The sequence below is a fragment of the Streptomyces sp. NPDC050997 genome, from assembly GCF_040660135.1.
Taxonomy (GTDB): domain Bacteria; phylum Actinomycetota; class Actinomycetes; order Streptomycetales; family Streptomycetaceae; genus Streptomyces.
Genome location: NZ_JBFAGK010000005.1, coordinates 239,535 through 354,877 on the forward strand (window position 1 = coordinate 239,535; position 115,343 = coordinate 354,877).

95 protein-coding genes, 2 tRNA genes and 1 pseudogene (1 of these 98 only partly in view) are annotated in these 115,343 nt (G+C 70.7%); 18 read left to right on the plus strand and 80 right to left on the minus strand.

The features are described 5' to 3' along the window. Positions 1-13, plus strand: the 3' portion of a protein-coding gene (locus AB0H86_RS13800; protein ID WP_362436852.1) for a hypothetical protein. It extends 944 nt beyond the left edge of the window; the window shows 13 of its 957 coding nt (coding positions 945-957); the start codon falls outside the window, past its left edge; the stop codon is at positions 11-13. 267 nt (positions 14-280) lie between these two features. Here the strand turns inward: AB0H86_RS13800 and era are convergent, their stop codons facing one another. Then, a complete protein-coding gene (gene era / locus AB0H86_RS13805; RefSeq protein WP_362436854.1) occupies positions 281-1,249 on the minus strand; it encodes a GTPase Era in 969 nt (322 codons plus the stop codon). A gap of 165 nt (positions 1,250-1,414) precedes the next feature. Between era and AB0H86_RS13810 the strand changes: the two genes are divergently transcribed. Both AB0H86_RS13810 and AB0H86_RS13815 read left to right on the plus strand, forming a co-directional pair. Next, entirely contained in the window at positions 1,415-2,737 is a 1,323-nt protein-coding gene (locus tag AB0H86_RS13810) for an ammonium transporter (protein ID WP_362436856.1), read from the plus strand. Then, entirely contained in the window at positions 2,734-3,072 is a 339-nt protein-coding gene (locus tag AB0H86_RS13815; protein WP_362436858.1) for a P-II family nitrogen regulator, read from the plus strand. Before AB0H86_RS13810 ends, AB0H86_RS13815 begins: the two co-directional genes overlap by 4 nt. Here AB0H86_RS13815 and AB0H86_RS13820 read toward each other — a convergent pair. The 11 genes from AB0H86_RS13820 to AB0H86_RS13870 form a co-directional block, all read right to left on the minus strand. Next, positions 2,966-3,979, minus strand: coding sequence for a DUF916 domain-containing protein (locus AB0H86_RS13820; protein WP_362436860.1), 1,014 nt, complete (start codon positions 3,977-3,979; stop codon positions 2,966-2,968). The genes AB0H86_RS13815 and AB0H86_RS13820 overlap by 107 nt on opposite strands. Before the next feature lie 65 nt (positions 3,980-4,044). Further along, positions 4,045-5,385: a beta-xylosidase gene (locus tag AB0H86_RS13825; RefSeq protein ID WP_362436862.1), complete on the minus strand. Its 1,341-nt coding sequence runs from the start codon at positions 5,383-5,385 to the stop codon at positions 4,045-4,047. A gap of 203 nt (positions 5,386-5,588) precedes the next feature. After that, on the minus strand, positions 5,589-6,065 hold the full coding sequence (locus tag AB0H86_RS13830) for a hypothetical protein (RefSeq protein WP_362436864.1): 477 nt from the start codon (positions 6,063-6,065) through the stop codon (positions 5,589-5,591). A gap of 223 nt (positions 6,066-6,288) precedes the next feature. Beyond that, the gene (locus AB0H86_RS13835) at positions 6,289-6,639 is read right to left on the minus strand and encodes a cytidine deaminase (RefSeq protein WP_362436866.1); all 351 of its coding nucleotides are present in this window, start codon (positions 6,637-6,639) and stop codon (positions 6,289-6,291) included. 45 nt (positions 6,640-6,684) lie between these two features. Further along, on the minus strand, positions 6,685-7,044 hold the full coding sequence (locus AB0H86_RS13840) for an MmcQ/YjbR family DNA-binding protein (protein WP_362436868.1): 360 nt from the start codon (positions 7,042-7,044) through the stop codon (positions 6,685-6,687). Further along, positions 7,041-8,351 carry a hemolysin family protein gene (locus tag AB0H86_RS13845; protein ID WP_362436870.1) on the minus strand — a complete coding sequence of 437 codons (1,311 nt, stop codon included), beginning with the start codon at positions 8,349-8,351 and terminating at the stop codon, positions 7,041-7,043. Before AB0H86_RS13845 ends, AB0H86_RS13840 begins: the two co-directional genes overlap by 4 nt. Continuing rightward, entirely contained in the window at positions 8,348-8,845 is a 498-nt protein-coding gene (gene ybeY, locus AB0H86_RS13850) for an rRNA maturation RNase YbeY (protein WP_362436872.1), read from the minus strand. Before ybeY ends, AB0H86_RS13845 begins: the two co-directional genes overlap by 4 nt. Before the next feature lie 12 nt (positions 8,846-8,857). After that, positions 8,858-9,916, minus strand: a complete 1,059-nt coding sequence (locus AB0H86_RS13855; RefSeq protein WP_362436874.1) for a PhoH family protein — start codon at positions 9,914-9,916, stop codon at positions 8,858-8,860. 151 nt (positions 9,917-10,067) lie between these two features. After that, positions 10,068-11,189 (minus strand): PfkB family carbohydrate kinase, encoded by a 1,122-nt coding sequence (locus AB0H86_RS13860; RefSeq protein WP_362436876.1) that lies wholly within the window; start codon positions 11,187-11,189, stop codon positions 10,068-10,070. Positions 11,190-11,543: 354 nt separating this feature from the next. Continuing rightward, complete coding sequence (locus AB0H86_RS13865; RefSeq protein ID WP_362436878.1) at positions 11,544-12,839, minus strand: glucarate dehydratase family protein; 1,296 nt, start codon at positions 12,837-12,839, stop codon at positions 11,544-11,546. After that, positions 12,836-13,732 (minus strand): 5-dehydro-4-deoxyglucarate dehydratase, encoded by an 897-nt coding sequence (locus AB0H86_RS13870; protein WP_362437348.1) that lies wholly within the window; start codon positions 13,730-13,732, stop codon positions 12,836-12,838. Before AB0H86_RS13870 ends, AB0H86_RS13865 begins: the two co-directional genes overlap by 4 nt. A 150-nt stretch (positions 13,733-13,882) precedes the next feature. Here AB0H86_RS13870 and AB0H86_RS13875 point away from each other — a divergent pair, with 150 nt between their 5' ends. Next, entirely contained in the window at positions 13,883-14,665 is a 783-nt protein-coding gene (locus tag AB0H86_RS13875; protein ID WP_362436880.1) for an IclR family transcriptional regulator, read from the plus strand. A gap of 210 nt (positions 14,666-14,875) precedes the next feature. Continuing rightward, positions 14,876-16,207: an MFS transporter gene (locus AB0H86_RS13880; protein ID WP_362436882.1), complete on the plus strand. Its 1,332-nt coding sequence runs from the start codon at positions 14,876-14,878 to the stop codon at positions 16,205-16,207. Positions 16,208-16,213: 6 nt separating this feature from the next. On the opposite strand, the gene AB0H86_RS13885 is transcribed toward AB0H86_RS13880, so the two are convergent. The 10 genes from AB0H86_RS13885 to hrcA form a co-directional block, all read right to left on the minus strand. Then, complete coding sequence (locus AB0H86_RS13885) at positions 16,214-17,206, minus strand: adenosine deaminase (protein WP_362436884.1); 993 nt, start codon at positions 17,204-17,206, stop codon at positions 16,214-16,216. Between the two features lie 20 nt (positions 17,207-17,226). Then, positions 17,227-18,132: a ribonuclease Z gene (locus tag AB0H86_RS13890; RefSeq protein ID WP_362436886.1), complete on the minus strand. Its 906-nt coding sequence runs from the start codon at positions 18,130-18,132 to the stop codon at positions 17,227-17,229. A gap of 6 nt (positions 18,133-18,138) precedes the next feature. Further along, the gene (locus AB0H86_RS13895; protein WP_362436888.1) at positions 18,139-18,492 is read right to left on the minus strand and encodes a histidine triad nucleotide-binding protein; all 354 of its coding nucleotides are present in this window, start codon (positions 18,490-18,492) and stop codon (positions 18,139-18,141) included. Positions 18,493-18,590: 98 nt separating this feature from the next. Beyond that, positions 18,591-21,854 (minus strand): S41 family peptidase, encoded by a 3,264-nt coding sequence (locus tag AB0H86_RS13900; RefSeq protein ID WP_362436890.1) that lies wholly within the window; start codon positions 21,852-21,854, stop codon positions 18,591-18,593. A gap of 74 nt (positions 21,855-21,928) precedes the next feature. Then, the gene (locus AB0H86_RS13905; RefSeq protein WP_362436892.1) at positions 21,929-22,420 is read right to left on the minus strand and encodes a hypothetical protein; all 492 of its coding nucleotides are present in this window, start codon (positions 22,418-22,420) and stop codon (positions 21,929-21,931) included. Between the two features lie 123 nt (positions 22,421-22,543). After that, a complete protein-coding gene (locus AB0H86_RS13910) occupies positions 22,544-22,936 on the minus strand; it encodes a VOC family protein (RefSeq protein ID WP_362436894.1) in 393 nt (130 codons plus the stop codon). Between the two features lie 17 nt (positions 22,937-22,953). Beyond that, positions 22,954-23,712, minus strand: a complete 759-nt coding sequence (locus tag AB0H86_RS13915; protein ID WP_362436896.1) for a 16S rRNA (uracil(1498)-N(3))-methyltransferase — start codon at positions 23,710-23,712, stop codon at positions 22,954-22,956. Next, complete coding sequence (locus AB0H86_RS13920; RefSeq protein WP_362436898.1) at positions 23,712-24,839, minus strand: nitronate monooxygenase; 1,128 nt, start codon at positions 24,837-24,839, stop codon at positions 23,712-23,714. The genes AB0H86_RS13915 and AB0H86_RS13920 overlap by 1 nt, the downstream gene beginning before the upstream one ends. Before the next feature lie 169 nt (positions 24,840-25,008). Next, complete coding sequence (gene dnaJ / locus AB0H86_RS13925) at positions 25,009-26,145, minus strand: molecular chaperone DnaJ (protein WP_362436900.1); 1,137 nt, start codon at positions 26,143-26,145, stop codon at positions 25,009-25,011. Further along, positions 26,146-27,162 (minus strand): heat-inducible transcriptional repressor HrcA, encoded by a 1,017-nt coding sequence (gene hrcA / locus AB0H86_RS13930; protein ID WP_362436902.1) that lies wholly within the window; start codon positions 27,160-27,162, stop codon positions 26,146-26,148. A 171-nt stretch (positions 27,163-27,333) separates the two neighbouring features. On the opposite strand from hrcA, the gene AB0H86_RS13935 reads away from it, so the two are divergent. Together AB0H86_RS13935 and AB0H86_RS13940 are read left to right on the plus strand one after the other, a co-directional pair. Then, positions 27,334-28,065, plus strand: coding sequence for an MBL fold metallo-hydrolase (locus AB0H86_RS13935; protein ID WP_362436904.1), 732 nt, complete (start codon positions 27,334-27,336; stop codon positions 28,063-28,065). 43 nt (positions 28,066-28,108) lie between these two features. Then, on the plus strand, positions 28,109-28,909 hold the full coding sequence (locus AB0H86_RS13940; protein WP_362436906.1) for a DUF3097 domain-containing protein: 801 nt from the start codon (positions 28,109-28,111) through the stop codon (positions 28,907-28,909). A gap of 251 nt (positions 28,910-29,160) precedes the next feature. On the opposite strand, the gene hemW is transcribed toward AB0H86_RS13940, so the two are convergent. Both hemW and AB0H86_RS13950 read right to left on the minus strand, forming a co-directional pair. After that, positions 29,161-30,393: a radical SAM family heme chaperone HemW gene (hemW, locus tag AB0H86_RS13945; RefSeq protein WP_362436908.1), complete on the minus strand. Its 1,233-nt coding sequence runs from the start codon at positions 30,391-30,393 to the stop codon at positions 29,161-29,163. Between the two features lie 507 nt (positions 30,394-30,900). Further along, positions 30,901-32,880 carry an ATP-binding SpoIIE family protein phosphatase gene (locus tag AB0H86_RS13950; RefSeq protein WP_362436910.1) on the minus strand — a complete coding sequence of 660 codons (1,980 nt, stop codon included), beginning with the start codon at positions 32,878-32,880 and terminating at the stop codon, positions 30,901-30,903. A 228-nt stretch (positions 32,881-33,108) separates the two neighbouring features. Here AB0H86_RS13950 and AB0H86_RS13955 point away from each other — a divergent pair. Further along, positions 33,109-33,577: pseudogene (locus AB0H86_RS13955) on the plus strand (hybrid sensor histidine kinase/response regulator); the annotation flags it as partial. Between the two features lie 8 nt (positions 33,578-33,585). After that, positions 33,586-33,828: an ATP-binding protein gene (locus tag AB0H86_RS13960; RefSeq protein ID WP_362436912.1), complete on the plus strand. Its 243-nt coding sequence runs from the start codon at positions 33,586-33,588 to the stop codon at positions 33,826-33,828. Positions 33,829-33,920: 92 nt separating this feature from the next. Here AB0H86_RS13960 and AB0H86_RS13965 read toward each other — a convergent pair whose 3' ends face one another. After that, entirely contained in the window at positions 33,921-35,795 is a 1,875-nt protein-coding gene (locus tag AB0H86_RS13965) for an AMP-dependent synthetase/ligase (RefSeq protein WP_362436914.1), read from the minus strand. A gap of 271 nt (positions 35,796-36,066) precedes the next feature. Then, positions 36,067-37,935 (minus strand): translation elongation factor 4, encoded by a 1,869-nt coding sequence (gene lepA / locus AB0H86_RS13970; RefSeq protein WP_362436916.1) that lies wholly within the window; start codon positions 37,933-37,935, stop codon positions 36,067-36,069. Positions 37,936-38,181: 246 nt separating this feature from the next. Between lepA and rpsT the strand changes: the two genes are divergently transcribed. Continuing rightward, positions 38,182-38,448 carry a 30S ribosomal protein S20 gene (rpsT, locus tag AB0H86_RS13975; RefSeq protein WP_362436918.1) on the plus strand — a complete coding sequence of 89 codons (267 nt, stop codon included), beginning with the start codon at positions 38,182-38,184 and terminating at the stop codon, positions 38,446-38,448. Positions 38,449-38,649: 201 nt separating this feature from the next. Here the strand turns inward: rpsT and AB0H86_RS13980 are convergent, their stop codons facing one another. The 10 genes from AB0H86_RS13980 to leuS form a co-directional block, all read right to left on the minus strand. Continuing rightward, the gene (locus tag AB0H86_RS13980; RefSeq protein ID WP_362436920.1) at positions 38,650-39,045 is read right to left on the minus strand and encodes a nuclear transport factor 2 family protein; all 396 of its coding nucleotides are present in this window, start codon (positions 39,043-39,045) and stop codon (positions 38,650-38,652) included. 136 nt (positions 39,046-39,181) lie between these two features. Next, entirely contained in the window at positions 39,182-40,171 is a 990-nt protein-coding gene (holA, locus tag AB0H86_RS13985) for a DNA polymerase III subunit delta (protein WP_362436922.1), read from the minus strand. Positions 40,172-40,249: 78 nt separating this feature from the next. Then, positions 40,250-40,495: a hypothetical protein gene (locus AB0H86_RS13990; RefSeq protein ID WP_362436924.1), complete on the minus strand. Its 246-nt coding sequence runs from the start codon at positions 40,493-40,495 to the stop codon at positions 40,250-40,252. 144 nt (positions 40,496-40,639) lie between these two features. Next, positions 40,640-41,521, minus strand: coding sequence for a YceI family protein (locus tag AB0H86_RS13995; RefSeq protein WP_362436926.1), 882 nt, complete (start codon positions 41,519-41,521; stop codon positions 40,640-40,642). After that, positions 41,518-42,504: an arylamine N-acetyltransferase gene (locus AB0H86_RS14000; RefSeq protein ID WP_362436928.1), complete on the minus strand. Its 987-nt coding sequence runs from the start codon at positions 42,502-42,504 to the stop codon at positions 41,518-41,520. Before AB0H86_RS14000 ends, AB0H86_RS13995 begins: the two co-directional genes overlap by 4 nt. Positions 42,505-42,508: 4 nt before the next feature. Then, complete coding sequence (locus tag AB0H86_RS14005; protein WP_362437350.1) at positions 42,509-45,073, minus strand: ComEC/Rec2 family competence protein; 2,565 nt, start codon at positions 45,071-45,073, stop codon at positions 42,509-42,511. Positions 45,074-45,138: 65 nt separating this feature from the next. Then, the gene (locus tag AB0H86_RS14010; RefSeq protein WP_362436930.1) at positions 45,139-46,359 is read right to left on the minus strand and encodes a ComEA family DNA-binding protein; all 1,221 of its coding nucleotides are present in this window, start codon (positions 46,357-46,359) and stop codon (positions 45,139-45,141) included. A gap of 126 nt (positions 46,360-46,485) precedes the next feature. Further along, a complete protein-coding gene (locus tag AB0H86_RS14015; protein ID WP_362436932.1) occupies positions 46,486-47,331 on the minus strand; it encodes a DegV family protein in 846 nt (281 codons plus the stop codon). A gap of 71 nt (positions 47,332-47,402) precedes the next feature. After that, positions 47,403-48,140, minus strand: coding sequence for a hypothetical protein (locus tag AB0H86_RS14020; protein WP_362436934.1), 738 nt, complete (start codon positions 48,138-48,140; stop codon positions 47,403-47,405). Between the two features lie 184 nt (positions 48,141-48,324). Next, on the minus strand, positions 48,325-51,204 hold the full coding sequence (gene leuS / locus AB0H86_RS14025; RefSeq protein WP_362436936.1) for a leucine--tRNA ligase: 2,880 nt from the start codon (positions 51,202-51,204) through the stop codon (positions 48,325-48,327). A gap of 451 nt (positions 51,205-51,655) precedes the next feature. On the opposite strand from leuS, the gene AB0H86_RS14030 reads away from it, so the two are divergent. Together AB0H86_RS14030 and AB0H86_RS14035 are read left to right on the plus strand one after the other, a co-directional pair. Then, positions 51,656-52,942 (plus strand): cytochrome b/b6 domain-containing protein, encoded by a 1,287-nt coding sequence (locus AB0H86_RS14030; RefSeq protein ID WP_362436938.1) that lies wholly within the window; start codon positions 51,656-51,658, stop codon positions 52,940-52,942. After that, positions 52,939-54,552 (plus strand): NADH-ubiquinone oxidoreductase-F iron-sulfur binding region domain-containing protein, encoded by a 1,614-nt coding sequence (locus AB0H86_RS14035; protein ID WP_362436940.1) that lies wholly within the window; start codon positions 52,939-52,941, stop codon positions 54,550-54,552. Before AB0H86_RS14030 ends, AB0H86_RS14035 begins: the two co-directional genes overlap by 4 nt. A 156-nt stretch (positions 54,553-54,708) precedes the next feature. Here AB0H86_RS14035 and AB0H86_RS14040 read toward each other — a convergent pair. From AB0H86_RS14040 to AB0H86_RS14050, 3 genes are all read right to left on the minus strand, one after another. Further along, positions 54,709-54,781 (minus strand) — tRNA-Ala (locus tag AB0H86_RS14040). A gap of 132 nt (positions 54,782-54,913) precedes the next feature. Next, entirely contained in the window at positions 54,914-55,147 is a 234-nt protein-coding gene (locus AB0H86_RS14045) for a hypothetical protein (RefSeq protein WP_003976229.1), read from the minus strand. Between the two features lie 246 nt (positions 55,148-55,393). Beyond that, positions 55,394-56,761: an MFS transporter gene (locus AB0H86_RS14050; protein WP_362436942.1), complete on the minus strand. Its 1,368-nt coding sequence runs from the start codon at positions 56,759-56,761 to the stop codon at positions 55,394-55,396. A gap of 214 nt (positions 56,762-56,975) precedes the next feature. Between AB0H86_RS14050 and AB0H86_RS14055 the strand changes: the two genes are divergently transcribed. After that, the gene (locus AB0H86_RS14055; protein ID WP_362436944.1) at positions 56,976-57,851 is read left to right on the plus strand and encodes a helix-turn-helix transcriptional regulator; all 876 of its coding nucleotides are present in this window, start codon (positions 56,976-56,978) and stop codon (positions 57,849-57,851) included. A gap of 53 nt (positions 57,852-57,904) precedes the next feature. Here AB0H86_RS14055 and AB0H86_RS14060 read toward each other — a convergent pair. The 7 genes from AB0H86_RS14060 to AB0H86_RS14090 form a co-directional block, all read right to left on the minus strand. Then, a tRNA-Ala gene (locus AB0H86_RS14060) sits at positions 57,905-57,977 on the minus strand. A 141-nt stretch (positions 57,978-58,118) separates the two neighbouring features. After that, on the minus strand, positions 58,119-58,781 hold the full coding sequence (locus AB0H86_RS14065) for a histidine phosphatase family protein (protein WP_362436946.1): 663 nt from the start codon (positions 58,779-58,781) through the stop codon (positions 58,119-58,121). Beyond that, positions 58,778-59,221: a ribosome silencing factor gene (rsfS, locus tag AB0H86_RS14070; RefSeq protein ID WP_362436948.1), complete on the minus strand. Its 444-nt coding sequence runs from the start codon at positions 59,219-59,221 to the stop codon at positions 58,778-58,780. Before rsfS ends, AB0H86_RS14065 begins: the two co-directional genes overlap by 4 nt. A 113-nt stretch (positions 59,222-59,334) precedes the next feature. Then, the gene (locus tag AB0H86_RS14075; protein WP_362436950.1) at positions 59,335-61,161 is read right to left on the minus strand and encodes a LytR C-terminal domain-containing protein; all 1,827 of its coding nucleotides are present in this window, start codon (positions 61,159-61,161) and stop codon (positions 59,335-59,337) included. Positions 61,162-61,177: 16 nt separating this feature from the next. Beyond that, positions 61,178-61,744, minus strand: a complete 567-nt coding sequence (nadD, locus tag AB0H86_RS14080) for a nicotinate-nucleotide adenylyltransferase (protein ID WP_362437352.1) — start codon at positions 61,742-61,744, stop codon at positions 61,178-61,180. A gap of 376 nt (positions 61,745-62,120) precedes the next feature. Beyond that, positions 62,121-62,285 carry a hypothetical protein gene (locus AB0H86_RS14085; RefSeq protein WP_362436952.1) on the minus strand — a complete coding sequence of 55 codons (165 nt, stop codon included), beginning with the start codon at positions 62,283-62,285 and terminating at the stop codon, positions 62,121-62,123. Positions 62,286-62,395: 110 nt separating this feature from the next. After that, complete coding sequence (locus tag AB0H86_RS14090; protein WP_362436954.1) at positions 62,396-62,557, minus strand: hypothetical protein; 162 nt, start codon at positions 62,555-62,557, stop codon at positions 62,396-62,398. Between the two features lie 127 nt (positions 62,558-62,684). Here AB0H86_RS14090 and AB0H86_RS14095 point away from each other — a divergent pair, with 127 nt between their 5' ends. Beyond that, complete coding sequence (locus AB0H86_RS14095) at positions 62,685-63,818, plus strand: M48 family metallopeptidase (protein ID WP_362436956.1); 1,134 nt, start codon at positions 62,685-62,687, stop codon at positions 63,816-63,818. A gap of 165 nt (positions 63,819-63,983) precedes the next feature. On the opposite strand, the gene AB0H86_RS14100 is transcribed toward AB0H86_RS14095, so the two are convergent. The 5 genes from AB0H86_RS14100 to proB all read right to left on the minus strand — a co-directional run bounded on the left by AB0H86_RS14100 (position 63,984) and on the right by proB (position 69,139). Then, entirely contained in the window at positions 63,984-65,054 is a 1,071-nt protein-coding gene (locus AB0H86_RS14100; RefSeq protein ID WP_362436958.1) for a hypothetical protein, read from the minus strand. Between the two features lie 101 nt (positions 65,055-65,155). Further along, on the minus strand, positions 65,156-65,761 hold the full coding sequence (locus AB0H86_RS14105; protein ID WP_362436960.1) for a hypothetical protein: 606 nt from the start codon (positions 65,759-65,761) through the stop codon (positions 65,156-65,158). A gap of 198 nt (positions 65,762-65,959) precedes the next feature. After that, positions 65,960-67,246, minus strand: coding sequence for a glutamate-5-semialdehyde dehydrogenase (locus AB0H86_RS14110; protein WP_362436962.1), 1,287 nt, complete (start codon positions 67,244-67,246; stop codon positions 65,960-65,962). A gap of 136 nt (positions 67,247-67,382) precedes the next feature. Then, positions 67,383-67,856, minus strand: a complete 474-nt coding sequence (locus AB0H86_RS14115; protein WP_362437354.1) for a hypothetical protein — start codon at positions 67,854-67,856, stop codon at positions 67,383-67,385. Between the two features lie 176 nt (positions 67,857-68,032). Continuing rightward, on the minus strand, positions 68,033-69,139 hold the full coding sequence (gene proB / locus AB0H86_RS14120; protein WP_362437356.1) for a glutamate 5-kinase: 1,107 nt from the start codon (positions 69,137-69,139) through the stop codon (positions 68,033-68,035). A 350-nt stretch (positions 69,140-69,489) separates the two neighbouring features. On the opposite strand from proB, the gene AB0H86_RS14125 reads away from it, so the two are divergent. Beyond that, entirely contained in the window at positions 69,490-71,568 is a 2,079-nt protein-coding gene (locus AB0H86_RS14125) for a hypothetical protein (protein WP_362436964.1), read from the plus strand. 78 nt (positions 71,569-71,646) lie between these two features. Here the strand turns inward: AB0H86_RS14125 and AB0H86_RS14130 are convergent, their stop codons facing one another. The 18 genes from AB0H86_RS14130 to AB0H86_RS14215 all read right to left on the minus strand — a co-directional run bounded on the left by AB0H86_RS14130 (position 71,647) and on the right by AB0H86_RS14215 (position 98,531). After that, entirely contained in the window at positions 71,647-72,870 is a 1,224-nt protein-coding gene (locus AB0H86_RS14130) for a glycosyltransferase family 2 protein (protein ID WP_362436966.1), read from the minus strand. 268 nt (positions 72,871-73,138) lie between these two features. Next, positions 73,139-75,271: a hypothetical protein gene (locus tag AB0H86_RS14135; protein WP_362436968.1), complete on the minus strand. Its 2,133-nt coding sequence runs from the start codon at positions 75,269-75,271 to the stop codon at positions 73,139-73,141. 157 nt (positions 75,272-75,428) lie between these two features. Next, on the minus strand, positions 75,429-76,928 hold the full coding sequence (locus AB0H86_RS14140; RefSeq protein ID WP_362436970.1) for a bifunctional cytidylyltransferase/SDR family oxidoreductase: 1,500 nt from the start codon (positions 76,926-76,928) through the stop codon (positions 75,429-75,431). Positions 76,929-77,151: 223 nt separating this feature from the next. Continuing rightward, positions 77,152-78,345 carry a hypothetical protein gene (locus AB0H86_RS14145; protein ID WP_362436972.1) on the minus strand — a complete coding sequence of 398 codons (1,194 nt, stop codon included), beginning with the start codon at positions 78,343-78,345 and terminating at the stop codon, positions 77,152-77,154. 142 nt (positions 78,346-78,487) lie between these two features. Next, complete coding sequence (locus AB0H86_RS14150; RefSeq protein WP_362436974.1) at positions 78,488-80,038, minus strand: alkaline phosphatase D family protein; 1,551 nt, start codon at positions 80,036-80,038, stop codon at positions 78,488-78,490. Between the two features lie 274 nt (positions 80,039-80,312). Continuing rightward, positions 80,313-81,809, minus strand: coding sequence for an FG-GAP-like repeat-containing protein (locus AB0H86_RS14155; RefSeq protein ID WP_362436976.1), 1,497 nt, complete (start codon positions 81,807-81,809; stop codon positions 80,313-80,315). 135 nt (positions 81,810-81,944) lie between these two features. Further along, complete coding sequence (locus tag AB0H86_RS14160) at positions 81,945-83,378, minus strand: FG-GAP-like repeat-containing protein (protein ID WP_362436978.1); 1,434 nt, start codon at positions 83,376-83,378, stop codon at positions 81,945-81,947. Between the two features lie 156 nt (positions 83,379-83,534). After that, positions 83,535-84,971, minus strand: a complete 1,437-nt coding sequence (gene obgE / locus AB0H86_RS14165; protein WP_362436980.1) for a GTPase ObgE — start codon at positions 84,969-84,971, stop codon at positions 83,535-83,537. Positions 84,972-85,075: 104 nt separating this feature from the next. After that, complete coding sequence (rpmA, locus tag AB0H86_RS14170) at positions 85,076-85,330, minus strand: 50S ribosomal protein L27 (protein WP_356769802.1); 255 nt, start codon at positions 85,328-85,330, stop codon at positions 85,076-85,078. 14 nt (positions 85,331-85,344) lie between these two features. Further along, entirely contained in the window at positions 85,345-85,665 is a 321-nt protein-coding gene (gene rplU / locus AB0H86_RS14175; RefSeq protein ID WP_030601628.1) for a 50S ribosomal protein L21, read from the minus strand. Positions 85,666-85,886: 221 nt separating this feature from the next. Then, positions 85,887-86,480: a dTDP-4-dehydrorhamnose 3,5-epimerase gene (rfbC, locus tag AB0H86_RS14180; protein WP_362436982.1), complete on the minus strand. Its 594-nt coding sequence runs from the start codon at positions 86,478-86,480 to the stop codon at positions 85,887-85,889. A gap of 10 nt (positions 86,481-86,490) precedes the next feature. Then, complete coding sequence (locus AB0H86_RS14185; protein WP_362436984.1) at positions 86,491-88,476, minus strand: glycosyltransferase; 1,986 nt, start codon at positions 88,474-88,476, stop codon at positions 86,491-86,493. Next, a complete protein-coding gene (rfbD, locus tag AB0H86_RS14190; protein WP_362436986.1) occupies positions 88,473-89,396 on the minus strand; it encodes a dTDP-4-dehydrorhamnose reductase in 924 nt (307 codons plus the stop codon). The genes AB0H86_RS14185 and rfbD overlap by 4 nt, the downstream gene beginning before the upstream one ends. Before the next feature lie 207 nt (positions 89,397-89,603). Continuing rightward, positions 89,604-90,620, minus strand: a complete 1,017-nt coding sequence (rfbB, locus tag AB0H86_RS14195) for a dTDP-glucose 4,6-dehydratase (protein ID WP_362436988.1) — start codon at positions 90,618-90,620, stop codon at positions 89,604-89,606. Continuing rightward, positions 90,617-91,684: a glucose-1-phosphate thymidylyltransferase gene (locus tag AB0H86_RS14200; protein ID WP_362436990.1), complete on the minus strand. Its 1,068-nt coding sequence runs from the start codon at positions 91,682-91,684 to the stop codon at positions 90,617-90,619. The genes rfbB and AB0H86_RS14200 overlap by 4 nt, the downstream gene beginning before the upstream one ends. 221 nt (positions 91,685-91,905) lie before the next feature. Next, a complete protein-coding gene (locus tag AB0H86_RS14205) occupies positions 91,906-96,195 on the minus strand; it encodes an Rne/Rng family ribonuclease (protein WP_362436992.1) in 4,290 nt (1,429 codons plus the stop codon). Between the two features lie 269 nt (positions 96,196-96,464). Next, positions 96,465-97,229: a TIGR03936 family radical SAM-associated protein gene (locus AB0H86_RS14210; RefSeq protein ID WP_362436994.1), complete on the minus strand. Its 765-nt coding sequence runs from the start codon at positions 97,227-97,229 to the stop codon at positions 96,465-96,467. Positions 97,230-97,277: 48 nt separating this feature from the next. Next, on the minus strand, positions 97,278-98,531 hold the full coding sequence (locus tag AB0H86_RS14215; RefSeq protein ID WP_362436996.1) for a hypothetical protein: 1,254 nt from the start codon (positions 98,529-98,531) through the stop codon (positions 97,278-97,280). Between the two features lie 609 nt (positions 98,532-99,140). On the opposite strand from AB0H86_RS14215, the gene AB0H86_RS14220 reads away from it, so the two are divergent. Then, complete coding sequence (locus AB0H86_RS14220; RefSeq protein ID WP_362436998.1) at positions 99,141-100,199, plus strand: hypothetical protein; 1,059 nt, start codon at positions 99,141-99,143, stop codon at positions 100,197-100,199. A gap of 12 nt (positions 100,200-100,211) precedes the next feature. Here AB0H86_RS14220 and AB0H86_RS14225 read toward each other — a convergent pair whose 3' ends face one another. Then, on the minus strand, positions 100,212-101,663 hold the full coding sequence (locus tag AB0H86_RS14225) for a hypothetical protein (RefSeq protein ID WP_362437000.1): 1,452 nt from the start codon (positions 101,661-101,663) through the stop codon (positions 100,212-100,214). A 112-nt stretch (positions 101,664-101,775) separates the two neighbouring features. Between AB0H86_RS14225 and AB0H86_RS14230 the strand changes: the two genes are divergently transcribed. After that, complete coding sequence (locus AB0H86_RS14230; RefSeq protein WP_362437002.1) at positions 101,776-102,360, plus strand: TerD family protein; 585 nt, start codon at positions 101,776-101,778, stop codon at positions 102,358-102,360. Positions 102,361-102,368: 8 nt separating this feature from the next. Here AB0H86_RS14230 and AB0H86_RS14235 read toward each other — a convergent pair whose 3' ends face one another. The 3 genes from AB0H86_RS14235 to AB0H86_RS14245 are packed head-to-tail and all read right to left on the minus strand — an operon-like array spanning position 102,369 to position 103,941. Next, entirely contained in the window at positions 102,369-102,779 is a 411-nt protein-coding gene (locus AB0H86_RS14235; protein ID WP_362437004.1) for an arsenate reductase ArsC, read from the minus strand. Between the two features lie 44 nt (positions 102,780-102,823). Beyond that, entirely contained in the window at positions 102,824-103,564 is a 741-nt protein-coding gene (locus AB0H86_RS14240) for an aquaporin (RefSeq protein WP_362437006.1), read from the minus strand. Continuing rightward, on the minus strand, positions 103,561-103,941 hold the full coding sequence (locus tag AB0H86_RS14245; RefSeq protein ID WP_362437008.1) for a metalloregulator ArsR/SmtB family transcription factor: 381 nt from the start codon (positions 103,939-103,941) through the stop codon (positions 103,561-103,563). Before AB0H86_RS14245 ends, AB0H86_RS14240 begins: the two co-directional genes overlap by 4 nt. Positions 103,942-104,047: 106 nt before the next feature. Here AB0H86_RS14245 and arsM point away from each other — a divergent pair, with 106 nt between their 5' ends. Beyond that, complete coding sequence (arsM, locus tag AB0H86_RS14250) at positions 104,048-104,941, plus strand: arsenite methyltransferase (protein ID WP_362437010.1); 894 nt, start codon at positions 104,048-104,050, stop codon at positions 104,939-104,941. Positions 104,942-104,996: 55 nt separating this feature from the next. Here the strand turns inward: arsM and AB0H86_RS14255 are convergent, their stop codons facing one another. From AB0H86_RS14255 to AB0H86_RS14285, 7 genes are all read right to left on the minus strand, one after another. Next, positions 104,997-106,961 (minus strand): TIGR03960 family B12-binding radical SAM protein, encoded by a 1,965-nt coding sequence (locus AB0H86_RS14255; protein WP_362437012.1) that lies wholly within the window; start codon positions 106,959-106,961, stop codon positions 104,997-104,999. 116 nt (positions 106,962-107,077) lie between these two features. Then, entirely contained in the window at positions 107,078-108,679 is a 1,602-nt protein-coding gene (locus AB0H86_RS14260) for a CYTH and CHAD domain-containing protein (protein WP_362437014.1), read from the minus strand. Between the two features lie 57 nt (positions 108,680-108,736). Continuing rightward, positions 108,737-109,936: a rod shape-determining protein RodA gene (gene rodA, locus AB0H86_RS14265; RefSeq protein ID WP_362437016.1), complete on the minus strand. Its 1,200-nt coding sequence runs from the start codon at positions 109,934-109,936 to the stop codon at positions 108,737-108,739. Continuing rightward, positions 109,933-112,188 (minus strand): penicillin-binding protein 2, encoded by a 2,256-nt coding sequence (gene mrdA, locus AB0H86_RS14270; protein ID WP_362437018.1) that lies wholly within the window; start codon positions 112,186-112,188, stop codon positions 109,933-109,935. Before mrdA ends, rodA begins: the two co-directional genes overlap by 4 nt. An 83-nt stretch (positions 112,189-112,271) precedes the next feature. Then, positions 112,272-112,955, minus strand: coding sequence for a rod shape-determining protein MreD (gene mreD, locus AB0H86_RS14275; RefSeq protein ID WP_362437020.1), 684 nt, complete (start codon positions 112,953-112,955; stop codon positions 112,272-112,274). Positions 112,956-112,967: 12 nt separating this feature from the next. After that, a complete protein-coding gene (gene mreC, locus AB0H86_RS14280) occupies positions 112,968-113,915 on the minus strand; it encodes a rod shape-determining protein MreC (protein WP_362437022.1) in 948 nt (315 codons plus the stop codon). Between the two features lie 195 nt (positions 113,916-114,110). Next, positions 114,111-115,130: a rod shape-determining protein gene (locus tag AB0H86_RS14285; RefSeq protein WP_123999956.1), complete on the minus strand. Its 1,020-nt coding sequence runs from the start codon at positions 115,128-115,130 to the stop codon at positions 114,111-114,113. Between the last annotated feature and the right edge of the window lie 213 nt (positions 115,131-115,343).

Consider the following 115,343-nt stretch of genomic DNA (forward strand, 5'->3'; position numbering starts at 1 on the left):
CCGCCCACTCTGACCCCGCTTACGGGACGGGACTCCGACACCCGCCAGCCGCTTGCCGCGTACCCAGGGTCAGAAGCCGAGCTTGCGCAGCTGTCGAGGGTCGCGCTGCCAGTCCTTCGCGACCTTCACGTGGAGGTCCAGGCTGTATCGATACGCGGCTACCGCCGCACGGCTGGCGTCCCCAGCAGCGCCTCGGTCTGCTCGCGGGACTTGACGCCGACATCCTTCAGCCGCTTGCCACTTGCCGCGTGCCGCGTGCCGCAACCCCCCGTACCCAGCCTCAGAAGCCAAGCTTGCGCAGCTGTCGAGGGTCGCGCTGCCAGTCCTTCGCGACCTTCACGTGGAGGTCGAGGAACACCGGTGTCCCCAGCAGCGCCTCGATCTGCTTGCGGGACTTGATGCCGACGTCCTTCAGCCGCTGGCCCTTGGGGCCGATGATGATGCCCTTCTGGCTGGGCCGCTCGATGTAGACGAAGGCGTGGATGTCGAGGAGGGGCTTGTCGGCGGGCCGGTCCTCGCGGGGGATCATCTCCTCCACGACGACGGCGATGGAGTGGGGAAGCTCGTCGCGCACACCCTCCAGCGCGGCCTCACGGATCAGCTCCGCGATCATGACCTGCTCGGGCTCGTCGGTGAGGTCACCCTCGGGATAGAGGGCCGGGCCCTCCGGTAGCAGCGGGACGATCAGGTCGGCCAGCAGACCCACCTGCTTGTCCCCGACCGCCGACACCGGCACGATCTCCGCCCACTCGAAGCCGAGTTCCTTGCCGAGCTGGTCGATCGCGATGAGCTGCTCGGCGAGGGTCTTGCCGTCGACGAGGTCGGTCTTGGTGACGATCGCGATCTTCGGCGTCTTCTTGATGGACGCCAGTTCCTTCGCGATGAAGCGGTCACCGGGACCGAGCTTCTCGTTCGCGGGCAGGCAGAAGCCGATCACGTCGACCTCGGCCCAGGTGGTCCGTACGATGTCGTTCAGCCTCTGGCCGAGCAGGGTGCGCGGCTTGTGCAGTCCCGGGGTGTCCACCAGGATCAGCTGGGCGTCGGGCCGGTGCACGATCCCCCGTACCGTGTGCCGCGTCGTCTGCGGCTGGTTCGCGGTGATCGCCACCTTCTGCCCGACCAGAGCGTTCGTGAGGGTGGACTTGCCCGCGTTGGGGCGGCCCACGAAGCAGGCGAAGCCGGCGCGGTGGGGGACCGACGACGACGCCGCCGGCTCGGATGACTGACTGCGAACGCTCATGGCGCCCATTCTCCCTGATCCACAGAGCCCCGCCGCACAAGCGTCCGTCCGCAGTCCTCCGCGTGAGCTTTCCGAAACGCCCACGCAACGAAACGTCACGGAAACACACCCGTGCACAAGTCGAAACGCACGCCGGTGACCCTCTGACGAGCCCCCACACCGTTGGAGACGACCGTGACCCTCGCCGCGCCCCTGGCCGTAGAGAGCATCGACACCGGCGACACCGCCTGGCTGCTCTCCGCCACCGCCCTCGTCCTGCTGATGACCCCGGGCCTGGCCCTGTTCTACGGCGGCATGGTCCGCACGAAGAGCGTCCTCAACATGCTGATGATGAGCTTCGTGTCGATCGCCCTGGTCACGGTGGTGTGGCTGGCCGCCGGATACTCCCTCGCGTTCGGGGACGACCTCGGCGGCGGGATCATCGGCGGGCTGGAGCACGCCGGAATGTCCGGCCTCGGCCCCGACAGCGTCCACGGCACCGTCCCCACCCTCCTCTTCGCGACCTTCCAGCTCACCTTCGCGATCATCACGGCCGCCCTGGTCAGCGGCGCGGTCGCGGACCGCGCGAAGTTCGGCGCGTGGCTGGTGTTCGTGCCCGTCTGGGCGCTGCTCGTATACGTTCCCGTCGCCCACTGGGTCTGGGGCCCGGGTGGCTGGATCCTCGAGAGTCTCGGCGCCCTGGACTTCGCCGGCGGACTGCCCGTCGAGATCGTCTCCGGTGCCTCCGGCCTCGCGTTGTGCCTGGTCCTCGGCCCGCGGCTGGGCTTCAAGAAGGACGCGATGCGCCCGCACAACCTGCCCATGGTGATGCTGGGCGCGGGGCTCCTCTGGTTCGGCTGGTTCGGCTTCAACGCCGGTTCGGCCCTCGGCGCCAACGGCCTGGCCGCCGCCGCGTTCCTCAACACCCTCGCGGCCGGCTGCACCGGCCTGCTCGGCTGGCTCTTCGTGGAGCAGAAGCGTGACGGCCACCCGACCACCCTGGGCTCCGCCTCCGGCGCGGTCGCGGGCCTGGTCGCGATCACCCCGTCCTGCGGTTCGGTCTCCCTGCTCGGTGCCCTGGCCATCGGTCTCGCCGCCGGCACGGTCTGCTCGTACGCCGTGAGCTGGAAGTTCAGGCTGAACTACGACGACTCCCTGGACGTCGTCGGCGTCCACCTGGTCGGCGGAGTCATCGGCACGCTCCTCATCGGGGTCTTCGCGGTCGAGTCGATGACCGGCGGCCCCGAGGGGCTCCTCTACGGCGGGGGCCTGGCCCAGCTCGGCAAGCAGCTGGTGGCCGTGCTCGCCGTGGGGACGTACGCCTTCCTCGTGACGTACGGCATCGGCAAGCTGATCGACAAGACGGTGGGCCTGCGTGCGAGCGAGGACCAGGAGTACACCGGTCTGGACCTTACGGTGCATGCCGAGACCGCATACGATCACGGCGTCCTGGGCCACGGCGCCCCGGTCACCGCGTCCGTCCTTCCCTCCGCGCAGAAGGTCAAGCCCCAGGCATGAAACTCATCACCGCGATCGTCAAGCCGTACCGTCTCGACGAGGTCAAGACCGCTCTCCACGAGCTCGGTGTGCACGGCATGACCGTGACCGAGGCCAGTGGCTACGGCCGTCAGCGCGGCCACACCGAGGTCTACCGGGGCGCCGAGTACCAGGTCGACCTGGTCCCCAAGGTCCGGATCGAGGTCGTCGTCGAGGACGCCGACTCGGAGGCCGTCATCGACGCGATCGTCAAGGCCGCGCAGACGGGGAAGATCGGGGACGGGAAGGTGTGGGCAATGCCGGTGGAGACGGTCGTACGAGTGCGGACAGGCGAGCGCGGTCCCGACGCGCTCTGATCAGCAGAACGGCTCCCACCAGCAGCACCACGGCCAGTACCGCCGCCACCAGCCACGGCAGGGCGAAGAAGGACGCGCTCGCCGACTCGCGGGTGTCCTGCGCGCTCGCCGTGAGCGTCACATCGCCCCAGTCGAACTGGGGCGCGCCGCCCCAGGGTTCGCTGAGCCGTACGCGCTGACCGGGCAGCAGCTCGGCGGGGATCCCGCTCAGGTCGCGGGCCAGCAGCGTACGGCCGAACAGGCCCCGCGCCCGCAGCTCCACCTTCGGGTCGAGGGTGACGTTGCCGGTGTTGTGGAGGGTGTAGGAGATCGTCGCGGTGCTGTCGCCGAGGCCGGGCACGAGCGGCTGGTCGTGGGTGACCCGGACGTCCTCGACGGCGATCGCGGGGAGGGTGGGGCCACCGACGCGGAGGTAGACGCGGGCTCCGACGGCCCGTTGCACGCCGAGCGCGAGGCTGCCGTCGCCGTTGTCGACCCGCTCGTCGAGCGCGACCAACGCGCCCGGGTGGTCGCCGGGTTCGGCGCCCTCGGGGACGGTCAGGGTGAACGGCACGGTGACCTTGCCGTGCGCGGGGACGGTGACCCGGTCGCGGGCGGGCTTCGCCCACGCGCCCACCCCGCGCTGCTTCTCCTTCCGCGTCCGTACGGCGAAACCGCCGTCGCGGGCGGTGTTGTAGGCATCGGCCGCGTAGAGGCGGAAGGTCAGCGGGCGGCCGGTCTTGTTGGCGACGACGACCTTGTCCCTCAGGCTCGTCCCGGGGTCGGCGGAGAGGTAGAAGTACGGGCGGTCGGCGACCTGCGAGGAGGCCGGGAAGACGGACCAACTGCCGTTGTCGGCGCCGTGGGCGGGCCCCGCGGTCAGGGCCAGGAGCAGCAGGCCCAGGAGGAGGACGGAGAACTTGCGCATGGGTGCGGCCCCCCACGGACGTGGATGGAGGCGACGGGCGGGTGCGGGCGCCCGTGCCGTCGGACTCAGGTGAGCGTGAGGGTGAGGACGCCGGAGTACGAGCCCGGAGGCGTGAACGCCGGTACGTCCAGGGAGAGTCCGGCATCCACGGTGAACTCACCGCCGGTGCGCGTGCCGTCCGGGGCCGACGCCAGGGTCGCCCCCGAGGTGCCCACCGTCCCCGCCGAACCCGCCTTGCAGGTGCTGGGGCTGCCGGCCTTGGTCGCGCAGGCCGGGGTCCAGCTCAGCTTCCCCGCGTCGATCTTGGCGCCGGGGTCGGTGAGGTTGGCGGCGGAAGCGGTGAAGTCGGTGACCTTGCCGGTCAGGGACCAGCCCGCGGGGCCGCCGCGGAAGTCCTTGACGGTCACCGTGTTGAGGGGGCCGGTCGACGCCCCGCCCTTGCCGAAGTCGACCGCCGACAGCGAGACGGCGTCCCCGGCCTGGGACATGGACAGCGTCCCCGCCTTCACGGTCGTCGTCAGCTTCTGGCTGCCGGCGGGTGTGGGCGGCGTGGTGCCGTTGACGACGTAGGCCCCGGGCCCGGCACCCTTGTCCGCGTCCCAGGAGGCGCCCTCGTACGCGACGATCCCGGTCGTCGTCGTGTCGTTGACGACGAGCGATCCGCTGAAGGCGCCCTGGGCGGACGCGGTCACGGTCGCGGTGTCCTGGGTCTGCTGGTTCCCGGAGCGTCCGGCCAGTGTGACGCTCGCGCCGGCCGTGAAGCCGGTGCCGTTGACGGTGACGCTGTCACCAGCGTTCCCCGAGGCCGAACCCAGCGTGATGGCACGCTGGTTGCCCGGGGTCGAGTCCGTCGCGGTGACGGTCTCGGAGACCGGCGCGGGCGGAGTGATCACCGTGCACGGGGTGTCCAGCTCCATGATGTAGCTGGTGTGGATGTTGTAGTCGCCCGGCGAGAGTGTGATCGCGCCGGCCTGGGTGACCTTGAAGGTGCCGGTCATGGAGAACGACGGGAAGGCGCCCTTCCCGGGCACCGGGTCGTTCTTCTTCGGCCCCGCGACCGTCACGTCCCCGGTCTGCGCGCCACCGAGGGTGACCTTGCCGGTCGGGGTCATGATGTCGGCCGGCAGGGCGAGTTCGGTGGGGTTGCTGGCGGCCGCGGTGACCACGGTGTACGTCACGGTGACCGTGTCGCCGACCTTGGGGCTGGTGTTGTCCACCGAGACGTTCCCGGTGGTGGTGCCGTCGATCGGCGGGATGCCCGCGATCGCGGGCGGGATGCAGTGCGTGGCGAAGTCCACGTTCGTGCCCGCCGCACCGGCCGGGCAGGCCAGCGCCCCGCCCGCGGTGAGCGCGACCGCGGTCACCCCGAGCAGCGACGCCCAGCGGCGTCTTCGGATGGATCCCATGTGTGCCCCCTCCAGAGGGATGCGGCGCGGCGGCTCTTTCCGCGCCGACAGGGGGCATTGACGTGCGGATCGCGTGAGAAGTCAATGCAGATGCCGCAGAAAGCTGACGGGCCATCAGTTTCCGCGGCATCCGGAGCAGATCACTCAGTCGATCACCGGCCGAAGGCGGGGCCGGAAACTCAGCCAGACCCTCAGCCGGACACTCAGTCGAACACGAACGGGCCCGGTGCCTGCTTCGCGCTCGCCGTACAGGTGACGGGGATCCCGAAGATGGTCATCAGCAGCGAGCCGCCGTAGAACTCCAGGCTGTCGCCGGAGGCCACGGTGCCGCTGAGCGGTCCGACGGTGACCGCGCTGTTGGCGGCCATGGCCGGGTTCTTCTTCCCGCTGAAGACGGTGGTGCCACCGCTCGCCTTCACCATGGTGAGCGTGGACGTGATGGTGTCCGCGGCAATCGCGATCGGTGTCTTGATGGCGGTGGACGAGAGGGTGATGGTGGCCGAGGTTCCGCTCTGCGTCGCGGTCAGCGTGGCCGCCCCGCCGCCGAACAGTCCGCAACTGGCGTTGATCGTCGCTGTCGTCGGGGTGACCGCGGCCGCGGTGGGCGCGAACGCGAGGCCGGTGACCGCGAGGGCCCCGACCAGTACTGCCGCACCTGTGGTTGTGCGCTTGCCTCTCATGGGGATGAGCTCCCTTCACAGTTGTCTGGGAGTGCGCGTTGACGGCCGTCGCTTTGGCAGGTGGGTGCGGTCAGCTGCGGCGGCTTGAATCTGATGAGCCGTCAGGGGATATGGTTTCATTGATGCGCGGGAGGCAAGCGCTTGCAAGGCTGATTTCCGGCCTACTCGCTCGGCGCGCCCAGACCGGCAGCGGACCTCAGCCCGCGGAGACCGTCAGCGGACCTCAGCCCGCCGAGACCGTCAGCCGCACCGCACCATCAGGCCCCGCCACCAGCACCGGCGTCCCCGCACCACCGAGGTCGCGCACCGCCGCGAGGTCCTCCGCCAAGGCCCCCTCCGCGTCCGTCACCACCGCCGCCGCCTCCAGCGACGTCGCCCCGGACGCCACCGCCATCGCCACCGCCGTCCGCAGCGCACTCAGCTTCAGCGAGTCCAGGGCCACGGTCCCGGCCACATACGTACGTCCCGTCTCGTCCCGCACGGCCGCCCCCTCGGGCACACCGTTGCGGGCCCGCGCCGAACGGGCCAGGGTGACGATCTTGCGGTCCTCGGGATCAAGCGCGCTGTCAGTCATGAGCTGAGCATACGAAGAACGCCGAGGCCGCCCTCGAACCAGGGCTCACGCACGGTCGAGCCGGAGCCGCTCCGCGCGCGGCAACCCCGCCACCACCAGGTCGTACGAGTCCTCGATGAGCTCCCGCAGCAGCCGGTCCGGGAGGTCGCCGTCGGCCGTCACCGTGTTCCAGTGGCGCTTGTTCATGTGGTAGCCGGGGGCGATCAGGCCCGGGTGCTCGCCGCGCAGCCGGATCGCGTCCTCGGGGGCGCACTTGAGGTTGACCGTCAGGGGCTTCGCGTCCAGCGTGGTCAGGGCGAAGAGCTTGCCCAGCACCTTGAAGACCGAGATCTCCGGCCGGAACGGGAAGTCCTCCACGGCCTCGTTGAAGGACAGACAGAACGCGCGCAGCTCCTGGGGCGTCACTCCGGCTTCTTCTCCTCGTCCACGGGGTGCTCCGTCGGGCCCACCGGCTCCACCAGCACCGTCACGATCTTGTTCCGGCGGCCCGCCGCGGCCTCCGCGGTCAGCCTCAGTTCCCGGCCGTCCGGAAGCCCGACGACCGACGACGCCCCGGCGATGGGCACACGGCCCAGGGCCTTGGCGAGCAGGCCGCCGACCGTCTCCACGTCCTCGTCGTCGTACTCCTCCAGCCCGTACAGCTCGCCGAGGTCGGTGATGTCGAGGCGGGCGGTGACCCGGTGGCGGTCGTCGCCGAGGTCCTCGACGGGCGGGAGTTCGCGGTCGTACTCGTCGGTGATCTCCCCGACGATCTCCTCGAGGATGTCCTCGATGGTGACGATGCCGGCGGTGCCGCCGTACTCGTCGATGACCACGGCCACGTGGTTGCGGTCCTGCTGCATCTCGCGCAGCAGGTCGCCGGCGTTCTTGGTGTCGGGGACGAAGGCCGCCGGACGCATCGCCGTCGACACCAGCTCGCTCTCCGCGTCCCGGCTGATGTGCGTCTTGCGGGCCAGGTCCTTCAGGTACACGATCCCGACGATGTCGTCCTCGTTCTCGCCGGTGACCGGAATACGCGAGAAACCCGACCTCAGCGCCAGAGTCAGCGCCTGGCGGATGGTCTTGTAGCGCTCGATGGCGACCAGGTCGGTCCTCGGGACCATGACCTCCCGTACGAGCGTGTCGCCCAGCTCGAAGACCGAGTGCACCATGCGGCGCTCCTCGTCCTCGATCAGCGACTCCTTCTCCGCGAGGTCGACCAGCGCGCGCAGCTCCGCCTCGGAGGCGAAGGGGCCGCGACGGAAGCCCTTGCCGGGGGTGAGCGCGTTGCCGATGAGGATGAGGAGGGACGGGATCGGGCCCATGATCCGCGCCAGCGGCAGCAGGACGTACGCCGCCACCGTCGCCGTGTTGAGCGGATGCTGGCGGCCGATGGTGCGCGGGGAGACCCCGACGGCGACGTACGACACGAGGACCATCACCCCGATCGCGACCAGGAGCGCCTCGGTGGTGCCGTCGAACTCCCGCAGACAGGCGTAGGTGACGAGCGCGGCGGCCGCCATCTCGCAGGCGACGCGCACCAGCAGCGCCACGTTGAGATAGCGGGTCGGGTCGGCGGCGATCTGGGCGAGCTTCGCGCTGCCGCGACGGCCGGTCCGCACCGCCTCCTCGGCCCGGAAGCTGGAGACCCGCGCGAGGCCCGCCTCCGCACAGGCGGCGAGCCACGCGACGACGACCAGGGCGATGGCGCCCGAGACGAGGGTGGGACTCATGAGACGGTCGGGGCGGGGGACGGGCCGGTCAGGCCCTTCTCCGCGCGCCAGCCGTCCACGATGGCCGCCTGGAGGCCGAACATCTCGGCCTTCTCGTCTCGCTCCTCGTGGTCGTAGCCCAGCAGGTGCAGCACACCGTGGACGGTGAGCAACTGGAGCTCCTCGTCCATGGAGTGCTGCGTCTCGGCCTCCTCGCCCTGCTTCTTGGCGACCTCGGGGCACAGCACGATGTCGCCGAGGAGGCCCTGCGGGGGCTCGTCGTCGTCCTTCGACGGGGGACGCAGTTCGTCCATCGGGAAGGACATGACGTCGGTGGGCCCCGGCAGGTCCATCCACTGGATGTGCAGCTGCTCCATGGCGTTCTCGTCCACGACGATCACCGAGAGCTCGGAGAGCGGGTGGATGCGCATCCGTGCGAGCGCGTAGCGGGCGATGTCGAGGATCGCCTGCTCGTCGACCTCGGTTCCGGACTCGTTGTTGACGTCGATCGACATGGTCGCGCTGGTCTACTTCCGCTTGTTACGGGCGCCCGTGTGGGAGCCGTTCTCCGTACCGTTCTGGCTGTCGTACTTCTCGTACGCGTCGACGATACGGCCGACCAGCTTGTGCCGTACGACGTCGTGGGACGTGAGCCGCGAGAAGTGCACGTCGTCGAGGCCTTCGAGGATGTCCTGCACCTGCCGCAGACCCGACTTCGTGCCGCTCGGCAGGTCCACCTGGGTCACGTCACCCGTGATCACGATCTTCGAGTCGAAGCCGAGACGGGTGAGGAACATCTTCATCTGTTCGGCGCTGGTGTTCTGCGCCTCGTCCAGGATGATGAAGGCGTCATTGAGCGTGCGACCGCGCATGTACGCCAGTGGCGCGACCTCTATCGTCCCCGAGGCCATCAGCTTCGGGATCGAGTCGGGATCCAGCATGTCGTGCAGCGCGTCGTACAGCGGGCGCAGATACGGGTCGATCTTCTCGTAGAGCGTGCCCGGGAGGAATCCGAGCCGCTCCCCCGCCTCCACCGCCGGGCGGGTCAGGATGATGCGGTTGACCTGCTTGGACTGCAGGGCCTGCACCGCCTTGGCCATGGCGAGGTAGGTCTTGCCGGTACCGGCGGGGCCGATGCCGAAGACGATCGTGTGCTTGTCGATCGCGTCGACGTACCGCTTCTGGTTGAGGGTCTTGGGGCGGATCGTGCGGCCGCGCGAGGAGAGGATGTTCTGCGTGAGCACCTCGGCCGGTGTTTCCTGGCCGTCGCTCTCGCCGTTGTCACTGGCTCTGAGCATGGCGATCGAGCGTTCCACTGCGTCCTCCGTCATCGGCTGTCCGGTGCGGAGCACCAGCATCATCTCGTCGAACAGGCGCTGGATGAGAGCGACTTCGGCGGCCTCGCCGACCGCGCTGATCTCGTTGCCCCGGACGTGGATGTCGGCGGCCGGGAAGGCCTTCTCGATCACGCGCAGCAGGGAGTCTCCGGAACCCAGCACGGTCACCATGGGGTGCTGGGCGGGGACGGTGAACTGTGCTTTGGCCTGCCCCTGCGCGGGTGTATGAGCTGTGGGTGTCTGAGTCATGGGCCGGCGCTGAAGGCCTGCGGTTCCTCCTCATCACGGCCGCGTAGCTGAGAGCGGCCTCGCGATACCAAGGGTACGACGGTGCACTGACAACGCCGTAAGGCTTTTCGCCGCCCGTGCCGGGAGTCCGGGGCAGAGGTCCGGGGGACGCTCACGTCGACCGGCCGAACCCGATCGTCGGCACCGCCCGCCGCAACGGCCACGGCCGCCCGGCCTGCTCCGGCACCAGACCCGCCAGGAACCCGTACCGCCGCAGCGCCGCCGGCTCCTGCCCTGTCACCGACTGCACCTTCCGCCACCACGCGCCGATCTCGGACCATCCCGGCGCCGACAACGAGCCTCCGAACTCCTGCACGGACAACGCGGCCGTGAGACCGCCGAACGCCAGCCGGTCGGCGAGCGGCCACCCCGCCAGCGTGCCGGTGACGAAGCCCGCCACGAAGACGTCTCCCGCACCGGTCGGGTCGAGTGCCTCCACCGCGATGGCCGGAACCTCCGCTGTCTCCCCCGTCCGCCGGTCCACCGCGTACGCCCCCTCCGCACCGAGGGTGACGACGGCGAGCGGTACGTGGGCGGTGAGCGCGTGCGCCGCGGTCCGGGGCGAGTCGGCGCCGGTGTACCGCATCGCCTCCTGCGCGTTCGGCAGGAACGCCTCGCAGTGTTCGAGATCGGCGAGCCCCGCCAGATCCCACGCCCCGGTGTCGTCCCAGCCGACGTCGGCGAAGATCCGGGCGCCCTTGCCCGCGGCCTGGGCGATCCAGGGGGCGCGTTTGCCGGGCGTGAGGGAGGCGATGGCGGCACGCGCGCGTGGGGGGCAGTCCGGCGCGGGCTCCTCCGGGGGCGGCTCGTGGCCGTGGGAGACCATGGTGCGCTCGCCCTCGTACGCCATGGAGACGGTGACCGGGGAGTGCCAGCCGGGAGCCCTGCGGGAGGGGGTGAGGTCGATGCCCTCGCCCTGCTCCAGGGTGTCCCAGCAGTACTCGCCGTAGTGGTCGTCGCCGAACGCGGCCGCCAGTGACGTGCGCAGGCCGAGCCTCGCCAGCGCGGTCGCCATGTTGGCCACGCCTCCGGGGCTCGACCCCATGCCGCGGGCCCAGGACTCGGTCCCGCGCACCGGGGCGGAGTCGAGCCCGGTGAAGATGATGTCGAGGAACACGGGGCCGGTGAGGTAGACGTCCCAGGGCGGGTCGCCGGGCCTGCGCAGGGCGGCCAGCGGGTCGACCCTGGGCTGGTCGCGGTGGTCCTCTCCGATGGACGCGGTGGACGCGATCACGGTGCGCTCCCTGACGAGGTACGGATCAGGCCAGTCTGCACCACAGCACCGACAACACACCGTCGTCACACCGGACCCGAACCGCAGACCGCGTCAGGCCCGCCGTCCAAGGCCCCTGGGCCGGCCCGGACCTGCCGCGACCCGCCCCGACCGCCTGACCGACCCCGACCGGCCCGACCGCCTCGGCCGGCCCGACGACGCCTGCCGCCGTCACCCCGGCACCCGGGCGCCGAGGCGCGCCGACGCTCCGACATCCGGCACCAGGACACCTCGGCTCCCCGGCACCCCGGCTTCCCGGCTTCCCGGCTTCCCGGCACCATCGGCCAGCGCCCCGGCGGCCCACCCCCGCGGCCTCTACCAGCGCGGCACGGGCGGCGTGACCCACTCCGGGTCGGCGACCCGCATCGCCGCCGCGTCGTCGCGCTCGCGCAGCGACCCGTCGTCGTCGAGCCACCGTCGGTGCAGGAACGCGAGCTTTTCGCGGTCGAGTTCGACGCCGAGGCCGGGTGTGTCCGAAACGGTGACCCTGCCGCCGTCGAAAGTCAGCCGTTCGGTGAGGACATCCTCCGACTGCCAGGGGTAGTGGGAGTCGCAGGCGTGGTGGAGGTTCGGGACGGTGGACGCCACATGGGTCATGGCCGCCAGCGAGATCCCCAGGTGGGTGTTGGAGTGCATGGACACCCCGACCCCGAACGTGCGGCAGATCGCGGCGAGTTGCTGCGTGTTGCGCAGCCCGCCCCAGTAGTGGTGGTCGGAGAGCACCACCTGGACGGCGTCGCGGGTGAACGCCTCCTTGATCTCGGCGAAGGTCGTCACGCACATGTTGGTGGCGAGCGGCACTTCCGTCCGCGCGGCGACCTCGGCCATGGCCGGGATACCGAGGGCGGGGTCCTCCAGGTACTCGAGGACGTCCCCGAGCTCCGTCGCGACCCTCAGCGAAGTCTCCACGCTCCAGGCCCCGTTGGGGTCCAGGCGCAGGGGGTGGCCGGGGAACGCCTCGGCGAGTGCCCGGACGGCCGCGATCTCCTCGTCCGGCGGGAAGACGCCCCCCTTGAGCTTGAAGGAGGTGAAGCCGTACCGCTCGGTGAACCTCCGGGCCTGCTCGACGACCCCGGCCGGATCGACGGCGGCACCCCAGTCGTCCTTCTCGCCGGCCACGCCCTGTGGGTGGTCGGCCCACCGGTAGAAGAGGTACGCGCTGTACTCGACCGTGTCCCGGAGCTTGCCGCCGAGCAGCGCGTGCACGGGCAGGCCGAGGGACTTGCCGAGGGCGTCGAGGCAGGCGACCTCGAAGCCGGAGACGACGGACAGGCGGAGTTTGTCGGCGGTCTGGACGCCCCGCAGTCCGCCGACGTCGACCTGGCCGGTGACGCGGGCCCCGTCGACGGCCACCTCCTCGGCGACCACGAACAGGCCGCCCAGATCGCTGACCTGACGGCCAATCAGTTTGGCGGCGAACGGCCGCGCCAGCTCCAGGTACTTCGTGTCGCCGTAGGTCTCGCCGACACCGGTGATCCCGTCCGCCGTGACGACCTCCACGATCAGCCGGGGGGTGTACGGCTGGTGCACGCCCTGGGTGTTCAGCAGCGGCGGATCGGCGACCAGGATCGGCGTCAGCCGTACCTCGGTGATGCTCAGGTCGCGGGTCACAGGGCGGCTCCTACGAGGTCGAGTCCGGTGGTCAGCAACAGCCTGAGGTCGTCCAGGTCGGCGGCCGAGGGATCGGTGAGCGGGGCGCGTACGGGTCCCACCGGGCAGCCGCGCAGTCGGGCCGCCGCCTTCACCAGGGACACGGCGTATCCGGGCACCCGGTCGCGGAGTTCGACGAGCGGGACGTAGAACGCGCGCAGCAGCGTGCGGACCGCGCCTTCGTCGCCGTCGCGCAGGGCGGTGAAGAAGGCGTTCGCGATCTCGGGGGCGAAGGCGTGGACCGCGGAGGAGTAGGCGGCGACGCCGACCGTGGCGTAGGCGCGGGCCTGGATCTCGGCGGTGGCGGCGCCGTTGAAGAACAGGAAGTCCTCGGGGGCCGAGAGCGTGAGGCGTTGCAGCCGGTCGAGGTCGCTGTGGCCGTCCTTGAGGCCGATGACTCCGGGGATCCGGGCGACCCGCCCGAACGCCTCGACACCGAAGGCGACCTGCCCCCGCTGGTAGGCGATGAGCGGCAGCCGGGTGCGGGCCGCGATCCGCTCCAGCTGGGCGACCAGGCCGTCCTGCGGGGCGGCGACCAGGTAGTGCGGCAGGACGAGGAGGGCGTCCGCCCCGGCCTCCTCGGCGATGCGGGCGAAGCGGACGGCCTGTGCCCAGCCGTAGCCGATTCCGGCGACGACGGGCACGCGGCCGCCGGCCTCCTCGGCCGCGATGGTCACGACCTGGCGGTACTCGTCCTCGTCCAGGGAGAAGAACTCGCCGGTGCCGCAGGCGGGGAAGACGGCGCCGGGGGTGGCGGCGATCCGGTCGGCGACATGTGCGCGGAAGCCGTGCGGGTCGAGGGAGCCGTCGGCGTGGAAGCTGGTCAGCGGGAACGACAGCACGCCGTTCGCCATGCCCTCCCGCAGTCGCCGGGTCACGGCGTCCGTCTCGGGACTCACCCTCGATCATCTCCCTATAGAGACGCTATCTACGTATGAAGATGAAGGTTAGATACACGAACGAAAACCGTCAATGACCCGGTCACTCCCGATTACGATCGACACATGTCAGAGACAGCCGGCGTCCGTGAAGTGAAGTCGGCCGCGCGCACGGTCGAACTGCTCGAACTGCTCGCCGCCCGCGGTGACCGGCCGGCCCGGCTCCAGGAGCTCGCGGAAGCGCTGGACGTGCCCCGCAGCTCGATGTACGCGCTGCTCCAGACCCTGATCTCGCGCGACTGGGTACGCACGGACGCCACCGGCTCCCTCTACGGCATCGGCATCCACGCCCTGCTCACCGGCACCAGCTACCTCGACTCCGACCCGCGCGTGCGGGCGGTGCGGCCGTATCTCGACGAGGCGTCCCAGGCGCTGGGCGAGACGATCCACCTGGGGCGGCTCGACGGGCGGGGCGTGGCCTATCTGGCGACGCGCGAGTCGCACGAGTACCTGCGGACCATCAGCCGGGTCGGGCGCCGGCTGCCGGCCCACGCTGGCGCGCTGGGCAAGGCGCTGCTGGCCGAGCGGGACGACACCGAGCTGCCCGAGGGTCCCTACGAGGCGCTCACCCCGAACTCGCACACCGACCGGGCGTCCCTGCTGACGGACCTCGCCGCCGTGCGGTCCCGCGGCTACTCCGTGGACCGCGAGGAGGGCGTCCTCGGCATCGTCGGCTTCGGCTTCGCCCTGCGGTACGACTCCCCCGCCCAGGACGCCGTCAGCTGCTCGGTGCCGGTGGCCCGGCTGACGCCTGAGCACGAGGCGCGGATCGTCGCGGTGATGCGGGAGATCAGGGCCAAGATCGAGGCGACGGCACCGGGCGCGGGGGGCGCTCCGCACTGGCGGTAGCTTGCGGGGATCCCACCCTCGGCCACCTGGAAAAAGGCGCTCGTCTACCCGACCCCACACACACCAAACGCAACGTGTGCCACATCACACCCCCCGCGTTTCTTCTCCCAACCGCGTGCCTGCTACAAATTGCCCGCGCGCTCCTGTCCGTCGACGGCCTGCGCCCACCCCCCTTCTGAGCCGCTTCTTTCGCATGCCCTGGGAACGCCCGTGTTCGCCCGCACCACCACGCCCTGGCCCCTCGTCGCCCTTTTCACGGCCGGGTACCTCGCCCCCTATCTCCTCCCCACCACCGTCGGCAGGCTGGACTCGGGGCTCCCGCTGTCCGCCACGCAGGCGGGCGCCATCGGCAGTGCCCTGCTGCTGAGTTCGGCCTCGGCGGGCTTTGTGCTCGCCTCCCGAGTCGAGCGGATCGGCGCCCGTGCGCTGGCCCGCGTCGGGCTCACGCTGGCCGTCCTCGGCTACGGCACCGCCGCCCTCACCTCGTCCGTCCCCGCGGTCGTCGCCGGCGCCGTGCTGGGCGGCTTCGGATCCGGTACGGCCACCACGGTCTCCGCCACCGGAATCGCCGCCCAGCGGGATCCGCATCGCATCACCACCCTGGGGCTGCTGAGCGTCTCCGCGCTCGCGGGCGCCGTCTACCTGACGGTGCCGCACCTGGGTCCCGGGCACGGCCTGCCGCCGGCCGCGATCGCCCTCACCGCGCTCGCGGTCTGGCCGGTGACCGGCCGCCTCCCGGAACGTACGGCCACGGCCCACCAGGCCCGCCGCCCGCGCGACCCGCTGCCCCACCTCCGCGCCGGGCTGGTCCTGGCCGCCACCCTGCTCTGCTGGTCCCTCGCGCAGAACTCCCTGTGGGGCGTCAGCGGCCGCATCGGTCTCACCCAGGCGCACCTCTCCGAGGCCACCGTCGGCGCCGTCTTCGCCGCGGCGCTGGGCGCGGGGCTCCTGGGAGTCCTGGGCGCGGGCGCGCTCGGCCCGCGACTCGGCCGGGCTCTGCCCGTCGGTGCGGGCACCGCCCTCATAGCGGGCTGTATCGCCCTCAGCGCCTCCGCCACCGACCTGACCGGCTTCGCGACCGGCGAGATCGCCTGGAACACGCTCTACCCGATCGTCCTGTCGTACGTGCTCGGCCTCGCCGCCTCCCTCGACCCGCGCGGGCGTTGGGCGGTGCTGGTCGGTTCCGCGTCCTCGCTCGGCACCGCGGCGGGCCCGCTGGCCGGCAGCCTGCTGTCCGCGCAGGCCGGCTTCCCGGCGATGGGCGTGCTCCTCGCCCTCGGGCTGCTCGTCATCACGCTCCCGATGACCGCCGTGGCCCTGCACACCAGCGGGCGCCCCCTGCTGTCCCGCGCGGTGCGCCGCAGGGGTGGCACGCCGGCCGTCGTGGTCGCCGCCTCGACCGGCACCCCGGCGGACGCGCTGGCCCAGGTCGCTCCGGAACAGCCGGTCGTGGAGATCCCGATCGACGCCCCGGCCGTCCCCGCCCAACAGGCCTACGGCACGGCCGGCCCCCGGCAGGCGTCGGGCACCCCGGGAGCCTGACGGCGGTCACGAGAACTCGTACGCCTCCACCTCGGCGAGGTAGCGCGCCCGCCGCTCCTCGTCGTGCTCCAGGAAGGACGCGACGAAGGAGTTGCGGGCCAGCTCCCGCAGCCGGTCCTCGCCCAGGCCCAGCGCCTGGCATACGGCGTCGAAGTTGTCGCCGGCGTAGCCGCCGAAGTAGGCCGGGTCGTCGGAGTTGACCGTGCACAGCAGCCCGGCCTCCAGCATCGCGGGCAGCGGGTGCTCGGCGAGGACGTCCACGGCCCGTAGCCGGACGTTGGACAGCGGACACAGCGTCAGCGGAATCCGGTCCCGGACCAGACGGGCGACCAGCGCCTTGTCCTCCATGCACCGCAGCCCGTGGTCGATCCGCTCCACGCCGAGCACGTCCAGGGCCTCGGTGATGTACTCCGGCGGCCCCTCCTCACCGGCGTGCGCCACCCGCCGCAGGCCGAGGGCGGCGGCGGCCTCGTACACCGCGCGGAACTTCACCGGCGGATGCCCGACCTCGGCCGAGTCGAGCCCGATGCCGACGATCCGGTCGAGGTGAGGCTTCGCGGCCTCCAGTGTCTCAAGCGCCGACTCGGCGGACTCGTCCCGCAGGAAGCACATGATCAGTTGCGTGGACACACCGTGGTTCGCCTCGCTGCTGCCCAGCGCCTGCCACAGCCCCTCGACGACCGTCCCCATGCCGACGCCCCGCGCGAGATGCGCCTGCGGGTCGAAGAAGATCTCCGCGTGCCGTACGCCCTGGGCGGCGGCCCGGGCGAGGTAGGCGTTCGCGAGGTCCTCGAAGTCCCGCTCGGTGCGCAGGACGGCCATGAGCTCGTAGTACAGGTTCAGGAAGGACTGGAGGTCCTCGAACTGGTACGCCTCGCGCAGCGCGTCCGTGTCGGCGTACGGCAGCTCGACACTGTTGCGGGCGGCCAGCTCGAAAGCCAGCTCCGGCTCCAGGGTGCCTTCGATATGGAGGTGCAGTTCTGCTTTGGGGAGGGACATCGAAGTATCGTACGGCCGCTTTATCGCCGTTTCGGAACCGGGACACGCAGGAGGTCGTGGGCGACGGTCAGCTCGCCCTCGAAGCCGGCGGCCCGCGCCTGCCGTTCGAACTCTTCCGGCTCGGAGTACCGCTGGCTGAAGTGCGTGAGCACGAGATGCCGTACCCCGGCGTCCCGCGCGACCCGCGCCGCCTGGCCCGCCGTCAGATGACCGTGGTCGACGGCCAGTCGCTCGTCCTCGTCGAGGAACGTCGACTCGATGACGAGCAGGTCGCAGCCCTCGGCCAGCGCGTACACGCCGTCGCACAGCCGGGTGTCCATGACGAACGCGAACCGCTGTCCGAGCCGCGTCTCGCTGACGTCGTCGAGGCTGACGCCGTCGAGGACGCCGTCGCGTTGCAGGCGGCCGACGTCCGGGCCCTTGATGCCGTGCGCGGTGAGCCGGTCGGGCAGCATGCGGCGGCCGTCGGGCTCGGCGAGGCGGTAGCCGTACGACTCGACGGGGTGGGAGAGCTTACGGGCCTGAAGGGTGTAGCCGCCCGTGGCCGCGATCACGCCGTCGGCCGCGACCGGCACCTCGACGATCTCGACCGTCTCGCGGTACGCGGTGGCGTACCGCAGCCGGTCGAAGAACCGTTGCCCGGAGCGCGGGTAGTGGGCGGTGACCTCGTGCGGAACCTTGTCGAGGTTGATCCGCTGGATGACCCCGGCGAGACCCAGCGAGTGGTCGCCGTGGAAGTGCGTGACGCAGATCCGGTTCAGGTCGTGCGCGGCGACCCCGGCGCGCAGCATCTGGCGCTGGGTGCCCTCGCCGGGATCGAAGAGGATGCCCTCGCCGTCCCAGCGCAGCAGGTAGCCGTTGTGGTTGCGGTGCCGGGTCGGGACCTGGCTGGCGGTGCCGAGGACGACCAACTCACGTACGGACACGATGAGTTACCCCGGGGGCCACTGCATGCCGCGACCGCCGATGACATGCGCGTGGGCGTGCCAGACGGTCTGGCCGGCGCCGCTGCCGGTGTTGAAGACGGTGCGGTAGCTGTCCAGCTTCTCGTCGTCGGCGACGGCCTTGGTCTCGCGCAGGATGTCGACGGCGAGTTCCGGGGCCTCGGTGGCGAGCGCGGCGACGTCCATGTGGTGGGCCTTCGGGATCACCAGGACGTGGGTGGGCGCCTGGGGGTTGATGTCCCGGAAGGCGACGGTGGTGGCGGTCTCACGGATGATCGTCGCCGGGATCAGGCCCGCGACGATCTTGCAGAACAGGCAGTCGTCCTGCGGTTCCCCTGCCATGGTCCCTCCGGGGGTTAGCGGAAATGATCTCGTGGGGGGCATCGTATCGTCGTCGGGTGCGGGTGATTGGTGGCTGAGCGCGCAGTTCCCCGCGCCCCTTAGGTGGGCACAGTAGGCGGGGTTTTTGCGGGGCTGTCTTGCAGTGCCTCCAGGGCCAGCCTGATTGCCTCGTCGAGTTGTGTGTCTCTGCCTTGCGCGTAGTCCTGGGGGCGTTGGACGACCTCGACGTCCGGGTCTACGCCGTGGTTCTCCACGCCCCACTCGTAGTTCTCCAGCCAGAACGCGTACTTCGGCTGGGTGATCAGTGTGCCGTCGACCAGTCGGTAGCGGCTGTCGATCCCGATCACTCCGCCCCAGGTGCGGGTACCGACGACCGGTCCGATCCCCAGGGCCTTGATCGCCGCGTTGACGATGTCGCCGTCGGAGCCGGAGAACTCGTTGGCGACGGCGATGACCGGCCCTCGGGGCGCGTCCTGCGGATAGCTGTACGGCCGCATCCCGCGCGGCACCGCCCAGCCGACGATCCGCCGGGCCAGTTTCTCGACGACGAGCTGGGAGGTGTGCCCGCCCCGGTTGTCACGGACGTCGACGACCAGGCCCTCGCGGGCGACCTCGACCCGCAGGTCACGGTGGATCTGGGCCCAGCCGGGCGCCTGCATGTCGGGCACGTGCAGATACCCCAGTCGGCCACCGGACTTCTCGTGCACGTACGCCCGCCGGTCCGCGACCCACGCGTGGTACCGCAAGGGTTCCTCGTCGGCGACCGGGACGACGACCGCGTGCCGTACCTCGCCGCCGCCGGACGGCGAGATGGTCAGCTCGACCGGCTTGCCCGCCGTACCGACGAGGAGCGGGCCGGGCCCGGTCACCGGGTCGACCGGCACGCCGCCCACCGCGACGATCGCGTCCCCGGCGCGCACCGCGACGCCAGGAGCGGCGAGCGGGGAGTGGGCGCCGGGATCGGAGGTCTCGGTCGGCAGGATGTGGTCGATGCGCCACCGCGCCGATCCCTGCGGGCCGTCCTGGTGGCGGGAGATGTCCGCGCCGAGCAATCCCTGCCGGGGACCGCCGCCGTGGCCGCCGCGCGGCATGACGTAGGCGTGCGAGGTGCCGAGCTCGCCCTGGACCTCCCAGAGCAGGTCGACGAGGTCGTCATGGGTGGCGACCCGGTCAAGGACGGGGCGGTAGCGGTCGAGGACGCCGGTCCAGTCGACGCCGCTCATGTCCGCGCGCCAGAACTGGTCCCGCATGACGCGACCGGTCTCCTCGTACATCTGCCGCCACTCGGCCGACGGGTCGACGAGCTGCCGGATCCGGGAGAGGTCGACGGTGATGTTGGTGTCGCTGTCGTCGTCGTTGGAGGCGCGCCGGTCGCTGGGGACGACCTTCAGCCGCCCGTCGGTCCACAGCAGGACCCGCTTGCCGTCACCGCTGACCGCGAAGTGGTCGACGTCGACCGCGAGATGCTCGATGCGCTGCTGCGCGAGGTCGTAGCGCTCCAGCTCGGTGTGCGGGTCCGGGTCGTCGGGGGTCGCCCTGGAGGAGCCGAGCACTCCGCGCACCGGGTGCCGCAGCCACAGCACCCCGTCCTTCGCCGCCCGCAGGTTGGAGTAGCGGGCCGCCTCGACGGGGAACGGCACGATCCGGTCGGCGAGGCCCTCCAGGTCGATCCGGGTGGCCGGGGCGCCCTCACTCTCGGGGGTCTCGTCCTTGTCCGGCGCCTCGAAGGGGCGACCGTGCCGCTGCGGGCCGAACGGCGAGGGCGTGGTCGCCGCCAGGGTGATCAGGTGCGGGCGGTCGCCGACCACGAAGGCGAGGTCGAAGACGTGCTCGTCGTAGACCGGGTCGAAGGAGCGGTTGGACAGGAAGGCGAGGTGCTTGCCGTCGAGGGTGAAGGCCGGGGAGTAGTCCTGGAAGCGCAGCGGGGTCGCCTCGGTGACCGACAGGTCGGTGGTGTTGGCGAGCCGCAGCTGGCGCAGCGGGCGCGGGCCGGGGTGCGACCAGGCGAGCCAGCTGGAGTCGGGTGAGAAGGCCAGGCCGGAGGCGTCCCCGTCCTCGCTGCGGTCGACCTCGCGGACCTCGCCGGTCTCCCGTTCGACGAGCAGCACCCGTCCGTCGTGCGCGGCGACGGCGGCCCGGCTGCCGTCGGGCGCCATCGCGAGCCCGAGGACGCGGCCGAGCTGTCCGGCGGCGAGGCGGCGCGGGGTGGCACCGGGCGCGAGGCCGGTGGCGGGCGCGAACTCCAGGGCGTCGTCGCCCTCCGCGTCCGTCACCCACACCACCCATTCCTCGCCGTCCGCGCGGAAGGTGCGCGGCAGCCGGGCCCGTACGCCGGGCTCGGCGGCGAGCGCGCGGGTGGGCCCGGAGCGGTGGGTGACCCAGTGCACGGCGCCGCGGACCCCGATCGCGCTGCCGCGAGCGGTGTGGTCGGGGGCGCCGGAGCCGAACCAGCGGGCGGCGTTCACCGGGAACGGCTGCCGGTCGACGCGCTGTCCACCGAGGCGGATGTCGAGCCGCCGCGGTTCGGCGCCGTCCAGGTCGTCGAGGATCCACAGTTCACCGGCACTGGCGTACACGACCCGGGTGCCGTCGCCGGCCGCGTGCCGGGCGTAGAAGCCTCCCCCACTCTCGGCTTCGCTCGAGCGGGAGGTGCCCCCATGAGGGGTGTGCCGCCGCAGGTCGGAGCCGTCGGGGAGGGAGGAGTACAGCGCGCCGACGCCCTCGTGGTCGGACAGGAACGCGACCCGGTCCCCCACCCACACCGGATATTCGAGGTTCCCGTCCAGGTCCTCGTGCAGCCGTACGAACTCTCCGTCGCCCTCCCGGTCGATCCACAGCTTGCCCGCCGTGCCGCCCCGATAGCGCTTCCACCAGGCCGCCTCGCGTCCCACGGAGGTGCACAGCACGGCCATGCCCGAGCCGCTGTGGGCGACGTCGCCGACGAGGCCGTACGGCAGTCGGGTGGCCGGTCCGCCGTCGAGCGGGACGGCGTGCGCCCACTTGCGGCGCAGGTTCACCTGGCCGTGTGTGGTGATCGCGAGGACCTGGCCGTCGGGGGTCCAGCCGCGTACCTGGGTCTGCCAACTGCCCCAGTGCGTGAGGCGCTTGGCGGGGCCGCCGTCGACCGGGGCGATGTGCACCTCGGGGGCGCCGTCGCGGGTGCTGGTCCAGGCGACGGTGGTGCCGTCGGGGGAGATCCGGGGGTGGGTCACCGGCACGTTGTCGGCGCTCGCGCGCCAGGCCCGGCCGCCGTCGAGCGGGGCGAGCCACACGTCGTCCTCGGCGGTGAAGGCGACCAGCTCTCCGTGCAGATGCGGAAACCGGAAGTACGCGGGAGACGGCGACGTCGCTGGCTGTGTCACCCGATCACCCTATGCACGCGCGTCGCCCGTGAACAGGGGGTTCGATCACTTGGCCAACCACCGACACCGGACGATCACTTGCCCTCGACCGGGTGGCATGAGGGGTCGACCTGGCACCAGACGGTCCTGGTCACGGTCACCGTGACGGTGGGACCCGGCTGCCCGGGACGGTTGACGGGCGGGGTGGTCTTCGCGTCGCAGTCGCCGAGCCCGCTCACGTGGAACCACTGTTTACCGTCGATCTTGGCGGTCAGGTCGCCGAGCACACAGGCGCCGCTGACGGCACGCGTCACCCTGCCGGTGACGGTGATGTCCTTCCCGTCGTCCGTCTCGCCCTTGCAGTCGACGGAGACGACGGTGTTCTCGGTCGCGCTCGCGCTCGGGCTCGCCCCGTCGTCGTACGAGGCCGTGCAGTTGAGCCACCGTACGTCGGCCTTCTGCCGCTGAAGCTCGGCCGTCACGGTCTGATCGGTCGTAAAGGCCACGGTCGCGGTGTTCAGCCCGCCCGGTTCACAGGCGACGGCCCCGCCCACGGCGACCACGGCAAGTCCCGCCACGGCCGCCATCCGCTGTCCGCGTGACCGACGCCGGATTCGTCTCAACGCCCCCATGAGAGGCAGCCTGCCACCGTCCGGCCCACGACGGTAGAGCGCATACGGACACTCACGCGCCCCGGAGCGCCGGCCCCGTCAGCCTTGCAGCAGCAGCCACTCCTGGAGCTCCACCAGGTTGCCCTCGGGGTCCTTGAGGTGGGCGACGCGCATCCGGTCCGTCATGGGGGACGGGCCGTGCAGGAGATCGGCGCCGCGCGCGGTGATCTGCTCGCAGTAGGTGTCGAGGTCGTCGACGCGCAGGACGACCAGGGAGCGGTGCCCGGTGGCCGTTTCGCCGAGTTCGCCGAGGACCTCGGCCATCACGGACCGGTCCTGGAGGGCGATACCGGCCGCGCCGGTGGCGGCGCTGAACTTCTCGTACGGGCCGTCCGCAGCCCCCGACTGGGGCTTCAGGCCGAGGACTTCGACGTAGAAGCCGTAGCAGGCGGCGAAGTCGGTGACGAGGAGTCGTACCTGTGCGAGTTCCACCGTGTTCCCCTTGTCGGTCAGGACCAGCGGCCGGTGCGGCCGAGGAGCAGCGCGGTCGCGGCCGTGCCCGCGGTCGAGGTGCGCAGCACGGTACGGCCCAGGCGGTACGCCTTAGCGCCCGCCTCGTCGAAGAGCGCCAACTCCTCGGGGGAGACGCCCCCTTCGGGGCCGACCACCAGCACGATCTCGCCGTCGGCGGGGAGTTCGGCGGTCGCCAGCGCCGCGCTGCCGTACGCGCGGTCCTCGTGCAGTACGGCGGCGAAGTCGGCCTTGGCGAGAAGTGCCACTACCTGCTTGGTCGTTGCCGCTTGCGCGACCTCGGGGAAGCGGACCCGGCGGGACTGCTTGCCGGCCTCGCGGGCGGTGGCACGCCACTTGGCGAGCGCCTTCACACCGCGGTCGCCCTTCCACTGCGTGATGCACCGGGACGCGGTCCAGGGCACGATCGCGTCGACACCGGTCTCGGTCATGGTCTCGACGGCCAACTCGCCCCGGTCGCCCTTGGGCAGCGCCTGGACGACGGTGACGCGCGGCTGCTCCGGCGGCTCCTCCTGGAGGCTCTCCAGGTCACAGACGACCAACCGGTCCTTGCCCTCGGCGGCTTTGACGACACCCTCGATCCAGCGCCCACGCCCGTCCGTGAGGACGACGTCCTCGCCGGGCCGCAGCCGCTTCACGGAGACGGCGTGCCGTCCCTCCGGGCCGTCGAGGACGAGCTCTCCGCCACTGAAGTCCGGAATGTGGAGCGGGTCGAGCACGAACACCGGCGCGGTCATCAGATGTCACCCGTGGCCGGGCGGGACGACAACGCCGTCTTCGCGGCGGCCAGTTCGGCGACCAGCACCTCCACCAGCTGCCCCGCGGGCAGTTCGCGTGCCATCCGGTGGCCCTGTCCCGCCCACAGCGCCATGCCCTGCGCGTCGCCTGCCTTGGCGGCCGCCTTGCGCAGCGGCGAGGTGAGGTGGTGGATCTCCGGGTAGGCGGGGGGCGCGTACGGACCGTGCTCGCGCAGGAAGCGGTTGACCAGGCCGCGGGCCGGCCGGCCGGAGAAGGCGCGGGTCAACTCCGTGCGGACGAACAGGGGGTTGGTCAGCGCGTGCTTGTGGACGGCGTTCGCGCCGGACTCGGCGGTGGCGAGGAACGCCGTGCCGAGCTGGGCCGCGGCGGCGCCCGCGGCGAGTACGGCGGCGATCTGGCTGCCGCGCATGATGCCGCCGGCCGCGACGATCGGGATCCGTACGGTCTCGCGGATCTGGGCGACCAGCGACAGCAGGCCGATGCCGGAGCCGTCGGTCTCCGGGGTGTCCCGGTGGGTGCCCTGGTGGCCGCCCGCCTCCACGCCCTGCGCGATCACCGCGTCGGCGCCGGCCCGTTCGACGGCGAAGGCCTCCTCGGCGGTGGTCGCCGTGACCAGGGTGAAGGTGCCTGCCCGGCGCAACGAGTCCAGGACGTCGGAGCTGGGGACGCCGAAGTGGAAGGAGACCACCGGTACCGGGTTGTCGAGCAACACCGCGAGCTTGGCTTCGTAGCCGTCGTCGCGGCCGCTGTCCTTGTCGCCGAGCTCCGTCTCGTACCAGACGGCCTCGCCGGCCAGCTGGTGGGCGTAGACGTCGACCGCGGCGGCATTGGCGGGCGCGGCGCTAGCCGCTCCAGTGGAGCCGGTGCTTGCACCGGGGTACTCCGGCTGCGGCAGGAAGAGGTTCACGCCGAAGGGGCGGGTCGTGAGGCTCCGCAGCTGCTTGATCTCCTGGTACAGGCCGTCGGCCGTCTTGTACCCGGCAGCGAGGAACCCGAGCCCGCCGGCCTCGCACACGGCGGCTGCGAGCGTCGGTACGGAGACGCCGCCCGCCATGGGGGCCTGCACGATCGGGTATGGGAAGAGATCGGTCAGCGCGGAGGACATGACGGCATGTTGTCACGTCCTCCGAACAAGTCCGAATCCGGCCTTCCGCCCGGCATAGGCCGACGGCATCTCCGAATGTCAGGGCCCTTGGACGGTGCCCCAAGGGCCCCTCGGAGGGGCCCTTGACGCCCGTCGAATCCAGCCCGGCGCAGCCCGGCGGCGGGTGTCCTCAGCGACCGTTGAACGCGTCCTTCAGCCGGGAGAACAACCCCTGCTGCCCCGGCTGGAACTGCCCCGTCGGGCGCTCCTCGCCCCTCAGCTTGGCGAGCTCGCGCAGCAGCCGTTCCTGTTCCGGGTCGAGCTTGGACGGGGTCTGCACCTCGACGTGCACGATGAGGTCGCCGCGACCGCCGCCGCGCAGGTGCGTGACACCGCGCGCGTGCAGCGGGATCGACTGGCCGGACTGGGTGCCGGGCCGGATGTCGACCTCCTCCAGGCCGTCCAGCGTCTCCAGCGGGACCTTGGTGCCCAGGGAGGCCGCCGTCATCGGGAGGGTGACCGTGCAGTGCAGGTCGTCGCCCCGGCGCTGGAACTGCGAGTGCGGCATCTCGTGGATCTCGACGTACAGGTCGCCGGCGGGACCGCCACCGGGTCCGACCTCGCCCTCGCCCGCGAGCTGGATCCGGGTGCCGTTGTCGACACCGGCGGGGATCTTGACCGTCAGGGTGCGACGCGAACGGACTCGGCCGTCGCCGGCGCACTCCGGGCACGGCGTCGGGACGACCGTGCCGAAGCCCTGACACTGCGGGCAGGGGCGCGAGGTCATGACCTGGCCCAGGAAGGACCGGGTCACCTGCGACACCTCACCGCGGCCGCGGCACATGTCACACGTCTGGGCGGTCGTGCCCGGCGCCGCGCCCTCACCACTGCAGGTGACGCAGACGATCGCCGTGTCGACCTGGATGTCCTTCGTGGTGCCGAAGGCCGCCTCGTCCAGCTCGATCTCCAGCCGGATCATCGCGTCCTGGCCGCGCCGGGTGCGCGAGCGCGGACCGCGCTGCGACGCCGTACCGAAGAACGCGTCCATGATGTCCGAGAAGTTGCCGAAACCGCCGGCGCCGAAGCCGCCCGCGCCACCGCCGCCCGCCTGCGAGAGCGGGTCACCGCCGAGGTCGTAGACCTGCTTCTTCTGCGGGTCCGACAGCACCTCGTAAGCGGCGTTGATCTCCTTGAACCGCTCCTGGGTCTTCGGATCCGGATTGACGTCCGGGTGCAGCTCGCGTGCGAGCCGCCGGAAGGCCTTCTTGATCTCTTCCTGCGACGCGTCGCGGCGCACGCCTAGAACGGCGTAGTAGTCCGTGGCCACTTACGACTCCGCCAGGATCTGTCCGACGTACCGTGCCACTGCGCGTACCGCTCCCATCGTTCCCGGGTAATCCATGCGGGTCGGTCCGACCACGCCGAGCTTGGCTACTGCCTCGCCGCCCGAACCGTAACCGACCGAGACCACAGAAGTGGAGTTGAGTCCCTCATAGGCGTTCTCATGACCGATCCGTACGGTCATGCCCGAATCCCCCGCCTCGCCAAGCAACTTGAGAAGCACGACCTGCTCCTCCAGCGCTTCCAGGACGGGTCGGATGGTGAGGGGAAAGTCATGCCCGAAGCGGGTCAGATTGGCGGTGCCGCCGATCATCAGCCGCTCCTCGTTCTCCTCGACGAGCGTCTCCAGGAGGGTGGAGAGCACCGTCGCGACCGTGCCGCGGTCCTCGACGTCGAAGGCCTCCGGCAGATCCTCCACCAGATGCGGGACGTCGGCGAAACGACGGCCCGCGATCCGGCTGTTGAGCCGCGCCCGCAGATCCGCGAGCGGGCTCTCGCCGAACGGCGCCGGGCAGTCGACCATCCGCTGCTCGACCCGCCCGGTGTCCGTGATCAGCACGAGCATCACACGCGCGGGCGCGAGTGACAGCAGCTCGACGTGCCGCACGGTCGAACGGGTCAGCGAGGGGTACTGCACGACGGCGACCTGCCGAGTCAGCTGCGCGAGCAGCCGCACGGTCCGCGCCACGACGTCGTCGAGGTCGACGGCGCCGTCGAGGAAGTTCTGGATGGCGCGCCGTTCCGGCCCGGTCATCGGCTTGACCCCGGCCAGCTTGTCGACGAACAGCCGGTACCCCTTGTCGGTGGGAATCCGCCCGGCGCTGGTGTGCGGCTGGGCGATGAACCCCTCGTCCTCCAGGGCGGCCATGTCGTTGCGGACCGTCGCCGGGGAGACACCGAGATTGTGCCGCTCGGTGAGCGCCTTGGACCCTACGGGCTCCTCGGTGCCGACGTAGTCCTGGACGATGGCGCGCAGCACCTGGAGCCTGCGTTCACTCAGCATCCGCGCACACCTCCAGAAGTCGTCCCCCAGTCCCCTGGGTGCCTGGCCTGGCACTCGTCATATCCGAGTGCCAGCGTTCCCCGGCCCAGTGTACGGCCGTGAGGTACGCACCGGGCAAGGCCGGTCCCACGAGGCCGTGCCCGGACGTGCCGTTCTGGTTAGCGTCGCCGTATGACGGTGACTTGGGAAGAGCTGGGATGGGAGCGGGTTTCGGCCGGGGTCGGGCGGTGCCGGCTCCCTGGCTGGGACTGCACGGTGGGGCTGGTCGTCGGCGAGGGCAGCGCCCTGGTGATCGACGCCGGGTCGAGCCTCCAGGAGGGTGCCCGGCTGCGGGCGGGGGCGGAGGAGCTCGCCGGTCACCGTGTGACTCATCTCGCGCTGACCCACCCCCACTTCGACCACGTGTTCGGCGCGGCGGCGTTCGCGGGGGTGGAGGTGTTCGGCCCGGTGGGCATCGACACGGTGTTCGAGGGGCGGTCCGCTCGCGAGGGGCTGCGGGCGGACGCGGTCCACCACGGCCTGGCGGCCTCCTCGGCGGACGAGGCGGTCGACGCCCTGGTGGTGCCCCGGCACCGGGTCTCCGGCGAGTGGACCCTCGACCTGGGCGGCGGCCGGCAGGTCCTGCTGGCGAACGTGGGCCCCGGCCACACCGCCCACGATCTCGCGGTCCTGGTGCCGGGCTCACCCGGGGTGGTCTTCTGCGGCGACCTGGTCGAGGAGTCCGGCGAGCCCCAGGCGGGCCCGGACGCCGTACCGTCGCACTGGCCGGCCGCGCTGGACCGGCTGCTGGAGCTGGGCGGCGAGGACGCGCGGTACGTGCCCGGTCACGGAGCGGTGGTGGACGCGGGGTTCGTACGGGCCCAGCGGGACGCGCTGGCGGGGCGCTTCGGCGTGTCGCGGTGACCCGGACGGCCGGACGGCCGCGGCTTCTCCTATCGTCATCCGAATGCGCCAGTACTCTTCGGACCTGACCCCGCCGTGGAAGAAGACCGAGCCCGCACCGGAAGTCCCTGCGGAGCCCGGCCTGGTGGTCGAGGAGCCCGGGTCGGGTTTCTGCGGTGCGGTGATCCGCTGCGAGGCGGGCACGGTCACCCTGGAGGACCGCTTCGGCAAGCACCGGGTCTTCCCGATGGAGCCCCGGGGCTTCCTGCTGGAGGGCCGTGCGGTCACCCTGGTCCGGCCGACCGGGCAGGCTCCGGTACGTCCCACCCGTACCGCATCCGGTTCGGTCGCCGTCCCGAGCGCACGCGCGCGCGTGGCCCGCGCCGGGCGCATCTACGTCGAGGGCCGGCACGACGCCGAGCTGGTCGAGAAGGTGTGGGGCGACGACCTGCGCGTCGAGGGCGTGGTCGTGGAGTACCTGGAGGGCGTGGACGACCTCCCGTCCATCGTGGCGGACTTCGCGCCGGGCCCCGACGCCCGTCTGGGCATCCTGGTGGACCATCTGGTCCCCGGCACGAAGGAGTGGCGCATCGCGGAGTCGGTGACCAGCGAGCACGCCCTGGTGGTGGGCCACCCGTACATCGACATCTGGGAAGCGGTGAAGCCGTCGGCCGTGGGAATCCCCGGCTGGCCTCGCGTACCGCACGGACAGGACTGGAAGACCGGGGTCTGCCGGGCGCTGGGCTGGCCGGAGAACACGGGCGCGGTGTGGCAGGCGATCCTGAAGCGGGTGAGCTCGTACCGCGACCTGGAGCCGGAGCTGCTGGGGCGCGTGGAGGAACTGATCGACTTCGTCACGGTCTGATCCAGCCCGTCCGGCGTTTTCTGATCCAGCCCGTCCGGCGTTTGAGGACAAGGCCCGTTCAGGGCCGAAGCGGGGGTCCGGGGGCGGCAGCCCCCAGGGACGGGACGAGTCTGATCCAGCCCGTCCGGCGCTTGAGGACAAGGCCCGTTCAGGGCCGAAGCGGGGGTCCGGGGGCGGCAGCCCCCAGGGACGGGACGGGTAGGGGCGGCGGGGGCGAGACAAACCCGCCCGGGGCGCCCGGGGAGCCCCCCTCAGTCCACCAGGTCCCGCACCACCGCGTCCGCCAGCAGCCGCCCCCGCAACGTGAGCACCGCGCGCCCCGCCTCGTACGGCCCCTCCTGGAGAAGCCCGTCGACGAGGGCCCGGCGGGACGCCGCGAGGCCGGCCTCGTGCAGCAGATCCAGCGGTACGCCCTCCAGCAGCCGCAGCTCCAGCAGGATCCGCTCCACCCGGCGGTCCTCCCGGGACAGAAGCTCACGCCCGGCACCAGGCGACCGCCCCGCCGCCAGCGCCGCCGCGTACGCCCCCGGGTGCTTGACGTTCCACCAGCGCACACCGCCCACATGGCTGTGCGCGCCCGGACCCGCGCCCCACCAGTCGGCGCCGCGCCAATACAGCTCGTTGTGGCGGCAACGGCCCGCTTCGGAGGTGGCCCAGTTGGAGACCTCGTACCAGTCGAAGCCCGCCGCGGACAGGGTCTCCTCCGCGATCAGATAGCGGTCGGCGTGGACGTCGTCGTCGGTCATCGGGACCTCGCCCCGGCGGATCCGGCGAGCGAGCTGTGTGCCCTCCTCGACGATCAGCGCGTACGCCGAGACGTGGTCGGGGCCGGCGCCGAGGGCCGCCGCCAGCGAGGCCCGCCAGTCGTCGTCGGACTCGCCCGGGGTGCCGTAGATGAGGTCGAGGTTCACATGCTCGAAGCCGGCCGCGCGGGCCTCCGCGACGCACGCCTCCGGGCGGCCCGGCGTGTGCGTGCGGTCCAGGACCTTCAGCACGTGCTGCCGCGCGCTCTGCATACCGAAGGAGATCCGGTTGAAGCCGCCCTCCCGGAGCGTCGCCAGATAGCCCGGGTCGACCGACTCGGGGTTCGCCTCCGTGGTGACCTCCGCGTCGGGCGCGAGGCCGAACTCGTCGCGGATCGCGGCCAGCATCCGCACCAGGTCGTCGGCGGCCAGCAGCGTGGGCGTACCGCCGCCGACGAAGACCGTGCGGACCTCGCGCGGGTCGTCGCCGAGGACCTTTCGGGCCAGCCGGATCTCGTCGGTCAGGGTGTCCGCGTAGTTGTCGCGGGAGGCGAGGACCCCGCCGGTGCCGCGCAGCTCGGTCGCCGTGTACGTGTTGAAGTCGCAGTAGCCGCAGCGGGTCGCGCAGTACGGGACGTGCAGATAGAACCCGAGGGGACGGTCGGCCGCCCCGGCGAGCGCGGACGCGGGCAGGGCGCCGTCGTCGGGCACGGGCTCGCCGTCGGGGAGTGCGGAAGGCATGTCCCCCATTGTCCCGCACCGGCGACGGTACCCACTCCACCTGCGGGACCGGCGAGGATCCCCTCCGGCCACGGGACCGCCGAGGATCCCCACTCCGCCCGCCCCGGGACCGGCGAGGGTCCCCTTAGCCTGCGGGACCGCCAGGAACGCCGACACAGCTTGCGGGACCGCCGGGAACCCCCGCTCCGCCCGCAAGACCGCGAGGACCCCCACTCCGCCCGCCCGCGGGACCGGCGAGGGTCCCCCTCCGCCTGCGGGGCCGCCGGGAACACCGCTTGCGGGACTGCCGGGGATCCCCGCTCCGCCCGCCGCGGGACCGGCGAGGTGCCCCCCCTCGGCCTGCGGGACCCCCGGGAACACCGACACCGCTTGCGGGACCGCCGGGGACCCCCACTCCGCCCGCAGGACCGCCAGGAGTCCCACTCCGCCCGCCGGACCGGCGAGGGTCCCCCTCGGCCTGCGGGACCGTCGGGGACCCCACTCCCCCCGAGGGACCCGACAGGGTCCCTACTCCGCCTGCAGGACCAGCAGCGCCAGGTCGTCCTCCGGTGGGCGCGCCCCGAATTCGTGCACCAGGCGCTTGATGCGCTCCGCGATCAGTTCCGCGTCGAGGCCCGTGCACCCGGCCAGCGCCTCCGCCAGCCCGTCCTCGTCGTCGAACTGGCGTGAGCCGCTGCGCCGCTCGGTCACCCCGTCCGTCACGCACAGCAGGCTGTCACCGGACCGCAGCTCGAAGGTCTCGCTGGTGTACGTGGCGTCCTCGATGACCCCGAGGAGGGTCTGCGGACACGCTGCCGTACGGACCTCGCCGCCCGCGCCGAGCAGCAGCGGCAGCGGATGTCCGGCGGAAGCGAGGGTGCAGCGCACACCGCCGTCGAACGGGACCAGCTCGCCGTAGAGCAGGGACAGGAACCGGGTCTGCGGACCGTCGCCGGGGCCGGGCGGCCGGCCGTCCGCCGAGGCCAGCGCGCGGGCCGCCGCGTCCGCGGCCTCCGTCGCGTCGTCGAGGAGCAGCTGGTTGAGCCGGTCCAGGACGTCGGCCACCCGGTAGCCCTCGCGGGCCAGCAGCCGCAGCCAGGGCCGCGCGAGACCGATGACCACGGCGGCCTCGGGCCCCTTGCCCTGGACGTCCCCGACGGCGAAGCACCAGCGTCCGTCGCCGGCCGGGAAGAGGTCGTAGAAGTCGCCACTGGGCCCGCCCTTGTCGCATGGTTCGTACACCAGGGCACTGCGCATCCCCGGTATCTCGGCGACCGCGCCGGGCAGCAGGCCGCGCTGCAGTACGGCGCTGATGGTGGCCTGCCGGGCGTACTGGCGGGCCGCGCCGACGGCGAGGGCGACGCGGCGGCTGAGGTCCTCGACCAGCCCGGTGATCTCGTCGGGGAAGCTCAGCAGTCCGGCCCGGCCGATGACCAGGGTGCCGAGCGGGCGGCCGCCGGCGGTCAGACGGTAGGCGAGCGCGGAGCCGTCCGGACCCAGCGCCTGTGCGGGCCAGGGGAAAGGGGCGGGCCCTGAGCGGGCCGGTTCGGGCGGGTGCGGCGGTTCCTTCTCCAGGGCATGCCGGAGCTCCTCGATGCGGTTCTCGCTGCCGTGCCACACCCGGGCCAGCTGCGGCCCGGTGCCCGCGGTACCGTCGGCCGCCCAGCCTGCCCGGCCGGTGACCTCGTCCTCCAGCCACACCGCGCACCAGTCGGCCAGCCGCGGCACGATCAGCTGCCCGGCGAGCGCGGCCACCAGGTTCTCGTCGAGCTGCCCGGCGAGCAGGTCGGAGGCCTCGGCGAGGAAGGACAGGGCGCCCCGGCCCAGCCAGTCCCGTTCCTGCTCGGTGCGCTGCGGCTCGGGGGCGAGTATCCCGGCGACCCGCAGCCCGCGCTCCCCCGCGTACGCGCCACGTTCCTCCGCGGGCGGGACGGCGTGCGCGGGCAGCCGCGCCCACACCGTCTTGGCGCCCGTGCGGTACGTGACGCCCCAGGACTCGGCGAGCGCGGCGACCAGCCGCAAGCCGCGCCCGTACTCCGGTGTCTCGTACGACGGCTCGGCGTCGCGTGGGGCGCGCGAGGGGTGGTGGTCCAGGACCTCGACGACGAGGGAGCCCGTCTCTGCCTCCAGACGGCAGACCACCTCGACGTCGGTGCCCGCGTGCACCACGGCGTTGGTGACGAGTTCGCTGACGACGACCACCGCGTCGCCGGCCAGCCGGTCACCGAGGTGCTCGGTACCGGGCAGCTCGCGCTCGCCCCATTCGGAGAACGCCGCCCGTAACAGCGCGCGGGCGGAACCCGGTGCGTGCGGGCTGCCGGGCAGGGTGGCGTGTGCCTCCGCCGACTCCTTACGTGAGGGCGCGTCGGTGGCCGGATGCGCATTGGCGGCCGGACGCGCCGCGATGGCCGGAAACGCATCGGTGGTCGGACGCAGGTCAGTGGCCGGAAGCGCACCGGTGGCCGGACCCGGCTCCATGGCCGGATGCGCCTCGGCGCGCGGGGGCATGTCAGGGCGCCCGCTTGGGGGCGCTTCGGCGCGCGGAAGCTCCTCGGCGCGCGGGTGCGCGCCCCCGGGCGCAGGCGCATCAGAAGCACGGGAAACGGTCTCCCGTTGCGTAGGAATGGCCCCCATGGGCACCTCCCCGAACGGTTCGGACGAATACACCTCAGTCGATGCCGACAGAGTGACAGACTGGCCCCGCCCATAAGCGCCGAGTTACCGAAGTGGGCCGCCATGAGTGAGAACAGTGCTACGCGTGTGCTCGAAGACGGTCACAAAGATGGCCAGATTCGAGCATCGGATCTGCGCCCGCTGCTCGCCGCGATGACCGCGGCCCGGGACGAGGACTTCTCCAAGGTTCCGGAGTCGGGTCACCGCCTGGCCATCATGGACCGCGGCACCCACTTCACCACCGAAGTACAGCGCGTGAAACGGGAGTTGGTCCGGCACGGCCGACTCGACGAACGGCTCTACGCGAGCCCGGGCCAGGGCGCCTGGACCTCCCGGGTCAACGACGTCAACCAGCTCCTCGACGCGCTGGTGGCCCCGGGTGCTGGACGCGGTGGCCGGCGGTGATCTGACCCAGCGGGTCGATCTGCACGACGGCAGCCGGGAGTTGCGCGGCGACCTGCGCCGGCTGTGCCGGGCCGTGAACAAGACGGTGGACCAACTCTCCCTGTTCACCGGCGAGGTGACCCGGGTCGGCGGGATGTGACCGAGGCGGTCAACACGATGGCGTCCCGGCGCGTTCCAGCAGACAGACGGCACGACCAACCGCAGGTACGGGGCACCGGCCTCGGGCTGTCCATCAGCCGTGTGATCGCGGGCCTGCTGGGCGGCCGTATCGTCGCCGAGAGCGAACCCGGCCAGGGGTCCACCTTCACGCTGTACGTCCCGGTCGTCAGCCCCGGCCACCCGGCGAGCCAGAGGGGGCGTGAAGTGACCTGCCTTTGAGGGGCGCGGGGCTGTGTCGATTTGCGGCTCCGCCGCGTGGGCGCGACAAGCCACAACGGACCGTCAGCCGCCGAACAGCCCCCCGCCACGCCCTACGCTTCGCGCGACCCCGCGTACATCTCGTCGATCAGGTGCTTGTACTCCCGCTCGACAACCGGCCGCTTCAGCTTCAGGCTCGGCGTGATCTCACCGTGCTCGACGTCGAGATCCCTCGGCAGCAAGCGGAACTTCTTGATCGTCTGCCACCGCTGAAGCCCCTCGTTGAGCTCCTTCACGTATCCCTCGACCATCGAGACCGTCGCCGGCGCGGCGACGACGTCCGCGTACGACTTCCCCTCCAGCCCGTTCTCCTTGGCCCAGTCGAGAATCGACACCTCGTCCAACGCGATGAGCGCCGTGCAGAAGTTCCGGTCCGCCCCGTGCACCAGGATGTTGGACACGTACGGGCACACCGCCTTGAACTGCCCCTCGACCTCCGCGGGCGCGATGTACTTGCCGCCGGACGTTTTGATGAGGTCCTTCTTGCGGTCGGTGATCCGCAGGTACCCGTCGGGCGACAGCTCGCCGATGTCCCCGGTGTGGAACCAGCCGTCCGCCTCCAGCACCTCGGCGGTCTTCTCGGGCAGTTGGTGGTAGCCCTCCATGATGCCCGGCCCACGCAGCAGGATCTCGCCGTCGTCGGCGATGCGCACCTCCGTGCCGGGCAGCGGCTTGCCGACCGTGCCGGTTCGGTAGGCCTCGCCGGGGTTCACGAAGGAGGCCGCGGAGGACTCCGTGAGCCCGTAGCCCTCGAGGATGTGGATGCCGGCGCCGGCGAAGAAGTAGCCGATCTCGGGCGCCAGGGCCGCGCTGCCCGACACACACGCCCGCAGGTTCCCGCCGAACGCCTCACGGATCTTCGCGAAGACGAGCGCGTCGGCGACCTTGTGCTTGGCCCCGAGTCCGAAGGGGACGGACGCCGATCCGGTGTGCCGGAAGTTGTCCTGCGCGGCCTTGGCGTACTCGCGGGCGACCTCGGAGGCCCACTGGAAGATCTTGTACTTGGCGCCGCCGCCCGCCCGGGCCTTCGCGGCGACCCCGTTGTAGACCTTCTCGAAGATGCGCGGAACGGCCGCCATGTACGTCGGCTGCACCACCGGCAGATTCTCGATGATCTTGTCGACGCGGCCGTCGACGGCGGTGACGTGCCCGACCTCGATCTGGCCCGAGGTGAGCACCTTGCCGAAGACGTGCGCGAGCGGCAGCCACAGGTACTGCACGTCCTCGGCGCTGATCAGCCCGGTCGCGGCGATCGCCTTCGCCATGTACGCCCAGTTGTCGTGCGGCAGACGCACGCCCTTGGGGCGGCCGGTGGTGCCGGAGGTGTAGATGAGGGTGGCGAGCTGGTCCTTGGTGATCGCGCCGACCCGCTCCTTGATCAGGTCGGGGTCCTTCTCCAGCCGGGCGGCGCCGCGCTTCTCCAGCTCGTCGAGGGTGAGGATCCAGTCGGCGGTCTCGACTCCGGCCGGGTCGACCACGACCACGTGGGTGAGGTCGGGCAGCTCGGCCCGCTTCTCGACCGCCTTGGCGAGCTGGGCGGCGTCCTCGGCGATCAGCACCCGGCTGTCGGAGTCGGACAGGATGAACGCGGACTCGTCGGCGTTGGTCTGCGGGTAGACGGTGGTCGTGGCGGCCCCGGCGCACATGATGCCGAGGTCGACCAGGATCCACTCGATCCGGGTGGAGGCGGCGAGCGCGACGCGCTGCTCGGGCTGGACACCCAGCTCGATCAGGCCCGCCGCGATCGCGTAGACCCGCTCGGCCGCCTGCGCCCAGGTCAGCGACTTCCAGTCGTCCGGGCCCTCGCCGGAGGCAGGGGACACCGGGTAGCGGTATGCCTCGGCGTCCGGTGTGGCCGCCACGCGCTCCAGGAAGAGGTTCGCGACGCTCGGCGGTCGGTTCTCGATCAGGGTCTGTGTGTCGCTCACGACATCCTCCGGGGCCCGCGACAGCGCGGCTGGCTCAGTGCGGCTGGGGTCTTTGCGGCTTGGGTCTTTGCTGCTGGGCTTGCGGCTGTTCTCACTCGCGAGCCGTTGTTTAACTCGCGAGTAACCATCGAGCAGAGATCAGGGTAAGGCGCGACCGGCCGGTGCGTAAGGGGCGACGGCCTGTCACTTCCTACAGAGAGCGACGCTACGCACGCGTAGGGGCCCACCGCGCTGACACGCGGCAGGCCCCTATTTTCGCGGTAGACGACGGCTACTTCTTGCCCTTGCCGGAACCCGCGCTGTCGTCGCTGGACAGGACGGAGATGAAGGCCTCCTGCGGAACCTCCACGGAACCCACCATCTTCATCCGCTTCTTGCCTTCCTTCTGCTTCTCGAGCAGCTTCCGCTTACGGGAGATGTCACCGCCGTAGCACTTGGCTAGGACGTCCTTGCGGATGGCGCGGATGGTCTCGCGGGCGATGACCCGGGAGCCGATGGCGGCCTGGATGGGGATCTCGAAGGCCTGGCGCGGGATCAGCTCGCGCAGCTTGGCGACGAGCCGTACGCCGTACGCGTACGCGGCGTCCTTGTGGGTGACGGCGGAGAACGCGTCGACCCGGTCGCCGTGGAGCAGGATGTCGACCTTCACCAGCTGGGCGTCCTGCTCGCCGGTGGGCTCGTAGTCCAGGGAGGCGTATCCGCGCGTCTTGGACTTCAGGTTGTCGAAGAAGTCGAAGACGATCTCGGCGAGGGGAAGCGTGTAGCGGATCTCGACGCGGTCCTCGGAGAGGTAGTCCATGCCGAGGAGGGTGCCGCGGCGGGTCTGGCAGAGCTCCATGATCGATCCGATGAACTCGCTGGGAGCGAGGATCGTGGCCCGGACGACCGGCTCGAAGACCTTGTCGATCTTGCCCTCGGGGAACTCGCTCGGGTTGGTGACCGTGTGCTCCTTCCCGTCCTCCATGATCACGCGGTAGACCACGTTGGGCGCGGTGGCGATGAGTTCGAGGTTGAACTCGCGCTCCAGGCGCTCACGGATGACGTCGAGGTGCAGCAGACCGAGAAAGCCGACACGGAAGCCGAAGCCGAGGGCCGCGGAGGTCTCCGGCTCGTAGACCAGGGCGGCGTCGTTGAGCTGGAGCTTGTCCAGCGCCTCGCGGAGGTCGGGATAGTCCGAGCCGTCCAGCGGGTAGAGGCCGGAGAAGACCATCGGCTTGGGGTCCTTGTACCCGCCGAGGGCCTCGGTGGCGCCCTTGTCCTTGCTGGTGATGGTGTCGCCGACCTTGGACTGACGGACGTCCTTCACACCGGTGATGATGTAGCCCACCTCACCGACGCCGATGCCGTCCGCCGGTGTCATCTCGGGGGACGAGACGCCGATCTCGAGGAGCTCGTGGGTGGCGCCGGTCGACATCATCTTGATGCGCTCGCGCTTGTTGAGCTGGCCGTCGATGACGCGGACGTAGGTGACGACGCCCCGGTAGGAGTCGTAGACCGAGTCGAAGATCATCGCGCGGGCGGGGGCGTCCTTGACGCCGACCGGGGGCGGGACGTCCCGGACCACCCGGTCCAGGAGCGCGTCCACGCCGACGCCGGTCTTCGCGGAGACCTTGAGCACGTCGTCGGGCTGGCAGCCGATGAGGTTGGCGAGTTCCTCGGAGAATTTCTCCGGCTGGGCGGCCGGCAGGTCGATCTTGTTCAGTACGGGGATGATCTTGAGGTCGTTCTCCATCGCCAGGTAGAGGTTGGCGAGGGTCTGGGCCTCGATGCCCTGGGCGGCGTCGACGAGCAGCACGGTGCCCTCGCAGGCCGCGAGTGACCGCGAGACCTCGTAGGTGAAGTCGACGTGCCCCGGGGTGTCGATCATGTTGAGGATGTGCGTGTTGTTCTTGTCATCGGTGGGAGCCCACGGCAGACGCACGGCCTGTGACTTGATCGTGATTCCGCGCTCACGCTCGATGTCCATACGGTCGAGGTACTGAGCACGCATCTGCCGTTGCTCGACCACACCGGTCAGCTGGAGCATCCGGTCGGCGAGCGTGGACTTGCCGTGGTCGATGTGCGCGATGATGCAGAAGTTGCGGATCAGAGCCGGGGTGGTACGGCTCGGCTCGGGCACATGGCTGGGGATCGCGGGCACGCAGGGTCCTGATTCTTGAGGCGTCCGCAGTGTCTGCGGTCTCGGGTCGGATCGATACGTAGCCTCCATGGTCCCACGGGCGGGGTGGTGCGACCGGTTTGGGCCACTCGGAGGGCCGCTGGTACTCTGGGTGGCTGTGTCTCATGCCCTCTCAGCAGGAGGCACATCATCAAGAAATCACCGGCGCGTGGAGCGGATCGTAAACGGTCCTCGTTCTCGCGTGCCTGAACCTGTAGAGGCTCATTCGTGGCGAACATCAAGTCCCAGATCAAGCGGATCAAGACCAACGAGAAGGCCCGGCTGCGCAACAAGGCCGTCAAGTCCTCCCTGAAGACCGCGATCCGCAAGGCCCGTGAGGCCGCTGCCGCGGGTGACACCGAGAAGGCCACCGAGTACCAGCGCGCTGCCGCGCGTCAGCTCGACAAGGCCGTCTCCAAGGGCGTCATCCACAAGAACCAGGCCGCCAACAAGAAGTCGGCGCTTGCTTCGAAGGTCGCTACCCTCAAGGGCTGAACCCTTCTGATCTGACCGCCGGAGGGAATCGAGCGGGCCCTCTCTCATCCGCTCCCGTCCGGCACCCCGGAACCGCGCGCGGCCTGCGTTCGCCACGCGGGCGCGGATCCACCATCTTGACATCGTGAACCGAAGGCCCCGGCACCTGCCCTTCCCCAGGGCGGGCACCGGGGCCTTCGGCGTGCCTTGGTCAGCCTGGGCTCACGTCCAGAACTCGTTCGCCACGTCGATGTCATCGACGCACTCGTCGAGGTCGCTGATCTTGTCTCCGACGATCCGGAAGACGATGCACCCGTTGGCGTCGATGCGCTTGCCGGCCCGCTGGGCCGAGAAACGGTGCACGGCGACCGCGTGTCCCCGGCCGTCGACGAGGATGCTGTTCAGCTTGACCTCCATGGTCCCGCCCGTCTCCTCGAAGAGCCGGCCGTACATGTCGATGGTCGCGTCCAGCCCCTTGAAGTCACCCGAGAGCGGGTGGCTGCCGGGAACATGATGCGTACAGTCCGCTGTCATCAGCCCGCGCAAGGTGTCCATGTCCCCACGCGTGAAAGCTTCGTATCCCCTGCGGACGAGCGCTGCGTGCGGATGTTCAGCCATGACAACCGCCACCTCTCCGTTGCTCGGCGATTTTCGGCTGGCATGTCCGATTCTCCTCCGTATGGGCGCGGGCGTCACCAGCGTGGGGGCGGGGGATCGGAGGTGGCCCCCTGCCGTCAGGGAATGGTGCCGGTCCCTACCCGCGACCCCGGGACCGTGCCGCGCGCGCGATGGCGACGACGGCCTTCTCCAGGGCGTACTCGGGGTCGTCGCCGCCGCCCTTCACTCCCGCGTCCGCCTCGGCGACGGCCCGCAGCGCGACGGAGACACCCTCCGGCGTCCACCCGCGCATCTGCTGACGTACCCGGTCGATCTTCCACGGCGGCATGCCCAGTTCCCGCGCGAGATCGGCGGGCCGGCCGCCACGCGCCGACGACAGCTTCCCGATCGCCCGCACACCCTGCGCCAACGCGCTGGTGATCAGCACCGGCGCCACGCCCGTGGCCAGCGACCACCGCAGCGCCTCCAGTGCCTCCGCGGCCCGGCCCTCGACCGCGCGGTCGGCGACCGTGAAGCTGGACGCCTCGGCCCGCCCTGTGTAGTACCGCCCGACGACCGCCTCGTCGATGGTGCCCTCGACATCCGCGACCAGCTGGGACACGGCGGCCGCCAGTTCCCTGAGATCGCTCCCGATGGCGTCCATCAGAGACTGACAGGCCTCAGGGGTGGCCGAGCGCCCGGTCGCCCGGAACTCCCCCCGCACAAAGGCCAGCCGATCCGCCGGCTTGGTCATCTTCGGGCACGCCACCTCCCGCGCCCCCACTTTGCGCGCGGCATCCAGCAGCCCCTTGCCCTTGGCTCCGCCCGCGTGCACCAGCACGAGGGTGATCTCCTCGGCAGGCGCCCCGAGATACGCCTTCACGTCCTTGACCGTGTCGGCCGAAAGATCCTGCGCATTGCGTACGACGACGACCTTCCGCTCCGCGAAGAGCGACGGGCTGGTCAACTCCGCGAGCGTCCCGGGCTGCAGCTGGTCCGGCGTCAGGTCACGTACGTCCGTGTCGGCGTCGGAGGCCCGGGCAGCAGCCACCACCTCCCGCACGGCACGGTCGAGCAGGAGGTCCTCCTGGCCCACGGCAACGGTCACCGGGGCGAGAGGGTCGTCATTCGCAGTCTTCCTGGCCATCGCGTAAAGCATCGCACGGGCCACTGACAACGAGCCCCGCCGGCGAAGTCGCCGTCGGACCCACCCCCGCCGGCGCCCCTACGGCTCCTCACGCCACCCGTCCCACTCCCCCGCGAACGCGTCCAGCTCCCCGGGGTCCAGCCGCCCTTCCTCGTCCCGCAGGACCACGAGCCACTGCGCGTCCTCGGCGTCGTCCTCACCGGCCAGCGCGTCCCGGACGAGTCGTGGCTCCTCGGCCACCCCGAACCGCTCCCCGAGCGCCCCCGCCACCTCCTCCGCGGCATCACGGTCGGGCAGCACCAGCACATGTCTCACATCACTCACGCGGCCATTCTCCGGTACCCGCACGAAGGCGACCCCACCAGCGGGCCCCGCACCGGAGCGCCGCCACCGGAGATCCCGCGCCAGAGCCCCACACACACCACGCCAGCCCTGGGGCACGACAGGTCAACCAATGGGCACGACACGTCAGCCCTTGGGCACGATCTGCACATCCAGCTCGATCCGAATGGTCGGCCCCACCACCGCGATCCCCCGCGCCAGCATCGTCTGCCAGCTCACCGTGAAGTCGTCCCGGTGCAACTCGGTCGTGGCGCGGCATGCCGCCCGCACCTCACCCTCCATCCCGTTCCCGAGCCCGAGGTACTCCGTGTCGAGCGTGACCGTACGCGTCACCCCGTGCAGCGACAGCGCCCCCGTGACCGCCCACCGGTTGCCGCCCTTGTGCACGAACCGATCGCTGTAGAACTCCAGCGTCGGAAACCGCCGCACGTCCAGGAAGTCCGCCGACCGCAGATGGTCGTCCCGCATCCGCACGTTCGTGTCGATGGACGCCGCGTCGATCACCACGTGCATCGCCGACTGGGCCATCCGGTCACCGATCCGTACCGCGCCCGCGAAGGAGTTGAACCGCCCGCGGATCCGGGCCAGTCCTATGTGCCGTGCGGTGAAAGCGATCGAGGAGTGCGCCGGCTCGATCTCCCAGTCACCCGGCCCCGGCAGCTCCGGCGGCTGGGCGACCTGAAGGGTCACGTCACCGAGCGAGGCGAGCGCGTTCTCGCCGACCAACGCGGTCGCCCGATACGGCGTGTACCCGTCGGCCGACACCGCGAGCCGGTACTCCCCCGCCGGCACCGTCGTCATGAACGACCCGTAGGGATCCGTCCCCCCACTGACCACCTTGCGCCCCATGGCGTCACTGACCGCGAACTCGGCGTGCGCCACCGGCTCGTTCACCGGGTCCAGCACCCGGCAGCTGAGCACCCCGGCACTCGGCGGGGTCTGCACAGCCGCCAGCGGACTCACCCGTTGCACCCGGTTCGTACGGTTTCCCAACCAGCGGCCGATCATCTTCGACGTCCCTGCGACTTGACATCACTGTTGCCGAAGACGCATTCGACCACCGATGCGGCATTCGAGGCAACAGGAGCCCACATCGCGGGAAACCAGACCGTCTGGCCCGTATTAGCCACTCCGGTTGGGATTTCGCACAGTCGGCACACGGTCCAGCTCGATACCGAACCGTTCCCGGTGCGCCCGCTGAGCGTGATCCTCCCCCCGTCCTCCGTCACCCGCGAGCAGACCAGGGACTGCGTGAAGTGCGAGGCCGGCGAGGTGCTGTGCCACCAGGCCCCTGCCACGAAGTCACCGAGCACCCGGGGCCGCGTCTCCAACCGGTACTGGGCCCTGCCGTCCACCACCACATCAAGGTCCGCCGCGACCACCCCGCTCCTCTCGGCCGCCTCCCTCTCCAGCGTCTCCGCCTCCGGCGCCTTGGCCCCCGTCGCGCTGCTGTCCCCCGCCCCTTCGCCCCCCGCTCCCTTCTCCGCCACGCCGCCCCCGCCCCGCACACCCGCCGTGTCCGGCCCCGCCTCGGCGATCCGGAACGTGCCGCCGGGGTCCTCCTGCTCGTCCCGCGCCTCGAACGCCAGCGGATAGTGGCTGTGCGCCCCGAACCCGACGTCGGCCAGCCATTCACCCCCGTCCACCGTCCGCACCCGCAGCGCCAGATGGTCGTACGGAATCCCGAGCCGCCCCTCGTCCCCGTACACCCGCGCCGCGAGCAACCTGACCTCGAAGCCGAGGGCGGCGAGCAACAACCCGAACGCGCCGTTCAGTTCGTAACAGAACCCGCCTCTTCGCGCGCCCACCACCTTGTCCAGCAGCCGCTTCTCCTCCAGCACGATCTCCTCACCGAGGTGGACCGACAGGTTCTCGAAGGGCACGGTCTGCAGATGACGCAGCTGCAACTCGCGCAGGGCGTCAACGGTGGGCCGGGCCGGCCGCTCGACGCCGATGCGACGGAGATAGGCATCAACCTGTGTGGAATGCATGGCCTCAGTCTCGCGCCACCCTGAGCTCACCGCCGCCCGTGCCATCACCTCCCGCCACCGCGAGCGCTCCGTCCCGGTCGGTCCGCAGCACGGTCGCGCCCCCGGCCCGCAGCGCCTCGACCGTGCTGGGAGCCGGGTGTCCATACGGGTTGTCGGCACCGCAACTGATGAGCGCCAGGCGCGGGGCCACCCGGCGTATGAGTTCCGGGTCCTGGTAGGCCGAGCCGTGGTGGGCGACCTTGAGCACGTCCACCCCGGCCAGCGCCACGCCCGCCGGTGACCGCAACAGCGCCTGCTGCGCCGGGGGTTCGAGGTCCCCGAGCATCAGGAACCTCAGCCCCGCCGACCGGACCAGCAGAGTGACACTGGCGTCGTTCGGCCCCTCCGGCTCCGGTACCGGACGCGGGGGCGGCCACAGCACCTCCCAGGACAACTCCCCGGTACGCCGCCGCTCTCCGGCCGCGGCGCGCGTCACCGGAATGTGCCGTGCCGCCGCCTCCCTGCGTACGAACTCGGCCTGGTCCATGGGCTCTTCATAGCCCGTCGTGGCGATCGCGCCCACCGAACGTCCGCGCAGCACGCCGGGCAGCCCTGCCACGTGGTCGGCGTGGAAGTGGGTCAGCACCACCAGCGGCACCCGGGTGATGCCGAGCGCCCGCAGACAGTGGTCGACCGGCGCCGGATCGGGTCCGGCGTCCACCACCACGCCGGTGCCCTCACCCGCCGCGAGCACCGTCGCGTCGCCCTGTCCCACGTCGCACATCGCCAGCCGCCAGCCCGGTGGCGGCCAGCCCGTGATCACCCTGGTCAGCGGCGGTGGCCGCACCACCACCAGCACGAGCAGCAGCCCGCACGCCCCGCACAGCCAGGGGTGCCTCAGCAGCCGTCGGCCGAGCAGCAGCACGACCACCGTGACGAGGAGGAGCAGCGCCGCTCCGGCCCAGGTGCCGGGCCAGTCCACTCCCCCGCCAGGCAGGGCCGCCCCGGCCCGGGCGATCCCGGCGATCCACCCCGCGGGCCAACTCGCGCACCAGGCCAGCCCCTTGGCCACCGGCATCACCATCGGTGCCGTGGCCAGCGCCGCGAAGCCCAGCACCGTGGCGGGCGCGACCGCGAACTCCACCAGGAGGTTGCACGGCACCGCCACCAGGCTCACCCGCGCCGACAGCACCGCCACGACGGGCGCGCACAGGGCCTGCGCGGCAGCCGCTGCGGCCAGCGCCTCCGCCAGCCGCGGCGGCACCCGGCGCGCCCGCAGCGCGAGGCTCCAACGGGGCGCGAGCGTGAGCAGGGCTCCGGTGGCCAGGACGGAGAGCAGGAAGCCGTAGCTCCGGGCCAGCCAGGGGTCGTACAGCACCAGCAGCAGTACGGCCGTCGCCAGTGCCGGGATCAGGGATCTGCGGCGTCCGGTCGCGAGCGCGACCAGTGCGACTGTTCCGCAGGCCGCCGCCCGCAGCACACTCGGGTCCGGCCGGCACACCACGACGAACCCGAGGGTGAGCCCTCCGCCGAGCAGCGCGGTCGTCCGCAGCGACAACCCGAGACGGGGCGCGAGCCCGCGTCGCTCGACGTGTTGGGCCAGCCCGGGCGGCCCGACGAGCAGGGCCAGGATGATGGTGAGATTGCTGCCCGAGACGGCGAGGGTGTGCGCGAGGTCGGTCTCCTTGAAGGCCTCGTCCAGCTCCGGAGTGATCCGCGCGGTGTCCCCGACGACCAGCCCGGGCAGCAGCGCCCGCGCGTCCCCCGACAGTCCGTCCGTGGCCTCCCTCAGCCCGGCCCGCAGCCGGCCCGCGAACCGCTGCGGCCCCGACGGCTCGCCCACCACGTCCGGTGCCGCCCGGCCCCGTACCCGGAGCACGGCCGCGACCCGGTCGCCGCCCACCATCGCGGGCGCCAGCCGCGCGGTCACCCTCAGCCGTGTGGACGGCAGCAGCCCGAGCCAGGGCGACCGTCCCGGCCCTTCGACGACGGGACGCGGGCCTGCCGTCGCCCCTTCGGCGGCAGCACTCGGTCCCCCTGTCTCGGCGTAAGACGGACCTGTCCTTCCGGCAGCCGCGTCGACGAACACCAGCACCGGCGCGCGTGTAGTCACCATCGTGCCGTCCGGCGTCTCGACGCGTCGCACCTCGGCGTTGATCAGCACGGACGTCGGTGCCGCGTGGTTCCCCCTGATCCGGGGCCGGGTGAGCCGGGGATCGGAGGTCACCTGAACCTCCGCGGTCACCGTGGCGTACTGCCGTGCCAGCGTCGGAACCGGCCCTCGGCGAAGGTCGGCTCCGTGGAGCCCGGCGGAGGCGGCGGCCGCCGCGACACAGAGCAGCACTGCGGCGACCGATACAGGCGCCCAAGTCGCCCGGGCGGGACGAGCACGCATCCGCGCGGACGCCAGGAGAACACCGGCTACGGCGAGGCACCCGGACACCAGCCCGATCACCCCGTCCGGCGACGCGCTCAGTGTCAGCGCGGCCGTCACCCAGGCCGCGAGTGCGGGCGGTACCAGCCGTAGGTCCGTCGGTCCTTCCTGCCGTGGGTGGGCGGCTCCGAGCCGTTTTCCCGAGGTGGCGTGGATGGCGTGGCGGGGCGGTGGGGTGGCGTGCTCGGGCGGCGTGCGCGGGGTGCGCCTCGTCGGCGTACTCATGGCCGTACGAGATTCCGCAGGTCGGCGAAGCGGCGGTCGCCGATACCGTTGACCTCGCGCAACTCGTCCACCGAGCGGAATCCGCCGTGCTGGGTGCGGTAGTCGATGATGTGCTGGGCCAGCACCGGGCCGACGCCGGGCAGGGTGTCGAGCTGCTCGATGGTCGCCGTGTTGAGGAGCACGGGGGCCGCCGGGGCCGCCCCCGCCCCGGAGCCGGCCGCACCGCCGACGGCGGGAGCACCGCCCGAGCCGGGCACCGAGGGGACCGCGGGGCCCCCGACGATCACCTGTTCCCCGTCCACCAGGAAGCGGGCGCGGTTGAGGCCGTCGGTGTTCGTCCCCGGCCGCGCTCCACCGGCCGCGCGCAAGGCGTCAGCGACCCGTGAACCGGCCGGCAGGCGATGGATTCCAGGCTCGCGCACCTTGCCGCCGACGTCCACGACGATCTCCGCGGCTGCCGTACCCACGGCGCTCGGCACACCGGCCGGCACAGTGGGCTCCGATTCCTCGCCCGGTTTCCCCGCACCGTACGGCTGGGCCGCCCGTACCACCTCGGGCGCGCGAACGGGTTCGGTCCGGCCGGCCCAGAAGTGCTGCACGGCGACGGCCCCGGCGACGACGAGCAGCACCGTCAGCGCCAGCACACCTCGCCGTTCCAGACCGCATCGCGTCTGCAGCCACACCGGCATCCGCTCCCGCAGAGCCAACCCGACCCGCGCCCGCCGCGCACCCACAGCTGCTCCGGCCCGGTCGCCGAGCCCTACCTCCGCGTCGCCCTCGGCGGCGAACCCTCCCACAGCCGGGTGGCCGGGGGACGCCACGCCGCCCCGAGCCATGTGGTCACGAGACGCCACGCCGCCCCGAGCCACGGGATCACGAGCCGCCACATCTCCCACGGCCGCACCGGAGCGCCGTACTCCCGCGCCGCTGACGTCGGCGACATCGGTGACATCGGCGACCCGCTGCTCCCCACCCGGCGGCCCCTTCCCCGACTCCCGCCATTCCCCGGCGCGTTCGGCGAACAACGCCTCCGCCCTGCGGCGGAGCTCGTCGGCGGAGGCGTGCCGGTGTCGGGCGACGCGGCCGCGCGTGGGCGGACGGCGGTGACGGGTGCGGGTGGTGGTCCGGGGAGAGGTACGGGTCCGGCCGTCGGAGCTGGGCCCGCGTCCCGGGCCACTGGTCGGGGTCGCTGTGCGTGAACGTGATCGAAGTGCCATGTGCCGAGGATCTGACACCTCGCCACACCGCGATGATCTTGGTCAATTCCCGTGGACTGCCGCCCGGTTGTGGAAAACTCCGCCACCCACACGAGTGAGCGACCCCCACCGCCCCCGGGCCCCGTCTCAGCGTGGTGAGACCACGACCCCCAGCAGTCCGGGCCCCGTGTGCGCCCCGATCACCGCCCCGACCTCGCTCACATGAAGATCGGCGAGGCCCGGCACCCTCGCCCGCAACCGGTCCGCGAGGGCGGTCGCCCGGTCGGGGGCGGCGAGATGGTGGACTGCGATGTCGACCTGCGCGCTGCCGGCCCGGTCCGCCGCGATCTCCTCCAGTCGGGCGATGGCCTTCGACGCGGTCCGCACCTTCTCCAAGGGCTCGATCCGGCCACCGCGCAGCTGCAGCAACGGCTTCACCGCGAGGGCGGACCCGAAGAGGGCCTGCGCGGCACCGATCCGGCCGCCGCGGCGCAGAAAGTCGAGGGTGTCGACGTAGAAATACGCGGACGTGCCCGCCGCCCGTTTCTCCGCCGCCGTGACGGCATCGTCCACCGTGCCGCCCGCCTCCGCCGCCTCGGCCGCGGCGAGCGCGCAGAACCCGAGGGCCATCGCGACCATGCCGGTGTCCACCACCCGCACCGGCACCTGCGCCTCGCGCGCCGCGACGACCGCCGCGTCGTGCGTACCGGAGAGTTCGGCGGACAGGTGCAGGGAGACGATGCCGGTGGCGCCGGACTCGGCGACCTTGCGGTAGGTCTCGGCGAACACCTGGGGGCTGGGCCGCGAGGTGGTGACGGGACGTCGCTTCTGGAGGGCCTGGGCCAGGGAGCGGGTCGAGATCTCGGTGCCCTCTTCGAGGGCCTGGTCGCCGAGGACCACCGTCAGAGGTACCGCGGTGATGCCGTGCCGCTCCATCATCCGTTGCGGCAGGTAGGCCGTTGAATCGGTGACGATCGCGACATGGCGGGACATGAGCTGGAGGTTACCTGCCGTAGCGCGCACGCGGCAGCCCGGCCCCTCTCACCTGGGCACCCGTGTCCGGATCAAGTCGTGCTCTCGGGGCGGGTCTTCTTCTGCCAGGAGTACGTGGGACGCGGGCCCGGCGGGGTGATCGCGGGCCGCTCCGGCTCCTCGGCGGTGCGGGCGCGGCCAGTCTCGGGCCAGGTCTGCTGGGCCGTGGCGTCGGCGGCCCGGGCGTCGGGCCACGGGGGCGACGGTGTGGTGGGCGTGGGCTCGGTGGTCGTCCAGTGCCGCAGCGCACCGGCCTCCACGTCGATCTGCGTGCTCAGTGAGTCCAGGTCGTCGTCGGCGAAACGGCGGGCGCGGTCGCGGGTGGCCCAGCGCAGTGAGTCCGCCGACTTGATGATGCGCTCGGTGCGCTCGCGCAGCCCGGGCAGCCGCTCGGCGAGCGTGGCCCGGTCGGGCTCGGACTCCAGGCGCCTGAGTTCGGCGTCCAGTTCGTGTCCGTGCGCGCTGAGCCGCTCGAAGAGGCCGAGGGACTCCTTGAGGGACTCGTCCTCGCTCACCCCCGCGTGCAGCGCCTCCTGGGTGGCGCGCATCGACGTGCGCAGCTTCAGCCGCAGCTGGGCGATCTCACCCGCCGGGCCGAACTGGGTGAAGGACTTGGCCCGCAGGGTGTGGTCCTCGACCGTGCGGCGGGCCTGCGTGATGGTGCGGTCCACTCCGCGCTTGGCGGCGCCGACGACCTTCACCGTGGCATAGACGCCGAGCACCACGAAGAGCACGAAGAGCAGGGCGATTACTGCGATCACTGCTTCCACCAGCTCCTCCTCGACCGGACTCGGCGCACTCCGCGCCTCTCTTCAACGGTAAACGCAACAGGCAGGCCCGGAGTTCCAGAAAAACCCCGAACCTGCCCGTAGGGGACGACCCCTATACGCTCACTCCCGGCCCAGCCGACGAGCGCCGGCATCGGTCACGTACGCCCGAACCGCCGACGACCGCCTACGCCGGAACGATGTTCACCAGCTTCGGCGCCCGCACGATCACCTTGCGGATCCCCGCCCCGTCCAGCGCCGCCACGACCTTGTCGTCGGCCAGCGCGATCTTCTCCAGCTCGTCGTCGGAGATGGACGGCGAGACCTCCAGGCGGGCCTTGACCTTGCCCTTGACCTGGACCACGCAGGTCACGGTCTCGTCCACGACGTACGCCGGGTCCGCGACCGGGAAGTCCCGGTGCACGACCGAGCCGGTGTGGCCCAGCTTGCGCCACAGTTCCTCGGCGATGTGCGGGGCCAGCGGCGCGACCAGCAGCACCAGCGGCTCGGCGACGGACCGCGGCAGCGACCCGCCCGCCTTGGTCAGGTGGTTGTTCAGCTCGGTGACCTTGGCGATGGCGGTGTTGAACCGCATGCCCTCCAGGTCCTGGCGCACCCCGTCGATCGCCTTGTGCAGGGCACGCAGGGTGTCCTCGTCGGCCTCGGCGTCCACGACGGTCAGGGAACCGGTCGCCTCGTCGACGATGTTGCGCCACAGCCGCTGCAGCAGCCGGAACTGGCCCACCACCGCGCGCGTGTCCCAGGGCCGGGACACGTCCAGCGGGCCCATCGCCATCTCGTACAGACGCAGCGTGTCGGCGCCGTACTCGGCGCAGATCTCGTCCGGAGTGACCGCGTTCTTCAGGGACTTGCCCATCTTGCCCAGCAGCCGGGAGACCTTCTCGCCCTGGTAGTGGTAGGCGCCGTCGCGCTCCTCCACCTCGGCGGCCGGCACCGCGATGCCACGGCTGTCGCGGTAGACGTAGGCCTGGATCATGCCCTGGTTGAACAGCTTGTGGAACGGCTCGACCGAGGACACGTGCCCCAGGTCGAACAGGACCTTGGACCAGAAACGCGCGTACAGCAGGTGCAGCACGGCGTGCTCGGCGCCGCCGACGTACAGGTCGACACCGCCGTGCGGCTGGCCCTCGCGCGGGCCCATCCAGTACTGCTCGATCTCCGGGTCGACCAGCTTCTGGTCGTTGTGCGGGTCCAGGTAGCGCAGCTCGTACCAGCAGGAACCGGCCCAGTTGGGCATGGTGTTGGTCTCGCGACGGTACGCGCGCGGGCCGCGTCCGTCGCCCAGGTCCAGGGTGACGTCGACCCAGTCCGCGTTGCGGGACAGCGGGGTCTCGGGCCGGGTGTCGGCGTCGTCCGGGTCGAAGGTGCGCGGCGAGTAGTCCTCGACCTCCGGCAGCTCCAGCGGCAGCATCGACTCGGGCAGGGAGTGGGCGATGCCCTCCTCGTCGTAGACGATCGGGAAGGGCTCCCCCCAGTAGCGCTGCCGGCTGAACAGCCAGTCGCGCAGCCGGAAGTTGACGGTGCCCTCGCCGATGCCCTTGCGCTCCAGCCACTCGGTGATGCGCGCCTTGGCGTCGACGACGCCCAGACCGTCCAGCGAGATCTCGTCGTTGGAGGAGTTGACGATCTTCGCGTCATGCGCAGCGAACGCCTGCTCCCACGTCGACGTGTCGGTGCCCCGGCCGTCGGTCGGCTCGACGATGCAGTGGATCGGCAGCTCGAAGGCTCGCGCGAACTCGAAGTCGCGCTGGTCGCCCGCCGGGACGGCCATGATCGCGCCGGTGCCGTAGCCCATCAGCACGTAGTCGGCGATGAAGACGGGGATCTGGTCGCCGTTGACCGGGTTGGTCGCGTACGCCCCGATGAAGACGCCGGTCTTGTCCTTGGCCTCGGCCTGCCGCTCGACATCCGACTTCGAGCCGGCCTGCGCGCGGTACGCGGCAACGGCCTCGGCCGGGCTCGCGTGGCCGCCGGTCCACACCTCGTGGGTGCCCTCCGGCCAGGCGTCCGGGGTGAACTTCTCGACCAGCGGGTGCTCGGGGGCCAGCACCATGTAGCTCGCGCCGAACAGGGTGTCAGGGCGGGTGGTGAAGACCGTGATGCGCTCACCGTCGATCGGGAAGTCGACGCGGGCGCCCTCGGAGCGGCCGATCCAGTTGCGCTGCTGCAGCTTGATGGCCTCGGGCCAGTCCAGCGCCTCCAGGTCGTCCAGCAGCCGGTCGGCGTATGCGGTGATGCGCATGTTCCACTGGCGCAGCTTGGACTTGAAGACCGGGTAGTTGCCCCGCTCGGAGCGGCCGTCGGCGGTGACCTCCTCGTTGGCCAGGACGGTGCCCAGACCGGGACACCAGTTGACCGGTGCTTCGGAGGCGTAGGCCAGGCGGTAATCGCCCAGGACGTCGGCGCGCTCGGCGGCGCTCAGCTCGCCCCACGCGCGCGTGTGCCCCGGTACGGGACGCTCACCGGACTCGAAGAGGGCGACCAGCTCGGAGATCGGGCGGGCCCGGTCCGCCTCGTCGTCGTACCAGGAGTTGAAGATCTGCAGGAAGATCCACTGGGTCCACTTGTAGTAGTCCGGGTCGATCGTGGCGAACGACCGGCGCTTGTCGTGGCCCAGGCCCAGCCTGCGCAGCTGGGACTTCATGTTCTCGATGTTGGCCTCGGTGGACACGCGCGGGTGCGTGCCGGTCTGCACCGCGTACTGCTCGGCGGGCAGCCCGAAGGCGTCGAAGCCCAGGGTGTGCAGGACGTTGTGGCCGGTCATGCGCTGGAAGCGCGCGAAGACGTCGGTGGCGATGTAGCCCAGGGGGTGGCCGACATGCAGCCCCGCACCGGAGGGATAGGGGAACATGTCCATGATGAACTTCTTGGGCCTGGCGACCAGCGCGGGATCCCCGGCCAGGTCACCGGTCGGGTTCGGCGCCGCGTAGGTGCCGTCGGCGTCCCAGAAGTCCTGCCAGCGTGCCTCGATGTCGGCCGCCATCGCAGCCGTGTAGCGGTGCGGCGCGGCCACCTCGGCGGCGGCAGCGGGGTTCGTCTCGCTCATGATCCTCAAGGCTCCATCGATCGTCTCTGCCGGCGGCTGCGACATCCAAGAAACGAAAAATCCCCTCGCACAGGAGGGGACGCCGCGCCGATGCCGACCACGGTCTCTCACCGGCGGTCGGGACTGATCAGCGCGGCCCGCTAAGCAGAAGGCGTACGGCACGCATGCGGTTAGGGTACCGCAGCCCTTGAGCACGACGCGACGCGCTTACGTATGCCTTACTGGCACCGGGTGCCGCCCTCACGGACCACGTCGGGCGCGACCGGTCACACTGGACCACAACTGAATCAAGGTCAAAAGTTACTTCGCGTAACAGCCAGTAAGGGACATCACAACGGTCCCATCGTCATTTGATAACAACGCAATAACTCAAACCTCGTACCGATCGGTATGGCGCCACTTAAAGTGCGGCAGCGGGACCGCTTTCCCGAAACTGCTCGGAGTTGCCCCCATGAACCCTCGTCGTAGTAACAGCTCGCTTCCCCAACCCGGCCGGTCGGCCTATGGGGTGGCGTCGGCTGTCGTCCTGCTCCTCATACCCGTAGTCGTGCTGGTCGGAGGTGACCGGTTCCGCGACTTCCTCAACTTCGGCGCGGGCGTACTGTCCCTCGTATCGCTCAGCTGTTCGGTGATCTGGGGCCTGGTCGCCCAGGACCGGATCTTCCTGCACACGCGCCAACGGATCATCGGACAGGCGGTGCACCGGACGACCGCGGTCGCCTCGATCGCGTTCCTGCTGCTGCACATCACCACGAAGATCGCGCTGGACCACACACAGCTGATCGCCGCCCTGATCCCGTTCTCGCTCGGCGTCACCGGAGTCGAGGGCCTGATCGGCCTCGGCTCCCTGGCCGGCCTGCTCATGATCTTCGTGGGTATCACCGGCGCCCTGCGCAGCAGGTTCGCCTCCCCCGCCCCGGTGGCGGCCCGCTGGCGGGCGATGCACATGCTGGCCTACCCGGCCTGGTGCGCGGCGCTGATCCACGGCCTGTACGCGGGCCGCGCCGCCAAGCCGATCTTCGTGATCCTCTACGGCATCTGTGTGCTCGGCGTCACCGCCGCCCTCGCCCTGCGCGCGGCCCCGCGCCCCTTCAAGCGCAGGGTCGCCGACCAGATCAGCGCGATCATGGGAACCGAGGAGCGGCCGGGCCGCGAGGAACTGGACGCGAGCCGTGCCCGGGTGGCGGCGGAGTCCACGGGCACGCTGCCGGGCTACGAGAGCCAGCGCGGAACCCGCTCCCAGACCCGCTCGACCCCCGCGTACGAGGCCCCCGCGGCCCCGGAGCCCGCGAACGGCTTCGCGGCCGCCTACCGCGCCGTCACGCCCTCACGCGCGGGTCAGCAGCCGTTCGCGGCCGACCAGACCGCGCGCATGGACCTGCCGATGGACATGCAGCCCACGCAGGCGGTCCCGCGGATGGACGCCGGCGGCAGCACGTCGGGCAGCTGGCCCATCCCGTCCCCGCCGCCGGTCGGCGAGGCTCCCCCGTCGGCCTACGACCCGCTCAACGACACCGGATACAACATCCCGGCCTATGGCAATTCGGGCGCATCCGGCTATGGGTCGAGTGATGTGTACGACACCACTGAGACAAATAACCTCTACGGCGCGTACTACCCGGACGACACGTACAACAACAGCGGTCCCGCCAATGAACCATCGCCCGGTGCTGGGCAAAACTTCGACGCACCGGGTTCGGGCGAACCTTGGAACATGCCTTCCGGAGGCTATAGGTGAACGAGGCCCTGCCCGACGTACCCGAAGTCCGCGTGGTCGGTCTTCCCCAACTCACGTCTGGCTTCGACCTTGTCGAGCGACTCGATCTGCCCATGCACCTGAAGGTGCACGGGCCGCTCGAACCGATGGGCGGAGAGAAGCTCGCGCAGCTCTCCGAGCGCATCAACCTGAAGGGCCGCGGCGGCGCGGGCTTCCCCTTCCACAAGAAGCTGCGCTCGGTCGCCGAGGCGGCGATCAAGCGCGGGGTACGGCCGGTCGTCGTCGTCAACGGCAGTGAGGACGAGCCGGCCTGCCGCAAGGACACGGTGCTGATCAACCGTGCCCCGCACCTCATCCTGGACGGCGCGCTGCTGGTCGCGGAGGCGCTGGGTGCCCGCACGCTCGTGGTGGGGGTCACCCGCGAATCGACCCAGCGCTCCATGGAGGCCGCGCTCGCCGAACGCGGCCTCAGCAACAGCCGGAGATCGGCGCTGCGCGCGAGCGTGCAGCGCAATCCGGTGCGCATGGTCACCGGCGCCGCCGCGTCGCTGATCCGCTCCATCGACGGCGGTCCGGCGATCCCGCCCGGCCGCAAGGTCAGCGCCTCACAGAACGGCGTCGGCGGCGCGCCCACCCTGCTGTCGAACGCCGAGACGTTCGCCCAGCTCGCGATCGGCGCCCGCATCGGCCCCGAGCGCTACGGCAACACCGGTCTGTACGACGAGCCCGGCACCGTCATGCTCACGGTCTCCGGCGCGGTCGCCCGCCCCATGGTGATCGAGGTCCCCACCGGCGTGCCGCTGCGCTACGTCCTCCAACTCGCCGGTGCCCCGCCGGTCCCGCAGGGCGTGCTGACCGGCGGCTACCACGGCAAATGGATCGACTCGGCGACGGTCAACGAGGCGATCGTCTCCCGTAACTCCCTGGACGCGGTGGGCGGCGCGCTCGGCGCCGGCGCGATCCTGCCGATCAGTCAGGAGACCTGTCCGCTCGGTGAGTCGCTGCGTGTCGCGCAGTGGCTGGCCGAGGAGAGCGCGGGACAGTGCGGTCCCTGCTACCTCGGTCTGCCCGCCGCCGCGCGCGGCATGGAGGACATCATCAACGGCGGCGGACCGGCCGCCCTGGAGGCCCTCAAGCAGGTCGCCAAGAACGTGAAGCGGCGCGGCGCGTGTTCGCACCCCGACGGCTCCGCGATGTTCCTGGAGTCGACCATCAAGGCGTTCACGGACGACCTGGCCGCCCATGTCCTCGGAAACGGCTGCGGACGGCCCGTGGAGGGCGTTCTGCCGCTCTTCGAGGGCGGCAAGATGCCTACGGGCATCCCGGGCGGCAGCGAGTCCGAGGAGAACGGCTCCAGCCGCCAGAAGATCTACGTCGACTGGACGCTGTGCCGGGGCCACGGTCTGTGCGCGGACATCCTCCCCGAGGTCTTCGAACTCGGCGCCGACGGCTTCCCGACCGTCGCGCAGGCCCAAGTGCCGCGCTACGCCGAGGCGAAGGCGCTCCGCGCGGTCCGCCGCTGCCCGGCCCTGGCCCTGCGCATCGAGGAGGACACCCGCTCCCAGGGCGCGGCCCGCAACAACCTGCCGGTCCTCTCCCAGGGCCGCGGCCGCCGAGCCCTGGGCCGCTGAGCGCGAGGAACGCGGAGCAACGAGAAAAGGGGCCGCCTCCGGAGGAGGCGGCCCCTTCAACTCTGGCCGGCCGGACCGCGCTTGACCCGAGCCGGGCGAAAACGACGAGGGCGACCTGTTCCGCGTTTCCGCGGACGCAGGTCGCCCTCGCACTTGTGGAGCTAAGGAGAATTGAACTCCTGACCTCCTGCATGCCATGCAGGCGCTCTACCAACTGAGCTATAGCCCCTCGCGGCCATGCGACGAAGCCGCACATTGACCGCGCCGCCCGGTTGCCCTGGCGACGAGGCCAACTTTACCGGCCCACCGGGTGAGCACCAAATCGTTTCCGCCCCGCCCTGATTCGTCAGGTTATGTCCGCTTACGCGGTGACGAACGAATAGAACCGTTTGAGTGTGCAGTGCTCTTCGAGGAGCCGACCGTAGATCGGCTCACCCTCCAGCTCTCGGTACGTCTCGATCGGGTCGCCTTTTATGATCAGCGCCCGCGCGCATTCCTCGCACCAGTACTGGTAGTCGGGGTTGACCGGCTCCATGTCACGGACGATCGGCGTACCACTGCCACACCAGTCGCACTTTCGCCTGTGTGCACCCATCGATCAGCTCCAGCTGTGGCCGCAGGCCGTGCACACGTAGGAAACTCCCCCGTTGTCGCCGAGGACCTGTGCCACATGAACGGAACCGCAGGAAGGGCAGCTGAGACGGATGACCGTGTCCTGTGTCGACGCTACATCAAGGAGGTGGCCGGCCTCCTTGAGGATGCTCGCAGGCATCACCGCTCCCTCCCGTCGGGTCGCGCCCCCTTCCGGCCGTTTGATTCTGCCATGGCCGGGCCAATACGGTCAGCGACGCCTCAGTACCAGTCCGGACACGGCACCCACCGCGGCCGTCCCGGCCAGCGCGAACACGCACGCCAAAAGCGCCTCCGCAGAGGTATACGCCCAGAAGCCCCCGAGTGACTCAAGCCGGTTCAAGAACAGTGTGCCGAAGACCGCGACTCCGGTCAGCTGGCCGAGTTGTGTGACGGTGGCGAGCAGACCACTGGCGTCCGCCGCGTTCTCGGGCGCCACCGTCGCCAACGCGCGCGTGAGCGTCGGGCTGAAGGCGAGCGCGAGCCCGACGCCCATGCCGGCGTACGCGACGTACAGCAGCGCACCGCCGTCGTCGCCGCCCCTCAGGGCCAGGCCCACTCCCATGACGGCCAGCGCGGTGATCACGAACCCGGCCGGGGTCAGGGCGCGTTGCCAGGACGCGGGCCAGTTGCGCCAGGTCAGGCCGACCAGGCCGAAGACGACCGCGGTCGGCGCGAAGGTGAGGCCCGCCCGCAGCGCGCTGTAGCCGAGGCCGCCCTGCACATGCAGGGTGAGCGCGAACAGGAATCCGCCGTTGACGGCCATCACCGCCAGGATCCGGAGCACCGCGAGGCCCATGCCGGGGTGGCGCAGCACCCGGGGTGCGATCAGCGGGGCTCCGCCACGTCGGGCAAGCCGGGACTCGTACGCGCAGAACATCGTGAACAGCAGCGCGCTCGCGCCCAGCGACAGCCAGGACCACAGCGGCCAGTCCTGTTCCTGCCCGAGCACCAGCGGCACGGTGAACAGCGACACGGCCGCCCCCAGCAGCACGAGGCCGGGCAGGTCGAGACCACGCGCCGGCTGCCGTCCCGGCGCGCCGTCTCCGGGCAGCAGGACCCGGCCGCCGACGGCCAGCAGGACGAGACCCACCGGCACGTTCACGAGGAACACCGGCCGCCAGCCGGTGCCGAACAGGTCGGCGCTGACCAGGATTCCGCCGACGACCTGCCCGGCGGCGGCCCCGACGGCGAGGACCGCCGCATAGGCGCCGAGCGCCCTGACCCTGGCCTCGCCGGTGAAGTGACGCTGGATCAGACTGAGCACCTGCGGGATCATCACCGCCGACCCGGCACCCTGCACCAGCCGGAACACGATCAGTTCGGTGGAGCCCTGCGCGAGACCGCAGGCGAGGGAGGCCGCCACGAAGAGGGCGAGCCCGGCGAGATGGACCCGGCCGTGGCCGAACCGGGCGCCGAGGCGGGCGCCTGTGATCAACAGCACGGAGTAGGTGATGGCGTATCCGGCGATCACCAGCTGCAGTTCGCCGCCCGACGCCCGCAGGTCGGTGCCGATGGTGGGCGCGGCGACGTTCACGATGAACACGTCGAGCAGCGCCATGAACTGGGCCGCGAGCACGAGCGCGAGCAGTGACCGGGGCCGATTGTCAGTGCCGGGCGCTTTACTGATGGCACGGCTTGGAAGGGGTGCGGGACCCGGCCCCGTCCTGGGAGTTGTCGTCATGCCGTTGAGCCTGGCGACCTTCGAGTACGGGTGCCGAGAGCCCGCTGATGCTGGTACTGACAGCACCTGGCAAGGGACAAGTCGGGCATCGACCATGGGGGATGTGACGATGGGGACCACACAGCGCCGACGACCCGAGCTGGCCGCCTTCCTGCGCAGCAGGCGGGCCCGCGTGACACCGCGGGACGTGGGCATGCCGCCGGGCTTCCGGCGCCGCACACCGGGGCTGCGCCGCGAGGAGGTCGCCCAGCTCTCGGGCGTGGGCGTCACCTGGTACACATGGCTGGAACAGGGCCGGCCCATCAACGCGTCCGCGCAGGTCCTGGACGCCGTGGCGCGCACCCTGCGGCTCGACGCCCCGGAGCGCGAGCATCTCTACCACCTCGCCGAAGTCCCGTGCACGCCCTCCGCGGAGGCCCTCGTACAGACCGTCGGCCCGGAGATCCAGGGCATCATCGACGCCCTCGATCCGCGCCCGGCCGTGGTCTACAACTCGCGGTACGACATCCTGGCCGCCAACTGCGTCTACCGCGACCTGTTCTACACGGAGGCGACCCTGGCCGACGGCTCTCCCAACGCGCTGTGGCGGCTGTTCACGGCGCGGGAGGAGAAATGCTCGCTGCAGTTCCGGGACACGGAGCTGCCGGTGATGGTGGCGACCCTGCGCGCCGCGTACGGGCTGCATGCCGGGGAGCCGGCCTGGGAGGGCTTCATACGCAGGCTGTCGGCGGCCAGCCCCCCGTTCGCGCGGTTGTGGGAGAACGGCGACGTCGCGGAGCCCGGGCGGCGAGTGAAGGTCTTCCGGCACGCGGAGGTGGGCGAGCTGCGGATGACGTCGGTGTCGCTGTCGATCAACGGCATGCCCGAGTGCCGGATCGTCGTCTACACGCCGGACGACGAGGAGACGGAACAGCGCACGGCGCTGCTGAGGGAGCGGCGGGAGTGGTTGGGGCCGCCGGCGGACATGAGAAATCCCGCCCCCTGAGGGACGGGATCTTCATCAAGTGATCTTTGACAACTCAACAGAGTGTCGATCTGTGGAGCTAAGGAGAATTGAACTCCTGACCTCCTGCATGCCATGCAGGCGCTCTACCAACTGAGCTATAGCCCCTTGCGCCACGCGGCTGAGCCGCATGGTTTCTCGCCCCGCTCGGCGGGGCGAACAAGAAGAACTTTAGCCTGCGACCTGCCGGAAAGTGAAATCCGGGTTCCCGGGCCGATGGGCCCGCCGTCCCGGAGGCCGGCAGGCCGCTCAGTCGTCGTCGCCGAGCACCGGCTCCGGAAGGGTGCCGGCGTTGTGTTCGAGGAGGCGCCAGCCCCGAGCACCCTCGCCGAGGACGGACCAACAGCAGTTCGTGAGTCCGCCGAGGCTCTCCCAGTGGTGGGCCTCCAGGCCGAGGAGACGTCCGATCGTGGTGCGGATCGTGCCGCCGTGGCTGACCACGACCAGCGTGCCGTTCTCGGGCAGCTTCTCGGCGTGCCGCAGCACGACGGGGGCGGCACGGTCGGCGACCTCGGACTCCAGTTCGCCGCCGCCGCGGCGCACCGGCTCACCGCGCTTCCACCCGGCGTACTCGTCGCCGTACCGGGCGATGATCTCGTCGTGCGTCAGCCCCTGCCAGGCGCCCGCGTAGGTCTCGCGCAGGCCCTCGTCATGGGTCACGTCCAGGCCGGTGAGCTCGGCGAGCTCGGCGGCCGTGTTCGCGGCCCGCTGGAGGTCGGAGGCGACGATCGCGTCGGGCTCGAGGGAGGCGAGCAGCCGGGCGGCACGGCGGGCCTGTCCGAGGCCGGTCTCGGTGAGCTCGACGTCCGTGGTGCCCTGGAAGCGGCGCTCCACGTTCCACGAGGTCTGGCCGTGCCGCCAGAGAATGACGCGGCGGCCCCGGCCCGGCCTGTGTCCCGCGGGTGCGCTCACCGCAGCTCCCCGAAGTCGGCGGCGTCCTCCTCGGCCTGCAGCTTGGCGTGCTCGTTGGCCTTGCCGCGGGTCGCCGTGGCGTCGGCGGGCAGCTCGATCTCGGGGCAGTCCTTCCACAGCCGCTCCAGGGCGTAGAAGACCCGCTCCTCGCTGTGCTGGACGTGCACGACGATGTCGACGTAGTCGAGCAGGACCCAGCGGGCCTCGCGGTCGCCCTCGCGGCGCACCGGCTTGACGCCGAGCTCCTTCTGGAGCCGCTCCTCGATCTCGTCGACGATGGACTTGACCTGGCGGTCGTTGGGTGCGGAGGCCAGCAGGAAGGCGTCCGTGATCGACAGGACGTCGCTGACGTCGTAGGCGATCACATCGTGGGCGAGCTTGTCGGCGGCCGCCTGGGCGGCGGTGGTGATGAGCTCCAGGGAGCGGTCAGTCGCGGTCACTACAAGGCTTTCGGTCGGCGGTCGATTGACACCAAGGGTCTCACGGCCGGGCGAGGGCACCCCACGTGACGGTCGCCGCACGTGGGGTACCGCCCCTTCGCCAGGAGCCCGGCCTAGGAGGACGTCGGCTTGTAGTCCTGGCCGAGGACCACGGCGACGTCGCCCGAGGAGACCGTGCCCTTGCCGACGGAGCTGGTGGACAGGCCCAGGGTCTTGGCGACCTCGGTGGCGTTCGCCTTGTCGGCGGCGTCGGCGTAGACGACCTTGGAGGTGGCCTGGGCGGCGGAGGCCGTGCCGCCCTCCAGGAAGGTGAAACCGCCGTTGAGGAGGACGACGCGGGCCTTCTCGGTGTTGTCCTTGACGCCGGTGGCGTTCTGGATGGAGACGCTGACGGCCGCGTCCTTGTCCGGGCTCTTCGCGGTGCCGCCGAGGACGTTCTTGACGACGCCCGCACTCGCCTGGGCGCTCAGGGTGCCGTCGTTCTGGACGGGCATCAGGGCCGTCTTGTAGTCGCCGCCCTTGGCCTGGTCGGCGAGCTTGGCGAGGAAGGTGCCGAGGTCGCTGTCCGTCAGCGACGGGTCGAGGATCTGCGCGAGCGTCTGCACGGTGGTGGTCGCGGCCGTGGGGTCGGAGGACACCTTGCGTAGCACCCCCTGCATGACCTGCCCGAACCGCTCCAGCTGGGCGTTCTGGGCCTCTCCGGAGGCGCGGTAGGTGGCGTAGGCGACGGCCGCCTTGCCGCTGAGTGTCCGGCCCTTGCCCTTGCTCACCAGGGGCGCCTCGCCCTTGTTCTTGGCGTTCGGGTCGCGCACCTCGGCGTTGGTGTCCACGTCGATGTTGCCGACGAGGTCGACGAGGTTCTGCAGGTAGGGGGTGTCCAGGCGCCAGGTGCCCTGGATGTCGGTGCCGAGGACGGTGTCGATGGCGTCGCGGGTGCCGGAGGAACCGTCCTCGTCGACCGACTTGGCGAGGGTGGTCGTGGTGCCCTCGTCGTCCGTCACGACGAGGGAGTTGGGCAGCAGGACGGTGGTGCCCCGTTTGGTGGTGGCGTTGTCGACGAGCAGCACCGTGGAGGTGCCGCCCTTCGCGGTGTTGTGCAGATGCACGACGATCACGTCGCGCTTCTGGGCGCTCACGGCCGTCGCGGTGCCGGTCCTGCTGTCGGACGACGACGAGAGGCCGGGCAGCTTCCCGGCGTACCCGAGGTAGCCGACACCACCGACCGCGGCCAGCCCCAGGACCACGACGAAGGCGATGAGACGACTGCGGGCGCGGCGCTTGGCCTCCTCACGGCGCTCGGTGCGGTTCTCGGTGAAGTTCAGCCAGTCGATGACGTCCTCGGAGTCGCCGTCGGGCTCCTCCACGAACGCGAACTGCTCGGTGTGGAAGCCGCCTTCGTCCCCGTCTGCGGACGCCTGGCCGGGATCGGCGCGACGGTCGCCGTCGGCTCCGGCGCGCTGGTCGGGCCCGGGGCCCGCCGGTTCCTGGGCCGGGCCGGCCTGCTGCGGGATGTAGGCGGTCTGTTCGGCGACGCGGGGCTGCTGCCCGGAGGTGGCGGTCCGGCCGTAGGGATCGTAGGAGGGTGCCGGGCCGCCGCCGTGCTGGGTACCGGTGGCGTACGGGTCGTAGGGCGGCACGGGTGCCTGCCGGCCGGTGTCGTAGGGGTCGTACACCGGGGCCTGCTGCCCACCGTTGGCGTACGGGTCGTATCCGTAGCCCTGCTGCTGCGTGTACGGGTCGTACGGCTGCTGGGCGTCCTGCCCGGACTGCTGCGGAGCCTGTCGGTACTGGCCCTGTTGGGGATGGCCCTGTTGAGGATGACCCTGTTGAGGATGACCCTGTTGAGGGTGGGCCTGTTGGTATACAGGCTGGCCGTACTCGTCGTAGCCGACGAGCTCGTACTGGCCGTCCCCGTGCCCCGCGTCGTATCGGTCGTTCACCGGTGCCCCTCTCGGCTCACTCGCCGCGGTACAGCTCGCGCTTGTCGATGTAGCGCACTACTCCGTCCGGCACCAGATACCAGACGGGGTCGCCCTTGGCGACTCTCAATCGGCAGTCGGTGGAGGAGATCGCGAGGGCGGGCACCTCGACGAGCGAGACACCGCCTTCGGGGAGACCGGGGTCGGACAGGACGTGGCCCGGCCGGGTGACCCCGATGAAGTGCGCCAGGGAGAACAGTTCCGCCGCGTCCCGCCAGGTCAGGATCTGGCCGAGGGCGTCGGCGCCGGTGATGAAGAAGATGTCCGCGTCGGGGTTGAGCGCCTTCAGGTCGCGCAGGGTGTCCGTGGTGTAGGTCGGGCCGCCGCGGTCGATGTCGATGCGGCTGACCGAGAACTGAGGGTTCTCCGCGGTCGCGATGACCGTCATCAGATAACGGTCCTCGGCCGGGGAGACCTTGCGGTGGCTCTTCTGCCACGGCTGGCCGGTCGGGACGAACACGACCTCGTCCAGGTGGAACTGCGCGGCGACCTCGCTGGCCGCCACGAGGTGCCCGTGGTGGATCGGGTCGAACGTTCCGCCCATCACGCCGAGGCGCCGCTTGCCGGGGTTCGACGGGCCGTTGCCCGGGCCGACCGGCAGCGGCTTGCCGACGCCGCTCGCCGAACCGTCGCCGACGGCGTCCTCCGGGCCGTTGCCGGCAGCTCTCGCCCGACCGTTCCCGGTATCGCCCGCACCGTTCCCGTCGGCGTTCGCCTGACGGTCGTCGGTCGTGTGCACCGGACGGACTTGCGCGCCGTTCGGCGTGTCGTTCGTCGGACCGGTAGGCATGTCCTGCTCTCCCATGCGTGCAGACCCTACCGGCCCGGCCTGAGGGCCCCGGTAGACAGCTCCCCGGGGACGGCCCGGGAAGCGGCACCCGCCGATCTCGTGGCGGAGGCCCGCCGGGCCGCTGCCCGGCTCAGCGGTCGCGGTTGAAGCGGGTGGTGATCCACAGCAGAAGCAGCAGGATGAGGAGGGCGGAGCCGCCGGTCACCAGCGGGCTGAGGCTCTCGTGGTTGCCACCCTTCTCCTCGCCCTCGGCGGCGAGGGTGACCAACTGGGCAGCGGTGCTGTGGAAGCTCATCTTCGGCAGAACCTATCCGGTGTGGGCGGGATAAAGATGTCGGCTCATCGTAAGCGGGCGGCGCAAGAGCGATCACGTCGGCTCCGCTGTCGGGGAACCTTCGCGCCGCCTCAGTCGTCCTTCCGCCTGTAGCCCCGCAGCAGGAACCAAGCCGTCAGCGCACACCCCAGCATCATCACGACCAGGACGACCCGGAGCAGATCCCCGGAACCCTGCCGCTCGGCGGCGTTCGCGGCCTCGGCGAACCAGGCGGCCGGGGGGTTGTGCTCCATGGCGTGGAACTCCTTCGCTGTAGGGCCCGTCCACGGTATCTCCGCCTAGGCTGGGCTCTGCTTCGGGGGCGCAAAGGACCGCACAAGGGTCCGCAAAGGGCCACTCACACGCACATGGGGGGAAGACATGTCCGACGGCCACCAGCAGAACGGGCACGAGAACGTACCGGGCAGGCGGCGCAGGCGCTTCCCGGGGATCTCCTCGCGTGCGTACGAACACCCGGCTGACCGCTCCGCCCTGGTGGCGCTGCGGAAGCTGAGCGGTTTCGACACGGTCTTCAAGGCGCTCAGCGGACTGCTGCCCGAGCGCAGCCTCAGGCTGCTGTTCCTGTCCGACTCCGTGCGCGTGTCCGACGAGCAGTTCTCGCACCTCAACGACATGCTGCGGGACGCCTGTTACATCCTGGACCTGGAGAAGGTCCCGCCGATGTACGTCAATCAGGACCCGCAGCCGAACGCGATGTGCATCGGCCTGGACGAGCCGATCATCGTCGTCACCACGGGCCTCGTCGAGTTGCTGGACGAGGAGGAGATGCGGGCGGTCGTCGGACACGAGGTGGGGCACGCGTTGTCCGGCCACTCCGTCTACCGGACCATACTGCTGTTCCTGACCAGCCTCGCCCTGCGGGTGGCCTGGATCCCGCTGGGCAACCTCGCGATCATGGCGATCGTGACCGCGCTGCGCGAGTGGTTCCGCAAGTCGGAGCTGTCCGCGGACCGCGCGGGTCTGCTGGTCGGCCAGGACCTGAAGGCCTCGATGCGCGGTCTGATGAAGATCGCGGGCGGCAACCACCTGCACGAGATGAACGTGGACGCGTTCCTGAAGCAGGCCGAGGAGTACGAGGCCGGGGGCGACCTGCGTGACTCCGTGCTGAAGATCCTCAATGTGCTGCCGCGTTCCCACCCGTTCACCACCGTTCGGGCGGCCGAGCTGAAGAAGTGGTCCGAGTCCCGCGAATTCCAGCGGCTCATGGACGGCCACTACCCGCGGCGCGACGAGGACAAGAACACCTCGGTCACGGACTCCTTCCGCGAATCGGCGGCGAGCTACGCCACCAACGTCAAGAATTCCAAGGACCCGCTGATGAAGCTGGTCAGCGACATCGCCGGCGGGGCGGGAGACCTGGGCGGCCGGGTGCGGCGCGGCTTCGGCGGCTTCGCGAGCTCGGCCCCGGAGGACCAGCCGAACGACCGGCCGCCGACGGACCAGCCCCCGTCCGACCAGCCCCCGACGGACACCCCGCCGCGCGACGACGACTGACCGTACGTACGGCCACACGGCCCGACGTGCGGCACCACGGCCCGACGTACGGCCACCCGGCCCGACGGGCGGCACCAAGCACCAAGGAGCCCCGCGTACGGCACCACAGCCGCGCGTCCCACGCGCTCCGTATGCCCCACACGGCCCCCGTGCGACCCGAAGGCCTCACACCTTGGGTTGTGCGCTGGTCGCCAGGGACCCGCACAGCGCCGGCGCGCTGCCCGTCGCGTAGGGGTCCGTGCCGGCCGGGCCGCCCGCCTTCGCGGTCTGGCCCGCGAGCAGCGGATGCAGACGGTTCGTGGAGTCGTCGGCGCAGGACAGCGGCCCGGCCTGTACGTAGGAGACGACGAGCTGGGCGGTGTGCAGCCGCAGATCCTCGCGGTCGAAGCGGAAGTGCAGCTCCCGCCGGACGGTGAACAGCGAGGCCTCGGACCCGGCGGCGGCGCCGACGGGCCGCAGCGCGTAGACGAAGGTGTGGTCCGCGGTGACCTCCAGCGTGGAGGAGTCGGTCTCGGCGGCCTGCAGGGAGCCCTGGACGCGGATCTTCCGGTCGGCCAGCTCGGCACCGGCTGAGTCGAAACGAACCAGCCATCCGGTGGGCGCGTGCCGGCCGTCGGCGGTGGGCTGGGCGAAACTCTGGTCGAACTGGTCGAGTTGGTCGGTGTCGAGCAGGACGCGCACGGGGCGGACCTGATCGCCGGTGAGGATGTCCGGGTCGAGCGAGGAGCGGACCAGGTAGTCCTTGGCGGTGGTCAGGGCGGTCACCACCTGACTGTCCGAGAAGTGTGCGGTGCGCCGCGAGGCCGGCAGCGGAATCCCTTCGGCGCCGACGCGGTACTGCGCTGCGGGACTGTGCGCGTACAGGTACTCGGGGTCGGTGTGGCCGGGCACCTTGCCCTGCGGGGCGAGCGGGATCACGGTCATCCGCAGCGGCTCGACGGGCTGCCGGGCGGCAGGGGCCTGGTAGGGATGGCGGACGCCCATGTAGATCGCGGTGCCGAAGGCGAGAGCGATCAGCAGGACCAGGATCAGGGCCTGCCGGGAGAGCCCGCGGCGCAGGGGCGCCCTACGGCGGACGGCGGGCGCGTGGTCGGCGACGCGCTCCTCGGCGGAGAACTCCTGGAGGCGGGCAGCACGGACGAACGACTCGTCGAAGACGACGGATCGGTATTCGTCCTCACCACCTCCGGGGCCGCCCTCGGGTGCACCCTCAGGTGGTTCTCCAGGCCCTCCCATATCTTCAGAGTAGGTCGCGGGGAGGCCTGGTAAACGCCCTGGTACACGACAAGTTCTGACAGGTTCTCACCAGGAACCCGCCGGGACCGGCCGGTCGGCGCTCAGGGCGTGCGCGGCTCGGCGGGCACGGCTGGCTGGGAGTAGTCGGCGGATGCGGACGGTGCCGCCGCGCTGCCCTGCTCCAGCCCGGTCGAGGCGGGCGGCGGGACCTGGTCCCGGCTGCCGGAGGAGGCACTCCGGTAGACCGCCGCGAAGGCCAGCGCCACCATGCCGATCCCCATCACGAGAGCGAGCAGCCAAGCGATGGGGCGGTGCCAGCGGATCTGTTTGCCGTACGTCCCGGAGCTGCCGTAGCGGCCTTCGAGGACATCGGTGTCGTCCAGGTCGTCGAAGTCCGGATCATGGCCGAAACCGCTGGGATCGTCGGGGCCGAACCCGTCCTCGTAGCGCTCGCCCCTGCCGTGGGCCGCCCGTCGGGCCTCGGCCTCGGATGCCTCCGCTCTTGCCTGCGCGGCGGCCAGGAGGCGCTCGACGGCGGTCGGCTCGTGCACCACGGCCGCCCGTACGAAGGCCTCGTCGAAGACCACGGGGGCGAACTCTTCGTCCGGCACCCCGCGGTCGTGGTCGTCGTCGGGCTCCCAGCCGTCAGGGAACGGCGAACCCCCCACGTCCTCCGGCACGAATCCAGAGTAGACCGGGGGGGTCAATTTGGGCAGACGGTATGGAAATTCATCCAGTGGATGAGACACCGCTTCCGCGGCACGGGCGGTGGTGCGTCGCGTATGCCGGATGCATATGCCCCAGCACGCGCCCCCGCCCACGCCCGCACACCGTGACCACACACCGTGACCACACACCCCTGACCGGACGTCACTGCCCGCGACCGCACACCACCGTGGCCTGCCTCAGCGCCGTACGTGCCCGTCCCCGGTGACGATGTACTTCGTGCTGGTCAGCTCCGGCAGGCCCATCGGGCCTCGGGCGTGCAGCTTCTGCGTGGAGATGCCGATCTCCGCGCCGAAGCCGAACTGGCCGCCGTCCGTGAACCGGGTGGAGGCGTTGACCGCGACCGTCGTGGAATCGACCAGCTGGGTGAAACGTCGGGCGGCCTGCTGCGAGGTGGTGACGATGGCCTCGGTGTGGCCGGAGGTCCACAGCCGGATGTGCTCGACGGCCTTGTCCAGCGAGTCCACCACCGCGGCGGCGATGTCGTAGGACAGGTACTCCGTCTCCCAGTCCTCCGGGGTGGCCTCGACGACCGTCGCCTTGGAGCCCTTGGCGTACGCCAGCACCCGCTCGTCGGCGTGCACGGTCACGCCCGCCTCGGCGAGGGCGTTCAGGGCCCGCGGCAGGAAGTCGGGGGCGATGTCCTGGTGGACCAGGAGGGTCTCGGCGGCGTTGCAGACGCTGACGCGGTGCGCCTTGGAGTTGATCAGGATGTCGATCGCCATGTCGAGGTCGGCGTGCGCGTCGACGTAGACGTGGCAGTTGCCGGTGCCGGTCTCGATGACGGGGACGGTGGACTCGGCGACGACGGTCCGGATCAGCGAGGCACCACCGCGCGGGATCAGCACGTCGACCAGGCCGCGGGCGCGCATCAGCTCGCGCACGCTCTCGCGGCTCTCGCCGGGCACCAGCTGCACCGCGTCGGCGGGCAGCCCGGCCCCGCCCACGGCGTCCCGGAGCACCCTCACGAGGGCGCTGTTCGACTCGTACGCCGAGGCCGAGCCACGCAGCAGGACCGCGTTCCCGGACTTCAGGCAGAGGGCGGCGGCGTCGACGGTGACGTTCGGGCGGGCCTCGTAGATGATCCCGACGACGCCGAGGGGCACGCGGACCTGGCGCAGGTCGATCCCGTTGGGGAGGGTCGAGCCGCGGACGACCTCGCCGACCGGGTCGGGCAGCGCGACGACGTCCCGCACGTCCGAGGCGATGGCCCGGACCCGCTCCGGGGTCAGGGTCAGCCGGTCGATGATCGCCTCGCTGGTGCCGGCCTCGCGGGCCTTGGCGATGTCCCGGGCGTTGGCCTCGACGATCTCGCTCGTACGGACCTCCAGCGCGTCCGCGATGGCGAGCAGCGCGTCGTCCTTCTCGGCCCGCGGCAGCGGGGCGAGGTCGGCGGCGGCGGCCTTGGCACGGTAGGCGGCCCGGGTGACCGGGGTCATGGAGTCGTACGGCGAGAGCGTGGTCATAAGGGAAGCCTAGTGCGCCGGACGGGTGCGTCCACCGGTCATCCCACACCCCGAGACAAGCCCCGCAGAACTCGCAGACCCCTCGAAAACGGGTGCGGTCCGGGGTGCGCGTCCCTTCAGTGGAGGTGCGCGCCCTTCAGTAGGGGTGAACGCCCACCGGTGTCGCCGGCGCCGGACCGTATCCCTCGGAGATGCGCTGGTGGTAGGTCTGGCGGTCGATGACCTCCAGGCCGACGATCTCCCACGGCGGAAGCCCCGCGGTCTGCCGGTGCTCGCCCCACAGCCGCAGGGCGACGGCGGCCGCGTCATGCAGGTCGCGGGCCTCCTCCCAGTACCGGATCTCGGCGTGGTCGACCGCGTATCTGCTGGTCAGGAGGAAGGGGTGGTCGTGGGCGAGCTGTTCGAGGGCGCGTCGGACCTCCGGGAGCGGGGCCTCGTCGCCGGAGACGCTCAGGGTGACGTGCCACAGGCGCGGCAGGTCCTCGGGATCGCCCTCGTAGCGGGCGTCGGCCGCGACGCTCGTCAGGCCACGCTCCTCGCCGACCGTGCGTGCGGAAGTGCCCGCGGCGCCACCACCGCGGGACGCCGCCACCCCTGTCCCAGGGCGCACTCGTCTCACGACGGCCTCCTTTACGCACAGAACGACCCGGGGGTCGGTCGGTATGTGTCCCTGAGACAAAGTTGAGCAGGCCGCAAGGACTCGCGTGGCGGTTTTGCGGAACGTCCACCTCAGGGCGACGACCTTGCCAGGTCGTTCACCCCGTTTTCGGGTGAGGCGTGCCGTGATCAGGGGTGCAGGATCACCAGATCGTCCCGGTGGACGACCTCGCGCTCGTACGCCGGGCCCAGCTCGCGGGCGAGTTCCCGGGTGGAGCGGCCGATCAGCCGGGGGATCTCCCTCGCGTCGAAGTTCACGAGCCCGCGGGCCACCGCGTGCCCTTCGCCGTCCCGCAGTTCGACGGGGTCGCCCGCGATGAACTCGCCCTCGACGGAGGCGATTCCGGCCGGCAGCAGCGACTTGCGCCGGTCGACGACCGCCGCCACGGCGCCGTCGTCCAGGGTCAGCGCGCCCTGCGGGGTGGACGCGTGCTGAAGCCACAGCAGCCGGTCCGCGGAGCGCTTGTCGGCGGGGTGGAAGTAGGTGCCGGTGTCACCGCCGGACAGCGCGTCGGCCGCGTGGACGGCGCTGGTGAGGACCACCGGGATGCCGGCCGCGGCCGCGATCCGGGCGGCCTCGACCTTGGTCACCATGCCACCGGTGCCGACGCCGGCCTTGCCCGCGCTGCCGATGTCCACTCCGGCCAGGTCGGCCGGACCGCGCACCTCCGCTATCCGCGAGGTGCCCGGCTTGCCGGGGTCGCCGTCGTACACGCCGTCCACGTCCGAGAGCAGGACCAGCAGGTCGGCGTGGACGAGGTGGGCGACGAGGGCGGCGAGCCGGTCGTTGTCGCCGAAGCGGATCTCGTCCGTGGCTACGGTGTCGTTCTCGTTGACGATCGGGAGGGCGCCCATCGCCAGCAGTTTGTCGAGGGTGCGGGAGGCGTTGCGGTGGTGGGCGCGGCGGCTCATGTCGTCGCTGGTCAGCAGCACCTGGCCGACGCGGACGCCGTAGCGGGCGCAGGAGGCGGTGTAGCGGGCCACGAGCAGGCCCTGGCCGACGCTGGCGGCGGCCTGCTGGCGGGCCAGATCCCTGGGGCGGCGGCGTAGACCCAGCGGGGCGAGCCCCGCGGCGATGGCGCCGGAGGAGACCAGGACGATCTCCCGCTCGCCTCCGCTGCGGGTCTTCGCGAGGACGTCCACGAGCGCGTCGACCCGGTCGGCGTCCAGGCCGCCGGAGGCGGTGGTCAGCGACGAGGAACCCACCTTGACGACGATCCTGCGGGCCTCGCTCACGGCCTGCCTTGCCCCTGCCACGTGCTGTCCGTCCCCTCGCGTCACTCCGGGTGCCCGCCCGCAATCTACGCGAAGGGACCCGGTGACGCGCGCCGATTCCAGTCCCCGGACAGCCGTCCGTGACCGCCCGGTCACCCGCCGCGCCGGACCGGGGCGAGGGCCCTCACGCCGCAGAACACCGAGGGACGCGGCGGCCGTCACCCCGAGGTGTCCGGTCACGCGCGTGTCGTCCCGTGGTCGGCGCGCGTTAACCCGGTCATCCGTGATGCGACGACCTTGGAGTGACCGCAGTGCTCACACGTCTCCCCCGTCGACGCCCTACGGCGAGGACGCGCCGGCGGTGGCCCGCCGTGCGGCTCCCCAGCCGCCAGAACACGGCCAGAGCGCTCGTCGCGGCCGTTCTCGCCGCCGCGTTCGCCGCCCAGGCCGCGGCGGCCCTGCGCCCGCACATCCCGCTGCTGCTCGCCTCGACGACCGCCTCGCTGGCCGTGGAGGGCGTCCTGTACCGGTGGCAGCGGGACATGCTGTCGCTGTTCGCGAAGTCGCACGCGGATCTCACCCTGCGGCACGTGCTGCGCGATCTCCTGCTGGTCGTCGGCCTGCTGCGGGTCGGCGAGCAGGACCGGGAGACGGCATACGCCCCGCTCGTCGCCGGACTGCTCGTCTTCTACGCGCTGCACTGCGCGATCCAGGCGGCCTCCGTACTGGTCCGCCGCACCCGCACCCTGCCCGTCCTCACCCGCAACATCGACGCCCGCGCGCTGCGTCTGACCTCCGCGCCGCCCGCGCTGCTGGGCCGCGCCGGCCACCGGCTGCTGGCCTACGGCCTCCCGTCGACGGCCGGACTGCTGGCCACCGCCGCGACCGGCGAACCGGGCTGCGCGGGCTTCGGTGTCGCCGCGTCCCTGGGGCTCGCGCTGATGGGCCTGTACGACCTTCTCGTACGGCTGCTGCCGAGCCGCCGTCCGGCGGGCGAGCAGGAGGTCCTCGACTGGTTCGACGCGTGGCTGGCGGAGTACCGGCCGACCGTGGGCCTGTACTTCTCCGGCGGGGCGTCCTCGGCGTACCAGGCGAACATGTGGCTGGAGCCGCTCGCGAAGCTGGAGGGCCGGCCGCTGATCGTGCTGCGCGAGCGGTTCATGGTGCAGAAGATCGCGGCGACGGACGTGCCGATCGTCTGTCTGCCGAAGGTGTCCACGCTGCTGCGGCTGGAACAGTCGACGCTCCAGGTCCTTATCCACCCGTCGAACTCCGGCAAGACCTCCCAGGTGCTGCGCATTCCCAGTCTCAAGCACACCTTCGTCAACCACGGCGAGAGCGACAAGCTGTCGTCCTGCAACCCGTACGCGAAGGCGTACGACGAGGTGTGGGTGGCGGGACCGGCGGCGCGCGAGCGGTACGCGCAGGCCGAGGTGGGCGTGGAGGACAAGGACGTGGTGGAGATCGGCCGCCCGCAGCTGGACGCCGTACGGCCGTACGCGGGTCCGCCGACGGAGAAGTACGCCACCGTTCTGTACGCGCCCACCTGGGAGGGCTGGGACGGCAATCCCGGGAACACGTCGGTGATCGACGCCGGCGAGAACCTCGTACGGGCGCTGCTCGCGGATCCGGGCGTACGGCTGCTGTACAAGCCGCATCCGCTGACCGGGTCGGTGGACGCGCGGGCGCGCGCGGCGGACCTCAGGATCCGGGAGCTGGTCCGGGCGGCGAACCGGGAGCGGTCGGGGAAGCGGCCGTCGGACGACGGCGAACTCTCGGTGTGCGCCAAGGAGTTGGACCGTCTCACCACGGCCTCCTTCAGGGCCGGGGCCGATCAGGTCGAGCGGATGCTGGCGCAGTCCATGCCCGAGCCGGGGCGGGCGGAGGCGGTGGCGCGGGCCACGACGGCCTGGGAGGAGGCGTACTGGGCCTCACTGCCGGAGTGGGAGCACCAGGTCGTCACGGACGCCCGGCCCGCGCTGTACGCCTGCTTCAACCGGGCCGACCTGCTGGTCAGTGACGTGTCGAGTGTGGTGAGCGACTTCCTGGCGAGCGGGAAGCCGTACGCGGTGGCCAACACCAGCGGTCTGACGGAGGACGTGTTCCGCAAGGCCTTCCCGACGGCGGGCGCGGCGACCGTGCTGACACCGGACGCGGCCGGAGTGCCTCAGCTGCTGGACGCGGTACGGCATCCCGAGCGGGACGAACTGGCGGACGCCCGGGTTGAGTTGAAGCAGCGGCTGCTGGGACCGGACGAGCCGACCGCCCAGGCCCGCTTCAACGACGCCGTACGCGCGCTGTGTTCGGTGGCACGGGACCACCGGGCCCGGATGGCGAAACGCCTGGCGGCGGAACTTCCCGCGCCGCGCCGCGAAGCCACGGCCGAGGAGATCGCCGGCCGGGAAGCCCCGCCCGCTCCCGAGCCGGCGTCCGCCACACCCTCGCAGTGACCCGGACGCGCCCCGGCCCGCCCTCCTGGTGAAGCCGGACCGGCGCCCCGCCCGTGGGCGCCGGGCCCGCCCGGCGGGTCACGCGGCGGCGGCTCGTCCGCCTGACTCGCTCGGGCGGGTGGACAGGACCCGGCGGGCCTTGCGGGCCGCGCGGCGCACGAAGGAGTCGAGCGGGTCCTCCCGGTAGCCCGGGAAGACCCGGGCCTCGCCGGCTTCGGCGCGGTAGACCGAGTCGGGTATGCCCGCCCCGGTGTCGCGGAAGTAGGGGTAGACCAGGTAGAGGCGGCGGCCCTTCCTCTCCAGGACGGCGGGGGCCTGCGTCTTGGCGCGGACGAACTTCACGACCTCCTCCAGGAGTTCGGGCCGCCCGGCCGCCACCAGGTGCAGCCGCAGCCGCTCGTGGACCTTGAGCCGGCGGGCGATGTCGTCGTTCCAGTACGCGTCCATCAGCGGCTTCGCCAGTTCGAACTTGCGCCGCCGCACCTCTTCGCTGTCCTTGAGGAACTGCGGGCCGAACTGCGGCAGCAGCGTGACGACGAAGGGGCGGATCATGAGTGAGTCCCGCTGCGGCCCCGGGGGAAGCAACTCCGCGAGGAGGGTCATCAGGGCGCGCGCGGAGTCGAAGCGCAGGCTGTAACCCCCGCTCTTCGTCACGTGTTTGCCGTCGTCACGGCCCACCAGGTAGTAGCAGGTGTAGTCGGCGAGGACGGAGACGCCGTCCGCCCGCAGATACGCCTCCATCGTGAACAGCGCGTCCTCGCCGGTCCACAGGGACTCGTCGAACCGCATGCCGTGACGTTCCAGCAACTCACGGCGGAACAGCTTCTGCGCGCTCAGCGTGAACTTGATGTTGGAGGAGAAGACGTCGGTGCGCCCCACCGTCTTGCCCCACATCGACTTCGGCGCACCGCGGTTGACGCCCTCGACCTTTCCGAGGACGACGTCCGTGCCGTTCTCGTCGGCCAGGGCGACCATCCGCTCCAGGGCCTCGGGACCGAGCCGGTCGTCGGCGTCGAGGAAGAAGACGTAGCGTCCGGCCGCCTTGCCGAGGCCTACGTTGCGCGGGCCGCTCGGGCCGCCGGAGTTGTCCTGCCGGATCACGGTGACCGGCATCGGGGCGCGGGCCGCGAACTCTTCCAGGTACTCCCCCGTACCGTCCTTCGAACCGTCGTCGACGGCGATGACCTCGATACGCGTCCGGTCGATGGTCTGGGCCTCCACGGATGCCAGGCACTCGACCAGATACGGCATCGCTTCGTACGCCCCGATGACCACAGTCACATCAGGCTGCGCAATGGTCACTCTTCCCCCTAATCACGAAAATTTCCCCCGTATCACCTCACTGGCAACCTGCTAGACGGATGGCCACAGGAAGCGGTTGCCTCTCCACCGGGCTTTCGTGATCCAGTTCACATGGTGAATGGACAGGTGCGGGGGTAGGGATGGACGTTTTCTGACACCCCTACATACGCGGCTGGGCCCGGTTTTCGAGGATCACTCCTCGAAAACCGGGCCCAGCCGTCAAAGACGTCGGATCAGCGCGCCGTCACGCTGTCACACCGTCAGGCCCTCATGCCGTCACGCCGTCCGCCTCCCCGGTCGTCGACGTCCGCGGTGCGAGCATCGCGTCGGCCAGTCCCTCCTCGGCCCCGGCCGCTCCGGCCGCCGCCCGTGACTCCTGGCCGACATTGCGCGTCTCGGCCTTGATCGCGAGGTTCGCCACCGCGGTGTTGAACTGCTCGATGGAGGTCGGCTCGTCCGGGCCCAGCAGATACTGCTTCAGCTCGCCCCGGTCCTCGGCCAGCGGATCGGCGTCGGGGGCGCGGACCGCGTCCAGCAGTTCGCCCAGCTCGGCCGCGCTGTTGGACAGGATCACCGCGGCGCGCACCGCCGTGTTCTGCCGCTTGAACTCCTCCACACCCAGCTCCGCGGAGTCCGTGACCGCGTACGGCTTGCCGCTCGCGATGAAGTCGGAGACCACGCTGGAGATGTCGGAGACCATCGCGTCGGAGACGTTGAAGCAGTCGTACAGGCGCGGCTGGGCGCCCTTGATGACCCGGTGCTCCCAGGCCGGGAAGGAACGCCAGTACGCGTCGTTCCACTCGGCCCGCAGCCGGGCGATCTCCTCGTGCTTCTTGACGTCGACCAGGCCGTCACGGGTGGCCTCGGCCTCGTCGCCCTTCTCGTCGCGGCCGCCGACCAGCTCGGCGATCCGGGCGTCTATGCGGGCCAGGTCCGCCTTGGCCTTCGTCTGGGAGGCCGCGTCGACGGTGAAGCGCGGGTCGACGGCCCGATCGGCGGCGGCCTTCGCGACCAGGGCGATGATCCGCTGGTGGGCGACCTTGGCCAGGGCGCTGCGGGTGCCGGTGAAGGGGTGCGGCTTGTACAGGACACGGACCGGCGGGTCGGCGTTGACCAGCTGCTTCACGATGTTCTCGCCGGCCAGCAGGATGGAGGTGTTGCCGGGGTTGTCGTCCCAGCCCTCCCAGGTGGGCGCGTACAGGACCGTGGGGCAGCCTCCGTCGGCGGCGCTGCCGGGCGCCTCGCTCCCGCCCTGCCAGATCTGGATCGGCGCCAGCTGCGGGCGGCCGACCTCGACGATGTCGTCGTCGCGGACACCGACGTCGGCGATGGCGTAGCGGTCGCGGCCCGCGCGGCCCGCGGTCCACACCTCGTCGTAGACCTTGCTGAACGGGTTGACGCTGGCCAGCTTGTCGCTGTCGCCGTGGCCGATGAAGACGTGCTTCATGGTGGGCGCCCGCAGCAGGTGGATGTTCTTGCCGACGTTCGCCGCGTACAGCGCGACCCGCACGGTCGACAGGTCCATGTTCATCAGGTGCACCCCTCCGGGCACGCAGACGACAGGGACCGTGGTGGGCGCCAGGTTCTGCAGGCCGGACCGCTCACGCAGGATGATCAGCGGCCTGGAGTCCAGCTGCTCCATGGTCTCCAGCCACATGTTGACCTGGTAGGCGGAGTCCCTGGAACCGGAGAAGTACAGCACCGTCTCGGGCCGGTACTCGGCCAGCCAGCCGTCCACCGCGGCCAGCACCTTCTCCGCGTTCGGCGGGACCTTGCGGCCGCGCACGTACGGCATCAGCGCGAGGACGTAGAGGGTGCCGACGACCAGCGTGACGCCGATGCCGATGAAACCGGCCAGGGCCGAGTCCAGCTGCGCGGACACGAGTATGCCGATCACGGCCGCGAGGTCGAGGTGGAGCATCTTCTCGGCGGAGCGGTCCAGCAGGCGCTTCGGCGGGGCGTCCGGGATGCGGATGCGGGCGGCCAGGTCGACGTTGCGGGTGGCGACCGGCATCCGCCGCCGGTTGCGGATCAGGGTCACCAGAGCGCCGTGCGGGGCCTGGAGGCCGTAGAACGCGATGAAGCAGGCCGTCGCTCCGTAGAAGACCAGGCTGTCCGAGAGGTCGAGCCGGGCCAGCAACAGGATCAGCAGGAGTTGCCTGATCAGGAAGCGGATCGACAGCCCCGCGCGCACCTTGCTGAGGCGGTTGATCAGATAGCTGCCCTTGCGGTGCAGATAGTGATCCGCCAGGTACGTCACGGCGGTCGCGGCCGCGAAGGCGGGCACGCTCGGAACGAGCGCGGCCAGCATGAGGGCGGGGTAGCCCGCGATCATGAGGACCGCCGCGGCCAGCTCGGCCGCGCTGCCGACCCGGGCGACGCGAATAGCGGTGGATATCACGGAGAACCTGCTCTGGGAGGGGTGCCGGTTGCCATTGCCGAAAAGGTCCGGAAAACGAATGGTGAAGACTCCGGGATTTTACGGCTCAGGCCCCTGCGAATGCACCGTGAACGGGCAGCCGCAGAGGCCTGAACAACAGAGGACTATTTGCCGTTGATTATGCCACGCCGTCCTGGCGATCCAGGACACTGGCCAGGGCCGCCTCGAAGCCGGAGGCCTGACCGGCCGCCGCCGTCGGGTCCTGCTGGCGGACGTCGATGACGTGACCGGTCAGCTCGGAGAGCAGCACGTCGAGCGAGGTACGGGCGACCGCCTCGGAGGACAGCAGGCTCCCCGTCGGCTCCTGGCCGAAGGCCTTGGTGCGCATCGGGGTGGCGGTGCGCTCCGGGTTCACACAGTTCACCCGGATGCCGTCACCGGCCCACTCGTCGGACAGGGCCTGGGTGAGGTTCACCATGGCGGCCTTGGTGGAGGAGTAGAGGCTGTACTCGGCGCGGCCGCGGGTGTAGCTGCTGGAGGTGTACAGCAGCAGCTGCCCCTTGGTCTCGGCGAGGTACTTGTAGGACGAACGGGCGATCTGCACCGGGGCCAGGTAGTTGACCTTCAGCGCTTCCTCGATGGTCGCGTTGTCGGTCTCGGCCAGCTTGCCGATGCGCAGCACGCCCGCGGTGTTGACGACGTAGTCGATGCGCCCGGTCTCGCCGTACGCCTTGGACAGCGCGTCGTCGACCTCCTCCGGGTTCTCGACGTGGGTACCGGTGGTGGAGCGGCCGAGCGCGTACACCTTGGCGCCGTAGGACTCGGCGAGTTCCGCGATGTCCTTGCCGATGCCGTACGAACCGCCGAAGACGACGACCGTCTTGCCGGTCAGCAGCTCGTGGTAGAGCTCCTCGCCCTTCTGCTCGGGCGTGGCGGTGGAGGCGAGTTGGAACAGCTTGTCGGCGATGAAGACGTCGACCGGCTGAGTGACCTTCATGTTGTACTCGTCGCCCGCCACGACGTGGATCGGCACGTCCGGCAGGTACTTGAGTACGACCGAGCAGTCGTCCGTGGCCTGAAAGTTGGGGTCGCCGGCCGCGACCTCGTAGGCCCGCTTGATCGTGGACAGCTTGAACGCCTGGGGCGTCTGGCCGCGGCGCAGCCGGGAGCGGTCCGGGATCTCGGTGATGAACTCGCCGTCGTCACCGTGCGTGCGCGTGACGATGATGGTGTCCGCGGACGGGATGGCGACGTCGACGGCCTGGAAGCGCTCCAGGGCGATGACGCAGTCGTCGATGACGCGCCGCGACAGCAGGGGGCGTACGGCGTCGTGGAACAGGACGTTGCGGTCCTCGCCGTCCGCCAGCCCCTCGCCCAGGGCGGCGATGGCGCGCTCGGTCGTCTCGTTGCGGGTGGTACCGCCCTCGATGACCTTCTTGACCTTCTTGAACCCCGCCTTGGCGACGATCTTCTCGATGTCCGGCACATAGCCCGGCGCCATCAGCACGATGATGTCGTCGATCGAGTCGGCCTTCTCGAAGGTGGTCAGGGTGTGCTCGATGACTGCCTTGCCGGCGATCTTCAGCAGCTGCTTGGGGATCGACAGACCCACGCGCTGGCCGGTGCCGCCGGCCAGGATCACTGCGGTGTTACGGGGCTTGGCTATGTGCTGTGACACAGGTTGACCTACCTTGGGGCGACAGGGAACGTGGAAATGGTCCCACTCAGGGTTACCGCAGTGCAAGGTGAGCGCCGTTCACTGCATATGCGCGCGCAACCCGACATTCATCTTGCACTGCTGGTGATTGAGTGAGTCCGTTCCGCCGGACGGGTGACGGCCCGGGAATTGCTGTGAGTAACTCCACAGGCGTCCGCCATTGCGGAGCGTAACACCCGCCGCCTCAATGTCGTCGCAGCTTCCGCAGGCAACGGTGGCCCAGCACCCGAACGAGTTCCTTGGACGGGGTCTGGTGAACCGTGCGCGCCTTGGTGGGCGTGGTGTGTCCGATCGGTGCCGCCGCGGCCGCCGCGAGCACGCCGTAGAGCGCCTGGGCGGCGACCTCGGGAGCGATCAGGGGGCCCTCGGGCTCCGGCGTCGCGGTCTCCCCGGCGGGCTTCGGCACGGCGGACAGCAGCGCCGGATCACCCAGGACGCGCACACCCGTCGAGCCGATCCGCTCGGCCATCTGGGTGCCGATTCCGGCGGCGGCCTCCAGAGCCCACCGCGGGGTGCCGATCTTCACGTCGTGCGGGCCGGGATGGCAGGCGTTCTTCATGTGCATCACGGCGCCGTATCGCACGAGCTGGGAATAGAGCTCGTCGGGGAGTCCATTACCGCGGAATTCCTTGTTAAGATTCCGCAGCATTTCGGTCTCGGCGAGGGTAAGGGAACGATTCGCCGCGTCCGGAACCGGTTGCAGGAGATTCTCAGGCAGTCCGAGAAGTCGCTCGAAGGTGCGCATCAGCCCGCCGCGGTCGCGGTCGTCGACCACCACGACGGTGACCCGCTCCGGCCCGACCACCCGGACCCAGCGCTCCACGAGCCGGTCATGCCGGTGCCGGCGCCAGAAGCTGGGGTTGGGCTGCTCGTACGGGGCCTTGAGGAGCATGTGCTCCAGCCACTCCTCGTAACCCATCCGCAGGCCGTTCTGCACGTACTGCTGCCACTGCGAGGGCATGATCCGCGCCAGCGGGCGCAGGGTGACCACAATGTGCGCCCGGTCGCCTCCGAGGTCCGCCACGACCCGGGCGACGGTCTCGTGGTCCGGGGCGTCGGCGAAGAACTCGCTGCTGATCACGCAGGTGTGCCGGCCGCTGGCGCGCACCTGCTCCACGAGCCGCTGCCAATGCCGCTCGGTGGGCCGGACATCGCCCATCATGCCCGGGCGGGCGCACGCGGCGAGGACGGCTTCCATGGGGTGGCGGGTGGCGGCCGGGAAGGCGACGCCGTGCTCGGCCATCGCCTCCTTCGCCGCGAACAGCGCGCTCTGGATGGCGGTCGTGCCGGTCTTGTGCGGGCCTATGTGCAGCAGCCGGGTGCCGGTGGGCAGCGGGGCGATCACCGGTTCGTCGTGTCTCGTACAGTCCGTCTCCATGGTCAGAGGACGGTAAGAGGATTGCCTGAGACTGTGCTGAGAGAGACCTGGGACACAGATGAGTCCCAGGCTCCCGTCACACAGGTTTCATGAATCCGGGCCACACAACAGGTCCATCCGGGTCACACCGGACGGGTCCGGGTCACACCGGACGGACGCCGGGCCTTCCCGCGTCGACCCGCAGCCTGGCCAGCGTGCTGGGCGTGGACTGGGGCTTGAGCACCGTGTCGACGACCCGGACCCGCGCGTCGATGCGGTCGCGGCGGATGTCGAAGAGGTGGTAGCCGCGGTGGGCGTCGAGCAGCTTCCAGTGCGGGTTGTCCGCCATGCGCGGGTCCCACTCCTTGTGGAAGGCCGCCTGGTCCTGGTCGCCGTTGCTGGAGATGGAGGTACCGACGAACTCGGCGCCGACGGTCGCGGACTTCGCGTTCGCGTAGTCCTCCTTGAGGTCGCTGATCATCGTCAGATGCCGGTCGCCGCTGAGCACGACCGGGTTGCGGACGCTCTTGAACTCCTCCAGCAGGGCGTTGCGTTCGGCCTGGTAGCCGTCCCAGGCGTCGTAGTACCAGAGCTTGCCCTCGCCGATCTGGAGGTCCGTCTCGGCCATCATGATCTGCGACGCGATCAGGTTCCAGCGGGCCGGCGAGCGGTGCAGCCCGTCGAGGAGCCACCTCTCCTGCTGGGCGCCCAGCATGGTCAGGCTCGGGTCCTGGGCGCCGGTCTGACTGGTCGCCTGGTCGCTGCGGAACTGCCGGGTGTCCAGCACGTTGAGCCGGACCAGGCGGCCGAACTCCAGGCGGCGGTGCATCCGGATGTGCGGCCCGTTCGGCACCGCCGTGGCGCGCACCGGCATGTGCTCGTAGTACGCCTGGTAGGCCGCGGTCAGCCGGGCCACGAACGCGTCGTGGGACTGCTTGTCCGGGTCCTGCGGGATGTCGCCGGCGAAGTCGTTGTCGACCTCGTGGTCGTCGAAGCTGACCACGAAGGGCGCGTTGGCGTGCATCTCCGCGAGGTCGGGGTCGCCGCGGTACTGGGCGTACCGGTTGCGGTACTGGGTGAGGCTGTACGGCTCACCGGTGCCCTCGTGTCGCCGGACGGCCGTCGCCGAGGGCGTCGACTCGTAGATGTAGTCGCCGACGAACAGGACCACGTCGGGGTCCTGGGCCAGCATGTCGGCGTATGGCGTGAAATAGCCGTGCTGCCAGTTCTGGCAGGAGGCGAGCGCGACCCTCAGGCTGTCGCCTGAGCTGGTCGCGGCGGGGGCGGTACGGGTGCGTCCGGTGCGCGAGAGCTGGCCCGCGGCACGGAAGCGGTACCAGTACGTACGGCCCGCACGCAGACCCCGTACATCAACGTGAACGCTGTGCCCGTACGTGGGCCGGGCCTGGGTGGTGCCGCGGCGGGCGACCTTTTTGAAGCGCTCGTCCTCGGCGACCTCCCACCGCACCGGCACCGTGGCGTCCGGCATGCCGCCGCCGTTCAGCGGGTCGGGAGCGAGTCGCGTCCAGATCACCACGCCGTCCGGCAGCGGATCGCCGGAGGCGACACCGAGGCTGAACACCCCGTCGGGGAGCTTGGTCTCGGCCGCTCGGGCGGTCCCCGGCAGCCACAGCTGCGCGGAGGCCGCGGCGCCGAGTACGGCGGCGCCACCAGTCAGGAATCTGCGTCGGTCGGGCGATACTGCTCCGGTCATCGGGCGAACTCCCCTGCCTCGCTTGCCTCGTGGACATTTGGAAGCTGGCCTGTCGGGCGGTCCGCCCGCTGAACACAGGCCTTCGCGTGCATGACAGATAGGAAGACAACGGAAGACCCGTTGCGACACGGGAACCACACGGTGAACGTTAGTTGGTCGCAACGGGTCTTACGAGTCGTCAGTTGACGTTTCGCCGGGCTAAGTTCAGCCAAAAGGCCGGTCCGGTTCGCCGGGTTTGTTCAGTCCCCCGGGTGTGTCCGTCGGTGTGATCCGCTCAGTTGGCGAACCCCGAGCCGAGCCGTGCGTTCGCCGCGACGGTGCCGAGGGTGCCGGCGCCGAAGGTGAACGAGCCCGTCGCCGTGATGCCGGACGCCGTCGCCGGGAACGCCCACACCGATCCGGCGTTCGCGTTCTCACCGGTGGCGCCGACCGCGAGTTCGGCGCGGCCGTCGTGGTTGGCGTCCAGGAGACGGGCGGTCCGGCCGAAGAGGTCGGCGTTCTCCGCCGCGCCGGGCACGCCCTCGGTGTCCTGGCTGAAGGACTGGGTGCCGGTGCCGGTCAGACCACCGGCGGTGCCGCGCAGCACGACCGCGCTGCCGGCGTTGGTGATCCCGTCGAAGTCCTCGCCGGGCACGCCCGCCGCGACGTCCGCGTAGCCGTCGCCGTTGACGTCGGCGACCGACACGTCGGAGCCGAAGGCGTCGCCCTGCTCGGCGGCGCCCGGGACACCGGGGCTGTCCTGGTTGAGGTAGGTCGCCTTCGCGCCCGCGGGACCGTTCGCGCTGCCGGGCACGACGGCGATCCGGCCGCCCTTGGGGATCGGCGTCATGAGGTCGCTGTCGTAGCCGTCGTTGCGGCCCACGACGATGTCGTCGTAGCCGTCCGCGTTCACGTCGCCGAGGTCGACGGACTCGCCGCCCTGCAGCCGCTGACCGTCGGCGCCCGCGACCCACACGCCCTGCTTGAGGCCGTCCGGCGTGCCCTGCCAGTAGGTGATGCGGCGGGCGTCGTACTCGTCACCGTCGTGCATGGTCCCGACGACGTCGTCGACGCCGTCGCCGTTCACGTCACCGGTGGCCAGGTCCAGAAAACGCGGGTCGGAGTCGTCCTGGACGATCTGCTCGCCGCCGTTGGTGGCGCCGTCCCGCCCGAACGGGCCCTTGACGACCCGGAGTTTGTAGTTCTCCTCGACGGCCACCAGGTCCGCCGCGCCGTCACCGTCGACATCGCCGACCGTGAGCGCGCCGTGCGAGCCGAGTTCAGCCCACGAGCCCTCGTTGTTGCGGCCGGTGGCCAGCGAGGAGCTCGCCGAGAGCCCCTGGGCGCCGCCCCATATGACCTGCACATAGCCGGAGTTGACGCCCCCGGACTCGGTGTCCTCGCCGCCGGCGCCGACGACCAGGTCCGCGTAGCCGTCCTGGTCCAGGTCGGCGGTCGCGAGCGCGCTGCCGAACTGGTCGTCCGTCTCGGCGGCGCCCGGGACGCCCGCCGTGTTCTGGCTGAACACCTGCTTGGTCGAGGTCTTCAGCCCGTTCGCCGAGCCGTACAGCACGGCCACGTATCCGGCCTTCGTCTTGCCGTCGACGGTCGCCTCGGGCGCGGCCACCGCGAGGTCCGCGTAGCCGTCGCCGTTGAAGTCGTCCTGCGGCCGGGACACGGCGGAGGCGGTTGCGGAGGCGGTGTCGGCGGCGGCCACCGGGGCGATGACGGCCGTGGTGACGGTGACCGCGGCCGCGAGTGCGAGCCCTCGGCCGATCCTGCGCTTGCTCATGGTGCTCCTGTGATCGGGTGGTACGAGTGGGGGGATGCCTGGTGGGACCGCGCGGCGGGGGTGCACGCGGGCGCGCGGTGCCGACACGCGACGGGTCTACGGAGGGGCAGGGGCCGCACGCCCCGGGTGCGGGACTCAGCGCGGGAACTCGTCGCCGAGCCGGGCACCGTCCGCGACCGTGCCGAGGGTGCCCGCGCCGAAGGAGAAGGAACCGTCCGCCGTGGCCCCGGCGGCACCGGAGCGCAGCACCCAGACCGCACCGGCGTACGCGTTCTCGGCGATCGCCGCCACGACCGGCTCCGCTCTGCCGTCACCGTCGCCATCGACGAGGGTGGTGTTCTCGCCGAAGCGGTCGCCCTGCTCGGCGGCGCCCGGCACCTTGGCGCTGTTCTGACCGAACACCTTGGTGCCGGCGCCGGTCGGCCCGTTCGGCCCGCCGGGGACGACGGCGAAGGTCCCGGCCTGCTTCAGCCCGTCGAGGGCCTCGTACGGGTCGCCGGCCAGGATGTCCCCGTAACCGTCGCCGTCGACGTCGCCGACCGAGACGTCGTAACCGAAGGCGTCCTCCGGCTCGTCGACGCCTGGCACACCGGGGCTGTCCTGGGTGATCACGCGGGGCGCCCGGGACGCGGCGGGGCCGTTCGCGGTGCCGTCGATGACGTCGAGCGAGTCGCCGCCCACGACGATGTCCGCGCGGTGGTCGCCGTTGACGTCGCCGAGGGCCAGAGAAAGACCGGCGCCGATCCGCTCGCCCCGCGGGTCCCGCAGGACGACGGGGGGTTGGAGGCCGTCGCGGCCGCCGCGCACGTAGAGCAGGTGGTCGCCGCGGTCGCCCTCGTCGTCCGGGTCGTAGGAGCGGGCGTGGGTGACGAGGTCGGTGATGCCGTCGCCGTCCACGTCACCGGCCACGAAGTCGGCCAACTCGATGTCGCCGTCGACGAGTTCGGTGTCGGTGCGGGCGGAGGCGGGCAGACCGTCCCGGCCGAACGGTCCGTACTGCACGAGACCGGGCTTGAGCAGGTCCTGGTGTCCGTCGCCGTCGAAGTCTCCGGTGACCGTGACCCCGCCCTGGTACGGGCCGCTGCCCACGGCGGGCAGGACCTTCCCGGAGCTGAAGCCGCCACTGGCGCCCCACAGCACGGTCCGGTCGCCCTGCCGTGCGATGCCGCCCTGCTCCCACTGCTCGTTGCCGGACTCGACCACCAGATCGGAGAATCCGTCCCCGTCCAGGTCGGCCGCGGTCAGCTCGGAACCGAAGAGGTCGTCCGCCTCCGGCGTGCCGGGTATTCCGGCGGAGGCCTGCGTGTACACCTTCTTGGAGGCGGCCTTGAGCCCGCTCGCCGACCCGTACAGCACGGCGACGTACCCGGCTCCGGCCTTGCCGCTCACCGTCGCGTGGGGAGCGGCGACGGCGAGGTCCTCGTAACCGTCGCCGTTGAAGTCCTGCCGCAGGCCCGGCTCCGCCTCGGCCGCCTGGGCGACCGGCGACCCGGTGGCGCCGACCGCCAGCAGGGCGAGGGCGACCATGAGGGCACGTCGGCCGCCGCGGGAAGGAACAGGCTCGGGCACGTCGACTCCGGCTGTCGAAGGGCAGTTGACCGCGGAGAGTTTTTCAAGATCCTCATCCGCACTGCCCACTACGACGAGCCGGAGCGACGGTTGGTTGCCCTTCCGTATGCCGAAATTTTTCCTGGAGTTAACTCGTCCTGTCGGCGTGCCGTGCGACTAGAACGGCTCGAAGTCGTCGAACTCCTTCGTCGCCTCGTCCCGCTCCGCCTGCTTGTCGCGGCGTCGCTGCGTGGCGGGCCGGGGCTCCTCCAAGCGGTGGTCCTCGCCACGGCGGCCGAGCATCTCGGCGCCGGCCATCATCGTCGGCTCCCAGTCGAAGACGACCGCGTTGTCCTCGGGGCCGATCGCGACGCCGTCGCCGGACCGGGCGCCCGCCTTCATCAACTCCGCTTCCACACCGAGGCGGTTGAGCCGGTCGGCGAGATAGCCGACGGCCTCGTCGTTGCTGAAGTCGGTCTGCCGCACCCAGCGTTCGGGCTTCTCGCCGCGCACGCGGAACAGGTTCTCGTCCTCGGGCGTGACGGTGAAGCCGGCGTCGTCCACGGCCTTGGGCCGGATGACGATCCGGGTCGCCTCCTCCGTGGGCTTGGCGGCCCGCGACTTGGCGACCAGCTCGGCCAGGCCGAACGACAGCTCCTTCAGGCCCATGTGCGCCACGGCCGACACCTCGAAGACCCGGTAGCCGCGCGCCTCCAGGTCCGGCCGCACCAACTCGGCGAGGTCCTTGCCGTCCGGTACATCGATCTTGTTCAGGACGACGATGCGGGGGCGGTTGTCGAGGCCGCCGTACTCGCGCAGCTCGGCCTCGATGATGTCCAGGTCGGAGACCGGGTCGCGGTCGGACTCCAGGGTCGCCGTGTCCAGTACGTGCACGAGCACACTGCACCGCTCCACGTGCCGCAGGAACTCCAGGCCGAGCCCCTTGCCCTGGCTGGCGCCCGGGATGAGTCCGGGCACGTCGGCGATCGTGTAGACGGTCGAGCCGGCCGTGACGACGCCCAGGTTGGGCACCAGGGTGGTGAACGGGTAGTCCGCGATCTTCGGCTTGGCGGCGCTCAGCACGGAGATGAGGGACGACTTGCCGGCGCTCGGGTAGCCCACCAGCGCCACATCGGCGACGGTCTTCAGCTCCAGGACGATGTCCTGCAGGCCACCCGGCTCGCCGAGCAGCGCGAACCCGGGCGCCTTGCGGCGGGCGGAGGCCAGCGCCGCGTTGCCGAGCCCGCCCCGGCCGCCCTGCGCGGGGACGTACGACGTCCCGTGGCCGACCATGTCGGCGAGCACGTTGCCCGCCTTGTCCATGATGACGGTGCCGTCCGGGACCGGCAGCACCAGGTCCTGGCCGTCCTTGCCAGAGCGGTTGCCGCCCTCGCCGGGCTTGCCGCTGGTGGCCTTGCGGTGCGGGGAGTGGTGGTAGTCGAGCAGCGTGGTGACGGACTGGTCGACGGTGAGGATCACGTCGCCGCCGCGTCCGCCGTTGCCGCCGTCGGGCCCGCCCAGCGGCTTGAATTTCTCACGGTGGACGGAGGCACAGCCGTGACCTCCGCTACCCGCGGCGACGTGCAGCTCGACGCGGTCCACGAAGGTGGTCATGGGATGTGCCTCCAGTTACGTACGGAATTGTTCTTGGATCAACACGCGAAAGGCGGACCCGCTTCCCGTGAGGGAAGTGAGGTCCGCCTCGCGAAAGCTTCCGATCAGGCGACCGGAACGATGTTCACGACCTTGCGGCCACGGTGGGTGCCGAACTGCACCGAACCGGGGAGCAGGGCGAACAGCGTGTCGTCGCCGCCACGGCCGACGCCCGCGCCGGGGTGGAAGTGGGTGCCGCGCTGGCGGACCAGGATCTCACCCGCGTTGACGACCTGACCGCCGAAGCGCTTCACGCCGAGGCGCTGAGCGTTGGAGTCACGACCGTTACGGGTGGACGATGCGCCCTTCTTATGTGCCATCTCTCCTCAGTCCCTTACTTCGCAGCCGCGGGGATCTCAGTGACCTTGATCGCCGTGTACTGCTGGCGGTGGCCCTGACGACGGCGGTAGCCGGTCTTGTTCTTGTAGCGAAGGATGTCGATCTTCACACCCTTGTGGTGGTCCACGACCTCGGCCTGGACCTTGATGCCGGCCAGCACCCACGGGTCGCTGGTCACAGCCTCGCCGTCGACAACGAGCAGGGTCGAGAGCTCGACCGTGTCGCCAACCTTGGCAGTGGAAATCTTGTCAACCTCAACGATGTCGCCGACAGCAACCTTGTGCTGTCGACCACCGCTGCGCACGATGGCGTACACGCGGGTCTCACTCTCTCGCTCGGGAACGGCACCCCCGCAGTCCAGCCACCCGGCACGCGAACGGCCTCTCCGGAGCACCCAGTGCCCTGGAGGATGAGGTTTACGGGGATGTGGCACGTCTAGGGACACGCCGACGGTCCAGGTTACGGGGACGGGGCCGAAGGGGTCAAACCAGGCCTGGGTACGCGGGTGTGCGGCCGGTCGTAACCGGAGGCCCCGGTTCAGCCGCCGAGGCTCTCCCGGTAGGCCACGCACTCCTCGTAGGAGGGCAGCAGGCCCTGTTCGCGGGCCTCGGCCAGGGTCGGCGCCTGCTCGTCCTTGGCGGAGAGCTGCGGGGTGAGGTCCGCGGGCCAGTCGATGCCGAGGGCCGGGTCGAGCGGGTGGATGCCGTGCTCCCGCTCGGGCGCGTAGCCCTCGGAGCAGAGGTAGACCACGGTGGCGTCCTCGGTGAGCGCCATGAAGCCGTGCCCGAGGCCCTCGGAGAGGTAGACCGCGTGGTGGTCCTGGTCGTCCAGCCTGGCCGCCTCCCACTGGCCGAAGGTGGGCGAGCCGGTCCGGATGTCCACGATCACGTCGAGGACCGCGCCGCGCACACACTTGACGTACTTGGCCTGGCCGGGCGGCACGTCGGCGAAGTGGATGCCGCGCAGGGTGCCCCGGCTGGAGACGGACATGTTGGCCTGGGCCAGGCTGAACGGGTGGCCGGCCGCCTCGGCGAAGACCGGGGCCTTGAACCACTCGTGGAAGCTGCCCCGGCCGTCGGGGAAGACCTTCGGTTCGTGCACCCAGGCGCCGGAAATCGAAAGAGGTCGCATCTCGGGGTCCTCAGCTCTTCTTCTGCTGGTTGGTCAGGGCACGCTTGAGGCGCCCGGCGGCCCGGCGCCACAACGGACGCGGCGGGGCGGCCTGTTGCACGGCGGGCTTGGCCGAGGGGGTGTGCCGGTCGATCACCTTGGCGGTGCCGTCGGCGTCCACCACCACGTCGATCGGGAGCCGGGTCCAGTGTGCCCCGCCACGGGCAGGGGACGGCACACCGATCCGGACCGCCCAGCGGTTCACGGTGAGCTTCTCCAGCGGCAGCGGGGCGCTCACGGTACGGCCGTCCACCACGGCGTCGGCGGGGAACTTGCCCACGTTCTTGCGCTCGAAGCGCAGCAGCACCGGGTCCGAGGTGTCCGCCGTGACGTGCAGCGGCAGCGGGAGCCGGACGGTCGCGCCGTCGACCACGGCCGCGGCCGGGTTCATCAGCGCCACCGCCTCGCGCTCCAGCTTGCCGGTGTGCTGGTCGACGTCGAGGGAGAGATTGCCCGGCCCGTCGGTCCAGTACGGCAGGACCAGCCGTCTCGGCTCACCGGTGAGCGCGGCCAGGCGCCCGGCCTCCACGTCCTCGCCGCGTACGGCGCCGAGCCGGGTCTCCTTGCTCCAGCCGCAGGACTTGATGCGCAGGTGCAGGTCCCAGATGCCCTTGGTCAGGGGAGCGCCCGCGGCCGCGGTCTCCGGGTCGAGCACGGCACGGCCGGTGATCCGCCACCGGAAGGAGTCGCTTCCGGTGTCCAGCCGGTGCGGTTCGCTGCCCAGCGGGAGGTAGTACTGGGTGGCGTCCTCGCGGTGCCGGACCACCAGGTCCACGTCGCTGTCGTCCACCGGGGCGTCCAGGGTGACGCCCTGAGCGACCAGCGCCTCCAGCGCCTTCTCGGACAGCGGCAGGCCGAGCAGATCGCGGTCGCCGTCCCGGCGGAACGTCATCGGGGCGCCGTCGACCTCGTACTCGGCGCTGAAGCCGATGTTCAGGGTGCCGTTCTCCCAGGCCAGGGAGGTCAGGCTGCCGGTGGGCCTGATCCCGGCCTCCCAGTGGGCGAGTGCGCGGACGTCCTGGTAGAGGTCGGCGGAGATCAGACCGGCGACCACCCGCTGGGTAGGGCCGACACAGGCGAGGACTCCTGGTCCGAAGCGTTCGGTGACGACGCCGCGGATCTCGCGGTAGAGCTCCTCGGCATAGTCCTCGGGGAGGTTGAGCAGTCGGTTGCCGCGCAGCCGCTCGACCATCTCGACACGCAGCCAGCGGCTGTAGAGGCTGTCGCGCAGCGGACCCGGCTCGGTGAGTCGCTCGACCACGTCGAGGGCCTCGCGGAGGTTGCCGAAGTAGCCGACCGGGTCGAAGCGCTGGAAGCCGGCGTTGGAGCCGTCGTCCCGGGCGATGTGGTAGTAGCACAGGTAGTCGCCGAGGACGGCGACGCTCTTCGCCCGGAGATACGCCTCGACGACGAAGACGTGGTCCTCCAGTCGTCTGCGGCCCTCCTTGAAGCGGATGTCGTGCTCGTTCAGGAACTCCCGGCGGAACATCTTGTGCGGGGTGAGGCTGTCGATCAGCGGCGCGTTCTCCACCGTGGCGTGCGGCTGGTTGACCCGGAACAGCTCCTGCGGGACCGGGCGGCCGATGCCCGCCATCTTGCCGACGACCACGTCGGCGTCGTTCGCCTTGCCGTAGTCGTACATCCGCTCCAGGGCCTCGTCGCCGAGCCAGTCGTCGTGGTCGACGAACATCACGTACTCGCCCTGGGCGGCCGCGATGCCGGTGTTGCGGGGGCGGCCGGACCAGCCGGAGGACTCCTGGTGGATGACATGGAGATGGGGGTGCTCGGCCGCCAGCTGGTCCAGGCGGGCGGGCGTCTCGTCGGTGGAGCCGTCGTCGACGAAGAAGACCTCGAACTCGCCGGGGGCGAGGCTCTGCCGCAGCACGGACGAGACGCAGTCCTCGACGTACTTGCCGGGGTTGTAGACCGCGATGACGACGCTGACCTTGACCGTCACGCCGGATTCTCCTTCGTCTGGACCCGGTGGATCTCCGGGAATGCCTCGGTGAGGGCCGCGCGCCAGCCGCGCAGCGGCTCGATACCGGCCGCGCGGAAGCGGTCGTGGCCGAGGACGCTGTAGGTCGGTCGGGGGGCGGGGCGGGTGAAGGCCGCGCTGGTGGTGGGGCGGACCCGGTCCGAGTCGGTGCCGAGGAGGCGGAAGATCTCCCGCGTGAGGCCGTACCAGGTGGTCTCGCCGGAGCTGGTGCCGTGGTAGACCCCGGCCGGGGCGGTGCCGGTCAGGGCTCCGCGGCCCAGTGCGAGCAGCAGACCGGCCAGGTCGGCGCTCCAGGTGGGCTGGCCGCGCTGGTCGTCGACGACGTCCAGGGTCTCCCGCTCGCCCGCCAGACGGATCATGGTGCGGACGAAGTTGGGGCCGCCCGCGCCGTACAGCCAGGCCGTGCGGACCACGTAGCCGCGCTCCGGGAGGGTCTTCAGGACGGCCTGCTCGCCGGCGAGCTTGGTGCGGCCGTAGGCGCTGCGCGGCGCGGTGGGGGCGTCCTCGGCGTACGGCGTGGTGGCGTCGCCGGCGAAGACATAGTCGGTGGAGACGTGGAGCAGGACGGCGCCGGTACGGGCGCAGGCGTCCGCGAGGTGGGCCGGGCCGTCGCCGTTGATCGCGTGTGCCTCGTCCTCGCGAGTCTCGGCGTCGTCCACGGCGGTCCAGGCCGCGCAGTTGACGACCACCGCGGGGCGGTGACGCTCCAGGGCCTGCCGTACGGCCGCGGGGTCGGTGAGGTCCAGGGCCGCGCGGTCCAGCGCGACGGACGGCTCGCCCTCGGCGGCCAGCCCGGCCAGCACATCCCGGCCGAGCATGCCGCCCGCTCCGGTGACCAGCCAGCCGGCCGGGGCGCTTGCCTGTTCCCGTATCGGATTCATGCCTTTTCTTGTCCTCTGAGCCGGATGGCGTGTGCAGGATGGCGTGTGCATGGTGGCGCGTGCTGAGTGGCGCGTGCTGAGTGGCGCGTGTTCGGTTGTGTTTGGCCGGTTGTGTGCTCGGTGGCGTGGGCCGCCGTCGGCGTCCCGGGCGTGGAACGCCTGAGCGGGCCCGGGGCGGACCCGGGCCCGGAGAGCGGGGCGGCGGCTTCAGTTCAGGGCCGCGCGCTCCTTCAGCGGCTCCCACCAGGCCCGGTTGTCGCGGTACCACTTGACCGTCTCGGCCAGGCCCTGTTCGAAGCTCTTGCGGGGCTCGTAGCCGAGTTCCTCGCGGATCTTCGTGCAGTCGACGGAGTAGCGGCGGTCGTGGCCCTTGCGGTCCTCGACGTACTCGACGCTGGTCTCCCAGTCGGCGCCGCACGCCTTGAGCAGCAGCCCGGTGAGCTCCTTGTTGGAGAGCTCGGTGCCGCCGCCGATGTTGTAGACCTCGCCCGCGCGGCCCTTGGTGCGGACCAGGTCGATGCCCTGGACGTGGTCGTCGATGTGCAGCCAGTCGCGGACGTTGCCGCCGTCGCCGTACAGCGGGACCTTCTTGCCGTCGAGGAGGTTGGTGACGAAGAGCGGGATGACCTTCTCGGGGAAGTGGTGGTGCCCGTAGTTGTTGGAGCAGCGGGTGACGCGGACGTCCAGGCCGTGGGTGCGGTGGTACGACAGCGCGATCAGGTCACTGGAGGCCTTCGCCGAGGAATAGGGCGAGTTGGGCTCCAGCGGGTGGGTCTCGGGCCAGGAGCCCTCGTCGATGGAGCCGTACACCTCGTCGGTGGAAATGTGCACGAAGGTCTTGATGCCGGCCCGGTGCGCCGCGTCGATGAGCGTGTGCGTGCCGACCACGTTCGTGCGGACGAACTCCGCGCCCCCGTCGATGGAGCGGTCGACATGCGACTCGGCGGCGAAGTGCACGACCTCGTCGTGCTCGGCCATCAGCTTGCCGACCAGTTCGGGGTCGCAGATGTCACCCCGCACGAAGTCGAAGCGCGGGTGCGCGCGCACCTCGTCGAGGTTGGCCGGGTTGCCCGCGTACGTCAGCTTGTCCAGGACGGTGATCGCGACATCACCGGGGCCCTTTGGCCCGAGCAGCGTACGGACGTAGTGCGAGCCGATGAAGCCGGCACCGCCGGTCACGAGGATCCGGGTCGGGTGGGCCGTAGCGGCCGAAGGGGCGGTCATGAGGAGATCTGCACCTTGCTGTGATCACCGAGCACGAGCCGGTGGGCCTTGGGGTTACGGGGAGCGGGCGTCACCTCGACGTCACGCCCGATGAGCGAGGCCTCCACCCGGCGCACGCCGGTCACCGACGACCCTCGCAGCACGATGGAGTACTCGATCTCGCTGTCCTCGATCCGGCAGTCCTGCGAGACCGAGGTGTAGGGGCCGATGTACGCGTCGTTGACCACCGAGCCGGCACCGATGATCACCGGTCCGACGATCCGGCTGCCGCTGACCCGGGCGCCCGCCTCGATGCGCACCCGGCCGATGATCTCGCTGCCCTCGTCCGCCGTGCCCTCGTTCACCGCCTGCACGGTCTCCAGGACGGACCGGTTGACCTCCAGCATGTCGGTGACGTTGCCGGTGTCCTTCCAGTAGCCGGAGATGGTGGTGGAGCGGACGTCACGCCCCGCGTCGATCAGCCACTGGATGGCGTGCGTGATCTCCAGCTCGCCGCGCCAGGAAGGCTCGATGGAGCGGACGGCCTCGTGAATGGCCGGGGTGAACAGATAGACGCCGACGAGTGCCAGATCGCTTTTCGGCTGCGCCGGCTTCTCCTCCAGGCCCACCACCCGGCCGTCGCCGTCGAGCTCCGCGACACCGAAGGAGGTGGGGTTGGGGACCTTGGTCAGCAGGATCTGCGCCTCGGGCCGCTCGACACGGAACCCGTCCACCAGACCGGTGATGCCACCGACGATGAAGTTGTCGCCGAGGTACATGACGAAGTCGTCGTCACCGAGGAAGTCCTGCGCGATGAGCACGGCGTGGGCGAGGCCCAGCGGCGCTTCCTGCGGAATGTAGGTGACCTTGATCCCGAAGAGGGAGCCGTCGCCCACCGCCTCGCGGATCTCGTCGGCGGTGTCGCCGACCACGATGCCGACCTCACTGATGCCTGCTTCGGCGATCGCTTCGAGGCCGTAGAAGAGCACGGGCTTGTTGGCGACCGGCACCAACTGCTTGGCCGAGGTGTGGGTGATCGGACGGAGGCGGGTGCCCGCTCCCCCGGAGAGCACGAGAGCCTTCACGTATTGCGCCCCAATACTGTTGGCTATGTAGGGATCGAAAATCCCAGCTTGTCTGAATTTAACGGCAATCTCGGCTCACATCATAACCGCCCGCCTGATCACCGGTTCACCTTTCATTCACACATTCGAGTGGTGGGCGATGGCTCGCGGGACCGAAAAGAACGTGATCCGCCCCCGGTCGTCGGACCGGGGGCGGATCAGGTTTTTCGTACGGCGGGGTGTCAGCCCTCGTCGGCAGCGCTGGAGACGGACCGGACCGGCTGCTGCTCGGCCGCCACGGTCTTCTTCGACGTCGCCTTCTTCGCGGCCGTCTTGGCGGTGGTGGTCTTCGCCGCCTTCTTGGCCGTCACCTTCTTGGCGACCGTCTTCTTGGCCGCGGTCTTCTTGGTGGCGGCCTTCTTCGCGGTGGCCTTCTTGGCCGTCTTACGGGCCGTCTTCTTGGCCGGAACGGCTTCCTCTGCGCCGGCTTCCTCTGCGGCCGATGCCTCGGCGCCGTCCTGCGCACCCGCTTGCGCACCGGCGTCCGTGCCGGTCTCCGCGGTGGCCGGGACGACCATCACGGCCGCTTCCTCGGACGCGGTGGACGCGGTGGCCTTCCGCACGGCGCGGCGCCGCGGCCGGGCCGGGGCACCGCTCTCGGCGGGCGCCTCGGCCGGGGCCTCGGACTGCTCGGCAGGCTGCGCGACCGGCGTCTCCTCCACCGGCGGCGCGGACTCGGCGACCGTCACCACGGCCGCTTCGGCTCCCGCGGGGGAACCGGCCGGCGCGGACACCTTGCGGGTGGCGCGGCGACGAGTACGGCCCTTGGGCGCGGCCTCCTCGGCGACCGGTGGCTCGGCCGGAGCCTCGACGACCGGGTCTTCGGCGGCCATGGGCCCGGCCTGTGCGACGGCGGCCTCCTGCGGCTGTACGGGACGCTCGACCTCTTCCTCGGCCGTCACGTCCTGAGCCGTCGGGACCTCGGCCCGCACGTCGGCCCTGGCCTCGGCCTTCGCCTCGTCCCGCCGGTCCGCGCGCCTGTCGTCCCGCTTCTCACCGCGGTTCGGGGCGCCCGCCGGGGCCGACGCCCGTCGGCTCGCCCGGCGCCGCGTGCGACCCCGACCGGCCGAGGCCTCCGCCTCGGCGACGCTGCTGTACAGCTCCTCGTCGGGCACGAACTCGGGCTCGGCCAGCGCCAGCGGCTCGGCGACCTCCGCGGCGACCTCGGCCTCGGTCTCGGTCTCGTCCAGGGCCTCGGCCGTGTCCACCTCGTGCTCGTGCGTCTGCCCGTCACCGCCGCGCCCGCGCTTGCGGCGCTTGCCGCCGCCACCGACGGAGCTCGGCTGCTCCATGTGCACGATGACACCGCGGCCGTTGCAGTGGACGCAGGTCTCGGAGAACGACTCCAACAGCCCCTGGCCGACCCGCTTGCGGGTCATCTGCACCAGCCCCAGCGAGGTCACCTCGGCGACCTGGTGCTTCGTACGGTCCCGGCCCAGGCACTCCAGCAGGCGCCGCAGCACCAGATCCCGGTTGGACTCCAGGACCATGTCGATGAAGTCGATCACGATGATGCCGCCGAGGTCGCGCAGCCTGAGCTGACGCACGATCTCCTCGGCCGCCTCCAGGTTGTTCCTGGTGACCGTCTCCTCCAGGTTGCCGCCCTGCCCGGTGAACTTGCCGGTGTTGACGTCGACGACGATCATCGCCTCGGTCCGGTCGATCACCAGCGAACCGCCGCTGGGCAGCCAGACCTTGCGGTCCAGCGCCTTGGCGAGCTGCTCGTCGATCCGGTACGTGGCGAAGACGTCGACCTCGGAGGTCCACCTGGACAGCCGGTCCGCGAGGTCGGGCGCGACATGCGCGACGTACCCGTGGATGGTCGACCAGGCCTCGTCGCCGCTGACGATGACCTTGGAGAAGTCCTCGTTGAAGATGTCCCGCACGACCCGGACGGTCATGTCCGGCTCGCCGTACAGCAGCGTCGGCGCGTTGCCGCCGTTCTTGGCCTTCTTCTGGATGTCCTCCCACTGCCCCTGCAGCCGTTCGACGTCACGGCGCAGCTCGTCCTCGCTCGCGCCCTCGGCGGCGGTGCGCACGATGACGCCCGCGTCCTCGGGGACGATCCTCTTGAGGATGGTCTTCAGCCGGGACCGCTCGGTGTCGGGCAGCTTGCGGCTGATGCCGGTCATCGAGCCCTCGGGCACATACACGAGGTAGCGGCCCGGCAGGGAGACCTGGCTGGTCAGACGGGCGCCCTTGTGTCCGATCGGGTCCTTCGTCACCTGGACGAGCACGGGCTGGCCGGACTTCAGGGCAGCCTCGATGCGGCGCGGCCCGTTGGCCATGCCGAGCGCCTCGAAGTTGACCTCACCGGCGTAGAGAACCGCGTTGCGGCCCTTGCCGATGTCGATGAAGGCGGCCTCCATCGACGGCAGCACGTTCTGGACCTTGCCCAGGTAGACGTTGCCGACGTACGAGGTGGCCTGCTCCTTGTTGACGTAGTGCTCGACGAGCACGCCGTCCTCCAGGACGCCGATCTGCGTGCGCTCACCGCTCTGCCGGACGACCATCACGCGCTCGACGGCCTCACGGCGGGCCAGGAACTCGGCCTCGGTGATGATCGGGACGCGGCGGCGGCCCTGCTCACGGCCTTCGCGGCGGCGCTGCTTCTTCGCCTCCAGACGGGTCGAGCCCTTGATGGACTGCACCTCATCGGACGGCTCGGTGGGCTTGCGCGGCTCCCGGACCTTGACGACCGTGCGCTCCGGGTCGCCGTCGCCCGGCTCGGCGTCGGTGGAGGAGTCACCGGAACGCCGACGGCGGCGCCGACGACGACGGCTGCTGCTGGAGCCGGCGCCACCGGAATCCTCGCGGTCCTCGGCGTCCTCGTCGTCGTCCTGCTCGGCGGTGTCCTCGGTGTCCTGTGCGTCGGCCGAGTCGTCCGCGTCGGCGTCGGCGTCCTGACCCTCACCGGACTCGGCGTCGGCGGAGTCGCCCCGACGACGGCGGCGGCCACCCCGACGGCGACGGCGGCGCGAGCCGGTCTCCTCGGTGTCGTCCCCGTCGACGCCGTCCTCGGCGGACTCCTCGGACTCCTCCGGCTCCTCCTCAACGGCGGTGTCGGCGGCGGCCCGGTCCTCGGACTCCTGCGCGGAGCCGGAGCCCCGGCGGCGACGCCGGCGCCGTCCCGCGCCCTGCTCCTCGGCGAACTCCTCGGCGGGCTGCTCGGTGTACTGCTCGCTCTCCTCGGCCGTGTCTGTCTCCACCACGGCGGCGGCTTCGGCGGCGGCCCGCTGCGGGGTCTGGAACTGCGGCTCGGTGAAGACGGGCGCCTGGAACACGGCGACGGCCGGCCGCTTGGGCCGACGCGGGGCGTCGTCCTCGGCGTCCTCGGCGGTCTCGCGGGTCTCGGCGGTCTTGCCTCCGGCCGAGTGCGCGGGCGCGGCGAAACCGGTCGCGGCCTTGCGTACGGCACGACGACGGCGACGCGGCGTGGCGTCCTCGGGCGCCTCGTCCGCGGCGGGAGCCTGGATCGCCTCGGCGCTTCCGCTCTCTACGGCGGCGGTCTCCGGCTCGGGCGCGGCGGCACTCGCCGCGGCCGACTCGGACGCGGCCGCCTCGGCGGCCTCGGGTGCGGAGACCCGACGGGTGGCCCGCCGACGCGAACGACGCGGAGCAGCCTCCTCGGCCTCGGCGGCGGTGTCGCCGTCCTTCGTCTCCGTCACGTCCGAGAGGTCCACCGGCTCCCCGGCGCTCTCGGCGGTCTCGACGGCCTGCGCCACCTCGACACTCTCGGCGCCGTCAACGACCTCGGCCGCCTTCGGTGCCCCGGCGGGCGCGGAAGCCCGACGTCCGGCCCGCCGACGCGTACGCCCGGCAGGCACGGCCTCCTCGGCCACGGGTTCCTGGACCACGGCCTCCTCGGCCACGGCGTCCGACGTCGCGGTGTCCTCGGTCCCGGCCTCAATGGCGGCCGGCGGGGGCGCGGACACCTGACGAGTGGCCCGTCGACGCGAACGACGCGGAGCGGCCTCCTCGGCCTCGGCGGCAGCCGGGCTCTCCCGCACGGTGTCCTCGGCGGACGCGGTCTGCTGGACGACGGTCACGGGTACGACGGTCTCGGCGACCTCGGCGGACGCGGGCGCCCCGGCGGGCGCGGAGGCCCGACGCGTGGCACGCCGACGCGGCCGCCCGGCGGGCGCGGCCTCGGCAGCGCCCTGAACCTCAGCGGTCTCACCGGTGCCACCGGCCTCGTCGGCCCCCGCGACGTCAGCCACAGCCACTGTCTCCTCGGCCTCAGCCGCCTCGGCACCCTCGATGCCCTCGGCGATCTTCTCGTCCTCGTCGGTCACGAGGTCCTCGGCCTGCGCGGCCGGTATGGCCGGCGCGACGGTCTCCGCCGGGGTTTCGGCGGTGCCGACCGGCGGACCCGCCGGTCGGGAAGCGGCACGGCGCCGACGACGCGGCGGCAGGGTGTCGCTGGGGGTGTTCGGTTCGGAACCCTCGGTGGGTTCGGTCGGTTCGAGCATGCGGGCTTGTCTCCCGTCAGGCTCCCGGGCGCCGCGCTGGTCCGGCGTCGATCATCTCGATCGCCGTTGACGTCCGCGGCTCGCGCGATGCGCGGTGCCGCCGTCCGGGGCGCGGGCGCCGCACGGGAGCTCTCTGTGTCCTGTCTCACCGGTTCCGTACACCGATTGCGTACGGCCTGGCGAAAGTCTTGTGGTCGGTGCGCTGCCCGACCCAGGTGGCTCCCGAGTCCGAGGGCGGCGCTACGACGTGTCCCTACGCGGAACCTTCCTTACGCCGACGCCGTCGCGGCGGCAGCGGGAGCGGCCATGGATGGGGCCGTCACTGCCTCGCGGTCAGGCGCGAGCGGGTCGGTCACCGTGCCGGTCTCTTCATCGAACAGCCCCTGCGCCAGCCTGGTCACCGCTGCGGGGACCGGCGGCGCCAGGTCGGCCACGGCGCGAAGACCGGACAGGACGTCGTCGGGTCGTACGGCAGGCGTCACGTGCCGAACAACCAGGCGCAGTATCGCACAGGGCTGGTCGGTAGGCCTATCAGCCTGGGAACTGTGTGTTTCGAGCTGGACCACCGCCGGGCGCGCGTCGAAGGTCCGCAGGCCGTTCTTGGTCCGGCGCTGGACCTCGACAGCCTCGGCGGCGTTGAAGCCCGCCACCGCACGCTCGGCCTCGGCCGGGTCCACCCCGTCCAGCCGCAGCTCCCATACGGAAGCCGTGAGCCGGTCGGCGAGCCCCGAGGTCCGTGCCTCGACGGCGTCGATGACATCGAGCCCCGTGGGCATCGACTCGTCGAGCAGGGCTCTCAGACGCTCCGGATCACGCGCCGCGGTGAGCGCGATCTCCAGATACTCCGCCTCACTGCCCGTGCCGGTGGGTGCGGCATTGGCGTACGACACCTTCGGGTGCGGCGTGAACCCCGCCGAGTACGCCATCGGCACCTCGGCACGGCGCAACGCACGCTCGAAGGCGCGCTGGAAGTCACGGTGGCTGGTGAACCGGAGGCGGCCGCGCTTGGTGTAGCGCAGTCGGATGCGCTGCACCGCGGGTGCGGGCGGCGGGCCTTCGGGCTGTCGCTTGCCCAGTGTCGTTCAGTCCTTAGTGAGAGCGGTCGTACTACTACCAAGAGTACGTGTCTCGGCGCCCGTGGGTTCCCGCCGGTCCACTCTCTGCGGCTGCCCCGACTCCCCGAAAACAATGCGCCGGAAGTCGGCGCGGGCTTGTCTCGCGGACTCACGGGCCGCGGCGAGAGCCTGCCGGGTGGCCCGTCCGACACTGCGCGCGGCCTCGGCGGCGGGCCGCAGGACGAGGTCCCGGACCATGTGTCCGACAGGCGTGAGGACCGTCCGGTACACCCAGCGCACCGGCTCCACGAAGATCCACCGGAAGAGGGTCCCGAGGAACCGGCCGACGGCGAGCGAGATGTACCCCGCTATCCGCCAGGCGTGCCCCAGGGCGTCCGCCACCTCCCTCCCCAGGACGGCGAGTACGCGACCGACCGGTACGAGGACCCAGCGCCACAGGGCGAGGGCGGGCAGCACGAACAGCACCCGGGTCACCCAGTAGAGAGCCACGCCCACCCCGGTGACGGTCATGGTCAGGGCCCACATCACCCCTCTCGCACACCAGGCGATCGCATGCCCGGCCGGCGTCAGGATCCACGTGTACACCCACACGCCGGGCACGACGACGAGGTGGCGCACCAGCCAGGCCAGCACGCCGAAGACACCGAGCGCCAGGGCGCCGAGCACCGTGCCGAGACCCCGCAGCGCCCACATGACGGCATGCCCCACCGGGGTGAGCAGACGCGCGTACAGCCATGCGAGCCCGGCACCGATCCCCCGCGCGACCCACGCCAGCCCGGCACCGACCCCTCGCGCGACCCACGCCAGCCCCGCGCCGACCCCTCGCGCGACCCACGCCAGCCCCGCGCCGATCCCGAGGACGACCCACGCCAGCCCGGTACCGATCCCCCGGGCGATCCACGCGAGGGCGTGCCCGAGGGGCGTCAGCGCATACCGGTACAGCCACCGGAGCGGCACCACGACGAGCACGTTCCCGAGCCAGCCGATCGCCCGCCCGATCGGCACGACGACATATCGCCACAGGCCGACGAACGGCCAGACGAACAGAGCCGTGCCGAGCCACGCCAGTGCCCGCCCGAACGGCCTGAGCACGGTGTCCCTCAGAACCCGCCCGACAACAACGAGCGCGTCCCACACCATCCGCACCGGCACGACCAGCACGAGCACCACGATCCGCACAGGGATCCGAATCGCAACGGCAAGACACCCTTCGGGTGTTGCCTGTCGCTGCGGCTGAGCCGGTGGCTTCTCGAGGTCCATATCGGCGTAGACGCCTCAGTCGCCCGTCTGGATCCCGTACCGCACCGTTTGCTCCACTCGTTCTCGAAATCCCCCCACTCCGACGACAACAGCGGGCCCGCGGCCAGGCGTTCGCGTTGCGGGATGCGCCGACCGGGTGAACAGTGGATTCATGGGCCCGGGTCCGCGACGGATGAAGCGGACACCACGCGAAGCGCATCTGGAACCACCATGGCCAGATTCTCCCGGCGACGTGCCTTCCACAGCGTCAACGCATCCCTCTTGGCTGCGGCGCTCGCATTTCCAGCAGGTCTGACAGGTGCGGTGACAGCGCTTCAGGCCCCCGGCGCGAGCAGGACGGCCTCCCCCGCCGAGACGGCACCGCCTCCTTCACCCGAGTACACGCCGCCCCCCGAGGACACGCCGCCTCCCCCGTCGGAGCCGAGTGACGCGCCGACGCCCACGGCCACCGACACCGGGTCCGCACCGAGTGATACGTCGTCGTCGGATCCGGGGTACACACCGACCTCTGACCAGTCGTCACAGCCGTCCGATTCAGGTTCAGATTCCGGTGACACAGACCGAGGGGCGGCGGATCCCCCTGCGGAACAAACGGAACAAATTGACGACGTGATGACGAGTCTGAACGAGATGAAGGAAGACCTCCCCGAGGAACTCGCGTCGACTGTTGACGAATTGACGACCACGCTCGAAGCAGTCGAGGACCCGGGGACATCGCCGCAGGACCGGCAGGGAGTCATCGAGAGCGCGCGGCAGCTGACCACCGCACTGACCACCATCGCCGACGACAGCACCCCCGACGAACTGCGGGAACAGCTGATCACGCTCGTGAAGGAGACGTCCTTCACCCTGCGGATCAGCCAAGACCCGCAGGTGCCGCCCGAGGAGCAGTCCTTGGTCATCGTGGTGGTGAAGCGGTCGACGTCCGCGGTGAAGATGATCTGTGATCCCGAAACTCCGCAGGAGCAGCGGGACCAGCAGATCCCGACCATGCGAAATCTGTATGCCGCGGTGGGGAGAGCCCATGGTGAGCCGCGCGTCGCTGACAATGCCGTCTACGTGAGCACCGGGTTGGCCACGGCCGCCGCCCCGGAGACGCCCCCGGAGCAGAGTGAAGAGCTGACGGAGACGGCGCACCGGCACAGTCAGTCGCTCAGGAAGTACAGCGATCCCAAGACGTCAGCGAAGGAAAAGGCCGAGGCCAAGACGGACATGGAGGATCAGGGCGCTCGCATGGGCGAGGAGCAGGAGGATGCCGCGTCGACTGACAGCGAGCAGGAAGCGTCCCTCGCCGAAGAGGCCAGGGTGTGCACCAACGCCGTCTTCGAGTCGGTGGCGGAGCACAGGCTCGCCGAGGGACTGAAGGACCTGGTTCCCGACAGTTGGGACACCGAGGGGGTCAAGGACTTCTGGAAGGCCAAGGTGTCCGCGAAGGAAAGGGACGAGTTCCTCGACGTCCTCGCACAGTTGCGGAACGACGCGAACGTCCACGCCCCGGTCGAGATCGCGCAGCTCATCACCGAGCTCGCCGAACTCGTGCCGCGGGACCGACTGTTCGCCGCCCTCGGCAGCACACCGGCTTCCCAGTGCGAGCAGACGGCTTCCGACCTCGACCAGGACTACGACGTCGAAGTGGGCAACTGGCTCGTGGAGGCCGGCGAGGAGTAGCGCGGCCCGCTGTCAGACGCCGGAAGACCTCAGCAGTTCCGCGAGAGACACCTCTGATCTGAGGGACACGTCCGCAGCCCCGTACCGGTCCATCTCTCTCTTTTCCTCCGGCACGAAACCCGACTCCCCTCCGAAGTCGAACGGCGAGATGGAGGACGTGGGACCGCGTACCGGAGACCAGATCGCCGTCACAAAACGCGGTCTGCGGGTCAGATTGACCAGGTTGTTGTTGTGCCGCACCCTCGCGTGGTAAATGACATTCCGACTGCATCCTTTTTCCACGGGACAGTAGTACCGCCCCTCCTCCTCTTTCCAGGAATAATGAGGAGTTTCAAACTCCTCCACATCGAGTTTTCCTCGGTCCTTCCTCATGTATGAAATCTTCAGGTCGACACTCACCGTGTCGTACGTGGCGTCCATGGGCAGCTGGAACACGTGCTTGAGCGTGTATTCCTGCCCGGCTTCGATCCGGCTGCCGGGGCCGTAGAAATGTCCGCTGCTCAGCCTGGTGAATCTGATTTTCCGGATGTAATGCTCCGCTTCCTCGCGCCGCTTCCCCGCGCTTTCCTGCCACTGCAACTCCAGATCCTCCTTGCCGGGATGCTGGTCATACTTGGCGCCCCTGGCGCGGACCGTGTAGATGTCATTGATGATGTACACCGGAATTCCTCCGGTGTTCTTCATGTAAAGCGTCAAAGGGACCTGGACGAACGGGACCGTACGATCCAACCGCGACTTCCCGAAATCCGCCCTCAGAGTGAAGTGCATCGGGGCCGCCGTAGGTTGGTACATGGTGGAATACGCCAGGCTGATGCCCGTCAGAAGCGCGGTGGCGGCCACCCCGGCCGCGAATCTCTTTGGCCGCGGGATTTCCTTCCACGATGCGTCGCGGACAAGTACGAACAGCGCCCAGAGGGACCAGCACCACAGAGGAATGAACACCAGCACATAGGGCGTGAACTCCATCTCCTCGAACCACATGAACAGCAGGAGGCTGTCGGTGGCCAGTGCGATGAGCACACCGAGCAGGGCGATCGCCCCAGAGGCCCGGAACCTCCGTCTCCCGCCGTAGTCGAGTGCCGCGACGGCCGCCACACCCTGCACCACACCCGACAGGACGAACAGAACCCCACTGATCCGCTGCGCGAAAGTCAGCGCGCCCGAGGCGTCCGGCCATCCGATCACCGCGTTGAGGGCCATGGACGCGATCAGCCCGGCCATCAGGAGCACCATGGCCGCGCGCCTTCGCCAAGCGTGGTCGGGCCATGTCCCGCTGTCGCCCCCGCGCCAGTACAGGGACGCCGGATCAGCCAGGTCCATGTCCTCCGGGCAGCCGAGGCGTCCGAGAATCCTCCGTAGTTCGCCCGGCGACCAGGCGCTGCCCACGGTCTCGCCGTCCACGGTGACCCGACGCAGCCCACGGCTGTCCGGTGCCTCGACAACGACCCATGGGCGGATGCTCATGGAGACAGACTCGAACCCGGAACACACCGGTGCACGCGGGGCTACCCCGTTCGGCCGCGAGCCAGGCAGTATTCGAGTGTCCCGATCCCGTAGCCCAGAGGATGATCCACACATGATTACGCTCACCAAGGAAGACGGTCCCGCGGACCTGGACGGGGTGACCCATCTGTCCATCGGGGTGTCCTGGGATCCCACCGCCGGCAGCAGCGGCGGAGTGATGGGCAAGTTCCGCCGGAAGACCGGCACCGACCTCGATCTGATCGCCATCGCCATGCACGACGGAGATCCGGTGCGCCTGGCGGGCCTCGACTCGCTCGACCCCATCGGGAACGGCTCCCTGCTGCACAGCGGCGACAACCAGACCGGCCACGGGGACGGCGACGACGAGACCGTCACGGTCGAGTTCGCGAAGATCCCACCCCACATCAACTCGATCGTGTTCGTCGCCGCCGCCTACAAGAAGGGCAGTTCCTTCCAGAAGGCGCGCAACATCAGCTTCAAGGTGTACGACGCGAGCGGCGGCAGCACCCAGCAGGTCGCCGACATCTGGCCCAGCATGCTCACCACGGACAACGGCTGCGCCGTCGCCAAGGCCGTGCGGGTCGGCGCCGCGTGGAAACTGGAAGTGATCAACACGACGGGCAAGATCAAACAGGGCGACGAGCTCGCCCTGATGCGTTTCGCCGCCAGCAAGTAGGAAGTGGGTCAGCCGGCCAGCTCGCTCAACAGCCCCCGGACCCGACGCTCGATCTCGTCCCGGATCGGGCGCACGGCCTCGACGCCCTGCCCCGCGGGATCGTCGAGTCGCCAGTCGAGGTACCGCTTGCCCGGGAACACCGGGCAGGTGTCACCGCACCCCATGGTGATGACGACATCCGAGGCGCGCACGGCATCGACGTCAAGCAGCTTCGGTGTCTCGGCGGAGATGTCGATGCCGACCTCCTGCATCGCCTCCACCACGGCCGGGTTGACCGTGTCGGCGGGCGCCGAGCCCGCAGAGCGGACCTCGACCCGGTCCGCGGCGAGGTGCGTGAGAAAGGCGGCGGCCATCTGGGAACGACCCGCGTTGTGAACGCAGACGAAGAGCACGGACGAGCGGTCGGTGGACGCGGTCATGGCGGCGGCCTCCTGGGGATCGCGGATCAGGGAGCGGAAGAGGATCAGGGAGCGGGAGAGGCCACGGGGTCGGCGCCCTGCCGAGCGGGCACGTCGCTCCCGGCGCCGGCGGGGCGCCCGAACAACACGGCCACCAGGACCGAGCCGATGACCGCGCCGACGAGTTGGGCGACGATGAACGGGACGAGGGAACCCGGCGCGATCCCGGCGAACGTGTCCGTGAACGCCCGCCCGATGGTCACCGCCGGATTGGCGAAGGACGTCGAGGACGTGAACCAGTACGCGGCCCCGATGTAGGACGCCACGGCAGCGGGCGCCAGGTGAGCACGCCCCACCCGGTTCAACCCCAGGGCCAGCAGCACCAGTCCCGCCGTCGCGACGACCTCGCCGAGCCAGAGGTGACCGGCCCAGCGGTCGTGTGTGGACCAGCTGACCAGCGGTTCGGCGAACATCGCGTTGGCGGCCATCGCTCCGACGACCGCCCCGACGATCTGCGCGGGGAGGTACGCCGCCACATCCCGCCCGCGCGGCCCCTCACCGCGGGCACGCCCCCAGTACCAGGCCGCGAGGGTGACCACCGGGTTGAAGTGGGCGCCCGAGACCGGACCGAGGAGCACGATCAGCACGCCCAGTCCGAACACGGTGGCCAGCGAGTTGGCGAGCAACCGCACGCCTACGTCACTCGACAGCTCGGCCGCCTGAATGCCGGAGCCGACCACCACGGTCACGAGCGCGGCCGTACCGATCCCTTCGGCCAGTGCACGCCGGGCCAACGGGACGCTCACGCGGGGGCCCCGACAGGCTGGGCTGTGGTCAGGAACGCGGCCAACCGGTCCAGAGCCCCCGGCCGCACCCAGTAGTACACCCAGGTCCCACGCCGCTCGCAGTCGATGAGTCCCGCCTGCCGCAACAGCTTGAGATGGTGCGAGATCGTCGGCTGGGACAGGTCGAACGCCGGCGTCAGCTCGCACACGCACACCTCGCCGTCCTGCCCCCGTGAGGCGATCATCGACATCAGCCGCAGGCGGACCGGGTCTCCCAGGGCCTTGAAGATTCTCGCCAGGTCGGCCGCGTCCTCCTCGGCCAGAGGAGCGGACGCGAGTCCCTGGCAGCAGCCGTCGTCAGCGTCCTGCCCGAGGATCCTCAGCTCTTGTTTCGACATGCCTCTATGTTGACGTTTTTCAATCCAAGGCGCAAGGTTGAATCGACAGACATCAATACAAGCCGTTCCGTGGCACCGCCCTACCTCGCCACCCCAGGAGTGAGTCATGTCCGAGCAGTCCACCGACCTGCGCGAAACGGTCCGCCGACGCTACGCCGCCACAGCGGTGAAGGTCACCGAAGGCGGCACCGCCTGTTGCGGACCCGAGCCCGTCGAGGTAGACGAGAACTTCGGCTCCACCCTGTACGCCGACGTCGAGCGCGACACCCTGCCCGCCGAGGCCCTGGCCGCTTCCCTCGGCTGCGGCAACCCCACCGCCGTCGCCGATCTCCACGAGGGCGAACGCGTCCTCGACCTCGGCTCCGGCGGCGGCATCGACGTCCTGCTCTCCGCCCGCCGCGTCGGCCCCACCGGCAAGGCCTACGGTCTCGACATGACCGACGAGATGCTCGAACTCGCCCTGGCCAACGCCGCGCGGGCCAAGGCGACCAACGTCGAGTTCCTGAAGGGCACCATCGAGGCCATCCCACTGCCCGCGAACACCGTCGACGTCGTGATCTCCAACTGCGTGATCAACCTGTCCACCGACAAGCCCGCCGTCTTCGCCGAAACCTTCCGCGTCCTCAGGCCCGGCGGCCGCATCGGCGTCTTGGACGTCGTCGCCGACGACTCCCTGACCGCGGCCCAGCGCGCCGAGCGCGGCGACTACGTCGGCTGCATCGCCGGCGCCCTGTCCTTCACCGAGTACCGGGAAGGACTCGAAGCAGCCGGATTCACCGCAGTCGACATCACGCCCACCCACCCTGTCGCCGACGGCATGCACTCCGCCATCGTCCGAGCCTCCAAGCCCGCGACCGCCGAGCACAGCACCCGGTCAACCGACTCAGCCGCCACCTGCTGCGGCGTGAACGCCTGCTGCACCGACGCCGAGGCGTCCTCAGATCCGGCCCTCACCGTCGCCGAGGCGAAGTCGGCATCCGGCTGCGGCTGCCGAGCCTGACCGGACACCACTGAGCCCCCTCCGGGTCAGGGAAGGGGCTCAGAGACCGCTCACCTCAGTGCGTGTGACCGCTGGGAGCCGGTGCGGCGTTCTTGACCGCCAGAGGCAGCAACTTCTTGCCCGTCGGCCCGATTTGAATGGACGTGTCCATCTGCGGACACACCCCGCAGTCGAAGCAGGGCGTCCACCGGCAGTCCTCGACCTCCGTCTCGTCGAGGGAGTCCTGCCAGTCCTCCCAGAGCCAGTCCTTGTCGAGGCCGGAGTCGAGGTGGTCCCAGGGGAGGACCTCCTCGTAGGCGCGCTCGCGGGTGGTGTACCAGGCGACGTCGACGCCGAAGGCGGGCAGCGCCTTGTCCGCGCATCGCATCCAGCGGTCGTAGGAGAAGTGTTCGCGCCAGCCGTCGAAGCGGCCGCCGTCCTCGTAGACCGCGCGGATGACGGCGCCGATGCGGCGGTCGCCCCTGGACAGCAGGCCTTCCACGATGCCGGGCTTGCCGTCGTGGTAGCGGAAGCCGATGGAGCGGCCGTACTTCTTGTCGCCGCGGATCTTGTCGCGGAGCTTCTCCAGGCGGGCGTCCGTCTCCTCGGCGGAGAGCTGCGGGGCCCACTGGAAGGGGGTGTGCGGCTTGGGGACGAAGCCGCCGATCGACACCGTGCAGCGGATGTCGTTCGCGCCGGAGACCTCGCGGCCCTTCTGGATGACCTTCATCGCCATGTCGGCGATCTGGAGGACGTCGTCGTCGGTCTCGGTCGGCAGGCCGCACATGAAGTAGAGCTTCACCTGGCGCCAGCCGTTGCCGTACGCGGTGGCGACCGTGCGGATCAGGTCCTCTTCCGAGACCATCTTGTTGATGACCTTGCGCAGGCGCTCGGAGCCGCCCTCGGGGGCGAAGGTCAGACCGGACCGGCGGCCGTTGCGTGTCAGCTCGTTCGCCAGGTCGACGTTGAACGCGTCCACGCGGGTCGAGGGGAGGGACAGGCCGATCTTGTCCTCCGTGTACCGGTCGGCCAGGCCCTTCGCGATGTCGCCGATCTCCGAGTGGTCCGCCGAGGACAGGGACAGCAGGCCCACCTCCTCGAAGCCCGTCGCCTTCAGACCCTTCTCCACCATGTCGCCGATGCCGGTGATGGAGCGCTCACGGACCGGGCGGGTGATCATGCCCGCCTGGCAGAAGCGGCAGCCGCGCGTGCAGCCGCGGAAGATCTCCACCGACATGCGCTCGTGGACGGTCTCGGCGAGCGGGACCAGGGGCTGCTTGGGGTAGGGCCACTCGTCCAGGTCCATCACCGTGTGCTTGGACACGCGCCACGGGACGCCCGACTTGTTGGGGACCACGCGGGCGATACGGCCGTCCGCGAGGTACTCGACGTCGTAGAACGCCGGGATGTACACCGAGCCCGTCCTCGCGAGGCGGAAGAGGACCTCCTCGCGGCCGCCGGGGCAGCCCTCCGCCTTCCACCCGCGGATGATCCGCGTCATGTCGAGCACGGCCTGCTCGCCATCGCCGATGATCACCGCGTCGATGAAGTCGGCGATGGGCTCGGGGTTGAAGGCGGCGTGGCCGCCGGCCAGCACGATCGGGTCGTCCGGCCCACGGTCCTTCGACTCCAGCGGGATGCCCGCCAGGTCCAGCGCGGTCAGCATGTTCGTGTAGCCCAGCTCCGTGGAGAAGGACAGGCCGAACACGTCGAAGGCCTTCACGGGACGGTGGCTGTCCACGGTGAACTGCGGGACACGCTGCTCCCGCATCAGCGCCTCCAGGTCAGGCCACACGCTGTAGGTGCGTTCGGCGAGGACGCCCTCCTGCTCGTTCAGGACCTCGTAGAGGATCATGACGCCCTGGTTGGGCAGACCGACCTCATACGCGTCGGGGTACATCAGCGCCCAGCGGACGTCGCACGACTCCCACGGCTTGACCGTGGAGTTGAGCTCTCCGCCGACATACTGGATCGGCTTCTGCACGTGCGGGAGCAGAGCTTCGAGCTGCGGGAACACCGACGCAGCGACTTCGGCAGGCATCTCGCGACCTTCGTGAGCGGGACAGGACTGATCTGACAGGGGTTGACCATCCAGACTAACGCGACCGCGACCACCCTCCGTACGCTTGGAAGATCACCGCCCGCACACCGGGCGGATCAGAGAGCGGCCGCCCCGTCCCTGATCCCCGCCCAGAACCCGGGCAGCTCGGCCTCCACCGCCGCCGCACGGCTTTCCTCACGCCCGTACAGCAGCCCGTACGTGAACGCGCTCTCCCCCGCCGCGTGCGCGGCCGCCGACAGCTCACGCAGGGTCTGGCGGGCCATCACGCTGTCCTGGTGGTCACCGAGCAGGCCCTGCAGTGACTTCATGGACCTGGCCAGGTTCTTGGCCGGCGGCCCGAGGGCCGGCGTGGCCGCCTCCGCCGCGTAGCGGGTGCGCTTGGTCTTCTTGCGGGCCTCGTGCACGGCCACGTCCCTGTCCTCGCCGGGCGACAGCTCCAGCGCCTCCTCGACGAGCGCCGAGACCTTGTCGAAGTCCTTCCGTACCGCCCCGGCGATCACCTTGCCGGGTTCCTTCCCGGCCGCGTCCCGCAGCGGCGGGTCGGTGACCAGCGAGTCCAGGGTGTCGAGCAGGGTGAGATAGCGCGCGGAGTCCAGGACGCCGATCAGCCGGGTGCGCGCACCGCCATGACTCTCGCTCGCCCACATGCTCAGCAGGTTGCCGACAGGGCCGGTGACCAAAGTGTCGGGCACCTGGTCGAGGGCCGCCGCCAGGCGTTCGGTGAGCACCTCGCGGTCCCGGTCCAGGCCCAGCTCACCGGCCAGCCACTTCAACTCCTCGCCGATCGGGTCGGTGACGGCCCGGTCGAGGATCTTGCCGTACGACTTGAAGGTGCCGCGCATGCGGCGGGTGGCGACGCGCATGCTGTGCACGGAGTCGGCCAGGTCCTGGCGGACGGCCGGGTCGAGCGCGACGATCGCGTCCCGCTGGGCGCGGAGGTATGCGACGACGTGGTCCCCGGCGGTCACGGGCTCCTGAGAGGCCCGCGCCTTCTTCGCCGACTTCTTCCCTGATGCCTGAGGGGCCTGGGAGGTCTTGGAGGACTTGGGCGACTTGGAGGACTTGGAGGACTTGGAGGACTTACCGGCCTTGGTCGCCTCGGGAGCCGTCTCCGACAGTGCCCGCGCCAGCTTCGAGGCGGACGCCGACGGCCGTACCCCCGCCTTCCGCAGCCGCTTGTCCACCGTGTCGAGGAAGACCGGGTCGATCCCGTCGGCGAGTTCCACCTCGATCTCGGTCCACTGGGCCTCGCCGTCGCCGCCGGTCAGCCGCTGGGCCCGGACGGCGTCCACGCTGACCTCGGCCAGCAGTCGGCCCGCCGCGTCGAGGAGGTCGCGCAGGTCCCGGGCCGACCGCAGCCGGACCACGGGGACCAGTTCCGCGTCCCGGACCCGGGAGCGGATCAGCCCGGCGAGGACGTCGGGGAGGGAGTCGGAGAGCGGGGCCTGGATCTCGTCCCGTACGCCCGGGGCCACCGGGAACTTCAGATGCCAGCCCGCGTCCGAGCCTCCCGTGCGGCGGCGCAGGGTGATCGAGGACGCGGCGAGGCGTTCGTCCGCGGTGTCGTAGTAGGTGGCGTCCAGATGCGCGACACCCTTGTCGATCACGGACGCGACCCCGGCGACGCCGGTCAGGTCGGGGAGCCCGCTCTCGTCGGACTCGTACTTCCGCTCGATCTCGCGCTTTGTGTCCGCCATGACCTGAATCTAGTGGCGGGCGGCGGCGATTCCCAGCCCGGAGGCCCAGGGCCTGCCCTACGCGGACATCGGGCGCTGCACGCGGATGGACTGCAATAGCCCCACCGCCACCCAGACCGCGAACATCGACGAACCGCCGTACGACACGAACGGCAGCGGCAGACCGGTGACCGGCATGATGCCGAGGGTCATGCCGATGTTCTCGAAGGCCTGGAAGGCGAACCACGCCACGATGCCGGCGGCGACGATCGTGCCGTACAGCTCGGTCGTCTCCCGCGCGATGCGGCAGGCACGCCACAGCAGCACGCCCAGCAGGACGACGATCAGGCCGGCGCCGACGAAGCCCAACTCCTCCCCCGCGACCGTGAACACGAAGTCCGTCTGCTGCTCGGGCACGAACTGGCCCGTCGTCTGCGAGCCGTGGAACAGCCCGGAGCCCGTCAGACCACCGGAACCGATCGCGATACGGGCCTGGTTGGTGTTGTAGCCGACGCCCGCGGGGTCGAGGCTGGGGTTGGCGAAGGCCGCGAACCGGGCGATCTGGTAGTCGTCCAGGATGTGCAGCTGCCATACGGCGATCGCGCCGGCCGCGCCCGCGCCGAGCAGTCCGAACACCCACCGGTTGGACGCGCCGGAGGCGAGCAGCAGACCCAGCACGATGATGACCATGACCATGACCGACCCGAGGTCGGGCATCAGCATCACGATCAGCATCGGTACGGCGGCCAGGCCGAGCGCCTGGAGAACGGTGCGGTGGTCGGGGTAGGGCTTGTCGCCCGCGTCCACCCGGGCGGCCAGCAGCATCGCCATGCCCAGGATGATCGTGATCTTCACGAACTCGGAGGGCTGGAGCGAGAAGCCGCCGCCCAGCACGATCCACGAGTGGGCGCCGTTGACCGTCGAGCCCAGCGGGGTCAGCACCATCAGGATCAGGAACACCGAGGCGCCGTACAGGATCGGCACGGCCGTGCGCAGTGCGCGGTGGCCGAGCCAGACCGTGCCGAGCATCAGGGCGAACCCGATGCCGGTGTTCATGAGGTGCCGGATCAGGAAGTAGTACGGGTCGCCCTGGTTGATCTCGGTGCGGTTGCGGGTCGCCGAGAAGACGAGGAGTGAGCCGATGCCGGAGAGCGCCAGAGCCGCCAGCAGGATCGGCCAGTCCATCCTGCGGGCGAGCGAGTCACGGGCGAACACCCGGGTCCAGCCCGCGCGTGCGGGCCCGTACCCGGAGACCTGGAAGCTGTTGGCGCCGGTCATGTGAGCATCCTCCGGCTTCCCCTCCTGCGCGACCGTCGCCGGGTGTCCCGGTTGCCGGTCGTCGGTGGGTTCACGGTCGCCGCCTGCTGGGTCTCGTCCTGTTCGGCCGCGCCCTTCTGGCTCGCCCGCTGGTCCTTCGCCGGGTCCTTGGCGATCTTCGGGGACTTGATCGTCCCGTCCGTACGGACCTTCGGCAGGCTCTTCTGCGGGGTCGGCAGCAGCGCGTTCTTCGGGTTGATCGTGCCGTCGTCGGACACGCCGTACAGCGCGTCGTAGATGTTGCGGACGGCCGGGCCGGAGGCGCCGGAGCCGGTACCACCCTGGGAGATCGTCATGACGACCGTGTAGTCCTTGGTGTACGTGGCGAACCACGACGTCGTCTGCTTGCCGTAGACCTCGGCGGTACCCGTCTTGGCGTGCATCGGGATCTTGTCCTGGGGCCAGCCGACCTGCGCGAACCGCCAGGCGGCGGTGCCTCGGGTGGCGACGCCCGCGAGGGCCTCGTCCATCTCGCTCAGCGTCTTGCTGTTTATCGGCAGCTTGCCGTGCGCCGTGGGCTTGATCTCCCGGACGGTCTTGCCGTCGGCGCTGACGACGGCCTTGCCGACGGTCGGGTCGTGCAGGGTGCCGCCGTTGCCGATGGCCGCGTAGATCGTGGCCATCTGGATCGGGGTGACGAGGGTGTCGCCCTGGCCGATGGAGTAGTTGATCTCGTCACCGGCGCGCATCTTGTTGCCTTCGAGGCAGTTCTCGTAGGCGATCTTCTGGACGTAGTCGCCGTCCTTCTTCCCCGTCTTGCACCAGACGTCCTTGTTGGCCTTCCAGTAGTTCTCCTTCCACTGGCGGTCGGGGACCCGGCCGGTGACCTCGTTGGGCAGGTCGATGCCGGTCTCCTTGCCGAGGCCGAACTGGTGGGCCGCCTTGAAGAAGTAGTCCTTGGGCTCGCCCTTCTTCGGGTTGATGCCGCCGTCCTTCTGCCATTCGCTGTGGGCGAGGCCGTAGAAGACGGTGTCGCAGGAGACCTCGAGCGCCCGGCCGAGCGAGATGGGGCCGAAGTTCTCCGACTCGAAGTTCTTGAAGACCTGACCGCCGACCGAGTAGGAACTTGTGCACGGGTAGCGGCCGTTGAAGTCGTAGCCGGCCTCGACGGCGCCGGCCGTGGAGATCACCTTGAAGGTGGAGCCCGGCGCGGACTGACCCTGTATGGCCCTGTTGAGCAGCGGGTAGTTGGAGCTCTTGCCGGTGAGCCTGGCGTAGTCCTTGGCGGAGATGCCGCCGACCCAGGCGTTGGGGTCGTAGGTCGGGTTGGACGCCATGGAGACGACGCGGCCGGTCTTGTTCTCCATCACCACGACCGCGCCGGAGTCGGCCTTGTACTTCTCGTTGGTGTTGCGGTCCCACTCCTGGCGGGCCTTCTTCATGGCGTCGTTCAGTTCGTACTCGGCGACCCGCTGGACGCGGGCGTCGATGCTGGTGACGAGGTTGGAGCCGGGCTGCGCGGGGTCGGCCTCGGCCTCGCCGATGACCCGGCCGAGGTTGTCGACCTCGTAGCGGGTGACGCCGGCCTTGCCGCGCAGTTCCTTGTCGTACTGGCGCTCCAGGCCGGAGCGGCCGACCTGGTCGGAGCGCAGAAACGGCGAGTCGGTGTCCTGGGCCTTGGTGATCTCGTCGTCGGTGACGGGCGAGAGGTAGCCGAGCACCTGGGCGGTGTTGGCCTCGCCGGGGGCGGCGTAACGGCGCACGGCCTCCGGTTCGGCGGTGATGCCGGGGAAGTCCTCGGCGCGCTCACGGATCTGCAGGGCCTGCTTGGCGGTGGCCTCGTCGGTGATGGGGATCGGCTGGTACGGCGAGCCGTTCCAGCAGGGCTGGGGTGTCTTGGCGTCGCACAGCCGGACCTTCCCCATGACGTCCTGGGGCTTCATGCCCAGCACGCCGGCCAGCTTGGTGAGGACGGCCTCGCCGTCGTCCTTCATCTTCAGCAGGTCGGTGCGGGAGGCGGAGACCACCAGCCGGGTCTCGTTGTCGGCGAGGGGCACTCCGCGCGCGTCCAGGATCGAGCCGCGGACGGCGGGCTCGACGACCTGCTGGACGTGGTTGCCGGAGGCCTCCTTGGCGTACTCGTCGCCCTCGCGGATCTGGAGGTACCACAGGCGTCCGCCGAGGGTGCCGAGCAGTGAGAGGACGAGGATCTGGATGACGACGAGCCGGATCTGGACCCGTGGGGTCCGGCCGGTCTCGGGGATGTTGGTCACTGTTGCTCGCTCCCCCTCTCAGTGTGTGTATGTGTCATATACGACGGACCTGTGAGCCGGTGGGCCGGCCAACTCCCTCGCGGTCACAGCCGCTTGACCCCCTTGATGCGGCCAGCGCGGGCCGTGCGGGCCCGGGCGGCCTTCACCTTCAGTCCGCCGAGGCCGCCGCGCTGGCTGCCGATCCGCAGACCGGTGCCGGAGGAGAGCCAGCCGGAGGAGATGTCGGTGCCCTTGGCCGCGGCCGCGCTGTTCTCGGCCAGCGGGTCGTTCTCTGCGCGCCGGGCCAGGGCCATGATCCCGGGGACCACGAACGGGGCGAGCAGCAGGTCGTAGAGGGCGGCCGTGAACAGCAGGCTGCCGAGGCCGACATTGCGGGCGGCGGTGTCGCCGACGAGGGCGCCGACACCGGCGTACAGCAGGGTGGTGCCGACGGCGGCGGCGACCACGACGGCCATGGGGCCGGTGGCCGACTTCAGTCTGCCGTTGTCCGGTTTCGCCAGGCCCGCGAGGTAGCCGATGACGCACAGCACGAGGGCGTAGCGGCCGGCCGCGTGGTCGGCGGGCGGGGCGAGGTCGGCGAGCAGACCGGCGCCGAAGCCGACGAGGGCGCCGCCGACATGGCCGTACACCATGGCGAGGCCCAGGACGGTGAGGAGCAGCAGGTCGGGGACGGCGCCGGGGAGGTGCAGGCGGGCGAGGACGCTCACCTGGAGCACCAGGGCGACGACGACCAGGGCGGAGGAGAGCAGGATCCGGTTGGCACGCATGGGTTACAGCTCCTACTGCTCAGGCTGGGTCTGGCCGTCGACCTGCGCGTCCGCGGACGGCGTGACGGTCACCGTCACGGTCGGCGTGGGGGTCGGTTCGGGCTTGGCGGGCAGCACCGTGTCGCGCGGGTCCTTCTTCGGGGCGGCGACGACCACGCCGACGATGTCGAGCTTGGTGAAGCTGACGTACGGCGTGACGTTGAGGATGCGGGTGAGGCCGCCGCCGGCGGGGTCGACGCGGGAGACCACACCGACCGGGACGCCGGGCACGAAGGGCTTGTCGGCCTCCGAGCCGAAGGTGACCAGGCGGTCGCCCTTCTTGATCTCGGCCTTGCCGTTGAGGAGTTCGACGCGCAGCGGGCGGTCGCCCTGCCCGGAGGCGAAGCCGAGCTCGTCGCCGGCCTCCATGCGGGTGCCGACGGTGAAGTCGGGGTCGTTGGCGAGCAGGACCGTGGCGGTGTCGGGACCGACGGTGGTCACGCGTCCGACGAGCCCGTCCCCGTTCAGGACGGTCATGTCGCGCTTGATGCCGTCATTGGCGCCGACGTCGATGGTGATGGTCCAGGAGAAGCCCTGGGCCGCTCCTATCGCGATGACCTCGGCACCCTTGATGCCGTACTGGCCCTCTCCGGCGATCTTCAGCATCTTGTCGAGCTGGGTCAGCCGGGAGCGGTTGCGGTCGTCGCTGCCGAGCTTCGCCTTGAGGGCCGCGTTCTCCTTCTCCAGCCCGGCGAGCCGGTCGTGGCGTTCACCGGAGTCACGGATGGCCGACACGGCGTTGCCGACCGGGTCGACCGCGGCCGACACACCGTTCTCGATCGGGCCGAAGACGGTGGCCGCTCCCCGGCGGGCACCGTCGACCGGTGAGTCCTCCCCGCCACGGATGTCCACCGTGATCAGCGCGAACGCGATGGCGACCAGCAGCACCAGGAGCAGTCGGCTCTCTCGTGTGTCCCTCACGTGCGGCGGCCGTGCCTTCCTCATAGGAATGTGCAGAGGTTCGGGTGTTGAGGTGTGTTCGGGTATTGAGGTGTTCGGGCGTTGAGATGTTCTGCTGTTGAGGTGTTCGGAGGTTTATGGGCGAGCTTATGCCTCTATATCAACGATCCGCCGTACGAGAGAGATCAGCTCGTACGGCGGAATCGAAGCGTTATGTCATCTGCGCGGCGAGGCGTCGAGCACCTGCTGCAGCGCCTCGAACTCCTCGACGCACTTGCCGGAGCCGAGCGCCACGCTGTCCAGCGGGTCCTCGGCGATGTGGATCGGCATGCCGGTCTCGCGCCGCAGCCGCTCGTCGAGGCCGCGCAGCAGCGCCCCGCCGCCCGTCAGCACGATGCCCCGGTCCATGATGTCGCCGGACAGCTCCGGCGGGCACTTGTCGAGGGTCGTCTTGACGGCGTCGACGATGGCGTTGACGGGTTCCTCGATCGCCTTGCGGACTTCGGCGGCCGAGATGACGACGGTCTTGGGCAGCCCGGAGACGAGGTCCCGGCCACGGATTTCGGTGTGCTCGTCAGCGTCGAGGTCGTACGCCGAACCGATCGTGATCTTGATCTGCTCGGCCGTCCGCTCACCGAGGAGGAGCGAGTACTCCTTCTTGATGTGCTGGATGATCGCGTTGTCCAGTTCGTCGCCCGCGACGCGAATGGACTGGGCGGTGACGATGCCGCCGAGGGAGATGACCGCGACCTCCGTGGTGCCGCCGCCGATGTCCACCACCATGTTGCCCGTGGCCTCGTGGACCGGCAGGCCGGAGCCGATGGCCGCGGCCATGGGCTCCTCGATGATGTGCACCTGACGGGCGCCGGCCTGGGACGACGCCTCGATGACGGCGCGGCGCTCGACACCCGTGATGCCCGAGGGCACACAGACGACGACCCGCGGACGAGCCAGATACCGCCGCTTGTGGATCTTCAGGATGAAGTAGCGGAGCATCCGCTCGGTGATCTCGAAGTCGGCGATCACGCCGTCCTTCAGCGGACGCACGGCAACGATGTTGCCGGGCGTGCGCCCGATCATCTTCTTCGCTTCGGCGCCGACCGCGAGGATGCCACCGGTGTTGGTGTTGATCGCGACGACGGACGGCTCGTTGAGTACGATCCCGCGACCCCTGACGTACACCAGCGTGTTGGCGGTCCCGAGGTCGACAGCCATGTCACGGCCGATGAACGACATTGAGTTCCCCATCAGGATTCTTCTGGCCTTCCCACGAGCTTTTTGAGGGCTTTTCAGGTCGGCGAGGTGGGCGCAGTGACGTGAAGGCTTCCATCGTAGACGCGCCTTCGCGAACACCGCGGGAGGGTCTCCGCCATTGTCAGCAGATGACGGGCGCGTCCGCTTCTGGAGACGGGCGTTCGGGGACACCCGTTCCCCCGATCGGCCACGCAT

Excerpts from the sequence above, each read along its gene's own strand:
- AB0H86_RS14055 (WP_362436944.1), top strand. The coding sequence starts at position 56,976 with ATGGGGACCACACAGCGCCGACGACCCGAGCTGGCCGCCTTCCTGCGC.
- hrcA (WP_362436902.1), bottom strand. The coding sequence starts at position 27,162 with ATGCTGAGTGAACGCAGGCTCCAGGTGCTGCGCGCCATCGTCCAGGAC.
- AB0H86_RS13870 (WP_362437348.1), bottom strand. The coding sequence starts at position 13,732 with ATGGCGAACGGCGTGCTGTCGTTCCCGCTGACCAGCTTCCACGCCGAC.
- AB0H86_RS14260 (WP_362437014.1), bottom strand. The coding sequence starts at position 108,679 with ATGGCGGACACAAAGCGCGAGATCGAGCGGAAGTACGAGTCCGACGAG.
- AB0H86_RS13950 (WP_362436910.1), bottom strand. The coding sequence starts at position 32,880 with ATGCCCCCGCGCGCCGAGGCGCATCCGGCCATGGAGCCGGGTCCGGCC.
- rpmA (WP_356769802.1), bottom strand. The coding sequence starts at position 85,330 with ATGGCACATAAGAAGGGCGCATCGTCCACCCGTAACGGTCGTGACTCC.
- AB0H86_RS14000 (WP_362436928.1), bottom strand. The coding sequence starts at position 42,504 with ATGCATTCCACACAGGTTGATGCCTATCTCCGTCGCATCGGCGTCGAG.
- AB0H86_RS13915 (WP_362436896.1), bottom strand. The coding sequence starts at position 23,712 with ATGACCGCGCCGGTGTTCGTGCTCGACCCGCTCCACATTCCGGACTTC.
- rfbC (WP_362436982.1), bottom strand. The coding sequence starts at position 86,480 with ATGCGACCTCTTTCGATTTCCGGCGCCTGGGTGCACGAACCGAAGGTC.
- AB0H86_RS14235 (WP_362437004.1), bottom strand. The coding sequence starts at position 102,779 with ATGACCGCGTCCACCGACCGCTCGTCCGTGCTCTTCGTCTGCGTTCAC.
- AB0H86_RS13940 (WP_362436906.1), top strand. The coding sequence starts at position 28,109 with ATGCGCCAGTACTCTTCGGACCTGACCCCGCCGTGGAAGAAGACCGAG.
- AB0H86_RS14095 (WP_362436956.1), top strand. The coding sequence starts at position 62,685 with ATGTCCGACGGCCACCAGCAGAACGGGCACGAGAACGTACCGGGCAGG.
- AB0H86_RS14145 (WP_362436972.1), bottom strand. The coding sequence starts at position 78,345 with ATGGAGACGGACTGTACGAGACACGACGAACCGGTGATCGCCCCGCTG.
- AB0H86_RS14205 (WP_362436992.1), bottom strand. The coding sequence starts at position 96,195 with ATGCTCGAACCGACCGAACCCACCGAGGGTTCCGAACCGAACACCCCC.
- AB0H86_RS14225 (WP_362437000.1), bottom strand. The coding sequence starts at position 101,663 with ATGAGCATCCGCCCATGGGTCGTTGTCGAGGCACCGGACAGCCGTGGG.
- AB0H86_RS13815 (WP_362436858.1), top strand. The coding sequence starts at position 2,734 with ATGAAACTCATCACCGCGATCGTCAAGCCGTACCGTCTCGACGAGGTC.
- AB0H86_RS14255 (WP_362437012.1), bottom strand. The coding sequence starts at position 106,961 with ATGCCTGCCGAAGTCGCTGCGTCGGTGTTCCCGCAGCTCGAAGCTCTG.
- holA (WP_362436922.1), bottom strand. The coding sequence starts at position 40,171 with ATGGCCAGGAAGACTGCGAATGACGACCCTCTCGCCCCGGTGACCGTT.
- AB0H86_RS13830 (WP_362436864.1), bottom strand. The coding sequence starts at position 6,065 with ATGAGAGGCAAGCGCACAACCACAGGTGCGGCAGTACTGGTCGGGGCC.
- nadD (WP_362437352.1), bottom strand. The coding sequence starts at position 61,744 with ATGGGCGGAACGTTCGACCCGATCCACCACGGGCACCTCGTGGCGGCC.
- AB0H86_RS14100 (WP_362436958.1), bottom strand. The coding sequence starts at position 65,054 with ATGGGAGGGCCTGGAGAACCACCTGAGGGTGCACCCGAGGGCGGCCCC.
- obgE (WP_362436980.1), bottom strand. The coding sequence starts at position 84,971 with ATGACCACCTTCGTGGACCGCGTCGAGCTGCACGTCGCCGCGGGTAGC.
- AB0H86_RS14045 (WP_003976229.1), bottom strand. The coding sequence starts at position 55,147 with ATGGGTGCACACAGGCGAAAGTGCGACTGGTGTGGCAGTGGTACGCCG.
- AB0H86_RS13845 (WP_362436870.1), bottom strand. The coding sequence starts at position 8,351 with ATGAGTCCCACCCTCGTCTCGGGCGCCATCGCCCTGGTCGTCGTCGCG.
- rodA (WP_362437016.1), bottom strand. The coding sequence starts at position 109,936 with ATGACCGGCGCCAACAGCTTCCAGGTCTCCGGGTACGGGCCCGCACGC.
- AB0H86_RS14090 (WP_362436954.1), bottom strand. The coding sequence starts at position 62,557 with ATGGAGCACAACCCCCCGGCCGCCTGGTTCGCCGAGGCCGCGAACGCC.
- AB0H86_RS14230 (WP_362437002.1), top strand. The coding sequence starts at position 101,776 with ATGATTACGCTCACCAAGGAAGACGGTCCCGCGGACCTGGACGGGGTG.
- ybeY (WP_362436872.1), bottom strand. The coding sequence starts at position 8,845 with ATGTCGATCGACGTCAACAACGAGTCCGGAACCGAGGTCGACGAGCAG.
- AB0H86_RS13820 (WP_362436860.1), bottom strand. The coding sequence starts at position 3,979 with ATGCGCAAGTTCTCCGTCCTCCTCCTGGGCCTGCTGCTCCTGGCCCTG.
- AB0H86_RS14110 (WP_362436962.1), bottom strand. The coding sequence starts at position 67,246 with ATGACCACGCTCTCGCCGTACGACTCCATGACCCCGGTCACCCGGGCC.
- hemW (WP_362436908.1), bottom strand. The coding sequence starts at position 30,393 with ATGCCTTCCGCACTCCCCGACGGCGAGCCCGTGCCCGACGACGGCGCC.
- AB0H86_RS13855 (WP_362436874.1), bottom strand. The coding sequence starts at position 9,916 with ATGACTCAGACACCCACAGCTCATACACCCGCGCAGGGGCAGGCCAAA.
- AB0H86_RS14015 (WP_362436932.1), bottom strand. The coding sequence starts at position 47,331 with ATGTCCCGCCATGTCGCGATCGTCACCGATTCAACGGCCTACCTGCCG.
- AB0H86_RS14030 (WP_362436938.1), top strand. The coding sequence starts at position 51,656 with ATGAACCCTCGTCGTAGTAACAGCTCGCTTCCCCAACCCGGCCGGTCG.
- AB0H86_RS13825 (WP_362436862.1), bottom strand. The coding sequence starts at position 5,385 with ATGGGATCCATCCGAAGACGCCGCTGGGCGTCGCTGCTCGGGGTGACC.
- AB0H86_RS14215 (WP_362436996.1), bottom strand. The coding sequence starts at position 98,531 with ATGGACCTCGAGAAGCCACCGGCTCAGCCGCAGCGACAGGCAACACCC.
- era (WP_362436854.1), bottom strand. The coding sequence starts at position 1,249 with ATGGGCGCCATGAGCGTTCGCAGTCAGTCATCCGAGCCGGCGGCGTCG.
- AB0H86_RS14085 (WP_362436952.1), bottom strand. The coding sequence starts at position 62,285 with ATGAGCTTCCACAGCACCGCTGCCCAGTTGGTCACCCTCGCCGCCGAG.
- AB0H86_RS13885 (WP_362436884.1), bottom strand. The coding sequence starts at position 17,206 with ATGTCCCTCCCCAAAGCAGAACTGCACCTCCATATCGAAGGCACCCTG.
- AB0H86_RS13935 (WP_362436904.1), top strand. The coding sequence starts at position 27,334 with ATGACGGTGACTTGGGAAGAGCTGGGATGGGAGCGGGTTTCGGCCGGG.
- AB0H86_RS13835 (WP_362436866.1), bottom strand. The coding sequence starts at position 6,639 with ATGACTGACAGCGCGCTTGATCCCGAGGACCGCAAGATCGTCACCCTG.
- AB0H86_RS13875 (WP_362436880.1), top strand. The coding sequence starts at position 13,883 with ATGTCAGAGACAGCCGGCGTCCGTGAAGTGAAGTCGGCCGCGCGCACG.
- rfbB (WP_362436988.1), bottom strand. The coding sequence starts at position 90,620 with ATGACCGCCCCTTCGGCCGCTACGGCCCACCCGACCCGGATCCTCGTG.
- AB0H86_RS13995 (WP_362436926.1), bottom strand. The coding sequence starts at position 41,521 with ATGATCGGCCGCTGGTTGGGAAACCGTACGAACCGGGTGCAACGGGTG.
- mreD (WP_362437020.1), bottom strand. The coding sequence starts at position 112,955 with ATGCGTGCCAACCGGATCCTGCTCTCCTCCGCCCTGGTCGTCGTCGCC.
- AB0H86_RS14010 (WP_362436930.1), bottom strand. The coding sequence starts at position 46,359 with ATGGCACTTCGATCACGTTCACGCACAGCGACCCCGACCAGTGGCCCG.
- leuS (WP_362436936.1), bottom strand. The coding sequence starts at position 51,204 with ATGAGCGAGACGAACCCCGCTGCCGCCGCCGAGGTGGCCGCGCCGCAC.
- AB0H86_RS14155 (WP_362436976.1), bottom strand. The coding sequence starts at position 81,809 with ATGAGCAAGCGCAGGATCGGCCGAGGGCTCGCACTCGCGGCCGCGGTC.
- AB0H86_RS13920 (WP_362436898.1), bottom strand. The coding sequence starts at position 24,839 with ATGTCCTCCGCGCTGACCGATCTCTTCCCATACCCGATCGTGCAGGCC.
- AB0H86_RS14285 (WP_123999956.1), bottom strand. The coding sequence starts at position 115,130 with ATGTCGTTCATCGGCCGTGACATGGCTGTCGACCTCGGGACCGCCAAC.
- AB0H86_RS13905 (WP_362436892.1), bottom strand. The coding sequence starts at position 22,420 with ATGGCGGCCGTGGCGGGACTTGCCGTGGTCGCCGTGGGCGGGGCCGTC.
- rfbD (WP_362436986.1), bottom strand. The coding sequence starts at position 89,396 with ATGAATCCGATACGGGAACAGGCAAGCGCCCCGGCCGGCTGGCTGGTC.
- arsM (WP_362437010.1), top strand. The coding sequence starts at position 104,048 with ATGTCCGAGCAGTCCACCGACCTGCGCGAAACGGTCCGCCGACGCTAC.
- AB0H86_RS13980 (WP_362436920.1), bottom strand. The coding sequence starts at position 39,045 with ATGGCTGAACATCCGCACGCAGCGCTCGTCCGCAGGGGATACGAAGCT.
- AB0H86_RS14150 (WP_362436974.1), bottom strand. The coding sequence starts at position 80,038 with ATGACCGGAGCAGTATCGCCCGACCGACGCAGATTCCTGACTGGTGGC.
- AB0H86_RS14245 (WP_362437008.1), bottom strand. The coding sequence starts at position 103,941 with ATGTCGAAACAAGAGCTGAGGATCCTCGGGCAGGACGCTGACGACGGC.
- AB0H86_RS13895 (WP_362436888.1), bottom strand. The coding sequence starts at position 18,492 with ATGGCAGGGGAACCGCAGGACGACTGCCTGTTCTGCAAGATCGTCGCG.